Origin of the sequence: Flintibacter porci (assembly GCF_041925195.1) — a bacterium.
GTDB lineage: Bacteria > Bacillota > Clostridia > Oscillospirales > Oscillospiraceae > Lawsonibacter > Lawsonibacter porci.
Window position 1 is genome coordinate 56456 of the sequence record NZ_JBHEVB010000007.1, and the last position, 106593, is coordinate 163048.

The 106593-nt window shown below is 59.3% G+C and carries 129 protein-coding genes and 1 tRNA gene (2 of these 130 only partly in view); 109 read left to right on the top strand and 21 right to left on the bottom strand.

The features are described from left to right. The 6 genes from ACEVJL_RS09100 to ACEVJL_RS09125 form a co-directional block, all read left to right on the top strand. On the top strand, positions 1 to 1046 hold the 3' portion of the coding sequence (locus ACEVJL_RS09100) for a bifunctional 4-hydroxy-3-methylbut-2-enyl diphosphate reductase/30S ribosomal protein S1 (protein WP_374737556.1). The gene continues 901 nt to the left of window position 1, outside the view; the window shows 1046 of its 1947 coding nt (coding positions 902-1947); its start codon lies off the left edge, out of view; the stop codon is at positions 1044 to 1046. A gap of 329 nt (positions 1047 to 1375) precedes the next feature. Continuing rightward, on the top strand, positions 1376 to 1852 hold the full coding sequence (locus ACEVJL_RS09105) for a CarD family transcriptional regulator (RefSeq protein ID WP_008980593.1): 477 nt from the start codon (positions 1376 to 1378) through the stop codon (positions 1850 to 1852). Between the two features lie 75 nt (positions 1853 to 1927). Continuing rightward, positions 1928 to 2662: a 2-C-methyl-D-erythritol 4-phosphate cytidylyltransferase gene (gene ispD / locus ACEVJL_RS09110; protein WP_235398562.1), complete on the top strand. Its 735-nt coding sequence runs from the start codon at positions 1928 to 1930 to the stop codon at positions 2660 to 2662. After that, a complete protein-coding gene (gene ispF, locus ACEVJL_RS09115) occupies positions 2662 to 3135 on the top strand; it encodes a 2-C-methyl-D-erythritol 2,4-cyclodiphosphate synthase (protein WP_302668157.1) in 474 nt (157 codons plus the stop codon). The genes ispD and ispF overlap by 1 nt, the downstream gene beginning before the upstream one ends. Before the next feature lie 98 nt (positions 3136 to 3233). Further along, on the top strand, positions 3234 to 3488 hold the full coding sequence (locus ACEVJL_RS09120; RefSeq protein ID WP_008980594.1) for a putative Se/S carrier protein: 255 nt from the start codon (positions 3234 to 3236) through the stop codon (positions 3486 to 3488). Then, a complete protein-coding gene (locus tag ACEVJL_RS09125) occupies positions 3485 to 4621 on the top strand; it encodes an aminotransferase class V-fold PLP-dependent enzyme (RefSeq protein WP_374737558.1) in 1137 nt (378 codons plus the stop codon). Before ACEVJL_RS09120 ends, ACEVJL_RS09125 begins: the two co-directional genes overlap by 4 nt. A 216-nt stretch (positions 4622 to 4837) precedes the next feature. Here ACEVJL_RS09125 and ACEVJL_RS09130 read toward each other — a convergent pair. After that, positions 4838 to 4911, bottom strand: a tRNA-Gly gene (locus tag ACEVJL_RS09130). A 194-nt stretch (positions 4912 to 5105) separates the two neighbouring features. Here ACEVJL_RS09130 and ACEVJL_RS09135 point away from each other — a divergent pair. Beyond that, a complete protein-coding gene (locus tag ACEVJL_RS09135; RefSeq protein WP_374737560.1) occupies positions 5106 to 5825 on the top strand; it encodes a Bax inhibitor-1/YccA family protein in 720 nt (239 codons plus the stop codon). A gap of 112 nt (positions 5826 to 5937) precedes the next feature. Further along, on the top strand, positions 5938 to 7566 hold the full coding sequence (locus ACEVJL_RS09140) for a SulP family inorganic anion transporter (protein ID WP_374737562.1): 1629 nt from the start codon (positions 5938 to 5940) through the stop codon (positions 7564 to 7566). A 33-nt stretch (positions 7567 to 7599) separates the two neighbouring features. Here the strand turns inward: ACEVJL_RS09140 and ACEVJL_RS09145 are convergent, their stop codons facing one another. Both ACEVJL_RS09145 and ACEVJL_RS09150 read right to left on the bottom strand, forming a co-directional pair. Next, on the bottom strand, positions 7600 to 8142 hold the full coding sequence (locus tag ACEVJL_RS09145) for a nitroreductase family protein (RefSeq protein ID WP_325208286.1): 543 nt from the start codon (positions 8140 to 8142) through the stop codon (positions 7600 to 7602). A gap of 97 nt (positions 8143 to 8239) precedes the next feature. After that, positions 8240 to 8743, bottom strand: a complete 504-nt coding sequence (locus ACEVJL_RS09150) for an immunoglobulin-like domain-containing protein (RefSeq protein WP_110440655.1) — start codon at positions 8741 to 8743, stop codon at positions 8240 to 8242. Between the two features lie 140 nt (positions 8744 to 8883). On the opposite strand from ACEVJL_RS09150, the gene ruvC reads away from it, so the two are divergent. The 31 genes from ruvC (at position 8884) to ACEVJL_RS09305 (ending at position 35423) form a co-directional block, all read left to right on the top strand. Continuing rightward, complete coding sequence (gene ruvC, locus ACEVJL_RS09155) at positions 8884 to 9405, top strand: crossover junction endodeoxyribonuclease RuvC (RefSeq protein WP_235396524.1); 522 nt, start codon at positions 8884 to 8886, stop codon at positions 9403 to 9405. Between the two features lie 5 nt (positions 9406 to 9410). Next, positions 9411 to 9842, top strand: a complete 432-nt coding sequence (locus ACEVJL_RS09160) for a hypothetical protein (RefSeq protein ID WP_374737564.1) — start codon at positions 9411 to 9413, stop codon at positions 9840 to 9842. Between the two features lie 33 nt (positions 9843 to 9875). Further along, complete coding sequence (ruvA, locus tag ACEVJL_RS09165) at positions 9876 to 10484, top strand: Holliday junction branch migration protein RuvA (protein WP_374737566.1); 609 nt, start codon at positions 9876 to 9878, stop codon at positions 10482 to 10484. 5 nt (positions 10485 to 10489) lie between these two features. Beyond that, positions 10490 to 10810, top strand: coding sequence for a DUF3784 domain-containing protein (locus tag ACEVJL_RS09170; RefSeq protein WP_302668025.1), 321 nt, complete (start codon positions 10490 to 10492; stop codon positions 10808 to 10810). 21 nt (positions 10811 to 10831) lie between these two features. Continuing rightward, positions 10832 to 10996 carry a hypothetical protein gene (locus tag ACEVJL_RS09175; protein WP_374737747.1) on the top strand — a complete coding sequence of 55 codons (165 nt, stop codon included), beginning with the start codon at positions 10832 to 10834 and terminating at the stop codon, positions 10994 to 10996. Positions 10997 to 11032: 36 nt separating this feature from the next. Continuing rightward, on the top strand, positions 11033 to 12100 hold the full coding sequence (ruvB, locus tag ACEVJL_RS09180) for a Holliday junction branch migration DNA helicase RuvB (RefSeq protein WP_008980605.1): 1068 nt from the start codon (positions 11033 to 11035) through the stop codon (positions 12098 to 12100). Between the two features lie 18 nt (positions 12101 to 12118). After that, positions 12119 to 12532, top strand: coding sequence for a YrvL family regulatory protein (locus tag ACEVJL_RS09185; protein ID WP_374737568.1), 414 nt, complete (start codon positions 12119 to 12121; stop codon positions 12530 to 12532). Positions 12533 to 12550: 18 nt separating this feature from the next. Next, positions 12551 to 12931, top strand: coding sequence for an SdpI family protein (locus ACEVJL_RS09190; RefSeq protein WP_374737569.1), 381 nt, complete (start codon positions 12551 to 12553; stop codon positions 12929 to 12931). Between the two features lie 231 nt (positions 12932 to 13162). Then, positions 13163 to 13777 (top strand): sigma-70 family RNA polymerase sigma factor, encoded by a 615-nt coding sequence (locus tag ACEVJL_RS09195; RefSeq protein WP_040648912.1) that lies wholly within the window; start codon positions 13163 to 13165, stop codon positions 13775 to 13777. A 69-nt stretch (positions 13778 to 13846) separates the two neighbouring features. Further along, positions 13847 to 14128, top strand: a complete 282-nt coding sequence (locus tag ACEVJL_RS09200) for a zinc-ribbon domain containing protein (RefSeq protein WP_008980609.1) — start codon at positions 13847 to 13849, stop codon at positions 14126 to 14128. A gap of 169 nt (positions 14129 to 14297) precedes the next feature. Further along, positions 14298 to 15158 carry a helix-turn-helix domain-containing protein gene (locus tag ACEVJL_RS09205; protein WP_374737571.1) on the top strand — a complete coding sequence of 287 codons (861 nt, stop codon included), beginning with the start codon at positions 14298 to 14300 and terminating at the stop codon, positions 15156 to 15158. Positions 15159 to 15202: 44 nt separating this feature from the next. Next, positions 15203 to 15406 (top strand): DUF1858 domain-containing protein, encoded by a 204-nt coding sequence (locus ACEVJL_RS09210; protein ID WP_008980611.1) that lies wholly within the window; start codon positions 15203 to 15205, stop codon positions 15404 to 15406. A 63-nt stretch (positions 15407 to 15469) separates the two neighbouring features. Then, positions 15470 to 16063 (top strand): flavodoxin family protein, encoded by a 594-nt coding sequence (locus tag ACEVJL_RS09215; RefSeq protein WP_374737573.1) that lies wholly within the window; start codon positions 15470 to 15472, stop codon positions 16061 to 16063. Then, complete coding sequence (locus tag ACEVJL_RS09220) at positions 16060 to 16767, top strand: tRNA (adenine(22)-N(1))-methyltransferase (protein WP_235396542.1); 708 nt, start codon at positions 16060 to 16062, stop codon at positions 16765 to 16767. Before ACEVJL_RS09215 ends, ACEVJL_RS09220 begins: the two co-directional genes overlap by 4 nt. Beyond that, positions 16755 to 17552 carry a Nif3-like dinuclear metal center hexameric protein gene (locus tag ACEVJL_RS09225; RefSeq protein WP_235396544.1) on the top strand — a complete coding sequence of 266 codons (798 nt, stop codon included), beginning with the start codon at positions 16755 to 16757 and terminating at the stop codon, positions 17550 to 17552. Before ACEVJL_RS09220 ends, ACEVJL_RS09225 begins: the two co-directional genes overlap by 13 nt. A gap of 129 nt (positions 17553 to 17681) precedes the next feature. Further along, positions 17682 to 18731: a D-alanine--D-alanine ligase family protein gene (locus ACEVJL_RS09230; RefSeq protein ID WP_235396546.1), complete on the top strand. Its 1050-nt coding sequence runs from the start codon at positions 17682 to 17684 to the stop codon at positions 18729 to 18731. Between the two features lie 4 nt (positions 18732 to 18735). After that, on the top strand, positions 18736 to 20121 hold the full coding sequence (locus tag ACEVJL_RS09235) for a UDP-N-acetylmuramoyl-tripeptide--D-alanyl-D-alanine ligase (protein WP_374737576.1): 1386 nt from the start codon (positions 18736 to 18738) through the stop codon (positions 20119 to 20121). Between the two features lie 29 nt (positions 20122 to 20150). Further along, the gene (locus ACEVJL_RS09240) at positions 20151 to 22073 is read left to right on the top strand and encodes an ABC-F family ATP-binding cassette domain-containing protein (protein ID WP_374737578.1); all 1923 of its coding nucleotides are present in this window, start codon (positions 20151 to 20153) and stop codon (positions 22071 to 22073) included. A 19-nt stretch (positions 22074 to 22092) separates the two neighbouring features. Then, complete coding sequence (locus ACEVJL_RS09245; protein WP_235396551.1) at positions 22093 to 22710, top strand: YdcF family protein; 618 nt, start codon at positions 22093 to 22095, stop codon at positions 22708 to 22710. Between the two features lie 26 nt (positions 22711 to 22736). Continuing rightward, positions 22737 to 23801 (top strand): peptide chain release factor 1, encoded by a 1065-nt coding sequence (prfA, locus tag ACEVJL_RS09250; RefSeq protein ID WP_374737580.1) that lies wholly within the window; start codon positions 22737 to 22739, stop codon positions 23799 to 23801. Positions 23802 to 23822: 21 nt separating this feature from the next. Continuing rightward, entirely contained in the window at positions 23823 to 24080 is a 258-nt protein-coding gene (locus ACEVJL_RS09255) for a hypothetical protein (RefSeq protein WP_008980620.1), read from the top strand. Between the two features lie 12 nt (positions 24081 to 24092). Then, positions 24093 to 24743 (top strand): HAD family hydrolase, encoded by a 651-nt coding sequence (locus tag ACEVJL_RS09260; protein WP_374737583.1) that lies wholly within the window; start codon positions 24093 to 24095, stop codon positions 24741 to 24743. A gap of 25 nt (positions 24744 to 24768) precedes the next feature. Continuing rightward, the gene (locus ACEVJL_RS09265) at positions 24769 to 25794 is read left to right on the top strand and encodes an L-threonylcarbamoyladenylate synthase (RefSeq protein WP_374737585.1); all 1026 of its coding nucleotides are present in this window, start codon (positions 24769 to 24771) and stop codon (positions 25792 to 25794) included. Positions 25795 to 25886: 92 nt separating this feature from the next. Beyond that, positions 25887 to 26462, top strand: a complete 576-nt coding sequence (locus ACEVJL_RS09270) for a helix-turn-helix domain-containing protein (protein WP_235396559.1) — start codon at positions 25887 to 25889, stop codon at positions 26460 to 26462. Between the two features lie 12 nt (positions 26463 to 26474). Continuing rightward, positions 26475 to 27080, top strand: coding sequence for a dephospho-CoA kinase (coaE, locus tag ACEVJL_RS09275; protein WP_374737587.1), 606 nt, complete (start codon positions 26475 to 26477; stop codon positions 27078 to 27080). 22 nt (positions 27081 to 27102) lie between these two features. After that, positions 27103 to 28512 (top strand): aminopeptidase, encoded by a 1410-nt coding sequence (locus ACEVJL_RS09280; protein WP_374737590.1) that lies wholly within the window; start codon positions 27103 to 27105, stop codon positions 28510 to 28512. A gap of 385 nt (positions 28513 to 28897) precedes the next feature. Next, entirely contained in the window at positions 28898 to 30178 is a 1281-nt protein-coding gene (locus ACEVJL_RS09285) for a hypothetical protein (RefSeq protein ID WP_374737591.1), read from the top strand. Positions 30179 to 30220: 42 nt separating this feature from the next. Further along, positions 30221 to 31681 (top strand): hypothetical protein, encoded by a 1461-nt coding sequence (locus ACEVJL_RS09290; RefSeq protein WP_374737592.1) that lies wholly within the window; start codon positions 30221 to 30223, stop codon positions 31679 to 31681. A 97-nt stretch (positions 31682 to 31778) separates the two neighbouring features. After that, positions 31779 to 32489 (top strand): ClpP family protease, encoded by a 711-nt coding sequence (locus ACEVJL_RS09295; protein ID WP_008980625.1) that lies wholly within the window; start codon positions 31779 to 31781, stop codon positions 32487 to 32489. Between the two features lie 197 nt (positions 32490 to 32686). After that, entirely contained in the window at positions 32687 to 34123 is a 1437-nt protein-coding gene (gene purB / locus ACEVJL_RS09300) for an adenylosuccinate lyase (protein WP_008980627.1), read from the top strand. A 19-nt stretch (positions 34124 to 34142) separates the two neighbouring features. After that, entirely contained in the window at positions 34143 to 35423 is a 1281-nt protein-coding gene (locus ACEVJL_RS09305; protein ID WP_008980628.1) for an AI-2E family transporter, read from the top strand. Positions 35424 to 35533: 110 nt separating this feature from the next. Here ACEVJL_RS09305 and ACEVJL_RS09310 read toward each other — a convergent pair whose 3' ends face one another. Then, positions 35534 to 36775, bottom strand: coding sequence for a 6-phosphofructokinase (locus tag ACEVJL_RS09310; RefSeq protein WP_235396566.1), 1242 nt, complete (start codon positions 36773 to 36775; stop codon positions 35534 to 35536). A gap of 144 nt (positions 36776 to 36919) precedes the next feature. Between ACEVJL_RS09310 and fba the strand changes: the two genes are divergently transcribed. The 12 genes from fba to ACEVJL_RS09370 all read left to right on the top strand — a co-directional run bounded on the left by fba (position 36920) and on the right by ACEVJL_RS09370 (position 50521). Next, positions 36920 to 37888 (top strand): class II fructose-1,6-bisphosphate aldolase, encoded by a 969-nt coding sequence (gene fba, locus ACEVJL_RS09315; protein WP_020989607.1) that lies wholly within the window; start codon positions 36920 to 36922, stop codon positions 37886 to 37888. Between the two features lie 217 nt (positions 37889 to 38105). Continuing rightward, positions 38106 to 40913 carry an FtsK/SpoIIIE family DNA translocase gene (locus ACEVJL_RS09320; RefSeq protein ID WP_374737595.1) on the top strand — a complete coding sequence of 936 codons (2808 nt, stop codon included), beginning with the start codon at positions 38106 to 38108 and terminating at the stop codon, positions 40911 to 40913. A gap of 12 nt (positions 40914 to 40925) precedes the next feature. Next, positions 40926 to 42290, top strand: a complete 1365-nt coding sequence (locus ACEVJL_RS09325) for a cobyrinic acid a,c-diamide synthase CobB (protein ID WP_374737597.1) — start codon at positions 40926 to 40928, stop codon at positions 42288 to 42290. Positions 42291 to 42292: 2 nt separating this feature from the next. Then, positions 42293 to 43390: a nicotinate-nucleotide--dimethylbenzimidazole phosphoribosyltransferase gene (gene cobT, locus ACEVJL_RS09330; RefSeq protein WP_374737599.1), complete on the top strand. Its 1098-nt coding sequence runs from the start codon at positions 42293 to 42295 to the stop codon at positions 43388 to 43390. A gap of 11 nt (positions 43391 to 43401) precedes the next feature. Further along, positions 43402 to 43911, top strand: a complete 510-nt coding sequence (locus ACEVJL_RS09335) for a bifunctional adenosylcobinamide kinase/adenosylcobinamide-phosphate guanylyltransferase (RefSeq protein ID WP_268830492.1) — start codon at positions 43402 to 43404, stop codon at positions 43909 to 43911. Then, entirely contained in the window at positions 43908 to 44672 is a 765-nt protein-coding gene (locus ACEVJL_RS09340) for an adenosylcobinamide-GDP ribazoletransferase (protein ID WP_374737601.1), read from the top strand. Before ACEVJL_RS09335 ends, ACEVJL_RS09340 begins: the two co-directional genes overlap by 4 nt. Further along, entirely contained in the window at positions 44669 to 44962 is a 294-nt protein-coding gene (locus tag ACEVJL_RS09345) for a bifunctional adenosylcobinamide kinase/adenosylcobinamide-phosphate guanylyltransferase (protein ID WP_235396576.1), read from the top strand. Before ACEVJL_RS09340 ends, ACEVJL_RS09345 begins: the two co-directional genes overlap by 4 nt. A 21-nt stretch (positions 44963 to 44983) precedes the next feature. After that, positions 44984 to 45562: a histidine phosphatase family protein gene (locus ACEVJL_RS09350; RefSeq protein WP_374737602.1), complete on the top strand. Its 579-nt coding sequence runs from the start codon at positions 44984 to 44986 to the stop codon at positions 45560 to 45562. Between the two features lie 3 nt (positions 45563 to 45565). Then, complete coding sequence (gene cbiB, locus ACEVJL_RS09355; protein WP_374737603.1) at positions 45566 to 46528, top strand: adenosylcobinamide-phosphate synthase CbiB; 963 nt, start codon at positions 45566 to 45568, stop codon at positions 46526 to 46528. Positions 46529 to 46541: 13 nt separating this feature from the next. Further along, positions 46542 to 47585, top strand: coding sequence for a pyridoxal phosphate-dependent aminotransferase (locus ACEVJL_RS09360; RefSeq protein WP_374737605.1), 1044 nt, complete (start codon positions 46542 to 46544; stop codon positions 47583 to 47585). A 1-nt stretch (position 47586) separates the two neighbouring features. Continuing rightward, positions 47587 to 49041, top strand: coding sequence for a cobyric acid synthase (locus ACEVJL_RS09365; protein WP_302667699.1), 1455 nt, complete (start codon positions 47587 to 47589; stop codon positions 49039 to 49041). Next, the gene (locus ACEVJL_RS09370; RefSeq protein WP_374737607.1) at positions 49016 to 50521 is read left to right on the top strand and encodes a tetratricopeptide repeat protein; all 1506 of its coding nucleotides are present in this window, start codon (positions 49016 to 49018) and stop codon (positions 50519 to 50521) included. Before ACEVJL_RS09365 ends, ACEVJL_RS09370 begins: the two co-directional genes overlap by 26 nt. 35 nt (positions 50522 to 50556) lie before the next feature. On the opposite strand, the gene ACEVJL_RS09375 is transcribed toward ACEVJL_RS09370, so the two are convergent. From ACEVJL_RS09375 to ACEVJL_RS09415, 9 genes are all read right to left on the bottom strand, one after another. Beyond that, positions 50557 to 51036 carry a YbaK/EbsC family protein gene (locus ACEVJL_RS09375; RefSeq protein WP_110440620.1) on the bottom strand — a complete coding sequence of 160 codons (480 nt, stop codon included), beginning with the start codon at positions 51034 to 51036 and terminating at the stop codon, positions 50557 to 50559. Positions 51037 to 51039: 3 nt separating this feature from the next. Next, on the bottom strand, positions 51040 to 51432 hold the full coding sequence (locus tag ACEVJL_RS09380; RefSeq protein WP_008980641.1) for a thioesterase family protein: 393 nt from the start codon (positions 51430 to 51432) through the stop codon (positions 51040 to 51042). A gap of 72 nt (positions 51433 to 51504) precedes the next feature. Continuing rightward, positions 51505 to 51996: a glycosyl hydrolase family 18 protein gene (locus tag ACEVJL_RS09385; RefSeq protein WP_374737608.1), complete on the bottom strand. Its 492-nt coding sequence runs from the start codon at positions 51994 to 51996 to the stop codon at positions 51505 to 51507. A gap of 6 nt (positions 51997 to 52002) precedes the next feature. Further along, the gene (locus ACEVJL_RS09390) at positions 52003 to 53595 is read right to left on the bottom strand and encodes a recombinase family protein (RefSeq protein ID WP_374737610.1); all 1593 of its coding nucleotides are present in this window, start codon (positions 53593 to 53595) and stop codon (positions 52003 to 52005) included. Positions 53596 to 53697: 102 nt separating this feature from the next. Next, positions 53698 to 54072: a PH domain-containing protein gene (locus ACEVJL_RS09395; RefSeq protein WP_374737612.1), complete on the bottom strand. Its 375-nt coding sequence runs from the start codon at positions 54070 to 54072 to the stop codon at positions 53698 to 53700. A 26-nt stretch (positions 54073 to 54098) separates the two neighbouring features. Further along, positions 54099 to 54821 carry a hypothetical protein gene (locus ACEVJL_RS09400; RefSeq protein WP_374737613.1) on the bottom strand — a complete coding sequence of 241 codons (723 nt, stop codon included), beginning with the start codon at positions 54819 to 54821 and terminating at the stop codon, positions 54099 to 54101. 29 nt (positions 54822 to 54850) lie between these two features. After that, complete coding sequence (locus ACEVJL_RS09405; protein ID WP_374737614.1) at positions 54851 to 55687, bottom strand: MORN repeat-containing protein; 837 nt, start codon at positions 55685 to 55687, stop codon at positions 54851 to 54853. Between the two features lie 173 nt (positions 55688 to 55860). Beyond that, positions 55861 to 56217 carry a helix-turn-helix domain-containing protein gene (locus ACEVJL_RS09410; protein WP_235398468.1) on the bottom strand — a complete coding sequence of 119 codons (357 nt, stop codon included), beginning with the start codon at positions 56215 to 56217 and terminating at the stop codon, positions 55861 to 55863. 122 nt (positions 56218 to 56339) lie between these two features. Next, complete coding sequence (locus ACEVJL_RS09415; protein WP_374737616.1) at positions 56340 to 56810, bottom strand: hypothetical protein; 471 nt, start codon at positions 56808 to 56810, stop codon at positions 56340 to 56342. A gap of 57 nt (positions 56811 to 56867) precedes the next feature. On the opposite strand from ACEVJL_RS09415, the gene ACEVJL_RS09420 reads away from it, so the two are divergent. Next, a complete protein-coding gene (locus ACEVJL_RS09420) occupies positions 56868 to 57044 on the top strand; it encodes a hypothetical protein (protein ID WP_374737617.1) in 177 nt (58 codons plus the stop codon). Positions 57045 to 57197: 153 nt separating this feature from the next. Here the strand turns inward: ACEVJL_RS09420 and ACEVJL_RS09425 are convergent, their stop codons facing one another. Further along, positions 57198 to 57563, bottom strand: a complete 366-nt coding sequence (locus ACEVJL_RS09425; protein WP_374737619.1) for a hypothetical protein — start codon at positions 57561 to 57563, stop codon at positions 57198 to 57200. Between the two features lie 89 nt (positions 57564 to 57652). On the opposite strand from ACEVJL_RS09425, the gene ACEVJL_RS09430 reads away from it, so the two are divergent. From ACEVJL_RS09430 to ACEVJL_RS09450, 5 genes are all read left to right on the top strand, one after another. Continuing rightward, complete coding sequence (locus ACEVJL_RS09430) at positions 57653 to 57871, top strand: helix-turn-helix domain-containing protein (protein WP_374737621.1); 219 nt, start codon at positions 57653 to 57655, stop codon at positions 57869 to 57871. 30 nt (positions 57872 to 57901) lie between these two features. Further along, complete coding sequence (locus ACEVJL_RS09435) at positions 57902 to 58351, top strand: helix-turn-helix domain-containing protein (RefSeq protein WP_374737623.1); 450 nt, start codon at positions 57902 to 57904, stop codon at positions 58349 to 58351. A gap of 20 nt (positions 58352 to 58371) precedes the next feature. Continuing rightward, entirely contained in the window at positions 58372 to 58503 is a 132-nt protein-coding gene (locus tag ACEVJL_RS09440; RefSeq protein ID WP_325207271.1) for a hypothetical protein, read from the top strand. Between the two features lie 43 nt (positions 58504 to 58546). Continuing rightward, positions 58547 to 58750 carry a hypothetical protein gene (locus ACEVJL_RS09445; protein ID WP_325207272.1) on the top strand — a complete coding sequence of 68 codons (204 nt, stop codon included), beginning with the start codon at positions 58547 to 58549 and terminating at the stop codon, positions 58748 to 58750. A gap of 70 nt (positions 58751 to 58820) precedes the next feature. Next, the gene (locus tag ACEVJL_RS09450) at positions 58821 to 59075 is read left to right on the top strand and encodes an AbrB/MazE/SpoVT family DNA-binding domain-containing protein (RefSeq protein WP_325207273.1); all 255 of its coding nucleotides are present in this window, start codon (positions 58821 to 58823) and stop codon (positions 59073 to 59075) included. A 143-nt stretch (positions 59076 to 59218) separates the two neighbouring features. On the opposite strand, the gene ACEVJL_RS09455 is transcribed toward ACEVJL_RS09450, so the two are convergent. Next, positions 59219 to 59443, bottom strand: a complete 225-nt coding sequence (locus ACEVJL_RS09455; protein ID WP_325207274.1) for a hypothetical protein — start codon at positions 59441 to 59443, stop codon at positions 59219 to 59221. A gap of 110 nt (positions 59444 to 59553) precedes the next feature. Between ACEVJL_RS09455 and ACEVJL_RS09460 the strand changes: the two genes are divergently transcribed. From ACEVJL_RS09460 to ACEVJL_RS09660, 41 genes are all read left to right on the top strand, one after another. Further along, positions 59554 to 59679 (top strand): hypothetical protein, encoded by a 126-nt coding sequence (locus ACEVJL_RS09460; RefSeq protein WP_325207275.1) that lies wholly within the window; start codon positions 59554 to 59556, stop codon positions 59677 to 59679. Positions 59680 to 59785: 106 nt separating this feature from the next. Beyond that, positions 59786 to 60577, top strand: coding sequence for a helix-turn-helix domain-containing protein (locus ACEVJL_RS09465; RefSeq protein ID WP_374737624.1), 792 nt, complete (start codon positions 59786 to 59788; stop codon positions 60575 to 60577). Further along, the gene (locus ACEVJL_RS09470) at positions 60574 to 61890 is read left to right on the top strand and encodes a replicative DNA helicase (protein WP_374737626.1); all 1317 of its coding nucleotides are present in this window, start codon (positions 60574 to 60576) and stop codon (positions 61888 to 61890) included. Before ACEVJL_RS09465 ends, ACEVJL_RS09470 begins: the two co-directional genes overlap by 4 nt. Next, entirely contained in the window at positions 61887 to 62084 is a 198-nt protein-coding gene (locus tag ACEVJL_RS09475; protein WP_374737628.1) for a hypothetical protein, read from the top strand. The genes ACEVJL_RS09470 and ACEVJL_RS09475 overlap by 4 nt, the downstream gene beginning before the upstream one ends. 14 nt (positions 62085 to 62098) lie before the next feature. Then, on the top strand, positions 62099 to 62878 hold the full coding sequence (locus tag ACEVJL_RS09480; protein ID WP_374737629.1) for a ParA family protein: 780 nt from the start codon (positions 62099 to 62101) through the stop codon (positions 62876 to 62878). Continuing rightward, positions 62871 to 63845 carry a DUF3102 domain-containing protein gene (locus ACEVJL_RS09485; protein ID WP_374737630.1) on the top strand — a complete coding sequence of 325 codons (975 nt, stop codon included), beginning with the start codon at positions 62871 to 62873 and terminating at the stop codon, positions 63843 to 63845. Before ACEVJL_RS09480 ends, ACEVJL_RS09485 begins: the two co-directional genes overlap by 8 nt. Then, on the top strand, positions 63842 to 64195 hold the full coding sequence (locus ACEVJL_RS09490) for a hypothetical protein (protein ID WP_374737631.1): 354 nt from the start codon (positions 63842 to 63844) through the stop codon (positions 64193 to 64195). The genes ACEVJL_RS09485 and ACEVJL_RS09490 overlap by 4 nt, the downstream gene beginning before the upstream one ends. Positions 64196 to 64208: 13 nt before the next feature. Further along, positions 64209 to 65924 (top strand): PcfJ domain-containing protein, encoded by a 1716-nt coding sequence (locus ACEVJL_RS09495; protein WP_374737633.1) that lies wholly within the window; start codon positions 64209 to 64211, stop codon positions 65922 to 65924. Positions 65925 to 66404: 480 nt separating this feature from the next. After that, complete coding sequence (locus ACEVJL_RS09500; RefSeq protein WP_374737635.1) at positions 66405 to 66827, top strand: single-stranded DNA-binding protein; 423 nt, start codon at positions 66405 to 66407, stop codon at positions 66825 to 66827. Between the two features lie 18 nt (positions 66828 to 66845). Next, positions 66846 to 67052 carry a hypothetical protein gene (locus tag ACEVJL_RS09505; RefSeq protein WP_374737637.1) on the top strand — a complete coding sequence of 69 codons (207 nt, stop codon included), beginning with the start codon at positions 66846 to 66848 and terminating at the stop codon, positions 67050 to 67052. A 2-nt stretch (positions 67053 to 67054) separates the two neighbouring features. Beyond that, positions 67055 to 67582, top strand: a complete 528-nt coding sequence (locus ACEVJL_RS09510; protein WP_374737639.1) for a hypothetical protein — start codon at positions 67055 to 67057, stop codon at positions 67580 to 67582. Further along, on the top strand, positions 67575 to 68342 hold the full coding sequence (locus ACEVJL_RS09515) for a rolling circle replication-associated protein (RefSeq protein ID WP_374737641.1): 768 nt from the start codon (positions 67575 to 67577) through the stop codon (positions 68340 to 68342). The genes ACEVJL_RS09510 and ACEVJL_RS09515 overlap by 8 nt, the downstream gene beginning before the upstream one ends. 57 nt (positions 68343 to 68399) lie before the next feature. Continuing rightward, positions 68400 to 68615 carry a cysteine-rich KTR domain-containing protein gene (locus ACEVJL_RS09520; RefSeq protein ID WP_374737642.1) on the top strand — a complete coding sequence of 72 codons (216 nt, stop codon included), beginning with the start codon at positions 68400 to 68402 and terminating at the stop codon, positions 68613 to 68615. A 63-nt stretch (positions 68616 to 68678) separates the two neighbouring features. Beyond that, positions 68679 to 69044 carry an HNH endonuclease gene (locus ACEVJL_RS09525; protein ID WP_374737740.1) on the top strand — a complete coding sequence of 122 codons (366 nt, stop codon included), beginning with the start codon at positions 68679 to 68681 and terminating at the stop codon, positions 69042 to 69044. 195 nt (positions 69045 to 69239) lie between these two features. Continuing rightward, positions 69240 to 69722, top strand: coding sequence for a phage terminase small subunit P27 family (locus tag ACEVJL_RS09530; RefSeq protein WP_374737644.1), 483 nt, complete (start codon positions 69240 to 69242; stop codon positions 69720 to 69722). 1 nt (position 69723) lies between these two features. Further along, the gene (locus tag ACEVJL_RS09535) at positions 69724 to 71478 is read left to right on the top strand and encodes a terminase large subunit (protein ID WP_374737742.1); all 1755 of its coding nucleotides are present in this window, start codon (positions 69724 to 69726) and stop codon (positions 71476 to 71478) included. Positions 71479 to 71511: 33 nt separating this feature from the next. Continuing rightward, positions 71512 to 71691, top strand: a complete 180-nt coding sequence (locus ACEVJL_RS09540) for a hypothetical protein (RefSeq protein WP_374737646.1) — start codon at positions 71512 to 71514, stop codon at positions 71689 to 71691. After that, complete coding sequence (locus ACEVJL_RS09545; protein WP_374737647.1) at positions 71688 to 72959, top strand: phage portal protein; 1272 nt, start codon at positions 71688 to 71690, stop codon at positions 72957 to 72959. Before ACEVJL_RS09540 ends, ACEVJL_RS09545 begins: the two co-directional genes overlap by 4 nt. After that, complete coding sequence (locus ACEVJL_RS09550; protein WP_374737649.1) at positions 72956 to 73669, top strand: head maturation protease, ClpP-related; 714 nt, start codon at positions 72956 to 72958, stop codon at positions 73667 to 73669. The genes ACEVJL_RS09545 and ACEVJL_RS09550 overlap by 4 nt, the downstream gene beginning before the upstream one ends. A gap of 17 nt (positions 73670 to 73686) precedes the next feature. Next, entirely contained in the window at positions 73687 to 74880 is a 1194-nt protein-coding gene (locus ACEVJL_RS09555) for a phage major capsid protein (protein ID WP_374737650.1), read from the top strand. 2 nt (positions 74881 to 74882) lie between these two features. Then, positions 74883 to 75212, top strand: coding sequence for a head-tail connector protein (locus ACEVJL_RS09560; protein ID WP_235398491.1), 330 nt, complete (start codon positions 74883 to 74885; stop codon positions 75210 to 75212). Between the two features lie 3 nt (positions 75213 to 75215). Then, complete coding sequence (locus ACEVJL_RS09565; protein ID WP_374737652.1) at positions 75216 to 75779, top strand: head-tail adaptor protein; 564 nt, start codon at positions 75216 to 75218, stop codon at positions 75777 to 75779. After that, on the top strand, positions 75779 to 76261 hold the full coding sequence (locus tag ACEVJL_RS09570) for a hypothetical protein (protein WP_374737654.1): 483 nt from the start codon (positions 75779 to 75781) through the stop codon (positions 76259 to 76261). Before ACEVJL_RS09565 ends, ACEVJL_RS09570 begins: the two co-directional genes overlap by 1 nt. A 9-nt stretch (positions 76262 to 76270) precedes the next feature. Next, a complete protein-coding gene (locus ACEVJL_RS09575) occupies positions 76271 to 76735 on the top strand; it encodes a phage tail terminator family protein (RefSeq protein WP_374737656.1) in 465 nt (154 codons plus the stop codon). 2 nt (positions 76736 to 76737) lie between these two features. Further along, positions 76738 to 77820, top strand: a complete 1083-nt coding sequence (locus ACEVJL_RS09580; protein ID WP_374737658.1) for a phage tail sheath C-terminal domain-containing protein — start codon at positions 76738 to 76740, stop codon at positions 77818 to 77820. Further along, on the top strand, positions 77817 to 78251 hold the full coding sequence (locus ACEVJL_RS09585; RefSeq protein ID WP_235398496.1) for a phage tail tube protein: 435 nt from the start codon (positions 77817 to 77819) through the stop codon (positions 78249 to 78251). The genes ACEVJL_RS09580 and ACEVJL_RS09585 overlap by 4 nt, the downstream gene beginning before the upstream one ends. Before the next feature lie 12 nt (positions 78252 to 78263). Continuing rightward, the gene (locus tag ACEVJL_RS09590; protein WP_151076016.1) at positions 78264 to 78683 is read left to right on the top strand and encodes a phage tail assembly chaperone; all 420 of its coding nucleotides are present in this window, start codon (positions 78264 to 78266) and stop codon (positions 78681 to 78683) included. Positions 78684 to 78875: 192 nt separating this feature from the next. Beyond that, positions 78876 to 80906 (top strand): tape measure protein, encoded by a 2031-nt coding sequence (locus ACEVJL_RS09595; protein ID WP_374737660.1) that lies wholly within the window; start codon positions 78876 to 78878, stop codon positions 80904 to 80906. Beyond that, a complete protein-coding gene (locus ACEVJL_RS09600; RefSeq protein ID WP_235398498.1) occupies positions 80903 to 81559 on the top strand; it encodes a LysM peptidoglycan-binding domain-containing protein in 657 nt (218 codons plus the stop codon). Before ACEVJL_RS09595 ends, ACEVJL_RS09600 begins: the two co-directional genes overlap by 4 nt. Next, positions 81556 to 82542 (top strand): XkdQ/YqbQ family protein, encoded by a 987-nt coding sequence (locus ACEVJL_RS09605; protein ID WP_374737661.1) that lies wholly within the window; start codon positions 81556 to 81558, stop codon positions 82540 to 82542. The genes ACEVJL_RS09600 and ACEVJL_RS09605 overlap by 4 nt, the downstream gene beginning before the upstream one ends. After that, entirely contained in the window at positions 82539 to 82985 is a 447-nt protein-coding gene (locus tag ACEVJL_RS09610; protein ID WP_374737663.1) for a DUF2577 family protein, read from the top strand. The genes ACEVJL_RS09605 and ACEVJL_RS09610 overlap by 4 nt, the downstream gene beginning before the upstream one ends. Then, complete coding sequence (locus ACEVJL_RS09615; protein ID WP_374737664.1) at positions 82982 to 83413, top strand: DUF2634 domain-containing protein; 432 nt, start codon at positions 82982 to 82984, stop codon at positions 83411 to 83413. The genes ACEVJL_RS09610 and ACEVJL_RS09615 overlap by 4 nt, the downstream gene beginning before the upstream one ends. Then, positions 83397 to 84482, top strand: coding sequence for a baseplate J/gp47 family protein (locus ACEVJL_RS09620; protein WP_374737666.1), 1086 nt, complete (start codon positions 83397 to 83399; stop codon positions 84480 to 84482). The genes ACEVJL_RS09615 and ACEVJL_RS09620 overlap by 17 nt, the downstream gene beginning before the upstream one ends. 13 nt (positions 84483 to 84495) lie before the next feature. Next, positions 84496 to 85062: a putative phage tail protein gene (locus ACEVJL_RS09625; protein ID WP_374737668.1), complete on the top strand. Its 567-nt coding sequence runs from the start codon at positions 84496 to 84498 to the stop codon at positions 85060 to 85062. A 9-nt stretch (positions 85063 to 85071) separates the two neighbouring features. Continuing rightward, entirely contained in the window at positions 85072 to 86190 is a 1119-nt protein-coding gene (locus ACEVJL_RS09630; protein ID WP_374737669.1) for a sigma factor-like helix-turn-helix DNA-binding protein, read from the top strand. Then, positions 86177 to 86608 (top strand): hypothetical protein, encoded by a 432-nt coding sequence (locus tag ACEVJL_RS09635; RefSeq protein WP_374737671.1) that lies wholly within the window; start codon positions 86177 to 86179, stop codon positions 86606 to 86608. The genes ACEVJL_RS09630 and ACEVJL_RS09635 overlap by 14 nt, the downstream gene beginning before the upstream one ends. Further along, positions 86605 to 87090: a hypothetical protein gene (locus tag ACEVJL_RS09640; RefSeq protein ID WP_374737672.1), complete on the top strand. Its 486-nt coding sequence runs from the start codon at positions 86605 to 86607 to the stop codon at positions 87088 to 87090. The genes ACEVJL_RS09635 and ACEVJL_RS09640 overlap by 4 nt, the downstream gene beginning before the upstream one ends. Further along, positions 87083 to 87565 carry a hypothetical protein gene (locus ACEVJL_RS09645; RefSeq protein WP_325208065.1) on the top strand — a complete coding sequence of 161 codons (483 nt, stop codon included), beginning with the start codon at positions 87083 to 87085 and terminating at the stop codon, positions 87563 to 87565. The genes ACEVJL_RS09640 and ACEVJL_RS09645 overlap by 8 nt, the downstream gene beginning before the upstream one ends. Next, positions 87565 to 87789 (top strand): hypothetical protein, encoded by a 225-nt coding sequence (locus ACEVJL_RS09650; protein ID WP_374736771.1) that lies wholly within the window; start codon positions 87565 to 87567, stop codon positions 87787 to 87789. The genes ACEVJL_RS09645 and ACEVJL_RS09650 overlap by 1 nt, the downstream gene beginning before the upstream one ends. An 81-nt stretch (positions 87790 to 87870) precedes the next feature. Next, positions 87871 to 88200, top strand: coding sequence for a hypothetical protein (locus tag ACEVJL_RS09655; protein ID WP_374737674.1), 330 nt, complete (start codon positions 87871 to 87873; stop codon positions 88198 to 88200). Further along, entirely contained in the window at positions 88197 to 88970 is a 774-nt protein-coding gene (locus tag ACEVJL_RS09660; protein WP_374737676.1) for a peptidoglycan recognition protein family protein, read from the top strand. Before ACEVJL_RS09655 ends, ACEVJL_RS09660 begins: the two co-directional genes overlap by 4 nt. Positions 88971 to 89026: 56 nt before the next feature. Here the strand turns inward: ACEVJL_RS09660 and ACEVJL_RS09665 are convergent, their stop codons facing one another. Next, positions 89027 to 89884 (bottom strand): LysM peptidoglycan-binding domain-containing protein, encoded by an 858-nt coding sequence (locus tag ACEVJL_RS09665; protein ID WP_374737677.1) that lies wholly within the window; start codon positions 89882 to 89884, stop codon positions 89027 to 89029. Between the two features lie 12 nt (positions 89885 to 89896). Beyond that, a complete protein-coding gene (locus ACEVJL_RS09670) occupies positions 89897 to 90637 on the bottom strand; it encodes an N-acetylmuramoyl-L-alanine amidase (protein WP_235396590.1) in 741 nt (246 codons plus the stop codon). Positions 90638 to 90781: 144 nt separating this feature from the next. On the opposite strand from ACEVJL_RS09670, the gene ACEVJL_RS09675 reads away from it, so the two are divergent. The 11 genes from ACEVJL_RS09675 to ACEVJL_RS09725 all read left to right on the top strand — a co-directional run bounded on the left by ACEVJL_RS09675 (position 90782) and on the right by ACEVJL_RS09725 (position 102537). Beyond that, positions 90782 to 91732, top strand: a complete 951-nt coding sequence (locus ACEVJL_RS09675) for a DUF4349 domain-containing protein (protein ID WP_374737678.1) — start codon at positions 90782 to 90784, stop codon at positions 91730 to 91732. Positions 91733 to 91875: 143 nt separating this feature from the next. Continuing rightward, positions 91876 to 92259 carry a BlaI/MecI/CopY family transcriptional regulator gene (locus ACEVJL_RS09680; protein WP_374737679.1) on the top strand — a complete coding sequence of 128 codons (384 nt, stop codon included), beginning with the start codon at positions 91876 to 91878 and terminating at the stop codon, positions 92257 to 92259. Further along, positions 92252 to 93661 carry a M56 family metallopeptidase gene (locus ACEVJL_RS09685; RefSeq protein WP_374737680.1) on the top strand — a complete coding sequence of 470 codons (1410 nt, stop codon included), beginning with the start codon at positions 92252 to 92254 and terminating at the stop codon, positions 93659 to 93661. The genes ACEVJL_RS09680 and ACEVJL_RS09685 overlap by 8 nt, the downstream gene beginning before the upstream one ends. A gap of 135 nt (positions 93662 to 93796) precedes the next feature. Then, on the top strand, positions 93797 to 94858 hold the full coding sequence (locus ACEVJL_RS09690) for an ABC transporter substrate-binding protein (RefSeq protein WP_374737681.1): 1062 nt from the start codon (positions 93797 to 93799) through the stop codon (positions 94856 to 94858). A gap of 133 nt (positions 94859 to 94991) precedes the next feature. Continuing rightward, positions 94992 to 96005 (top strand): FecCD family ABC transporter permease, encoded by a 1014-nt coding sequence (locus tag ACEVJL_RS09695; protein ID WP_374737682.1) that lies wholly within the window; start codon positions 94992 to 94994, stop codon positions 96003 to 96005. Continuing rightward, positions 95989 to 96795, top strand: coding sequence for an ABC transporter ATP-binding protein (locus ACEVJL_RS09700; RefSeq protein ID WP_374737683.1), 807 nt, complete (start codon positions 95989 to 95991; stop codon positions 96793 to 96795). Before ACEVJL_RS09695 ends, ACEVJL_RS09700 begins: the two co-directional genes overlap by 17 nt. A gap of 72 nt (positions 96796 to 96867) precedes the next feature. Continuing rightward, the gene (locus ACEVJL_RS09705) at positions 96868 to 98265 is read left to right on the top strand and encodes a uracil-xanthine permease family protein (protein WP_302667690.1); all 1398 of its coding nucleotides are present in this window, start codon (positions 96868 to 96870) and stop codon (positions 98263 to 98265) included. 149 nt (positions 98266 to 98414) lie between these two features. Beyond that, positions 98415 to 99209 (top strand): FAD binding domain-containing protein, encoded by a 795-nt coding sequence (locus ACEVJL_RS09710; protein ID WP_325207762.1) that lies wholly within the window; start codon positions 98415 to 98417, stop codon positions 99207 to 99209. Position 99210: 1 nt separating this feature from the next. Next, positions 99211 to 99672: a (2Fe-2S)-binding protein gene (locus ACEVJL_RS09715; protein WP_235396608.1), complete on the top strand. Its 462-nt coding sequence runs from the start codon at positions 99211 to 99213 to the stop codon at positions 99670 to 99672. 1 nt (position 99673) lies between these two features. Then, positions 99674 to 101965, top strand: a complete 2292-nt coding sequence (locus ACEVJL_RS09720; RefSeq protein ID WP_374737684.1) for a xanthine dehydrogenase family protein molybdopterin-binding subunit — start codon at positions 99674 to 99676, stop codon at positions 101963 to 101965. Further along, positions 101962 to 102537, top strand: a complete 576-nt coding sequence (locus ACEVJL_RS09725) for a nucleotidyltransferase family protein (RefSeq protein ID WP_374737685.1) — start codon at positions 101962 to 101964, stop codon at positions 102535 to 102537. The genes ACEVJL_RS09720 and ACEVJL_RS09725 overlap by 4 nt, the downstream gene beginning before the upstream one ends. Before the next feature lie 42 nt (positions 102538 to 102579). Here ACEVJL_RS09725 and ACEVJL_RS09730 read toward each other — a convergent pair whose 3' ends face one another. The 4 genes in view from ACEVJL_RS09730 to ACEVJL_RS09745 are tightly spaced (at most 17 nt apart) and all read right to left on the bottom strand, a layout consistent with a single transcriptional unit that may run on beyond the window. Next, positions 102580 to 104085 (bottom strand): AMP-binding protein, encoded by a 1506-nt coding sequence (locus tag ACEVJL_RS09730; RefSeq protein WP_374737686.1) that lies wholly within the window; start codon positions 104083 to 104085, stop codon positions 102580 to 102582. Positions 104086 to 104102: 17 nt separating this feature from the next. Further along, positions 104103 to 104330: an acyl carrier protein gene (locus tag ACEVJL_RS09735; protein WP_374737687.1), complete on the bottom strand. Its 228-nt coding sequence runs from the start codon at positions 104328 to 104330 to the stop codon at positions 104103 to 104105. Positions 104331 to 104345: 15 nt separating this feature from the next. Continuing rightward, positions 104346 to 105752, bottom strand: coding sequence for a condensation domain-containing protein (locus ACEVJL_RS09740; protein ID WP_374737688.1), 1407 nt, complete (start codon positions 105750 to 105752; stop codon positions 104346 to 104348). Further along, positions 105749 to 106593 carry the 3' portion of an alpha/beta hydrolase gene (locus tag ACEVJL_RS09745; RefSeq protein ID WP_374737689.1) on the bottom strand. 94 nt of this gene lie beyond the right edge of the window, so 845 of the gene's 939 nt are visible here — the last part of the coding sequence; the start codon falls outside the window, past its right edge — the gene reads right to left on this strand; the stop codon is at positions 105749 to 105751. Before ACEVJL_RS09745 ends, ACEVJL_RS09740 begins: the two co-directional genes overlap by 4 nt.

Sequence of the window (106593 nt, forward strand, 5' to 3'; positions counted from 1 at the left end):
TGAATACGGGGGATAAGGTAACTGGTACTGTGGTTGCGATCACACCCACTGAGATCCAGGTTGATCTGGGCACCAAGCACGCCGGTTATATTCCCGTATCCGAGCTGACTGATGATCCCACTGCCAAGGTGGAGGATCTGGTCAAGGTCGGCGACGAGATCGAGACCTTTGTGGTCCGCGTCAACGACCAGGAGGGTGTTGTCACCCTGTCCAAGAAGCGCCTGGACGTTGTCAAGGGCTGGGAGGAGATCGAGACCGCCCGTGAGAACGAGACCGTGCTGGAGGGCGTGGTCACTGAGGACAACAAGGGCGGCGTGGTCGTGTCCGTGAAGGGCATCCGCGTGTTCGTTCCCGCTTCTCAGACTGGTCTGCCCCGCGAGACTCCCATGAGCACCCTGCTCAAGCAGAAGGTGCGCCTGGTGATCACCGAGGTCAACCGTGCCCGCCGCCGCGTGGTGGGTTCCATCAGCCGCGTGCTGCGCGCTGAGCGTGCTGCCGCCGCCGAGAAGGTCTGGGCCGAGATCGAGGACGGCAAGCGTTATACCGGCACCGTGAAGTCCCTGACTTCTTACGGCGCTTTCGTGGACATCGGCGGCGTGGACGGCATGGTTCACATCTCCGAGCTGTCCTGGTCCCGTATCAAGCACCCCTCTGAGGTGGTGAAGGTGGGCGACACCGTGGACGTGTACGTCATCTCCGCTGACCCCGAGAAGAAGAAGATCTCTCTGGGCATGAAGGATCACAGCCAGGATCCCTGGACTGTGTTCACCAGCACCTATCAGGTGGGCGACGTGGCCAACGTTCGCATCGTGAAGCTGATGACCTTCGGCGCCTTCGCCGAGATCGTTCCCGGCGTGGACGGCCTGATCCACATCTCCCAGATCGCCGATCACCGCATCGAGAAGCCCGGCGACGTGCTGGCTGAGGGCGATAAGGTGGACGTGAAGATCACCGACGTGGATATGGAGAACAAGAAGGTCTCCCTGTCCATCCGCGCTCTGCTGGAGGCTGCTCCCGCTGAGGAGGAGCCCGAGGTGGAGGAGTAATCCTCATACGCTCAAGCGCTGCATCCGAACCATCGGATGCAGCGCTTTTTTATGCTTCAATGAGCTCTACACCAGGGAAATAGAGGTAAAATATTTGTGAAACCTGGGGCAGAACTTGTCAAACGGGGAAAAAGTGGTTATAATAAAAAAGAATAAAGCCCTGCGGATACATATTTGCTCCCCTGTGACCCCAGGAGACGAATGACGAGAGCGCAGCCAACAAAGTGAGGGAATTGACGAAAGAGCCCCGGAGAGAACTGAATCTACCCAAAGAACAAGCGTGCACAAGCAGGTTCAGGCTTTTCCGGACTGAAGTGGAGGTGTAGGCGTTGTTTCAGATCGGAGATAAGGTGGTCCACCCCATGCACGGGGCGGGTATCGTAGACAGCATCGTACAAAAGAAGGTCAATGGGGTCATGCGGGAATACTATGTGTTGAAGCTGCCGGTGCGTGCCATGGTGGTCATGGTGCCCACAGAGAACTGTGAGGAGATCGGCGTGCGTCCCATTGTGGACCGGGAGCAGGCAGACCGGGTATTGGCAGCCATTCCGGACATCCAGGTGGAGATGACGCAGAACTGGAACCGCCGCTACCGGGAAAATATGGAGCGGATCAAAAGCGGTGACCTGTTCGAGGTGGCCCGGGTGGTAAAGGGACTGATGCTTCGGGATGTGCAGAAGGGCCTGTCCACCGGGGAGCGGAAGATGCTCCACTCCGCCAAGCAGATCCTCATCTCTGAGATCGTCATGTGCCAGAGCAGCAGCTATGAGGACGTGGAGGCGTGCATCGACCACGCCTTGGCTTGACATATCTGCCGGGGCAGAACAATAGGATGAGAAAGAGGGGCCGGAAGGGCTCCTCTTTTGCAAGGAGTGAGACATATGGCAGGATTGCTGTCCCGGCTGGGGCGGAAGCAGAAAAAAACGGTGCGTGCGGCGGTGGTAGTAGCTGCTGGCTCTGCCACCCGGATGGAGGGGATTGACAAGGTACTTACCCCTCTGGCTGACGTGCCGGTGCTGGTGCGTACCCTGCGGGTGTTCCAGAACTGTGACGACATCGACGAGATCGTGGTGGTCACCCGGGAGGACCTGCTGGTGGAGGTGAGCCAGCTGTGCAAGGCCTTTGCCCTGGATAAGGTGAGCAAGGTCGTGGTGGGCGGTAAGGAGCGGATCCACTCGGTGCTGTGCGGCCTGCGGGAAGTACGGCAGGACGCGGAGCTTATCGCCATCCAGGACGGCGCGCGGCCTTTCCTGACCCAGGAGGTCTTAGGGGAGGTGCTGGAAAAGGCGGAAGCCACCGGAGCCGCCGCTCCCGCCATCCCGGTGACCGACACCATCAAGCGGGTGGAGAACGGACTGGCGGTGGAGACCCCGGACCGCTCGTCTCTCTTTGCGGTACAGACGCCCCAAGTGTTTGAGGCGGGGCTCATCCGGGCAGCGGTAGAAAAGGCGGTGGAGGAGGGCGTAGCCCTCACCGATGACTGCGCCGCCGTGGAGCGGCTGGGGATGAAGGTATCCCTCACCCAGGGAAGCCGGGAGAATATCAAGATCACCACGCCATTGGACCTGTTCCTAGGCGAGGCGATTCTGGACGCCAGAGATGGGAGGGTACTGTGATGCGCATTGGACATGGATACGACGTACACCGCCTGGTGGAGGGGCGCAAGCTCATTCTGGGCGGGGTAGAGGTACCTCACACTTTGGGGCTACTGGGCCACTCGGACGCCGATGTGCTCACCCACGCAGTGATGGACGCCCTGCTGGGGGCGGCAGCTCTGGGCGATATCGGCCGCCATTTCCCGGATACCGATCCGGCCTATAAAGGGGCGGACAGTCTGGTTTTGTTGGACCATGTGATGGCTCTGCTGGACCAGGCGGGCTGGAAGGTAGGTAATGTAGATGCCACCATTCTGGCTCAGAAGCCCAAGCTGGCCCCCCATATCCCTCAGATGCGGGACAATCTGGCCCGACACATGGGAGTGGAGCCGGAACAGGTGAATGTGAAAGCCACCACCGAGGAGAAGCTGGGCTTTACCGGTGCGGAGCAGGGCATTGCCGCCCACGCGGTGTGCCTGCTGGAACGAAAATAAAATAAGCCCCCGCAGGGGCAAAGAGAAAAATAGAGCATAGACTGGTCCAGGGGAGAAGGACTCGGCATGGTCCCGGCCCCCGAGAAAGGAGCCATGTCATGCTCTATTATCTTATCATCTGCCGGTCCCTCACCTACGCCCAGCGCACCGCCGCCGCTCTGGGGCGGGCGGGGATCACGGCTCATATTTTCCGGACTCCCCGGCAGATTGCCGGAGAGGGCTGCAGCCACTGCGTCAAGATCCGCCAACATGATCTGGAGGACGCCCTGGCGGTGCTGCACCAGGTAGGACTTCCGCCCAAGCGGGTCTTTCTGGCGGATAACGGTGGCGGATATGAGGAGGTGCGCCTGTGATCTATTTGGACAGTGCCGCCACCACCCTGCAAAAGCCGCCTCAGGTAGCCCGGGCCTCGGCCTGGGCCATGGGGCATCTGGCCAGTCCCGGCCGGGGAGGGCACTCCGCCGCCATGGCGGCGGCGGATACCGCCTTTGCCTGCCGCCAGGAGGCCGCCCGCCTGTTCCACCTCTCCGACCCGGAGCGGGTGGTTTTTACCTTTAACGCCACCCACGGCCTGAACATTGCCATCAAATCTCTGGTGCGGCCGGGGAGCACTGTGGTTATCTCAGGCTATGAGCACAACGCCGTCACCCGGCCCCTTCATGCCATCCCTAACGTTACGGTGCGGGTGGCAGAGAGCCCTCTTTTTGACCGGAGGGGAGCGGTGGAGGCCTTCCGGAACGCCATCACGCCGGAGGTATCTGCCGTGGTGTGCTGCCACGTCTCCAATGTGTTCGGGTTTATCCTGCCTGTGGAGGAGATTGCCGGGCTGTGCCGGGAGCGGAACGTCCCTCTCATCGTGGACGCATCCCAGTCGGCAGGGTGCGTTCCTCTGGATATGGAGGCGCTTGGCGCGGCCTATATGGCCATGCCAGGGCACAAGGGACTCTATGGCCCCCAGGGTACCGGCCTGCTCCTGTGCGGCGACACGGCGCCACAGCCTCTGCTGGAGGGGGGGACGGGGTCGGCCTCCCTGGTGCAGACCATGCCCGACTTTCTGCCCGACCGCCTGGAGGCAGGGACCCACAATGTGGCGGGCATTGCCGGGCTGCTGGAGGGGCTGCGCTTTGTACGGCGAACCGGAGAGGAGAACATCGGCCGCCGGGAGAGCGCACTGATCCGCCGCCTGTCCGCCAATTTGGAGCAAATCCCAGGGATCACCCTGTTCCGCGCCCGGGACCCCAGAGCTCAGGCAGGGGTGCTGTCCCTCCAGGTGGAGGGAATGGACAGCGAGGAGCTGGGAGAGCGGCTGGGACGGCGGGGAGTGGCCGTGCGGGCAGGCCTGCACTGCGCCCCTCTGGCCCACAAGACGGCGGGCACGCTGGAGGAGGGGACCGTGCGCCTGAGTGTGTCCGCCTTCAACCAGCCCTGGGAGATGGACACCGCGGCTCGGCAGCTGAGGCAGGTCTGTTCCAGAGCCGGAGTATAAAACGAAAAGACACAAAATAAAAAGGACATCCAGAAGGATGTCCTTTTTGTTTTGGAGCAGCGAAACAGTGTAGATGGAGCAGCTGCTAGGTTTGCACCCAAAACCAAATTACAACCCAGCGTAAGCGGTTGTGATTTGGAAAGGAGGAGCAGCAAAATGAGCGCGCTCTGACTTATAAAATAAGTCGGAGCAAGCGATATAACGCTTGCTCCGACGTGGAGCAGGTGAGGGGAATCGAACCCCCGTGTTCAGCTTGGGAAGCTGACATTCTGCCATTGAACTACACCTGCAAGTTGATTGCCTGAATAATATAACATAAATTATTTCGGAAAGCAAGAAAAACTTACCTGTCGTTTCCGACTCGTTTCCCGGGGATGCCATGGAACGGAAAGAATTGATTTTTCCCCGGAAAGCAGATATAATAAGGCCAACCTCAGAAAGAGGTCTGAGGGGTAGGTTTTCCCTTTTGAAAGGAGCTGTTTTTATGGCTTTTGATCCTTATGACCTGGACCGGGACTACGGCGCGCCCAGCGGCGTAATTACCGAGGCACAATATACCACCCGCACCTTTCTGTGGATGATGCTGGGGCTGATGGTCACCTTCGGCGTGGCCCTGGTAGGCTGGATGACCAACGCGACACTGTATCTGTTTTCTGCGTTTCCTGCCATCCATCTGGTGATTTTGGTGGTGACGCTGATCTTATCGTTCAGCCTGACGGCCCGGATTGAGAAAATGTCGGTAGCCTCAGCACAGATGATGTTTCTTGTATTTTCTGCTCTGATGGGCGTTACCGCTTCTACCTGGCTGTACCTGTATCAACTGACCAGCATTGTGTTTATTTTCCTGGCCACCGCTCTTTACTTTGGCGCTCTGGCCGCCTATGGCCACTTTACCAACCGCAGTCTGGCCGGATACAAGTCGATCCTGCTCAGCGGACTTATTTTCCTTATCCTGTTTGGGGTGTTGTCTCTGTTTATTCCCGGTATGACCGCCTTTGACAGCATGATTTCTCTGTTTGGCATTGCCATCTTCCTGGGCTATACCGCCTATGACACCCAGCGCATCCGGGAGTTTTACTATTACTATTCCGGCTATCCCGATATGATGGAGAAGGCCTCCATTTTCTCTGCACTGCAGCTGTATATGGACTTCATCAACCTCTTTTTGTACCTGCTGCGCTTTTTGGGAAAGCAGAGAAACTGAGAAGCGGCTCAGCGTCGGACAAAATTTTACAAAATTACCTTTTTCCCTTGCGTAAAGATGCTCCCTCCGATAGAATAGCCCTGTGTGCTATTTTTTAGGAGGGAGTTTTTTTATGTACTTATTCAGGCCCCAGCTTCTGGAGTCGTTGGCGGACTATTCCAGAGCAAAGTTTATGAAGGACCTGGTGGCAGGCGTCATTGTGGCCATCATTGCCCTGCCTTTGTCCATCGCCCTGGCCCTGGCGTCCGGTGTTTCACCGGAGCAGGGCTTGTATACGGCCATTGTAGCGGGATTTCTGATCTCGGCCCTGGGAGGAAGTAAGGTCCAGATCGCCGGTCCCACAGCGGCCTTTGCCTCCATTGTGGCGGGGATCGTGGCCCGTAACGGGATGGATGGCCTGGCTGTGGCCACAGTGCTGGCCGGTATCCTGCTGATCCTGATGGGTGTGCTGCGTATGGGCAGCATGATCAAGTTTATTCCCTACACCATCACCACCGGATTTACCGCAGGTATCGCGGTGACCATTGTGGTGGGGCAGCTGAAGGATTTCTTTGGCGTCACCTTCCAGAACTCTCCCGTTGAGACGGTAGAGAAGCTGGAGGAGTTTTTTGCGTGCTTTTCTACCTGGAGCGTAAGCGCTGTGGCGGTGGGATGTGTGGCGCTGGTCATTCAGATCATCTGGCCTAGATTTTTTGCCAAAATCCCTGCCTCGCTGGTGGCAGTGATCGTCACGGCGGCCATGGTCAAGCTGCTGCACCTGCCGGTGAACACCATCGGGGATCTATATACCATTTCCACCGATCTGCCCCAATTTACTCTGCCCACGGTCAATTATGACATCGTGGCGGCGGTTCTGCCCGACGCCTTCACCATCGCCATTCTGGCGGCCATCGAGTCTATGCTGTCCTGCGTGGTGGCCGATGAGATGACGGGCTCCCATCATAACTCCAACATGGAGCTGGTAGCCCAGGGCGTGGGCAATACGGCATCTGCGCTGTTTGGCGGCATCCCGGCTACGGGAGCCATTGCCCGTACCGCCGCCAACATTAAAAACGGCGGTGTGTCCCCGGTGGCTGGCATGGTCCATGCGGGAGTGCTGGTGTTGGTGCTGGTGCTGCTGATGCCCTATGCGGCGCTGATCCCCATGCCCTGCATTGCAGCCATCTTGTTTGTGGTGGCCTACAATATGAGCGGCTGGCGCACCTTTGTACGGGTGGTCCGCCAGTCTCCCAAGAGTGATACAGCGGTGCTGCTGCTTACTTTTTTTCTGACGGTGGCCTTTGATCTGGTGGTAGCCATCGGTGTGGGCCTGACTCTGGCCTGCCTGCTGTTTATGAAGCGGATGGCCGATGTGGCTGTGGTGGAAGAGTGGGAATATGTGGAGGACACCCAGGCCGGAAAGGGACGGTTCAAGCACGTGCCTGTCCATGTGATGGTCTATGAGATCAACGGTCCCATGTTCTTCGGCGCGGCGGATAAGATCCCCCATATCGACGAGGGGGGAGAAAAACGGGTGCTGATTTTGCGCATGCGCAGCGTGCCCGCTCTGGATATCACCGCCCTGAAGGGGCTTCGGCGGCTGTGGGAGGAGTGCGGCCGTGCCGGAGTGCAGCTGGTCTTTTCCCATGTGAACGAGCAGCCCATGTCGGTGCTGAAAAAATCCGGGCTTTACCAGCAGGTGGGAAAGGAGAATTTCTGTCCCAACATTGACGCAGCGTTGAAGCGGGCTATGGAGCTATAAAGGAACAGCGACGGCATTGCCGTCGCTGTTCCTTTATTTCCAGGACAGAAGTACGTCTACACCCTTGCGCTTGGGAGCCCCGCCAACCTGGGCGGGATAACCCACGGCGATGAGCGCCATGAGCTCCTGATCCTCGGGGACCTGGAGATATTCCTGCAGCCGCTTGCGGTCAAACACGCCCATAATCACGGTAGCCAAACCCAAATCATGGGCGGCCAGACAGAAGGTCTGAGCGGCGATGCCGCAGTCGTAATACTGCCAGCCATCCTCCCGGTCGGTGGTGAAGGAGCCGTCCCGCTCGTAGCCGCAGCGGTTCTTTACGAAGGTCTGGGCCACCAGCAGGGGAGCGCTGCGGATGATGGCGGGGTTGTTGGCCCCGGCCAGGCAGTACTCTGCGGCGATAGTCTCCCGCACAGCGGGGTCTTCAATGGCCAGATAACGGCTGATCTGGGTGTTTTTCCAACTGGGAGCGTAGGCAGCCAGGGCTACCACATCCTCCAGCAGCTCGTGGGGCACGGGCTGGTCGGTAAACTGGCGCACACTGCGCCGGGTGAGAATACAGGTCTGAGCGTCCATATGGGTTCCTCCTGACTTGGGATTGAGAATAAAAGTATGGTAGCCCTCAGAGAGAGAAATGTCAAGGGCAGACCATGCTTGGCCTGCCCTTGATTCCTTATGGGATATCAAATTCTACCTCATAGAGCTGGGTATCATAGTCTCCTGTGTCCCGAAAATCCATAAACTCTTTGCTTAAGCGGTAGTGGCCGGGGGAGAGGGGACCGAAGAGCCAATCCCAGTCCACGGCCTGTTCCGTTTCTCCGTCCATGGTGACCAGATAGGCCATACCATCCCAGGCAAAGTTTCCATCCACGATGTCGGGGACGTTCTGCCATGTGCCGTCCTGCTCCACCTCCAGGGTGTAGTCGCTGCCGTACTGCAGGGTGCCGGTGGGGCTGCCGCCTTCCTGGGTGATAACCAAAGTCAGGCCGGTGGGGGTCACGTCTTTTACCGACAGGGTAAGACCCCAGGGATCCTCTGCGGTCTGGACAGAGGATGATTCAGAGGAGCTGGAGTTGATTTTCTGAGGTGCAGAGGAGCCTGCGCCGTCCGAACTGCCGCAGCCAGCCAGGGACAGGGCCAGCAGACCGGCCAGGGTAAGGGTAAGCCATCGTTTCATGTGAGATACCTCCCGGTGATAGACTTCTGTATTCCTTTAGACGGAAAAACCCGGCCGGAGTTCCCCAAAATTTGTTCTCCTTTTCATTTTGGGCAAACCGTGGTACAATGTCAACGTATCTTTTCCATGGGGAGGCATCCATGATCATCTTAGGCATCGACCCCGGAGTGGCCACGATCGGCTTTGGGGTCATCAAGGCCCAGCGAGGAAAAAACACCCTCATTCAGTACGGGGTCATCACCACGCCGCCGGGCATCCCTCTGTCCAGCCGACTGCTGCAAATTTCCAACGACATGGAGGAGCTGATCCGCACCTTCCATCCCGACGAGATGGCGGTGGAGGAGCTCTTCTTCAGTAAAAATATTACTACCGGCATCGCCGTGGCCCATGGCCGGGGAGTGATTCTCCTGGCGGCGGAAAAGCTGGGGGTGCCGGTGTTTGAGTATACCCCCATGCAGGTCAAGCAGGCAGTGGCGGGCTATGGAGGCGCGGACAAACGCCAGGTGATGCTGATGACCCAGCGGCTGCTAAACATGAAGCAAATTCCCCGGCCTGACGACGCCGCTGACGCCCTGGCACTGGCTATCTGCCATGGCCGCGCGGCCACGTCCCTTTTGAATACGGAGCGGGGCTTTGACCCCAAGAAATACGACACGAGGTAAGTGCCATGAAAACGATGGTCAAACAACCCAACCCCAACCCGCCTTACAGCCTCCACGACGCCTATATTTCGCAGCTGCAGGCGGAGGGGGATATTTTGCGCCTTATCACCCAGTGCGGCTATGTGTGCACCACACCGCCCTGTAATCAGGTGGAGGGAGACGTGGAGATCACCGGCATCGACTGGGACTTCTCCTGCGTCTATGTGATGGAGTACCAAGGCGTCCTGTGCGGCAACTACGGCTCTTTCACCGGACGGAAAATGACGGTGACGGACTTTTTGCGGGAGTACTCAGAAGCGATGCTGGATATCATGGACGAGACCTACGGATATCACCAGGTGAAGCTGGACGGTTTCCTCAACGTGGGGGAACGCTGCCTGGAGTTTCAGCTGGACATCTGCTACGCCGGAGAGTTCCGGTATTTGCTCAAAGAATAAATGCCGTCCATTGGACGGTTTATGGAGGAACTTATGTTTTACTATCTCAACGGCACCGTGGCCCACATCGAGCCTTACATGGTGGTCATCGACTGCGGTGGGGTGGGTTATGCCTGCCGCACTACCAGCTATACCCTGTCTGCACTGAAAAAGGGTGAAAAGGGAAAAGTCTTTACACACTTGAATGTCCGGGAGGACGCCATGGAGCTCTATGGCTTTGCCACCCAGGAAGAGCTGAATCTGTTTCAGCAGCTTATTTCTGTTTCTGGTGTTGGTCCCAAGGCGGCTTTGTCCATCCTGTCCTCCAACACCCCGGCCAATCTGGCCCTCAGCATCATCACCGGGGATGAGAAGGCACTCACCTGCGCTCAGGGTATCGGCAAGAAGATCGCCCAGCGGGTGATTCTGGAGCTGAAGGACAAGCTGGCCAAGGGCCAGGCGGTGAACGGGGCAGGGGAGACCTACGGCGGCACCGGAGTGACCGTCATTCCCGAAAACAAACTCTCCGAGGCCAGCGCCGCCCTGGCGGTGCTGGGCTACACCCAGGGAGAGATCAATGTGGCCCTCAAGGGCATCGACCTGGACAGTCTGACCCTGGAGCAGATCATCAAGCAGGCCCTGAAAAAGATGATGAAGGGGTGAGCCCCATGCTGATTGTCTTTCTGGGCATGATCGCCCTGTTTCTTGTGCTGGGGCTGATCTTCTCCCGGGGAAAGGGAGCTTTCCTCATTGCCGGGTACAACACCGCATCCAAGGCAGAGAAGGCCAGGTATGACGAGAAAGCCCTGTGCCGCTTCATGGGCAAAATCATGTTCGCCCTGGCCGGATGCCAGGGAATTATGGCACTGGGGATACTTGTGGTCGGCATGTGGCTGTTTTGGGTGGGAATCGCCGCCTTCCTGGCGGTGGCATTCGGGACCGTGATCTATGCCAACACCAGAAACCGCTTCCAAAAGAAATCCAAGTGAGATGATGAAAGGATGAGCACCTTGGAGACAAAGAAAACCACCAAGACCGTGGTGAAAAGCGGCATTACCTTCGGCACCTGCCTGGCCATGGTCATTTCCTATACCACCTGGCACTCGGTGGGATGGGCCATTTTCCATGGTCTGCTCAGCTGGGTGTATGTCATCTATTTTATCCTGCGATACTGATTTGGACAGATATATTTCGAGAGGAACCAAACGATTATGGCCATTGATTTTTCCAATCCAGAATTTGACCCGGAGGAGCTCAGCGAGCCTCTGGTGACCACCTCCCTCACCCGGGAGGACGAGGGGGAGTACTCCCTGCGGCCCAAAACTCTTCGGGAGTACATCGGCCAGGAGAAGGCCAAAGGCAACCTGGAGGTCTTTATCCAGGCGGCTAAAATGAGAAATGAGCCTCTGGATCATGTGCTGCTCCACGGCCCGCCCGGCTTGGGCAAGACCACCCTCAGCGGCATTATTGCAAATGAGATGGGGGTAAATGTGCGCATCACCTCCGGTCCTGCCATTGAGAAGGCAGGGGACCTGGCGGCGCTGCTCACCAATTTAAATGAAAATGACATCCTCTTTGTGGACGAGATCCACCGCCTCAACCGCTCGGTGGAGGAGGTGCTTTACCCAGCTATGGAGGATTTCGCCATCGACATCATCATCGGCAAGGGTCCGTCGGCCAACTCCATCCGTCTGGACCTGCCCAAATTTACCCTCATTGGAGCCACCACCCGGGCAGGGCAGCTGTCCGCGCCCCTGCGTGACCGCTTTGGCGTGACGTTAAGGCTGGAGCTTTACACCCCCGAGGAGCTGGCGCTGATCGTCAAGCGCTCTGCGGGTATTTTGGGCGTACCCATCGAGGACGATGGAGCCATGGAGATCGCCCGCCGCAGCCGCGGTACCCCCCGTATTGCTAACCGCATGCTGCGCCGGGTGCGGGACTTTGCCCAGGTACGGGCGGGAGGCGTCATCACCAAAAAGGTGGCTGATGAGGCCCTTACCGCCCTGGAGATCGACCACTTGGGACTGGACTCCATTGACCACCGGATGCTGCGCTCCATCATTGAGAACTACCGGGGCGGCCCGGTGGGTCTGGAGACCTTGGCAGCCACCATCAACGAGGAGGCAGTGACCCTGGAGGACGTGTACGAGCCCTATCTGATGCAGCTGGGCTTCCTTACCCGCACCCCCCGTGGCCGCTGTGTCACCCCCAAGGCCTATCAGCATCTGGGCCTCAGCGTTCCCGGAGAGTCCGGAGGGCTGGACCAGCTGAGTTTCTGACCCCGGAGGCGCTCTTTTGTGAAAGAAAAACTGAAAAAATTGCTGGCGGGCCTGTTGGGCAGCGGCATCATGATTTTGCTCTTGCTCGGGACGTTTGCAGTGGTTGCTCTGGTCGGCGGCAATGTGATGAGGCTGTTCGGGTTTCGCTATGACAGCGTGGGACAGCTGCTGCTCTACTTCCTGTTAGGGGAACTGATTGGCCTGCCTCTGGATCTGATCAGTACGGCTCTGCCTAAGGTGCTGTATCGCATGGGAAAGGTGGACCGTCGGCAGGGGAATTTGCTTTACATCCCAATGGACACCTTGTTTACCATCGCCGCGTTTTGGGTTGCGGACGGGTTGATGGCCAGTGTGTCCACCACCGGACTCTCTTTGTGCATTCTGGGCTTTGGAACGGCACTGATCACCCAGCCCATAAAGAAGGATGACTGACCGAAAGGGGAGAGGACGATGGGCTTTTGGCTGTACTGTACTGCCATGTGCCTGCTGGTGCCCGCTGTGATGCTGTACTTTGGATGGCGTTTTTTGAACAGACCGCCCAAAAAGATCAATGCCCTCTATGGTTACCGCACCAGCCGTTCTATGAAAAACCAACAGACCTGGGATTATGCCCACCAGGTATGCGGAAAGCTGTGGTTTCGGGCGGGGATAGTGATGCTGCCCCTGAGCCTTTTGGCCATGCTGCCCGGACTGGGCAAAGATACGCAAGTGCTGGGAATATGGCTTATGGGCGTGGTTTTGGTCCAGGTTGTGGTGATGATCGCCACCATTTTCCCAGTAGAAAAGGCATTAAAACGAAAATTTGACAAATTTGGCAGGAGAATTGGCTGAATAAGTGATAGACGGTAGGGAAATTTTATGCTATGCTTATTTTGTGGAAAAGCGGCATAAGATCCGGTCCTGAGGGAAAACAATTTCCAGATCAAGGCCGGAAAACGATGTCATATTCTGGAAATAATAGAACAAACCGGAATGAATATGGGAAAAACGCCAAATAATTTCCGATACCCCTTGACAAAACCAGTCAATTTGATTATTATGAGTTTTAACCGGAACAAAAAATTGGAAACGCCCCAGCCTCCGCCTCCCACAGACGAGGCGCTGTGTCTCCAGGCGGCAGCAGGAAGCGCCGCTGCGGAGGAAGAACTGGTCCGCCGCTACGGCCGCTTGGTGCGTGCCTGCGCCCGCCCCCTGTTTTTGGCAGGAGGGGACAGCGAGGACCTGTTTCAGGAGGGTATGCTGGGCTTGCTGTCCGCCATCCGCGGCTTTGATGCCCGGCGGGACGCATCTTTCCGGACCTATGCGGAGGTTTGTGTCCGCAACCGCCTGTACAGCGCGGTCCGCGCTGCTCAGGGGGATAAGCATCTTCCACTTAATCACAGTGTCTCTTTCGAACCCCCTCTTTTTGACGGCCCGAACGCGTATCTGTTTTCCAGCGAAGAGAGCCCAGAAGACGTCATCATCGGCAGGGAGGAACTGAGAGAGCGCCTTGACGCTCTGAAGGGCCAGTTATCTGAGCTCGAAGGGAAAATCCTGCCGCCCTACTTAAGCGGTCTCACTTGTGCAGAGATTGCAAAACGGGTCGGTCGGTCTCCAAAGTCCGTGGACAACGCCGTGCAGCGCATCCGCCGCAAGGTGGCCCGGCAAACTTCTTCCGGCGCATCCAGCGAGAGCTGATCGCAAATACAACCGTCCAATCCTTGAAATCTGGGTAATTGGGCAACGAGTCAAAGAGAGGGAAATCCAATGTACGAAGACAAGATCCTGGTATGCAAAGAGTGCGGCAACGAGTTCACCTTTACCGCTGGTGAGCAGGAGTTTTACGCTGAGCGCGGCTTCCAGAACGAGCCCCAGCGCTGCAAAGCTTGCCGTGACGCCCGCAAGAACGCTGCCCGCGGCCCCCGTGAGTACTTCACTGCCACCTGCGCTGCCTGCGGCGGCGAGGCTCGCGTTCCTTTCGAGCCCAAGTCTGACCGTCCTGTCTACTGCAGCGAGTGCTTCGCCAAGATGCGCGAGCAGCAGGGCTAATTTTTAGAACCAGGATAAAAGGGCGCCCAGCCGGGCGTCCTTTTTCTGTATTCAGGGAGAAAAATCGGGCTGTTTTTCGGCCGCAACTCCGGGTTGCGGAAGTTCCAGCCCAAGCTGGTAGTAATAGCAAAGCTGGTTTGCTAGGATAGGGCCGAAAGGAGGCGTGGGTATGACGACCGGAGAAATCATCCAAAGAGAGCGTACCCGCCTGGGCCTGTCCCAGGAAAAACTGGCCGAGCAGGTGGGGGTGTCCCGCCAGGCGGTGAGCAAGTGGGAGCTAGGGGACGCAGTACCCGACACGGACAAGCTGGTCCCTTTGGCACGGACGTTGGGCATTTCGGTGGACGCTCTGTTAGACCACCACCCTCAGAAGACAGAGGAGACACCAAAAGAGATAGAGGAGAAGAAGCCCGGGTGGCTGGCCCTCCACTGGTACTGGATCGGGGTGCCCCTGAGCTTGTGGGGTGCGGCCCGACTGATCCCAATGTCGTTTGCCGTCTGGTTCCTGCTGACGATGTCCCAGGCGTCCTCTGGTATCCTGTTATATCTGCCATACCTTATCCTGTTCCTAACAGCGCTGGCGGGAGGTGTGCTGATGGTGATTCTGGGCCGGCGTTCTGTCCGGCAAAGATACGGCCTGAAACCCTTGATACCGCCCCCCTGGAAGGGAGTACGGGAGCTGATCGCCCGGCGGTGGTACTGGTTGGGAGCCTTTCTGGCCGGAGGCGGTGTGCTGGGGGGCGTACTGCAGATGTCCGCTTCTCAAGCCCTCTATGACCAGATAGAAACTGATCGGCAAAACCTGAATATGTATCAGGGAGACGCGTTGTGGGAGCATCTCGACCAAATCCCGGAAGGGTATCTCAATGGGGATGGCTACTTACAGACAGTCGCCCTGCGCAATCAGGGTCTCTTGATCTTGGTGTTGGGTGTGGTTTTGGGCGCTGTGCTCTTTTTCTGGGGCGCCGGATCGTTTGCCGCCGCTGGAAAGAAAACGAGGAAAAATCCATTGCAAAATAGCGCGAGTTAGGATATACTATCATCATCCTAATGACTAACTGGAGGAATCCTGCTATGACCATTACTAAAGACACCATCATTGGTGATATTCTGAACATCGCCCCTCAGACTGCGCCCCTGTTCATGAACATCGGCATGCACTGCCTGGGCTGCCCCGCTTCCCGGGGTGAGACCGTGGAGCAGGCCTGCATGGTTCACGGGGTGGATCCCGACGAGCTGCTGGCCGCGGTCAACAAGATGATCGCCGAGGGCGAATAAAACCAAGGAATGAAAGATGGGGGCGGAGGGGTTCCGCCCCCATTTTTTGCGGAGGTGCCCGGTATGAAATTGGTGCTGTTCATGGGAAGCCCCAGAAAAAACGGCAATACTGCCGCCCTGGCGGCACCCTTCCTGGAGGAGTGCGGACAGTTGGGGATCGAGACAGAGACCGTTTGGCTCTATGACAAGACCATCCTGCCCTGTCTGGGCTGCAAGACCTGCCAGGACCGGATGGACGGCCTGGGCTGCGTGCAGAAAGACGATGTGGCCGACCTGTTCGGAACTATGGAGCGCAGCGATATCATCGTTCTGGCCACCCCCATTTACGGCTGGTTCTGTACCGCACCCATGAAGGCGCTGATGGACCGGGCCGTGTACGCCGGTACCAAAAATTACGGCCGGGTAAAGGGACCGTCCCTGCTCCGGGGTAAGAACCTTGCCACCATCGTTACCTGCGGGTATCCTCCGGAGAAGGGAGCTGACCTGTGGGAGGCTGGGCTGCGCCGGTGGTGCCGCCACAGCGGATTACATTGGCAGGGGATGCTCTGTGGCCGGGATATGGGCCCCGGCGTCCGATTTTTAACACAAGACAAGCTGGCCGCCGCCCGGGATTTTGCCCGGTCGCTCATTCAAAAGGCCGGCGGGGAGGACTTATGAAACAACATATCGAACTCTCGCCCCGGCTGCGGTTGGCGGCTGATCTGGTGCCCCAGGGGGCGCGACTGGCCGATGTGGGCACCGACCACGCCTATCTGCCCGCCTGCCTGCTGCTGGAGGGCAAGATCCCCTGGGCTATCGCCTCCGACCTGCGGAAGGGTCCGCTGGACCGTGCCCGTGAGACGGCCCGGCAGTATGGCTGCGGGGATAAGATGGCGTTCCGGCTGTGCAACGGCCTGGCGGGTATCCGTCCCGGTGAGGTAGACGTCATCGTCATCGCCGGGATGGGGGGCGAGACTATTGCCCAGATTCTGGAGGCTGCCCCTTGGGTTTTGGAGGAGAAGATTCCCTTGATTCTCCAGCCCATGAGCTCCCTGCCTGAACTGCGGGAGTGGCTGGGCCAACATGGCTACGCCATTGCCAAAGAACAGCTTGCCCGGGAAGGAGAGACCCTGTATGTGGTGATGCGGGTGACGGCGGGAGAGATGGGGACACAGACGCCCGGTCAGCTCTGGGCCGGTCGGCAGAGCCGGGACCCCCTGCGGGGAGAGTATCTGGACCATCTGACCCGGAAACTGCGCCGTGCTCTGGACGGCATGTCCAAGGGCAAAGGGGAACAGATCCAGGCGCGCCGCCAGGCGCTGGAATGCGTATATGAGGAAATGCTAGCAATGAAAGAGGAGTGGCAGCAATGGCAACTGTAAAGGATATTTACTGTGCAATGGATGAGTGGGCCCCCTTTGAGACCCAGATGGATTTTGACAATGCCGGTTTTCTGGTGGGCCGGGGAGAAGCTAAGGCAGACAAGATTCTGGTGGCGCTGGATATCACCCAGGAGGTGGTGGAGGAGGCGGCCAAGCTGGGCTGTCAGCTCATTGTGTCCCACCACCCGGTGATCTTCCACCCGGTCAAGGCGCTCACCGATGAGAGCGTCACCGGGCGCACCCTGTTGGCTCTGACGGAGGCGAAAATCGCCGCCATCTGCTGCCACACCAATCTGGACGCTGCCCAGGACGGGGTGAACGACTGTTTGGCCCAGGCGCTGGGTCTTCAGGAGGTCACCCAGCTCCACCCCGATGGAGTGGACCGGGCGGGCCGCACCTACGGCATCGGCCGGGTGGGGATGTGCCACCAGCCCGGCATGAGCGCGGCGGACTACGCCGGCCGGGTCAAGCTGCTGCTGGGCGCAGCGGGAGTGCGGTACACCGACGGAGGCCGCCCGGTGCGCCGGGTGGCGGTGGGCGGCGGCGCCTGCGGCTCCATGCTGGCCGATGCGGTGGCCATGGGCTGTGACACCTTTGTCACTGCCGATGTGAAGTATGACCAGTTCCTGGAGGCCCGGGCACTGGGTGTCAACCTGCTGGACGCCGGCCACTACGCCACCGAGAACGTGATCTGCGACCGGGTAGCTCAGTACCTGTCCCAGCGCTTCCCTGAGGTGAGCGTGCTGGTCTCCCACCGGCACAAGGAAGCCTGCGCCTGCGTGTAAGGAGGAAAAAACAGGGGAAAATTGTACCCTTGCCTTGTGCATTGGTGCTGCCTGTGCTAAAATAAAACACTAGCGTGTAGAATATACCAACACGGATCTTTGATCGCTGATATAGAGGTGTCGTTAAGGATGAAAATAGTGGTATTGGCTGGCGGCCTGAGCCCCGAGCGCAACGTATCCCTGTCCTCCGGAGCCATGGTGTGCGAGGCCCTGCGCTCCAAGGGACACAAGGTGGCCCTGATGGACCTGTTCTTTGGCGTGGAGGGGACCGACCGCACGGTGGACCCCTTTGAGGCCCCCATTCCCCAGGCCTTTAAAAAGGTCAGCCCCGAGGCTCCCGACCTGGCTCAGGTGCGGGCGAGCCGGAAGGATACCAGCCCCTCCGCCATTGGACAGGGCGTGCTGGAGCTGTGTGCCCAGGCTGACGTAGTCTATCTGGCCCTCCACGGGGCATGCGGAGAGGACGGCCGTATCCAGGCCACCCTGGATCTGCTGGGCGTTCCCTATACCGGTTCGGGCTGCCTGGGCTCGGCCATCGCTATGGATAAGGATATGACCAAGCGTCTGGTAGCCCACAAGGTACGCACCCCCAGCTGGTGCACCGTCACCGTGACGGAGGAGAACCTGGAGCAGCTCATGGAAGAGACCAAGCTGCCTGTGGTGGTCAAACCCATCGCCAGCGGCTCCTCCATCGGCGTGACCATCGCCCATACCAAGGACGACCTGCGCCGTGGTCTGGAGGAGAGCATCCGCCTAGGCGGCCGCACTGTACTGGAGCAGTACGTAAAGGGCCGTGAGATCCAGGTGGCGGTGCTCAACGGAAAGGCTCTGCCCTCCATTGAGATCATTCCCCAGGCCGATTTCTACGACTACGCCAACAAGTACCAGCCCGGCGCCGCCCGGGAGGTATGCCCCGCTGAAATTTCCCCGGAGTGGGAGAAGAAGGTAGGGAACGCGGCGGTGGCCGTGTTTGAGGAGTTGGGTCTGGCCGTATACTCCCGTGCCGACTTCATCGTCACCGAGGACGGAGAGGTCTACTTCCTGGAGATCAACACCCTGCCCGGCATGACCCCCACCAGCCTGGTGCCGCAGGAGGCGGCAGCGGTGGGCATGGACTATGCCACCCTGTGTGAGACCATTGTGGCCTCCTCCCTGAAGGCCCGCAAGGAAGGAGCATAACCGTATGGAGACCATCACTGTTAGCCAACTGCTGGAGGCGGTACACGGCACTCTGCTGGGCGGCTCCCAGGACATGGAATTGACCGTGAGCGGGGTGGATACCGACAGCCGGGACATCCATCCCGGCTCCCTGTTCATCCCCCTGGTGGGGGAGCGGTTTGACGGCCACGCCTATATCACCTCTGCCCTGGAGGCTGGAGCTGCGGGCTGTCTCACCGCCCGTGTGCGTACCGACTACCGGGAGGACAAGTTCTACATCCAGGTGGGCAACACCGAACGGGCCCTGCGGGACCTGGCCGCCTGGTATAAAGACCGCTTTCAGATCCCCTTTGTGGGCATCACCGGCAGCGTGGGCAAGACCACAGCCAAGGATATGATCGCGGCGGTGCTTTCCGTCAAGTACAAGGTACTGAAAACGGAGGGCAATTTTAATAACAACATCGGCCTGCCCCTGACTTTGCTGCGTCTGGACCACACCCACCAGGTGGGCGTGCTGGAGATGGGCATGGATAAACCGGGGGAGATCGACTACCTCAGCGATATCGTGCGACCCGAGGTGGGAGTCATCACCAACATCGGTGACGCCCACATCGAAAAGCTGGGCAGCCGGGAGAACATCTTCAAGGCCAAGTGCGAGCTGCTGCCCAACATCCGCAAGAAGAACGGCCTGGTGGTGCTCAACGCTGACGATCCCATGCTTACCACCCTGCGGGGCAACACTCCGGTGCAGGCGGTGTTCTGCGGCAAGGCGGAAGATGCCGACTACCGGGCTCAGGTTACCGGCGGCGACGGAGTCAGCCACATCCACTGCCACATTACCACTCCTAAAATGGAGCGGGATGTCAAGATCCCTGCTCTGGGAGAGCACATGATTTACCCCACCCTCATCGCTGCGGCGGTGGGTGAGCACTTTGGTCTCACCCCCGACGAGATCGAGGACGGCATTGCCCGTTTTGTCCCCACCCGCATGCGGATGAACGTGATCCAGCGGGAGGGGGAGATCACCATTTTGGATGACTCCTACAACGCCAATCCCCAGTCCATGCGGGCGGCCATCAGCGTGCTGGCCGACACCCACAGCAGCTGGAAGGTGGCGATTCTGGGCGATATGTTTGAGCTTGGACCCTATGCGCCCGCGCTCCACGCCGGAGTGGGAGACTACCTGGGCAAGCGGGGCATTGACTGCCTGGTAGCGGTAGGCAAGCTGTCTGAGCATATGGCTCAGGGGGCACGGGAGGCAGGGGTGCCCATGGTCTACTCCTGCGCAGACAAGGAGGCAGCCAAGGTGGTACTGCCTCAGGTTGTGCGCCCGGACAGCACCATTCTGGTGAAGGCCTCCCGGGGCATGGCTCTGGAGGAGCTCACCGCTCAGCTGCTTACCCTTTGCTGAAGAGAGAATAAACCACGTAAGAGGACGTTATGATCGATATTTCCGTATCCAATCTGGTCAAAGAATTTGAGGTTGGAAATAAAATATTGAATGGCCTGACCTTCCAGGTGGACACGGGGGAGCGGGTTGGTCTGCTGGGGCCCAACGGCTGCGGCAAGACCACCCTGCTCCGCATTCTCACCGGGGTCATGGACTACGACGAGGGAGATGTGGTGCTGGCCCCTGGAAAGCGGCTGGGCCTCATCTCCCAGATCCCTGTTTACCCTGCGGGCTACACCGTGGAGGACGTACTGGCTACCGCCTTCGAGCCTCTGCACCGCATGGAGGGGGAGATGACCCAGCTGGCCACAGAGATGGCCCAGGGAAACACCGACCCGGCGGTGATGAGCCGGTATGATAAGCTTACCGCCGCCTTTGAGGCCGCCGGAGGCTACGACACCCAGACCAAGACCAACAAAGTCTGCAACGGCCTGTCCATTCCCCAGGCCATGCGGGAGCAGCTCTTTGACAAGCTCTCCGGCGGGGAAAAGACCCGGGTGAACCTGGCCCGCCTCATTCTGGAGGACACCGACATCCTCCTGCTGGACGAGCCCACCAACCACCTGGACCTGCGGGCCACCGAGTGGCTGGAGGAGTATCTGGAGAAATTCAAAGGCACCGTGCTCACCGTCTCCCATGACCGCTACTTTTTGGACAAGGTGGTAGACCGGATCATTGAGATCCAGGAGGGCAAGGCGGAATTTTACTCCGGCAACTACAGCTTCTACGCCGTGGAGAAGGAGCGGCGTTACGAGGAAAAGCTCAAGCAGTATGAGAAGGAGCAGGCCAAGATCCAGCAGCTGGAGAAGGCTGCCGAGCAGCTGCGTACCTGGGCCTACTCGGGCATGGACAAGACCTTTAAGCGGGCCCAGTCCATGGAGAAGCGCATTGAGCGTATGCGGGTCACCGACCGTCCCAAGAAGGAGCGGAAGATGGAGGTGCGCTTTGGCGAGCGGGAGTTCCGGGGGGATGAGGTTCTTACCATCAAGAACCTGAAGAAATCTTTTGGAGACCGCACCCTGTTTTCCGATGTGAACCTGGAAGTGGCAGGGGGCGAGCGCATCGCCCTGCTGGGAGACAACGGTACCGGTAAGTCCACCCTCATCAAAATTTTGATGGGGGAGGAGGAGCCCGACAGCGGAAAGCTCCGCATGGGCCCCACCGTAAAGATCGGTTATCTGCCTCAGATCATCCACTTCAGCCATCCGGAGCGCAGCCTGGTGGACACCATGCTCTACGACCTGGACTGTACCGCTCAGACTGCCCGAAACCGGTTGGCCGCCTTTAAATTCCGGGGAGAGGACGTGTTCAAGCCTGTCTCCGCCCTGTCCGGCGGCGAGCAGAGCCGCCTGCGGCTGTGTATGCTCATGGACGCGAAGATCAATCTGCTCATCCTGGACGAGCCCACCAACCATCTGGATATTCAGAGCCGAGAGTGGATCGAGGAAGCGGTGGAGGAGTACGAGGGCAACCTGCTCTTTGTCTCCCACGACCGCTATTTTATCGAACGCTTTGCCAGCCGCATCTGGCTGCTGGAGGACGGACACATCACCGACTTCAAGGGTACCTATGAGGAGTTCCAGGCCGCACGGGCCAAGGGGCTGTTCAGTAAAACGGCTCCTGCCGCACCGGTGCAGGCTGCAAAGGCTCCGGCAGAAAAGAAGGAGAAGCCCAAGCGCCCCGGCGGCACCAAAATGCTGGAAAAAGAGGTGGCCGCCGCCGAACGGGCGGTTGGCAAGGCTGAGGAGCAGATGTACGACCTCACCCAGCAGATGGAGGAGGCCGCTGCCGACTATTTGAAGCTCCAGGAGCTCTATGAGCAAAAAGAGGCCCTGGAGGAGGAAATTTTAAAGCTCTACGGCCGCTGGGAGGAACTGTCCGCCCAATTGGAAGAGGCCCGGGGCGAAGGATAACCAGAGGGGAGGCCCACCTATGGCAGGATATCGCGGAAAACAGCCACGCCGTTGGCTCAGTGTCTTGCTAACCTTGGTGCTGATAGGGGCCTTTTTCTTTGCCATCATGTTTGGACTGGTGATGGTGGGGGCCCACGATGTGATCCGGGGAGATCCCCAGGTGATGATCATTCTGGGCTGCCGGGTGATGCCCGGGGGCGAGCCTTCTATTCTGCTCCAGGATAGGCTGGACACCGCCCTGGACTATCTGGACGACCACCCGGATATGACGGTGGTGGTGTCCGGAGGCCAGGGGAGCAACGAGCCCACCTCCGAGGCCGCCTGCATGGCGGACTATCTGGAGGAACACGGGGTAGACTCCGACCAGATTCTGCTGGAGGACCAATCCAGCAATACCAAGGAAAACCTGATCTATTCCAGGGAACTGCTGGAAGAGCATGGGATTGTCGTGCTGAGAGATGAGGTGCTGGTAGTGTCCAACGGCTTCCACCTCACCCGGGCGCAGATGCTGGCGGAGCGGTATGGATACAAGTCTGTGTCCGCCCTGGCCGCCCCCACCAGCCACATCCCCTCCCGCATCCAGATGTACATTCGGGAGCCTTTGGCTCTGGTGAAGTCTTTCTTCCTGGACAAGTAGGAGCTAGAAGTTAGGAGATCGAAGCTATGCAGGACAAACTGGCCGCCATTGAGGCCAAATACAGCCAGATCGAGGCCCGCCTGAGCGCCTCCGAGACCTACGAGGACCCGGCTCTGGTGGCCAAACTGAATAAGGAGCAGACCGAGCTCCAGCCTCTGGTGGAGACCTACCGCACCTACCTCCGTACCCAGCAGAGCCACTGGGAAGCTGAGAGCCTGCTGGGCGACCCCGAGATGAAAGAGCTGGCCCAGGAGGAGTGGCGGCAGTCCAAAGAGGATCTGGAGCGGCTGGAGCATCAGCTGAAGATCCTGCTGCTGCCCAAGGACCCCAACGACGACAAAAACGTTATTGTGGAGATCCGGGCGGGGGTCGGCGGCGAGGAGGCTGCCCTGTTTGCCCACTCCCTGTACCGCATGTACTCCATGTTTGCCGAGGCCAACCACTGGAAGACCGAGGTGGACAGCATCAGCGAAACGGAGCTTGGCGGGGTGAAGGAAATTTCCTTTACCATTGAAGGAGACGGAGCCTACTCCCGCTTAAAATTTGAAAGCGGAGTCCATCGGGTGCAGCGGGTGCCGGAGACCGAATCCGGTGGCCGGTTGCACACCTCCACCGTGACGGTGGCAGTGCTCCCCGAGATGGAGACCGCTGACGTGCAGATTAACCCCGCTGATATTGAGATGCAGGTGTTCCGTTCCTCCGGCGCGGGCGGCCAGCACGTCAATAAGACTTCCTCCGCTGTGCGCCTCATCCATAAGCCTACGGGCACCGTGGTGGAGTGCCAGCAGGAGCGCAGCCAGTTCCAGAACCGGGACAAGGCCATGCGTATTCTGGCCTCCCGGCTCTATGAGGCGGAACAGGAGAAGATCTCCAGCGAGTATACCGCCCAGCGGCGAAGCCAGGTGGGCAGCGGCATGCGCAACGAGCGCATCCGTACCTATAACTTCCCTCAGGGACGGGTTACCGACCATCGGATTGGCCTGACCCTCTACAAGATCGACAACATCATGAACGGTGACCTCAACGAAGTCATCGACGCTCTGGCTGCCGCTGATCAGGCGGAACGTCTTCAGTCAAGCGATACCAATTAACAATAGATAGGAGTTTATCACATGGAACTGTATATCCACTATAAAGAACTGCCCGAAGGACTGACTCTGGCGGACTTCGTGGGCGAGCTTAATGAGGTTCTGGACGACACCGGCGTGGTGTGCGGCGGCGAGGACAACCGCCTGGATCTGGACCTGGAGGACGAGAAGGTCAACCCCAAGCACGCCCAGATGGCGGTGAAGGCCTATCTGCAGCGGGCTGGCTTTTCCAAGGAGACCGCCGTGGAGATCGGCGGTATGGAAATCGGCATTTACGAGTGAGGTCCTTTTCCCATGTACAAGCATGTAATCTTTGACCTGGACGGCACCCTGCTTAACACCATCGACGATCTGGCGGACACCGGAAACCATGTGTGTACCCTCCACGGCTGGCCCACCCACACGGTGGATGCCTTTAAGCTGATGGTGGGCAACGGCATCCCCAAGCTGGTGGAGCGCTTCGCTCCCCAGGGGACTAGCCAGGAAGTGCTGGATCAGGCTTTCCAGGAGTTTATGGACTGGTACGGCGTCCACAAGGAGGATAAGACAGCCCCCTACGCCGGTATGCCCGAGGTAGCCAAGGCTCTGCGGGAGGCTGGGGTGTCCATCGCGGTACTGTCCAACAAGGCGGACGTGATGGCCGGCCCGGTGGTGGAGCACTATTACCCGGGAATTTTCCCTGTGGTTCAGGGGGCGCTGCCCGGCCTGCCCACTAAGCCCGACCCCACGCTCCTTCATAAGCTGATGGACCGCTTGGGGGCCACCCAGGAGGACACCCTCTTTGTGGGAGACAGCAACGTGGATATCTGCACGGCGAAAAACGGCGGCCTCACCGGCTGCGGCGTGCTGTGGGGCTTCCGGAGCCGGGAGGAGCTGGAGGCGGCGGGAGCTGACGTGATCGTCTCCACGCCCCAAGAGCTGCTGGACTTTATTTTAAAGGCCTGAGCGTAATAAGTAAGGAGTCTTTTCGTTGAATACAAAGCGACTGACACAACATGATATCGAGGAGGCGGCCGCCATCCTGCGGGACGGTGGACTGCTGGGTATCCCCACCGAGACGGTGTACGGTCTGGGGGCCAACGGCCTTAACGAGGAGGCTGTGGCTCATATTTTTGAGGCCAAGGGCCGTCCCCAGGATAACCCCCTCATTTTACATATCCCCGATGCCTCTTGGCTGGAGCGGTACTGCAAGGAGATTCCCTTGACAGCTTATCAGCTGGCGAAGGCCTACTGGCCCGGTCCCATGACCATGATCTTGAAGCGGAAGGACATCGTCCCCAATGCGGTGACGGCCGGACTGGACACAGTAGGTATGCGTTGTCCCGCCCACCCTCTGTGTAGAGAGATCATTGCGGCCTCCGGAGTGCCGGTGGCTGCCCCTTCGGGAAATACCTCCGGTCGTCCCAGCCCCACCACAGCCCAGCATATGCTGGAGGACATGGATGGGAAGATCAACGCTATCGTAGACGGCGGTCCCTGCTCCGTGGGAGTGGAGTCCACCATTATCGATCTCACCGAAACTCCCGCCCGACTGCTGCGGCCCGGCGGCATCACCCTGGAGCAGCTGGAGGCAGTGCTGGGGGAGGTGGCCGTGGACCCTGCAGTTACCCGTCTCATGGGAGCGGGGGAGCAGCCCAAGGCGCCCGGCATGAAGTACCGCCACTACGCTCCCAAGGCTCCGGTTACCGTGGTCACCGGTGACCCGAAAAAGAGTGCGGAGTATATCGCCTCCCACGCCGGTGCGGAGGACGGGATCATCTGTTTTGAAGAGTTTTTGCCTCTGTTCACGAGACGGTCTGAGACGAGGCCCGTCATGGACCTGGGTCCGGCAGGGGACAAGGAGGAGCAGGCCCGGCACATCTTTGACGCCCTGCGCTCCTTTGACCACACCAGCGTGCCTGCCATCTGGGCCCAGTGCCCCGACACCACCGGCATTGGCCTGGCCATTGCCAACCGACTGAACAAGGCGGCGGGATTTCATATTATCCAGGTTTAAAACCCTTGAGCCCCAAGGGCTGCAACCTTAGGTTGCATGAAAATTGCTTGACGGTTTCACGCCCTTCCGGTACGCTGAAGCCGAGGATCGATATGACGCTGGGCGAAAACCTGCAAAGACTGCGAAAAGAGAAGGAACTGTCCCAGGAGGATGTGGCCCGGGCGCTGTTCGTGTCCCGTCAGACCATCTCAAAATGGGAGACAGACAAGGCAGAGCCGGGAGTGGATAACCTAAAGGCCCTGGCTGATCTCTATGAGGTTACTTTGGACCAGCTGACCGGCCGAGCTCAGATGGAGACGTATTCCAAAGGGTCGCATGAGCAAACGCCTTCCGACCAATACCGGACCATGGCTCTCATTCGCCTGGCAGTTTGGCTGGCGGTGGCAGCAGCAGGTCAACTGCATGGGGGCGAGCCTTTCCAGGTCCTAGCCTTTGCGGGGACGCTGGGCTCTGCGGCAGTTTTTCTGAGCCTTTGGTTCCGCAGCATCTATGTGTGGGGCGGCATCCTGTGCGGGGAAGGGCTTAGTATCCTTGTGTCCGCCATCTGCACCATCTGTGCAAAGCAGCTGGCCTCAGGAATTATCAGTGTGGGTTTGGCGGCTATGCTGGGTATCTGGGTAAAATATCTGTCCTCTGAATCGGTGCGGCAGCTGTTTTATGAAAAATGAGGAGATGTTCTCATGACCATTATTGGCATCACCGGCCCTACCGGGGCAGGGAAGACCACCGCGCTGCGGGAGATCGAAAAACTGGGAGGCGCAGTCATTGACTGCGATGCCGTGTACCACGACCTTCTGGAACGTGATATTACCTTGCAGGGAATGCTGGAGAGCGCCTTTGGCCCTCTGCGGGACGAGAGCGGAGCCATCGACCGAAAGAAGCTGGGCACCATCGTCTTCGGAGATCCGGAGAAGCTGGCAAGGCTCAATGCCATCGCCCAGACCGCCACAGTGCGGCGTACCCAGGAATTGCTGGAGGAGTACCGCGCCAAGGGAAGAAAACTGGTGGCCATTGATGCCATTGCCCTGCTGGAGAGTTCGCTGTCCAAGCTCTGTGACGCCACCATTGCGGTGATCGCGCCTCCGGAGGTTCGGGTGCAGCGTATTATGGCCCGGGAGGGCATTTCGGAGGAGTACGCCTGGTCCCGGGTCAAGGCCCAAAAGAGCGATGACTACTTTACCGAAGGCTGCGACCATACCTTATATAATGACTGTGCCCAGGCGGAAGAATTTGCGCTTCGAGCCAAGACGTTGGTAGAATCGATTTTACAGGAACACATACAATAAAGGCACAAAGGAGGTTTTTCCAATGGATGAGAAAAAAGAACTGACCCGGGGCGAGGAGCTGCGCCGTGCCCTGTGCTACAATAAGAAGAACGGCTATGACCGCATGAATCCCCAGGAGATGGAGCCCTTGGAGGCCTACTGCACCGGTTACAAGCAGTTTTTGGACGCTGGTAAGACGGAGCGGGAGTGCGTGGAGTGGGCAGTGGCCCTGGCGAAGGACGCCGGCTTTCGGCCCTATGAGCGGGGCATGGAGCTCAAGCCCGGAGACAAGATCTACCGGGTGAACCGCGGGAAAGCCGTGATGCTGGCGGTCATGGGTCAGGAGAATCTGGATAAGGGCGCCAACATCGGCGCGGCCCACATCGATTCTCCCCGTCTGGATCTGAAGCAGAACCCCCTCTATGAGGCTGACGAGCTCTCGTTCCTTAAGACCCACTACTACGGCGGCCTGCGCAAGTACCAGTGGGTGACCATCCCTCTGGAGCTCCACGGCGTGGTGGCTCTGAAAAACGGGGATGTGATCCGCGTCTCCGTGGGCAATGGGGAAGGAGACCCCAAGTTCACCATTGACGACCTGCTGCCCCACCTGGGCGTGGAGCAGTCCAAGAAGGCCCTGAGCGAGGCCATCCCCGCGGAGAGCCTGAACATTCTGGTGGGCAGCCGTCCTCTGGCTGACGACGAGGGCAGCGACCGGGTGAAAATCGCAATTCTGGAGCTATTGAATCGTAAGTACGGCATCGTGGAGGAGGACTTCATCTCCGCCGAGCTGTCCGCAGTTCCCGCCTTCAACGCCTGCGACATCGGTTTTGACCGCTCTCTCATCGGAGCCTACGGCCACGATGACCGGGTGTGCGGCTACGCCTGCCTGGCCGCTCTGCTCCAGCTGGATACGCCCCGCCGTACCGCTGTGTGCATGCTGGCCGACAAGGAGGAGATTGGCTCCGAGGGTGTCACCGGCATGAAGTCCGCCGCCTTTGATGCTTTTATGGCTGACCTGTGTGCGGGTCAGGGTGTGCCTCTGCGTGTCTGCTATGAGGCCTCCTTCTGCCTGTCCGCCGACGTGACTGCCGCTTACGATCCCAATTTTGCCGACGTGTACGAAAAGCGCAACAGCGCTCTGGTGAACTACGGCGTGGGCCTGTGCAAGTACACCGGTTCCCGGGGTAAGTCTGGAGCTTCCGATGCCTCTGCCGAGCTGGTGGCCTATGTGCGCAAGGTGCTGGACGAGGCCGACGTGGTGTGGCAGATGGCTGAGCTGGGCAAGGTGGACGCCGGAGGCGGCGGCACCGTGGCCATGTTCATGGCCGAGCGCAACATCGATACCCTGGATGCGGGCGTGCCGGTGCTCAGCATGCACGCCCCCTTCGAGACGGTGAGCAAGCTGGACTGCTATATGACTTTCAAGGGTATGAAGGCCATCTACGAGGCTTAAGCTAACAGGAAAAATGCGGGATTGCAGAGGAACCTTTCAAATCCTGCAAATATAGAGTAATTATGCAAATAGCGTGGATTGAATATTCAATCCACGCTATTTGATTTTTATGTGATGTCGGGCGTAAAACATCGGCCTCCCGGGGCTATTTTCCTAAAAGTGAAAATCGTATGGGATATTAGGGTAAAATGCAAAAAAATTTCTTCAATAGTGAACGAATTTCTTTGTCTGAGAATGAAAGTAAAAACTGGATAATTTTCTCAAAAGATTCTTGAAAATGGATAAATGATGATTTAAAATGTATATTGTCTCTTGGTTTTTATATGGCTATAAGCCGCTTATGAAAATTGGGAGAGGGAGAATAAGAAGAAGGAGACGAATTGTTATGCGAAGCACAAAAGCAACGCGCTGGCTGTCCGGCACGCTGGCTGCACTGCTGCTGGCCCAGGGCATGTGCCTGCCTGCGGGCGCATGGAGCTGGGGCGGCTGGGGTAACTGGGGCAGTTCCAGCCAGACCAGCCAAGTGGAGACCCTGGGCGAGACTCAGACTGTCCAGTTGCAAAACGGTACCGCCATTATTCCTGCGGATGCGGATGAGGCTGCTGTGAAGCAGGCTCTGTACGATGCACTGGTGGTGGACAAGGAAGGCCTGAACGCCGGTGGCATGAGTTGGGAGTTCTACGGGACCTCCGAGTCTGATCCTTGGGGAGGCGGTAATGAATCGCGCTGGGTCAGTGTCCTTAATGGCGGCAGTTGGGAAAGCAGAAAAGGAATTTTTAACTATAAATATAGCTATGAAGTTAAACCGCTTGCGCAGTTAGGCGACGGCGACTACCAGGTCCGGCTGGCCGGTACCACCGCTGAGGTCACCCTGACCAAGGCCGCCAAGCTGTCTTCCAGCATTACTCTGAACGAGGGTGTCTCGGTTGCCCTGCCTTACGACGAGAACGCCCAGGTGGACTATGATGCCCTGCGGGCCGCTATCTTTGAGAATGTGGTGGCCTCCAAAACGCCGGAAGACCTGAGCGTGGACGATGTGACCATTGAGTATTACGCTGAGAACGTAGTTGCCGGACGGCCCGCTGGCACTCACGAGTGGGTTCGTTTTGAAGGTGATACGATTAAGAATGCCATCGGCATTCCTTTGGACTACCCCGCCATCTCTGCCGGCGAACAGAAGATCCGTGTCTCTTATGTCGGTACCGACACTATTTACGGGACTTCCGCACAGACCACCGTTACCATCGTTGAGCGTCCTGAGGCTCCCTATACACTAAAGGAAACCCCTGACGCTGTAACTTTAGCTGTTGGTTCCGATATGAAAGTAGATTATAATCTGCTGGAAACCGCTATCTTCAATGCTGTGGTGGCTTCCTCTGATGTCATCAAGGCCGATAATGTGACTGTCGAGTACTATTATGAGGGCCTCACCAGTGTCGATTCGAAGTGGCTGCCTCTGGAAGGCAAGCCTGTGGTAGGTGAGGCCGGTTGGCCCGCTATCTCTGCTGGTAACAAGCAGATCCGCATCTACTGGCCTGGCAACCAGCAGTACGCCCCTACCACCATCGAGGCTACCGTTCAGGTCAATGACCGTGAGCAGGTCCAGTTTACTCTGAATGGAGACGGCGAAAACTACGAGGTAGGCATGGTCTTCAACGCTGAATAGGGCTATGACTACGCTGCTACCGCTAAGGCCATCTACAATGCCGTGGTGGCGTCCACCGTCAACCCTGAGGGTCTTACCGCCGCCGATGTGACTGTGGAGTACAACGTAGACAAAACCGGAATTACCGATTCCTTTAAGCCTCTGAATGAAACCGATGCTACCGGTTTCGTGAAGTTCGGAACCGGTACCTGGGAGATCCGCATTTCCTGGGCTGGTAACCAGACCTACCGCGGCAACCATGTGGACGTAAACGTCACCACCACCGACAACCGCCTCGCCAGCGCCGTTGCCCTCAAGTCCGGTGCGTCCTTCACCTACAACATGGATGCCAACGCCATGAAGCAGGCCATCTTTGACAACGTCATTGACTGGACCAACTCCACCCTGCCTGCCAAGGAGACCCTGAGCCTGGACGACTTCGTCATCGAATACAAGGCCAAGCTCACTGACGCCGAGAGCGGTGTGGATCTGGGTCTGGAGGATCTGGAAGACCTGTTTGGAAAGATCCCCGGTATGGATGACTTCCTTAACAATGATATTCTGACTCAGTGGGTGCCCCTCGAGGGCAAGGTGTACTCCATCGGCGACACCGTTCTGGGTAAGTTCCCCCAGATCGGTGCCGGTGAGAACCAGTCCATCCGCATCAGCTACAAGGGCAACGCCGACTACCGGCCCAGCGAGACTACTGAGGGCACTGTCACCGTCAACAAGGCCAAGGTGTCCGTGAAGGTCAACTCCACCAACATCTACGCCGACGAGCAGCTGCCCGCCAACTTTATCACCACCGATCCCGCCGATGAGTTCGACATCTACACCATCTACGCCGGCGTTACCAGCAGCGTCTCCACCGGCGTCTATCTGGATCTGCCCGACCGCTATACCAACAGCGCAGTTTTGAAGCTCCTGGATCCAATCGTAGAGAAACTGTATGGCAAGTCCTTTACCCAGATGATGAACGACGGTGTCACCGTGGGCGAGCTGCGTGAGCTCTTCAGCACCCAGGAGCTGCTGGACCTGCTGGACAAGCTGAACATCGACACCGGTACCTTCGGCCAGATCCTCAATGTGATCAACAAGCTGCCCGGTGTCATGGATTCCGTGCGCATCGGCTTCGGTACTCCCAACCGGGCCGGCCTGTACACTGTAACTGCCGTCACTGACAGCAAGAACTATGAGACCGGCGTGGGCTTTGGCTTCCTGCTGACCAAGATGCGCTTCTCCGGTCCCAAGCTGACCTGGAATCAGGAGATCAACGGCGGCAAGCTGACCGCTGCGGAGGCTCAGAACTTCGATTTTGACGCTACTCTTTATTATGATGGTCTGCCTGTGAAGGACCAGAGCAGTGTCCACTACCTGTACTCCGGTTTTACCAGCAGCTGGCGCGTCTACTCCAGCACTACCACAGCTCCCACTGAGCCCGGCCGCTATGTGGTGACCGTGTGCATCCTGGGCGGCAACTACATGGCCGCGCCTATCACCCGTTCCTTCCAGATCACAAAGTGATTTGATTCTTGAAAAACAGCACCGGATATTCCGGTGCTGTTTTTTTGACTATTCCGCTGAAATCCGGCCATCCTAACCCTGGGAAAGGAGCGGACCTATGGACGAAAACAAAGAGTTACAGGAGACTACCCAGGAAACGATCAAAGAGGAAAATCCCATTTTGGAGTACGGTTCTTCCATCATTCAAACCAGTAAGGGCACAGTCCACGTGCTGACCATTGTGGGCCAGGTGGAGGGCCACCAGGTTCTGCCGCCAAGCAGTAAGAGCACGAAATATGAGCATGTCATGCCGCTGCTGGCAATGGTGGAGGAGAGCGAGGCCATCGATGGGCTACTGGTGCTGCTGAACACGGTAGGAGGCGATGTGGAGGCCGGCTTAGGCATTGCCGAGCTCATTGCCGGTATGTCCAAGCCCACGGTCTCCCTGGTGCTGGGAGGTGGGCACTCCATCGGAGTGCCTTTGGCGGTATCGGCCAAGCGGTCTTTTATTGCCCCCTCGGCGGCTATGACTATCCACCCGGTGCGGCTCAATGGGTTAGTCATTGGAGTGCCCCAGACCTTCTACTACTTCGAGCGGGTCCAGGAGCGTATCACCCAATTTGTTACTGCCAACAGCAAAATCAAGCGGGAGACCTTTACCGAGCTCATGCTGAAGACCGGAGAGCTGGCTGCCGACGTGGGCAGCGTGATCTACGGCCAGGAGGCGGTGGAGCTGGGGCTGATCGACGAGATCGGCGGCTTGTCTTCCGCTTTAGATTGTCTCCACGGGATGATCCGGGAGCGGCGGGCCGCGGAACAGCAGCAATAGAGAAGAACTTCGGCGCTTTGGCGGCAGCAGGCCGCCGGAGCGCCGAAGCTTTTTGCGGTTTATTAAAATTTTGCGAAAGTTTCCGGAAACGGTGGCAAAGGCGGTGGAGATAGGATATAATCAAACAGAAAGAAGCCGAGTCCGGCAGGGGAGAGGGACCCCTCTCTCCGGAATAAATAGAAAAGGACGATGAACCGATGCCTACCAATACCTATGAGAGCCCCCTTTCTTCCCGTTATGCCAGCGATGAGATGCTCTATCTCTTCTCCGCGGATAAGAAATTCACCACCTGGCGGCGGCTGTGGGTCGCCCTGGCCCGGGCTGAGATGGAGCTGGGCCTGCCTGTCACCCAGGAGCAGGTGGATGAGCTGGAGGCCCACATCAACGATATTGACTACGAGAAGGCCGCTCAGTGGGAGAAGAAGCTGCGTCACGACGTGATGGCCCACGTCCACACCTACGGCGAGCTGTGCCCCAAGGCCATGCCCATCATCCACCTGGGCGCCACCAGCTGCTACGTGGGCGATAACACCGACGTGATCCTCATGCGGGAGGGCCTGGAGCTGGTGCGCCGCAAGCTGGTGCGGGTCATTGCCAAGCTGGCCAAGTTTGCCGACGAAAACAAGGCTCTGCCCACCCTGGGCTTCACCCACTTCCAGGCCGCCCAGCTGGTCACCGTAGGCAAGCGTGCTACCCTGTGGATGAACGAGCTGCTTATGGACCTGGAGGAAGTGGAGTACCGCATCTCCACCCTGAAGCTGCTGGGTTCCAAGGGCACCACCGGCACCCAGGCCTCCTTCCTGGAGCTCTTTGAGGGCGACCATGAGAAGGTGAAGGAGCTGGAGGCCAAGATCGCCAAGGAGATGGGCTTTGACGCGGTGGTTCCTGTCAGCGGCCAGACCTACTCCCGGAAGATGGATTACAATGTGGTGTCCACTCTGGCGGGCATCGCCCAGAGCGCCAGTAAGTTTGCCACCGATATGCGTCTGCTGTGCCACCTCAAGGAGGTAGAGGAGCCCTTTGAGAAGAATCAGATCGGTTCTTCCGCTATGCCCTACAAGCGCAACCCCATGCGCTGCGAGCGCATCTGCTCTCTGGCCCGGTATGTCATCGTGGACGTGGGCAACCCCGCCGTCACCACTGCCACTCAGTGGTTTGAGCGTACTCTGGACGACTCCGCCAACAAGCGTCTCAGCGTGCCCGAGGCCTTCCTGGCTGTGGACGCCATCCTGAACATCATGGAGAATGTGGCCTCCGGTCTCATCGTGCATCCCAAGGTCATTGAGAAGCACGTACTGGAGGAGCTGCCCTTCATGGCCAGCGAGAACATCATGATGGACGCGGTGAAGCGCGGGGGAGACCGTCAGGAGCTCCACGAGCGCATCCGTGTACTGTCTCAGGAGGCGGGCCGGAATGTCAAGGATCTGGGCCTGTCCAACAACCTCATCGACCTCATTGCTGCCGATCCTGCCTTCGGCATGACAAAGGAAGAGCTGTCCGCCCACATGGAGCCCAGCGCCTACATCGGCCGCTGCCCCCAGCAGGTGGAGGAGTTCCTGAAGGAGTGCGTAGCCCCGGTGCTGGAGCGCTATCAGGACGCTCTGACCGACAAGGAGACCGAGCTGAAGGTGTAAGAAAGTCGGTGCCGCAAATATGAAACAACGGAAATTCGGGCCGTACATCGCCGCGGGGGTAACCGCCTTCGCGGTGATTGCGGCGGCCATCCTGATGTTTTTCCTGATCTACCACATTTCCGCCGTAAAAGCACTGCTGGACACCCTGGCCTATATCCTGCGGCCCATTTTCTACGGGCTGGTACTGGCCTTCCTGCTTCTGCCCATCCAGCGGGGCATTTATGAGTTTTTGCTGGAGTGGTTGAAAGGGGTTTGGGTCAACTGGCCCCGGAAAAACGGGATGCTCCGCTTCGTGTCTATCCTTCTCAGTCTTGCCTTTGCCGTGCTGGTGGTGTACATCCTGCTGGCCATGGTGCTGCCCCAGCTGTACTCCAGCATTGTAGGTCTGGTCAACGCCTTCCCGGGTTATATTGACAGTGTGCAGCAGTGGCTCACGGACTTCTTCCAGGATAATCCCGACCTGCAGGAGGCGGTGCTGCCCTATTATAACAGTGCTTCCGAGTCGCTGGAGAAGTGGTTCACCGAAAATGGACTGCTCAGCAACTTCCAGTCCGCCGATGCCACCATGGAATGGCTTCAAACCGAGCTGTTTCCCCGCTTGACCGGGGTATTTACCAGCGTATATGCCGGACTGTGGGCTCTTGTGATGCTGCTTAAGGATCTGCTCATCGCTGTGATCGTCTCGGTGTACGTGCTGGTGCGCAAGGACAAATTTGCCGCCCAGACCAAGAAAATCACCTACAGCATCTTTTCTACCCGGATCGCTGACTTTCTGGTGGAGGAGACCCGCAGTGCTTACCGCATTTTGAGCGGCTTTATCAACGGCAAGCTGCTGGACTCCCTGATCATCGGCATCATTGCCTTGGTGTGCTGCAACCTGCTGAAATTCCCCTATCCCATGCTGCTGGCAGTGATCATCGGCGTGACCAACGTGATCCCTTTCTTTGGACCGTTCATTGGAGCCATCCCCTGTGCGCTGCTGATCTTGCTGGTGAGCCCGCTGCAGTGCGTATACTTCTGCATTTTCGTGCTGATTCTGCAGCAGTTTGATGGCAACATCCTGGGCCCCAAGATTCTGGGCGATTCCACCGGCCTGGACTCCTTCTGGGTGCTGTTTTCCATCCTGCTCTTCGGGGGCCTGTTCGGCTTTGCCGGAATGGTTCTGGGCGTGCCGGTGTTTGCTATGTTTTACAGCGTCATCAGCCGCCTGGTACGCTTCGGCCTGCGGAAAAAATCCCTGCCGGAGGATACCGCGGTTTATCTGGGAAAAACCGGACCGATGGCAAAGGAAAAGGAATAATAATGATGGGCGCCCGAAAACCGGACGCCCATTTTCCTTTGTCTGCCCCGGCAGGGGAGACCTTATAAAAAATACGGGCGTCTGGTTTTTGGCCAGACGCCCGATTGTTATTACATGGAAGTGGTCAGAACCTTCTTCAGGTGAGCGAAGCGGGGCAGGGAGTTCTCCTTGGGAGTGTTGGCCTCGCCCTGGATGAGGGGGAGGACATAGTCGATGAACTCCTGCTTGACGCCGTTGCCGGCCTCGTTGATCCACTCGCGGGGAACCTTCTTCTCGAAGTTGGCCACGATGTCCAGGGGCTGCAGCACGGTCTCGCACTTGTAGCCGCCCTCGCGGGTGCACTGGAAGGCAACCATCTTGTCGGTGGTGCCGGCCACAGCGGCCTCAACCGCGGCAGCGCCGGCCTGCCAGGCCTCGGTGACGTCGGTGCGGGAGGCAACGTGAGAGCCGCAGCGCTGCAGCAGGCTCAGCTCGATGCCGCGGACCTTGGCGCCGGTGGCGTTCTTCACGGTCTCAGCCAGCAGAGCAGCCAGGCCGCCCAGCTGAGCGTGACCGAAGCCGTCGGTGGCAGAGGTCTTGGCCTCGGAGACGAAGGTGCCATCGGCGTAGTGGATACCCTCGGAGACAGCCACCATGCACTTGCCGGTCTTCTCGTAGATCGCCTTCACGTCGGCCAGGAACTTGTCCATGTCGAAGTCGGTCTCAGGCAGGTACACCAGGTCAGGGCCGCAGCCGGTGAGGGAAGCCAGGGCAGCGGAGCCGGCCAGCCAGCCAGCGTGACGGCCCATGATCTCCACCACGGTGATCATGCCGGTGTCGTACACGTGAGCATCCTGCCACACCTCAGCGCAGGAGGTGGCAATATACTTGGCGGCAGAAGCGAAGCCGGGGCAGTGGTCGGTGCCGTTCAGATCGTTGTCGATGGTCTTGGGCACGCCCATGATGCGGCACTCATAGCCCACCTTCTGCATATACTTGGAGATCTTGTTGCAGGTGTCCATGGAGTCGTTGCCGCCATTATAGAAGAAGTAGCGCACGTTGTACTTCTGGAAGATTTCCAGGATGCGCTTATAATCGGTGTCATCCACATCGGGATCAGCCAGCTTGTAGCGGCAGGAACCCAGAGCAGAAGAGGGGGTGTACTGCAGCAGGTCCAGCTCGGCGGGATCCTCCTGAGCCATGTCGTACAGCTTGTCGTCCAGCACGCCCTTGATGCCGTGGGCGGCGCCCAGCACGCGGGTGATGCAGTCCGCCTTCAAAGCGGTCTGGATAACACCCTGAGCGCTGGCGTTAATGACGGCAGTGGGGCCGCCAGACTGGCCAATGATGCAAGCACCGGTGAGTTGATTCATGTTTGCTTCCTCCTAAACAACTTTAATAGAGTTCAAAAGAGTTTTAGCGGAAAATTCTCTACTAAATAATAACACGCACCCTTGTATTTTGCAATCGTTAATGGTACAATAAGGGCCGTAAAAAATATTAAGGAGATGGTCAATATGCCATTGGTCACCACTACCGAGATGTTTAAGAAGGCCTACGACGGCGGCTACGCTATCGGCGCTTTCAACGTTAACAACATGGAGATCGTCCAGGGTATCACTGAGGCTGCCCGCGAGGTCAACGCTCCCCTGATCCTCCAGGTCTCCAAGGGCGCCCGCGCCTATGCCAACCACACCTACCTGGTGAAGCTGGTTGAGGCTGCTGTCATCGAGTGCCCCAACATTCCCATCGCTCTGCACCTGGACCACGGCCCCGACTTCGAGACTTGTAAGAGCTGTATCGACGGCGGCTTTACCTCCGTTATGATCGACGCCTCCTCCAAGCCTTTCGAGGAGAACATCGAGATCACCAAGAAGGTTGTTGAGTACGCTCACGACCACGGCGTGGTGGTTGAGGCTGAGCTGGGTACTCTGGCCGGCATCGAGGATGATGTTAAAGTTGCCGCTCACGCCGCTTCCTATACCCGTCCTGAGGAGGTCGAGGAGTTCGTTGCCAAGACCGGCTGTGACTCCCTGGCCATCGCCATCGGCACCAGCCACGGTGCTTACAAGTTCACCGCTGACCAGTGCACCCGCAATGAGAAGGGCATCCTGGTTCCCCCGCCCCTGCGCTTCGATGTGCTGGAGGAGGTCTCCAAGCGTCTGCCCGGCTTCCCCATCGTTCTCCACGGCTCCTCTTCCGTGCCCCAGAACTACGTGAAGATGATCAACGAGAACGGCGGCAAGATGCCCGACGCCGTGGGTATCCCCGAGGAGCAGCTGCGTAAGGCCGCTTCCATGTCCGTGTGTAAGATCAACATCGACTCCGATCTGCGCCTGGCCATGACCGGTACCATCCGTCAGTTCTTCAACGAGCATCCCGACAAGTTCGATCCTCGTGAGTATCTGAAGCCCGCCCGCGCCAACATCAAGGAGCTGGTCAAGCACAAGATCATCGACGTGCTGGGCTGCGACAACAAGGCCTAATTCGTTTTCTGTACCCCATCTGCGGGGAACGGCAGTATTGCCGTTCCCCGCGTTTTTTGTTTCAGTGAGCGAAAGGGGCTGGCATCGTAACCTGGGATATGGTATGATAAATATGTATGCCCAATCAGGGCGGTGCCCGCCGACTAAGGAGGATGCACCACAGGTTTCGGCGCATGACCGCGCCTTTTGATATTATTATCCGAAAGGACCGAATACTATGGCGACCCAAAAGAAGTCCAGCACCAGCCGGAAGACTTCCTCCGCTGGGAAACGAAAAACTACATCGTCCAGCTCATCCCGGAGCAAAAAGCCCGCATCTGGGAAGGGGAGAAGCAGTTCCTCTGCCAATAAACCTTTCCGCCGGGAAGCAGGAGCGGTGATCTGCCTGCTGCTGGCCATCTTCTCCGCCTTTGGCTATTTCCATATGAAGGCGCTGTTCATTGACTTTTTCTGCGGACTGGTCAAGGGACTGTTTGGCTACGGCTTTTGGCTGGTGCCGCCCGCTTTGCTGCTGGGCAGCTATATCCTGGCCTTCCACCGGGGACGCCCGGTGGCTCTGCGCCTGACATGCGCCTTGTCTCTGCCGGGAGTATTTTCCTGTACCGTTCATGGCCTTTTGAATCCAGTGCTGCCCTGGGATGCCACTCTGCTTAAGACCTTGTGGGCCGGAGGCGAGGCCATGAGAAGCGGCGGCGCCCTGTCGGGTACCGTGGCCCAGGCCTTTGTCCAAGTGTTCAGCAGCATCGGCGCCACCGTGGTCTTTGTGCTGGCCTTCCTGCTTCTGGCTCTTGGGACCTTTAACCGCACCATTGTGGATGTGGCCGACTGGATCTTCAACCGCCCGGAGTACGAGCCCCAGGAGATCCCGGAGCGTCCCCGCCGTCAGGCTCCCGCACCGGCGGCCAGAGTGGAGACCAAGACTGCCCGGGGCCGCTCCGCCGACATCGATATCCCGGTAGAGGATGGACCTCTGGTGGGCAAGGAGCCCCAGCCCACTCCGGCACCGGAGAAGCGCAAGGGCAGCTTCTTTAACCGGATATCCCGGGTGCCTGCTCCCGATCAGCTGCTGAGAGGTACTGCCGAGGCCAGCCCGGCACAGCCCGAGGAAACTGTTACGCCGGAACCGGAGCCGGTCAAGACAAAGCCGGAACCTGCGGCCGATCCCATCTTTACCACTCCGCCTCCGCCCGTTCAGCCCGACCCCATCTTTGCCCCGGAGGCTGAGATTTCAGAGCCTGTAAAGGAAACTTCCTTCGCACCAGAACCTGTCCACGTTGTGCCTCCTGCTCCGGCTCCCATGGCTATGCCTGAGATCGTCCGGGAGCCCGCTGTGCCCAAGATGACCCAGCAGGAGAGCCAGCAGGCTGCTCAGGAGGTCTCCGCCCATATCCAGCAGGGGCTCTCTCAGCAGACGCCTCCTTACCAATATCCACCCCTGGAGCTGCTCCAAGAGGGGAAGGGAGAGCTGGGGGGAGAGGCACTGGGCGAGCTCAGTGCCAACCGTCAGCGGCTCAGCGATACCATCCACTCCTTCGGCATCGACGCCAACATTGTCAACGTGGTGCGCGGCCCCTCGGTTACCCGGTATGAGCTGGAGCTGGACCAGGGCGTGCGTCTCAACAAGCTGACCAATCTGGCCGACGATATCGCCCTGGCTTTGGGTGCTACCGGTGTGCGCATCGCCCCCATCCCCGACAAGATCTCGGTGGTGGGTATCGAAGTGCCCAACAAGGTGGTTTCTCCCGTGTCCATTCACTCGGTCATCGCCTCCCAGGCCTTCACTGGCAGCAAATCTAAGGTATCCTTTGCCGTAGGTAAGGACATCAGCGGACAAGCCATCGTAGGGGACATTGGAAAGCTTCCTCACTTGCTTATCGCTGGTACCACTGGCTCCGGTAAGTCGGTGTGTACCAACTCTCTGATTATTTCCCTCCTTTATAAAGCCAGCCCCGAAGAGGTCCGTCTCATCATGGTGGACCCAAAAATGGTGGAGCTAGGCATTTACAACGGCATTCCCCATCTGCTGATTCCAGTGGTCACCGACCCCAAAAAGGCGGCCGGAGCCCTGCAGTGGGCAGTCACTGAGATGATGAAGCGCTACCGCACCTTCTCTGAGGTGGGCGTGCGCAAGCTGGAGGAGTACAACGCCCTGGCCGCCAAGACCGAGGGCATGGAAAAAATGCCCTCCATCGTAGTAGTCATCGATGAGTTGGCCGATCTGATGCTGGTGGCGGCCAAAGAGGTGGAAGAATCCATCTGCCGCGTGGCCCAGATGGGCCGTGCCGCCGGGATGCACCTGGTCATCGCCACCCAGCGTCCCTCTGCCGACGTGATTACCGGCCTCATGAAGGCCAACATTCCCAGCCGCATTGCCTTTGCCGTGGCCTCCGCCATGGAGTCCCGCATCATCCTGGATACCCAGGGCGCAGAAAAACTGGTGGGCCGGGGCGATATGCTCTTTGCTCCGCTGGGCAGCGGCAAGCCCACCCGAGTGCAGGGCTGCTTTATCTCCGACGGTGAGGTAGCCTCAGTGGTAGACTTTGTCAAGAAGAACAGCGGTGCGGCCCAGTATGACGATCAGGTCATGCAGGAGATCGAGCATCACGCCGCTGAGAAGGACAAGGGCGCCAAGGGCGTGGGCGGCTCCAATCCCATGGAAAACGGGGATGAGGAGTACGACGAGCTCATCAATGCCGCCGCCGAGGTGGTGGTGGAGACAGGGCAGGCCTCGGTGTCCATGCTCCAGCGGCGGCTCAAGCTGGGCTATGCCCGTGCTGCCCGACTGGTGGACCAGTTGGAGGAGAAGGGCATCGTGGGTCCCTTCGAGGGCTCCAAGGCCCGGCAGCTGCTCATTACCAAGGAGCAGTGGCAGGAGATGAAGTACCGCCAGGGCATTGTTTCCAACGCCCCGGGCGGTGCGCCGGAACCGCCGACTCCTGCGCCTGCTGCACCCACACCCGACCAGGATGCTCCGCCCTTTGACCTTGACGATGGGGTGGACCGGGCTCAGGAGGATACCTTTTAAAAGGAGCACATTATGACCTGTCACGTTCCCCGTCTGCTGCTGGCCGCTCCGGCCAGCGGCAGCGGTAAAACCACCCTCACCTGCGCCCTGCTGCGGGTGCTGGAGCGCCGTGGGCTTTCTCCCTGCGCTTTCAAGTGCGGGCCGGACTACATCGACCCTATGTTTCATCGCAGCGTGTTGGGGCTGCCCAGCCGAAATCTGGACCTGTTTTTTTCCTCTCCCGATGAAGTGCGGCGCAATCTGGCTCTGGGAGCTCAGGGCCGGGGCGCGGCGGTCATCGAGGGTGTTATGGGCTATTATGATGGGGTAGGAGGGGGCGAGCGGGCCAGCAGCTGGCACGTGGCCGAAGTCACCCAGACCCCGACCATTTTGGTGGCGGAGCCGAAAGGCTCCGCCCTTACCCTGGCGGCGGTCTTGCAGGGACTTGCCCAGTTCCGTCAGCCCAGCCAGGTGGCGGGGGTGCTCCTCAATGGGACCACTCCTGCCATGGCTGCCCGGCTCAGCCAGGACATCCAGCGGGAAACCGGGCTGCCCGTGTTAGGCTGTCTGCCCCGGCTGCCTGAGTGCTCTATCCCCAGCCGCCACCTGGGACTCTATACCCCGGGGGAGATCCAGGACCTGGGAGAGCGGGTGGAGAAGCTGGCGGATGCTTTAGAACAATACGCCGATGTAGACCGATTGCTGGAGCTTGCACAGTCCGCGCCACCTTTGGAGATTCCGGAAGAGCAGGAGAGACCAGAGGCGCCTGCCGGAGTACTGGCAGTAGCCTGGGATGAGGCATTCTGTTTCTACTATCATGAAAACCTGGAACTCTTAAAGCGCTGCGGTCTAGCTATCGTAAAGTTTAGTCCCTTGTCAGATAAACAGCTTCCGGAGGGTACCTGCGGGGTCTATCTGGGGGGCGGCTATCCAGAGTTGTATGCCCAAATGCTCAGCGAAAATGTCTCTATGAGGAAGGCTCTGCGTGAAGTTGCCGAGGCGGACATGCCCATTTTAGCCGAGTGCGGAGGATTCCTCTACTTGCAGCAGACCCTGGAGGATTCCCAAGGCAAGGCCTGGCCCATGACTGGAATTTTGGAGGGAGCCGGATACCGAACCGGGCGGCTGCAGCGCTTTGGATATGTGACGCTGCACTCCTTGGAGGACAGTGCCTATCTGCGCTCCGGGGAGACCGTGGCCGCCCACGAGTTTCACCGCTGGGACTGCACTCAGAACGGACAAGCCTGTCTGGCTCAAAAGCCGGAGAGTGAGAAGCACTGGAATTGCATGGTTTGTAAGGGAAATCTACTTGCCGGATTTCCTCACTTATATCTGCCGTCCTGCCCCCAAGTGGCCCGGCGGTTTTCCGACGCCTGCCGCCGGTGGAAGGAGAGATGATTATGGAACTGGAAGAACTGCTGGCTGCCATTACCCCGGCGGATCAAAGCGCCATGGAGGGCTGCCGGAAAAACTGGGATGCCATTGCCAAGCCGCTCAACGGCCTGGGCCATCTGGAGGAGATGCTGGTGCGGGTGGCAGGAGCCACCGGAAAAACGGATCTGTCCCTAGGTGCTAAAGCAGTGGCCGTATTCTGTGCCGACAATGGGGTTGTAGCCCAGGGAGTGACCCAGACCGGGCAGGAGGTCACCTTAGCGGTGGCCAAAGCTTTAGGCGAGGGGTGTTCCTCGGTGTGCCACATGGCCCGGGTAGCGGGAGCAAAGGTAGTCCCGGTGGATGTGGGTATACTGGCCCATGCCCCTGTGCCCGGAGTGCGGGATTTATCTGTCCGCCCAGGTACTGCTGATATGACAAAAGGTCCTGCCATGAGCCGAGAAGAGGCCCAGACTGCCCTGATGGCCGGGGCACAGATCGCTATGGAGCTGGACGATCAGGATATCGCCCTGTTGGCAGCGGGGGAGATGGGCATTGGCAACACCACCACCACCGCTGCGGTGACTAGCGTGCTGCTGGATCTGCCCCCCTCGGTGACCGCTGGGCGCGGGGCGGGTCTGTCTGACGCCGGCCTGGTGCACAAGGTGACGGTCATCCAGCGGGCCTTGGTACAGAACCAACCAAACCGAAAAGATCCTCTGGATGTTTTAAGTAAAGTGGGCGGACTTGACATCGCTGCTATGACAGGGTTCTACCTGGGAGCAGCGGCTCGGAACCGTCCGGTGCTGCTGGACGGAGCCATCTCCTGTGCGGCGGCTCTGTTGGCGGTGCGCCTGTGCCCCAACGCCCGAAAGGCCATGCTGGCCAGCCATCGTCCTGCGGAGCCCTGCGGGAAGCTTCTGCTCCAGGAATTGGGGCTGGAGCCGGTTCTGGATGCGGGACTCCACCTGGGAGAAGGCACCGGCGCAGTGGCGGCCATGCCGCTGCTGGACATGGCTCTGTCTGTGTATCAAAATATGTCTACCTTCGACCATATGGGGATCGAAGCCTATCAGCCTGACGGCCGGGCGGTGTCCGGCCCTGCCCGAGCGGGGGTAACCCCCTGAGGGCCCTGGTTCTGGGGGGCTCTGCCTGCGGGAAGAGCGGCTGGGCGGAAGATCTGGCCTGCCGCCTGGGCGGTCCCCTGATCTATTTGGCCACCATGGAACCCTGGGGCCAGGAGGGAGCGGAGCGTATTGCCCGCCACCGCCAGGCCCGTGCAGGCAAAGGGTTTACGACCTTGGAACAGCCCCGGAATTTGGAGACCTGTTCTATTCCGTCTCACGCCACTGTTTTGCTAGAGGACCTGGGCAATCTGGTGGCCAATGAGGTGTTTTCCGGCAAAGCCGTGGACAAAGACGCTGCTTTGGCAGCGTTAGAACGGGGTCTGACTGCGTTGGAGCACAAAGCGGAGCACCTGGTGGTGGTGGGCAACGATCTCTTCCGGGACGGGGAGGACTACCCACCGGAGACCATGGCCTATCTGGATGTGCTCTCTCAGGTTCAGACCAATTTATCAAAACGTTATGACCTGGTGGCCGAGCTGGTGTGCGGTATCCCGGTTATTTGGAAGGGGGAGAGGGTATGAAGTGGCTGCGGGCTGTGGGCATGTCTTTTGCCCTCTACTCCCGGGTGCCCATGCCGCCCCTGGATTGGGAGAGTGAGAGCCGCCGTCTCACACTGTACGTCTTTCCCCTGGTAGGTCTGGCGGTGAGCGCAGCCTGGGGCGTCTGGCTGGCCCTGTGTTGGGCGCTAGAGCTGGGTACCGTCCTGCGGGCGGTGGGGATGACTCTGCTGCCTATTTTGGTCACCGGCGGCATCCACATGGACGGCTTCTGTGACGTATGTGATGCCCTGGCCTCCCACCAGAGCCGGGAACGGAAGCTGGAGATTTTGAAGGACTCCCGGGTGGGCGCTTTTGCCGTTTTGGGCTGTGTGTGCTATCTGTTGGCCTTGTTTGGTCTATGGTGTGAAGTGGAAATGCTTGACGGCAATACGCTGTTGGCGGTTCTGCTGCTGCCTCTCTACAGCCGGTGTCTGTCGGGCTACGGAGCCCTGCGTCTGCCAAATGCCCGGGGGGAGGGGATGCTGTCGGCGGTAACCGGGACGGGCTTCCCTTGGAGCCTGGTGTTGGGCGGGGTACTGTGTGTCCTAGCCTTGGGGGCGTTGAACCCCTGGTATCTGCTGTCGGCGGCAGTGGGACTGGCCGTCTACTTCTACTACAAACATACTGCCCGTAAGGAGTTCGGCGGAGTGACCGGCGATCTGGCGGGGTGGTTTTTGCAGCTGTGTGAACTGGGGTGTCTGGCGGGCCTGGTATTGGCGCAGCGTCTGGAGGCGGTGTTATGATTTTGATTATCGGCGGCCGGGGTGCAGGCAAGCGGGAGTTTGCCAAGACCTTGGGCTGTGATCCGGGAAAAACCCTGTCCGCCCTCCATGAGATGGAGCCGCTGCCCTATCTGAAAGAGCTGCTGAACTATGAGGCGGTGATCTGCGACGAGGTGGGCTGCGGAGTGGTACCGATGGAGCGCCATGACCGGGAGCGCCGGGAGGCCATCGGACGGCTGTGCTGTCAGCTGGCCCAAGAGGCCCAGGCGGTATACCGTCTCCAGTGCGGTCTGGCCATGCGTCTGAAATAAAGAAAGGAAAAGGAGCCAACCATGGAATTCGTTCTCATCCGGCACAGTCTGACGCCGGGTAATTTGGAAAAACAATATGTGGGGTCCACGGACCAACCCTTAGCCCCAGAGGGGGAGGCGTTAGCCCGGGAGCGCCGGGAGCGCATGCCGGAGGTGGACGGCCTTTGGGTGTCTCCTTTGAAGCGCTGCCGCCAGACAGCGGAGCTTCTGTTTCCCGGTATGGAGCAGCGCATCGTTCCGGATCTTCAGGAGTGTGACTTTGGGGACTATGAGTGCAAGACCTGGGAAGAGCTGAAGGACGAGGAAATCTACCGCGCCTGGATCAGCGGGGACATGACCGTCACTTTCCCCCATGGGGAGTCCATGGAGCACTTCATTGCCCGCTGCCGCCGTGGCATCCAGACCGTGGCCCAGCAGGCCAAGGCTATGGGATTGGAGCGTCCAGCCATCGTGGCCCACGGTGGGACCTGGCTGGTGGTAATGGGGACCTTCGGCCGTCCGGAGCGCAAGCTCTATGACTGGCAGGTAAAGAACTGCGGAGGTTTCCGAGTATCTGTGCAGGAAAATCCCTTTACTCTCAAATTATTAGAGGAGCTTTAAACCATGGCACATTTCTTCTGGACGGTCCTGCTGCCTGCTGTGGCTCTGGACTTGCTGCTGGGGGACCCCCACTGGATGCCCCACCCGGTGCGGTGGATGGGACGGACTATCTCTGTGCTGGAGCGAGTGCTCCGGCGCCTCTTTCCTAAGACCCCAGCAGGGGAACGCGGGGCCGGAATCGTTCTGGCTCTGGCTCTGCCCATCCTGTTTGGCGGCGGCAGCGCCCTGATCTTATGGGGACTGGGTCAAGTATCGCCGTGGCTTAGCTGGGTGGTGCAGCTGTGGTTTACCTACCAGCTGTTGGCCGCCCGGTCTCTGCAAAAGGAGAGCATGGCGGTCTATTATCCCTTAAAAAAGCATGATCTGGAGGGGGCACGACAGGCGGTGTCTCGCATTGTAGGTCGGGATACCCAGGCCCTGGATGAGACCGGGGTGGCCAAGGCGGCGGTGGAGACGGTAGCGGAGAACACCTGTGACGGAGTGACCGCCCCGTTGATCTTTCTCTTTCTGGGGGGACTGCCTGCTGGAATGGCCTACAAGGCAGTGAGTACCCTGGACTCCATGGTAGGCTACAAAAATGAGAAGTACCGCTGGTTTGGCTGGGCCTCCGCCCGGCTGGACGATGTGTTGAACTTCATTCCTGCCCGGCTGTCCGGGCTTTTGATGTGTCTCGGGGCAGTTTTACTGCCCGGCTGCTCTGGCCTACGGGCCTGGAGCATCTTCTGGCGGGACCGGCGGAGGCACGCATCTCCCAACTCTGCCCACACAGAGGCCGCCTGTGCCGGAGCCTTGGGGGTACGTCTGGCGGGGGACGCCAGCTATTTTGGCAAGATAGTCCACAAGCCAACCCTGGGCGATCCGATCCGCCCGGTGGAGCCGGAGGATATTCCGCGCGCTTGTGGGTTGATGTACGCTACGGCGGCGCTGTTTTTGCTGCTTTTTGCCGGGCTTTCTATATGGTTGTAAGGGGTGAGAAGTGATGGAACGGATCGTTCACGGGGGAGATGTATACGGCGGCAATGCTGGACTGCTGGACTTCTCTGTCTGTCTCAATCCCGTCGGAGCGCCCCAACCCGTTCTGCGCGTCGCGCAAGAGGGAGTCCTGCGCCAGGGCTATCCCGATCCCCAGTGCCGGGGGCTGGTCCGTGCCGCCGCCCAGCGGGATGGGGTGGAGGAAGACATGGTGCTGTGGGGTAACGGCTGCGCCGACCTCATTGACCGCTTTTCCCTGAGCCTGAGGCCTAAGAAAGCAATTCTCCTTGCCCCTACCTTTGGAGAATACCGCCGTGCTTTGGAAGGGGTGGGCTGCCAGATAGAGGAGGTGCACCTCTCCTGGGAGAATGGATTTGTTCCCGATGGAGCTCTGCTGGAGGCTATCGTCCCCGGGGTAGAGTTGGTGTTCCTCTGCGATCCCAACAATCCCACCGGGCGGCTGATGGAGAAAGAACTTTTATATCAGATCTTGGCCCGCTGCCGTCAGGTGGGAGCCATGCTGGCGGTGGACCAGTGCTTTCTGGAGCTCACCGCCGCCCGGCCTGACCGCTTGACTGACCAGTTGGCGGGGGGAAACCTGATTTTGTTCCGGGCACTCACAAAAAGTTATGCTCTGGCCGGGCTGCGCCTGGGCTATTGCCTGTGTGGGGACCGGGCGCTGCTGGAGCAGATGGCCCACATTCTGCAGCCCTGGCCGGTATCGATCCCGGCACAGGCCGCAGGGGAGTGCGCTTTACAGTCCTTTCCCCGCTGGCCTTTTACATGTTTTCCCCAGATTGAGGGAGAACGGAACAAACTGCAAGCTGCTCTGGAGGAACTGGGACTTTGGGTGTGCCCGTCGGAGAGCTGCTTTCTGCTCTTTCGCGGCCCGGAGGACCTGGGGAGGCGCTTGCGAGAGAATGGTATTCTGGTGAGGGACTGCGCCAATTACGCCGGTCTGGGGCCGGGGTGGTACCGGGTGGGTCTTCGTACCCCGGAGGAAAACGGGCAGCTGATCGCCGCATTGAGCACGCTGCTGAGAGGAGAATAACATGTCGGCAAAATCCATTATGATCCAGGGTACCATGTCCAACGCGGGCAAAAGCGTGTTGGCGGCAGGACTGTGCCGCATCTTCCGCCAGGACGGCTACAAGGTGGCCCCCTTTAAAAGCCAGAATATGGCCCTCAACAGCTTCATTACCGCCCAGGGGCTGGAGATGGGCCGGGCTCAGGTCATGCAGGCGGAGGCGGCGGGGGTGGAGCCCTCTGTGGAGATGAATCCCATCCTCTTAAAACCCACCAGCGACGTGGGCAGCCAGGTCATTGTGAACGGCCGGGCGGTGGGCAACCTCACCGCCTCGGAGTACTTTCGGCAAAAAAGCCGGCTCATTCCCCAGGTGATGGAGGCCTACCACACGCTGGAAGAGCAGTACGACATCATCGTGCTGGAGGGGGCAGGAAGCCCGGCGGAGATCAATTTGAAGTTCCAGGACATCGTCAACATGGGACTAGCTCGGATGGTGGGCGCTCCCGTGTTGCTGGCGGGGGATATCGACCGGGGCGGGGTGTTTGCCGCTCTGTACGGCACCATGGCCCTGCTGGAGGCGGAGGAGCGTCCCTATGTGAAGGGGACCATCATCAATAAGTTCCGGGGGGATGTGGAGCTGCTCCGTCCCGGCCTGACCCAGCTGGAGGAGCTTTGCAAAGTCCCCGTCGTGGGCGTGGTGCCTTGGATGAATCTGGACCTGGACGAGGAGGACAGCCTGTCCTCCCGGTTGGGCGCCCAGGGCGGTAAGGCACCTCTGGATGTGGCAGTCATCCGCCTGCCCCGCATTTCTAACTTTACCGACTTTGATCCTCTCCAGCGCCACCCGGCGGTGGGCCTGCGGTACGTGGACCGGGCAGAGGAGCTGGGACGGCCCGACCTGGTAATCCTGCCGGGCACTAAAAGCACCCTAGCCGATCTCCGCTGGCTGCGCCAGTGTGGTCTGGAGGCGGCCATTTTAAAGCTGGCCAGCCGTGGAACCCCGGTGATGGGCATCTGCGGAGGCTATCAGATGCTGGGCCGGAAGCTCTCCGACCCCTTAGGCGTAGAGGGTGGCGGTTCCATGGATGGTATGGGCCTGCTGGATACCACCACGGTCTTTTCCTCTGAAAAGACCACCACCCGTACGGTCTGTCCCTTCCCGGAGTGCCGTGGGCTGTTCGCCTCACTCTCCGGCTGTCCTTTGGAGGGGTACGAGATCCACATGGGACAAAGCGGGGCGCTCTTTACGGTGTCCGGTTCGGTGCTGGGTACTTACCTCCACGGTCTGCTGGATTCGCCCCAGCTGGTGGAGCGGCTTGTCTGCCTGCTGATGGAGGAGAAGGGGCTCCACTGGGACGGGGAGGCCCCCAAGGAAACCCTTTGGAGCTATAAGCAGCGCCAATATGACAAACTGGCCCAGACCCTGCGTGAGAGCCTGGACCTGAAGAAAATCTATGAAATCGTGGAGCGAGGGGTGTGAGCGCATGATTTACAGCTGTACCAATGAGGAGTGCCTCTGGTTCGGGGAGGGCGACACCCTGCCCGATGCCTGCCCCCGCTGCGGCCAGGCCCTGAAGGAACGCCGGGAGGAGGAACTGACCGGAGACGAGTGGTGCCGCCTGGGGCTCTATTGGACGGAGGAGGAGCCCGCTGACGATGAGAAAGCGTTGGCCTGCTTCCGCCGCTCTGCCAGTTTGGGCAGCGGCTGGGGCACCTGTAACCTGGGACTTTGCATGGAGCAGGGCATCGGAATCCAGCCTGATCTTCGACAGGCGGTTTGGCTTTACAAGCAGGCGGTGGAAATGGGCAGCGTGGCCGCCCTGTGCAATCTGGGTGTCTGTCTGGAGCAGGGTATCGGTACACCCCAGGACCCGGCGGGCGCTGCTTCCTTGTATCTGGCGGCGGCGGAGCACGGCTCCGCCCGGGGCCAACGGATGCTGGCCCACTGTCTGGAGGACGGGATCGGTGTTGACCAGGACCACGCCAAAGCGGTGGAGTGGCTGCGCACAGCCGCCCTTCAGGGGGAGGCTCCCGCTCAGACGGCCCTGGCCAAGCACTATGAGTTCGGCGTAGGCACCGAGCAGGACAAAGAACTGACGGTGCGCTGGTATGAGAAAGCCGTCCAGGGAGGCGACCCGGAGGGCATGTGCTGCCTTGGGTGGCTCAAGCAGACCGGAAAATGGGTGGACTCCGACCCGGCAGGTGCGGTGGAGCTCTACCGTAAGGCGGCCCAGATGGGCTCCACCCGGGGCATGGTGCAGCTGGGTGACTGTCTGATGGACGGGATCGGCGTGGCCACCGCTCCGGATCTGGCCGTGGAGTGGTATAAAAAGGCGGCCAAGGAGGGGGACCGGGAGGCCATGTTCTCCTTGGGACTGAGCTATGAACTGGGCCAGGGCGTGGAGCAGGATTACACCAATGCCGCGCTCTGGTATGAGCGGTCCGCCCAGCTGGGCAGCAGCGCGGGGATGAACAACTTTGCCGAGCTGCTGGCCAAGGGCCGCGGCGTGCCCAAAGATCTGGGCAAGGCCATGGAATGGTACCGCAAGGCCGCGGAGCTTGGAAATGTATACGCTGTCTACAACATGGGCTGGTACTTGGAGAAGGCCGGAAATCTGGACAAAGCCCGGACCTGCTATGAGCAGGCCAAAGAGCAGAACATGGACAGCGCCTACTGGTCTCTGGGCCGAATGTATGAGGAAGGGCTGGGGGTAGAGCAGGACCTGAAGCAGGCCTACACCCTCTATCGGCAGGGTGCCAAACAGGGCAATGTGAACTGCATCTGCCGCCTGGTGCGGTGTCTGGCCCAGGGGGTAGGGACCCGCCAGGACCTGTCCCGGGCTCAGAAGCTGGGCTCGGAGCTACTGGCGGAAGAGCTGTCTCCCCAGGTGCTGGACAACTACGGCTGCCGGGATGAGCTGGTCATGCTGCTGGATATCATGAATGAGATCAAAGAGTAAAAAATTCCGTGAGTGACACCACTCACGGAATTTTTTTAGCCATTTTCCTGCCAGGCTTTGCATACATCGATCCAGCCCCGGCTGTGGGAGTACTCCTCCAGCTCTTTGCAGGTGAGCTCGATGGCGGAGTTGGAGCTGCCTGCGGCGGGGAATACCGTGTCAAACCGCTGGAGAGACACGTCCAGGTAGGTCTCTACGCCTTCCGGGTTGGCGAAGGGACACACGCCGCCCACGGCGTGGCCGGTCATCTCCACGGCCTGCTCCGGGGTCAGCATCTTGGCCTTGGTGTGGAACAGGCCCTTGTACTTGCTGTTGTCCACCTTGGCGTCTCCCGCGGCCACGATGAGTACGCACTTGCCGTCCACCAGGAAGGAGAGGGTCTTGGCGATCCGGGCGGGGATCACTCCCACCGCCTGGGCGGCCAGTTCCACCGTGGCGCTGGAGACGGGAAATTCCAGAATATCGCCCTCTCGGCCCAACTCCTTAAAGTAGGCCCGCACCCGCTCGATGGACATTGCTTAGCCCTCCAGCTTCTTGGCGGTCTTGGCCAGGAAGCGCTCGTCGGTGACGATGAAGCGCTGGTGGGTACCGTGGCCAATCATGCCCTTTTCGTCATAGGCGGCGACCTTCAGCTCAATGCGCTTGCCGTCCACCTCGGTGACCTCGCTCTCAGCCCACACCTTGATGCCGATGGGGGAGGCGGAGTCGTGGCTCACGTCCAGCTTGGTGCCCACGGTGCTCTCGCCGGGGGCCAGGTAAGGGGCGATGGAGGTCCAGGCGGCCTTCTCCATCAGGGCGGTCATAAAGGGGGTGCCGAATACAGGCAGAGCGCCGGAACAGGCGGCCTGGGCGGTGTTCTTCTCGCTGACCACGTCTTCGGCGCGGCCCTTGATTCCAACTTCCACGGACATAATTCTCAGTTCTCCTTTGTGGGGAAATTTTTACTCCGTCATTTTACTCCATGTTCCGGGAAAAATCCAGCCCTAGTCTTCGATTTCGTAGAGAGTGGTGAGCAGGACCCAGTTTTGGGGGAAGGGACGCATCAGGTTCCAGTAGCTCACCCCGTAGAGCCCCCGGCTGTGGGCCAGTTCCAGCTTGGCGCGTACGCTCCGGGCATCTTCGAACCAAACCTCGTGCTCCTGGCCGTCTCCGTCCACATACCGGAACCAGGGGGACTGGGCGGCGGCGTCAAAGCGGATGGCAGCGTAGTGTTTCTGGGCCAGAGCGATGGCCTGCTGGTTGGAGATAGACCGGGCCATAGTGTCCTTTTGATAGGGCACCTTCCAGTCATAGCCGTAATTGGGCATGCCCATCCAGATTTTTTCCTTTGGGATTTCGCTCAAAGCGTAGTCTACTACCCGTGTGACCTGATTGAGGGGGGCCACCGCCATGGGAGGTCCATAGGTATAACCCCACCTAAGATAAAAGCCGCCCAGGTAGGGCGGCTTTTTCTTTATTTTACAACAATGCTCCATCAAAAATCAAGGATGAGAGGAGACGGGGATGATTTTGGGGTAGAGTTTCAGCGCCATATCGCTCTGGGTATAACGGCCACCTATCGTTTTCCGGTACTCGACTCGTTCCAGACAGGTCTTGAGCATCTCATTTTTCTCCTGCGGGGTCTCCAACTGCTGGTATACATCCAGCAGGCGCTCCACTCTTGGGATGATGCTCAGGCGCAGCTCATCCAGCTGGCGTTCCGCGTCCAGCTGCTGCTTGGCCTCCTGGATGGCCTGTTCAGCAGCAGATATCCGGGTGGCCAACTCGAACTGGCGCTGGGTAAACACGTCGATGGTATAGACCCCCTGCTCCAGAAGGTCGTAGAGCCGCCCCTTCTGGCCCGCCAGGGTGTCCCGTTCCCGGCGGGCGGCATCCAGGGTGCGCTCCAAGTGGGAGGTGTTAGAGCGCTTCCTAGGGCCCTTTACGGGCTTTACCTTGAGCCGATAAGCCTGGAGCCAGCGCTCCAGGCTGTGGATCAGCACCCCCTCCACCTCGTCCAGGGTGCTGCCCTTGCAGGTACAGTCCTTATTTGGACACATGAGCATGTCTTTGGCGTTCCCACGGCGTCCCTTTGTGCGCACCAGGCTGCGGCCGCATTGTTCGCAGTAGACCAGACCAGCCAGTGGATTGACCATGGTGCGGTTGCCCGGCATGGGCAGATAGGCCCTGGAGGCCATGATATCCTGGGCCCGCTGCCACTGATCCCGGGGGATGATGGCAGGGTGGAGCCCGTCTGTGAGGGCCATGGCCTTGTTCACTGGCCTGGTCTCTACCAGCACGCCGTCCACCACCTTGCGCACGGTGGGTCGCCAGGACCAGCGGATAAACCCGGCGTAAGTTGGATTGCTTAAAATATCCCGCACCGTATAGGGAGCCCACCGGCCGCCGGAAGGGGAGGGGATGCCCTCCCGATCCAGCTGCTTGGCAATGACGCTGCTGCCGATATGGCGCAGGCTGCCATCCGGCTGGAGCAGGCCGTTGATATACATGTCATAGATATGCCGCACGACTTGGGCCCGGTCCTCCACGATAGCGAGGGTGTAGCCCTTGGCCCCTTTGATCTTTACCCGTTCATAGCCGTAGGGAGCGGCGGCGGCAATGTATTTCCCCTCCTGGAGAGAGGCCATGCGCCCCCGCTGGAGCCGGCGGTTGATGGTTTTATACTCCCGGCGGGACATGAACAGGCCAAACTCAAAATACTCCTGGTCTGACTCGTCGGCGGGATCGTAAGTCTTAAGGGGGGTGATGATCTTTGTCCCGGAATACTGGAAGGTCTCTGCTACGATGCCCTGGTCCCGGGTGTTGCCGCGGGCCAGACGCTCCACCTCCATGACCAGCACGCCGGCGATGGAGCCGCCCTCCACCTCGGCCAGGAGCTTCTGCATCTCTGGGCGGTTGGCGATGCTCTCTCCGGAGACCACCTCCTCGAAGATGTGGAAGATGGTCAGATCCATCCGCCGGGCCAGCTCCAGCAGGGCCGTGCGGTGGCGCAGCAGGGTGTCCCCGCCGCCGTTGGCCTCCGCGTCCCGGTCGGCCCGGGATTTTCTCAGATAGATGTCATAGAGTTCGGGCATGGCGGGCCTCCTGTCATAACAAAACGAATGTTCGAATGGTGGGGGTTTGAGAAGCCGCCCGAGAGGGCGGCTTCTTTGCTGACTTGATGTAGGGCACAGAGATCAGAGAACTTTTTCGCTGATCATGCGGCAGATACCGGAGACATCTGCATTGGAGACAAATTCAAATTTGGCCAGGCCCATGCCGGAGAACCAGAGTTCCAGCTCGCTGTCCAGATCAATCACGCCGGCAGTTTCAACGGAGAACGCCTGGATCTTGCTATACGGAAGGCTGGTAAAGTCCTTTTTCTTACCAGTGATGCCTTGGACATTGATTGCAAAAATGCGCTTATTGGTAAAGACTACGCCGTCGCGGATGCCACGGAAAGACTGGATAATCTCTTCTCCAGGAACAAACATTGGCTGAATCATGCCGGAAAAATCGCTGTTGGGGACGGGTTTGAGTTTTAAATAAGAAGCGTTTTTAAAGTCAATCATGGTACAGTCTCCTTCTAAATATTTTACTAGCCTCCCGCGCACTTCTTGCAGGGAGTCAGACCTTTGGCCTGAGCCTCTGCCAGCGTGGATGGGATATAGGTGCCGTCGTTACAATGGTTGTCATAGTGATACCGTTTGCCGGTGGGGGTGATATAGACGGTGCGGCCATTGGACTGAGACTGCTGGTTCTGCTGCTTTTGCTGCTGGGCGGCCTGCTGAGCAGCAGCCTCTTCTGCCGCTTTCTGAGCTGCTGCCTCCTCGGCGGCCTTGCGAGCTGCTTCTTCTTCCGCGGCTTTCTTGGCAGCCTCCTCGGCGGCGATACGCTCCGAGTCGATGACAGTGATGGTGACAATCTGGCTCTTGACGCCGCCGGCAGAGACGGAGATCTCTGTGGTACCCTCAGCCTTGGGAGTTGCTACGCCCACCAGAGTGCCGTTGTCGTCCTGCGGGGTGAAGGTAAGGACGTCGGGGGCAGAGCTGGTGAACTCCACATCCGTGGCATCAGCACCTTCCTCCAGAACCAGAACGGGAATGGACTTGGTGTCCTTCACATCCAGCTCAATGGACTGGTCGCAGTCCAGGGAGAGGGAGGTGATGGCGGGGACTTCCGGTTCAGAGGTGGAGACGGAGGAGAGAGAGGCGGATGCATCGCTGTTGGATTCAGCGGCAGAGTGGTCTGTATCGCCGGAGCAAGCGACTAGAGAGACGGCAAGAGACAAGGAGATCCAGAACGCAAAAAGCTTTTTCATGGTTATTGTCCTTCCATTCTTAAGTTACTTTAGCCAAGAACATTAACGGATGATCCGATCATTACGATTGTATTAGTCGTTCCACCACTTACATTGTTATAGCCTGAGACAGAGACCGGTAACGCAGTGAAACAAATCATGGTCTCATCTAAGATATCCGGAAGGGTACCGTCGTATAAAATCACATAGCAATTAGAATCTTCATCGTAGGCAAATATAGAAGTTACGGTGTGCCCGTACATTGAATTTTGAAATACTTGAGTAGCTAATGCACGATTACACTGATATAGGCGCCCCTCTAATCCGTCCAGTGTTTTGGTCATCATAGGATATGTAAGGTCATCCTGGACAAAAGCGGAGGCTTTGTTTTGGGAATCTTCCGTGGTTGCTGGAAAAATATCAGCGTTCTCTTCCATGAAAGCCTGATTTTCTTCTGAAATTGAATAAGGAGCACCAAACGTGGGAGCAACAGAAACAAATAGTTCGCATGTGGTCGGAGTAAATAATCCATCTACATAGGTACCAGTTTCCAGTTCGTTACTTCCATCCCAAGTTGTTTTTCCCTGGCCGTGGAATTTTCCATCTTTAAAGCCACCAGTGTAGATCCATGTGACGCCATTATCATTCATAGAAGAAAACGTGCCTTGTCCGTTAGGAATGCCATCAATCATCTCACCTGTATAGGTGCCCTCACGAGTAATTGTGGATATCTCTTTTCCTGCGCTATCCCAGCTATCCCACGTAATTGAGATGGTTTTGTTTTCCACATTTTCAATCTTTGGCTCAGATGAAGCACTCTGAGTGCCACAGGAGGAGACAAAAAGTAAAGCAGAGATGAGGAAAGCTGAGAATATGTATTTTTTCATTTCAATCATCCTCTTACAAAGTGTCCAACTTGAACACAATTTTTTTCTGCTCTATTGAAATAATAGAACAGATGTACTATAATTGTCAAACAGAATAGTGGTAGAGAGGAGCGATAGAATGGACGATGATCCTGCACGCCGCATCCAAGAATTTCGGGCGCTGGAGCGCCTGCTCACTCCTCAACAGGTTTCTTTGGCTCTTGCTGCTGTGCAGCGGTCTGAGCCAAATAGCGCATGTAGCGCAGCGCCTCCTCCTGAAGCTCTGGAGGAAGTGATCTGAAAATCAATTCATTCTCTGACGGGGGTCCGGCATCACTGCCGGGCTCTATTTTTTCGCCCAGCAGCTCGCTGGTGGTTACACCCAAGTAGTCTGCTAGCATCTGTACCTTGGCCACGGAGGGGGTTCGTCCACGCTCAATATCGTTTATGAAACTACTCCCAACGCCGCTTTCTTTGCAGGCATTAGTCGGCTTAATGCCTTTCTTTGTACAAAGGCGTTTGATATTTTGCACAAAAACGTTGGCATCCAAGAGGCACCACTCCTATTATAAAAAGAATTTGGAAATTGCGCATAAATTGGAAAACGCGCAAATTATTTATTGACAATCCGCAATTGCGGATTTATGATTTACTCACAGCAAGTGATTTAGAGTCAAACGAGAGGGGGATCTGTCATGAAGAAGTTTTGGAAAGAGTATGGCTCAACCATTCTATTATCTGCGGCAGCTTCGGCAGCATGTAATTTGTTAATAAAGTGGTTACAAATGCAACAATAATCGGAATCCAGGCGTTTTTCAGCCAGAGTTCCCGCCGGTGCTTTTTTTTCTGAATATTCATGATCCTGCAAGACTTTCTTTCCTAGATCCGTCAGACGGTAAGCGTCCAAGTATTCCTCTTTTAGGACAGTACCGTCCCGGAAGGTTCGAGTGTCCTGCGTGATGAACCAGTCGTTCCGATCCCTAGTACCAGGGGTATGATAACGGCCGCTGGAACACATTTGCTTCACACGAAAGCTAACTGCCGAAATATTGGGGAGCCCACTTATGATGGAGTCGAGACTTGTAGGCTCATGAGCCCTTATAAAACGTAAGATTTCTGCGTCAATGTCGTTGATTTCTGGCATGGCACACACCTTTTGCTGTTAATGTGATTTAAAGTCAAACGAGAGGGGGGAGAAAGGGTGGACCAGATGGAAGCAATCTTAAAAGAGCTATCAGCTATCCGAGCATTGCTTCAACAGCTTCCAGAGCTGCAAGGTGCGGTATTACTGCAAATGATCGAAGAGTACCGCGCCGCACAACTGGAGGGGAAGAAGGTATCCGACCTGTGGGTCATTGCTCCGCCCAGTTCGCGGTAAAGAAGATCGGAGGTGATACAGGTGCTGATTTTTACGTATGCTTCCGCCGATCTTTCGGAGCAGCAGCTTGTGCTTATACGGAAGAAGCTGGAGAAGGAGACGGGGCAGAGCTGCCTTGTGGTCCAAGGCTGCACCGGTGTTTATGAAGTCGCGTCAGAAAAAGAACGACTTGATGAAGGCGGCAAGTGAAATGACAAGCGTTGCAATGTCACAGACGATCTGCCATTTCCAATGTGACGAATTCGATTGCGAGCGGCGTAATGCAACCCGCCCTTTATCGGTAATCCGGATCGCGTTGAGCGGGATTGTAATTACACCGGGCCCGGGATGTTCATACGGATATTTTTCGGAGTAGCATCGCTCGATCAGATTGGTGCGGTGCAGATAGGGATATGGGTCCATTTCATCTGTAAGCGGTTCGTCAGGCATCACACCACTATTTAGAAGGGTCCTTAATATCTTTTTTTCTGTTCCTGATAGCTCGATGGCACTTGTATCTATTTCCTGTGCTCTTTGCATGGGATCACCCCAATGAGATATAAATATTTATTTTATTCTATCACGCTTGCCAGTGGCAAGCAACACCAAAAAGAAAGGAGGAGTGCGCGATGGTGTACGAGAATCGGCTCCGGGAGCTCCGGGAAGCCAAGGGGTTCTCCCAGGTAGAGCTGGCAAGGCGAATCAACGTCACGCCGGGATCGGTGGCCCACTGGGAGCTGGGAATGAAGAATATCTCCATGGGCAACATTATCGCCTTGTGTGATCTGCTTGGCTGCACAGCCGATCAGCTGCTGGGCCGGGAGCCCCCTGGCCGCACCTCTGCTTAATAATTCTACCTCAAAAAGGAGGGAGTTCCCATGCCGGAGGAATACCGGAATATCTATAAAATAGCTCGACGGAATGCCGGTATCACCCAGGAAGCGGCCGCAGAGCAGCTGGGTATCAGCGTGGAGAGTGTACGTGCCTATGAAACCGGCCAGCGCATCCCACCCAATCATGTAGTCTCACGGATGGTGATCTGCTACAACGCCCAGCGTCTGGCTGTGCAGCACGTCAACCTGTATGACGAGCTGGCGTCCAGCATCATCCCCGTGATCCAACCCCGTACCTTGATGGAGTCTGTGGTGCGGCTGTTCAACCGGCTTACCCGGTTTGCCAAGAACCACTCGGTGGAACGTCTGATGCAGATCGCCGAGGATAACCGGGTCGATGAGGAGGAGCGAGCGGAGTATGACGCCATCGTAGAAGACCTGAAGGAGCTGATCCAGTGCGGCATGGAGCTGCGGTTCTGTGAGCACGGGGACTGACATATCGGAGGGAGGCTAACATGACCAAGAGAGAGTATGAGTCCATGACTCGGCAGCAGCGGCGTCGCTGGTACATGGAGAATGCAAAGGCGGCAGTGATTATGAGCTTGGTGGTCCTTTTGGCGGTAACCCTTCCAAGTTTTGTGGGATAGGACAGACTGTCAAGGGAATAGACTTTCGTGAGGAGGCGATATTATGCCGGCAAATCCTGACGATCTCGTCATGTCGTTCGATACGCCCAATGGAGCCCATGTGGAGATCTACGACACCTACTGTAAAAACTTCACCCAGGAGGACAAGGACCGGGCAGACGCCAAATTCAACGAGATCCTCTATCGCGCGGAGATGCGCAAGATGATGGCCGCCCGGGGCCTGGGCTCAAGCCAAGGCCATGGGTGAGACGCCCAAGAAGCATTACATAAGAAACGCCCCACCGATGGCCGGTGGGGCGGAGAATGGGAGGATTTTTATGACTGCGATCATTCGCAGAATGGACCCGCTGGGGCGGGTGGTGATCCCTAAGAGCATCCGGGAGCAGCTGGGCTGGCAGGAGGGCACGCCCATTGAGGTTATCGGGAGCGACGACGGCATCTACCTGCGGGAGCAGCAGACGCTCACGCTGTCTGAGCGGGTGCGCCGTCTGCAGCGTGAGGCAATTCAGGAAGGGGCACCTGTCGGGGCGATCTATCACCTGAGTAAGCTCCTGAACGTCCTAGAGGGCTGATGGATGTGGGAGAGGAGGGGGAAAATGGAAGTTATAATTGAGCTGCAGAGTATGGAGTGCTTAGAGGCCGTATTAAGCAAGGCTTCTGACCTGCAAAAAAAATACCCTGACGCTATGATAAGCATCAGGGTGAAAGGATGACGTTACGCTTCGTAAACGTCAATAGCTCGGATACCCGAGCCGGAAACACTTCCGGTACCATTTGAGGAATGTACCCAAAGTGTTCTTCCGATGGGGAAATGATGATTCAAGAGCTCTTCTCCTTCGACAGTCATTTCAGTTCCAATCACATCGGTATAGACGATTTTGGTGACATCGTCGCAGGTATAGCAGTCTCCCTTTTCATACGACACGGAAATTCGGATCATAAATCTCACCTCCTTTCTACCGTCCTAATTTTACCACGGGCGGGGAGGTGGGGCAACAGAAGACAATCCCTGGCTAGATTGGGACATGAATACAAAGAGAGGTGTAGATAATGTGGGAGCGACTGCGAAAAAACCACCCCGGCCTGTACGAGGCACTGGAGTGGTTCGGGTTGGGGCTGTCCCTAGTGGCAGCCGTGCTGGCTGGTTTGACCTACTGGGCGGCCGTCATGGCATAAAAAATGCCCGAGGGCTTTGCCGACCCCCGGGCCGATGGGCGGAGCCCACCGTGAGAACACTTGTATGATAGCACACCACCGTGAGAAACGCAAGAGGTGATTTGAGATGGGGGAGATATACCGGAGTTTATACTCCGTGATCCCGGCCCGGGTGCGGGATGACCACACCCTGAGGCCCAATGCCAAGCTACTATATGGAGAACTGTCCGCTTTGGCCCAGGCTGAGGGCTACTGCTGGGCCTGGAACGCTCGGTTGGCCGAGACACTGGGCATTTCCAAGCGGACCGTGGAGGGGCTGCTCAAGCAGCTCAGAGATCGGGGCCACATCCATATGGAGGTGGAGCGGGATCCAGAGAACCAGGAGGTCTTATGCCGGAAGATCTGGATCTGCGGGCCACCTGGCTCCACTGTACCCCCTCCCCTTAAAAATGCGGGGAGGGTCCCCGCAAAATTAGGGGGACCTCCCCGTAAAAATGGCGGAGAGAATAATACAAGTAATAGTACAGTAGAATATCCCCCCTATAATCCCCCCAAGGGGGAAACGCCAGCGAAAAAGCGCGGCAAGCGGTCCAATGCCCCGAAAGAGGCTCCGGACTGGAAGCCGGAGCGGTTTGCGGACTTCTGGGCTGCGTATCCATGCGGCCGGTCCAAACAGGCGGCCATCAAAGCCTGGGACAAGCTGAAGCCGGACGACGCGCTGCTGGTGGTAATGGCCCGTGCCCTCAAGCGTCAGATGGCAAGCGAGGAGTGGCAGCGTGGCATTGGGATTCCGTATGCGTCCACCTGGCTCAATAACCGCCGCTGGGAGGATGAGGACAAGCCTCGGCCCACCCGCACTCAAACTGCCCAGGGTGAGTCGGCTCGGGTGTTGGAGGAGGAGGGGACCTACCTGCTATGAGTCAATACTATGACGCGCAGCGCTCGGTGATCGGCTCCATGTTGCTGGACGGTGACAAAGTAGCCGGTACCGTCCTTCACCGGACCAGGGAGGAGGACTACACCGGAGAGTACCGGACTTTGTTCAAGGCCTGCCGGGATCTTTTTCAGGCCGGAAAGCCTATCGACCCGGTAACGGTTAAGGATCGGGTCGGCCCCCAGTATGTGACTATGCTGGTGGAACTGATGGACGAGACGCCAACTGCCGCCAATGTGGAGGTCTACCTGGATATCCTGGTGGAGCAATCCAAGCTCCTGCGGCTCAAGAGCCTGGCATCCAGCATGGTGAGCTGCGTATCTCTGGAGGATGCCCAGGTTATTGCTCAGCAGCAGCAGAGGCTCCTGGGTGAACGGCCCGGGGTGAAGATCGTGAGCATGGAGCAGGGCCTTCTAAACTTCTACGAGCGCCAGCGCCAACCCGCCAACTTGATTCCCTGGGGGATGGAGAAGGTGGATGGCACCTTCCGGTGCGAGTACGGCGACTTTGTGGTGCTGGGCGGCTATCCCAGCGCGGGCAAGACAGCGCTGTCTCTCCAGCTGGCCTGGACCCAGGCCAAGGACAAGCGGGTTGGGTACTTCTCCCTGGAGACCCACCCGGACAAGATCATGGACCGTACCGTCACCGCCGTGTGCGGGGTAGACTTCGGCCGGATCAAAGGGCATACCCTCCAGGACGCGGACTGGAGGGAAATCGAGTACCGAAGCAGTGCCATGGTAGGCCGGAAGCTGGAAATTATCCAGGCGGGCGGCCTCTCCGTGGTGGATATTCAGGCCCTGGCCCTGGCGAGACGGTACGATATCATCTACATCGACTATTTGCAGCTCATTGCCCCAGATGACCGGCGGCGCAGCGACGTGGAACAGGTGACCCAGATCTCCAAGGACCTGCATGTGATGGCCCAGACTACAGGCATCACCGTGTGCGCGCTGTCCCAGCTCTCCAGACCCCAGAAGGGCGGAGAGAACGAGAAGGCCCCGGGGCTACATTCCCTGCGCCAGTCCGGCCAGATCGAGCAGGATGCCGACGGAGTTCTGCTGCTGTACAAGGAAGAGCCCAACAACCCCCGCAGCCGCCGCTGCCTCAAAATCGCCAAAAACAAGGACGGCGAGGCGGGCGGCATCGTCTACCTGGTCTTTGACGGCGCGCACCAGCGCTTCAAGCCCAGCGTGGTGGACAAGCCGGTGCGCCGGGAGCCGGAATACAAGCAGATGACCTTTACTACCCTGGCGGACGATGGACCGCTGCCCTTTGACGAGGGAGGTGACGCGTCGTGAAGGTGGGAGATCCCATTCCATTCCTCCCGGACTGCTGGGTCCACGGCCAGGGATCGGAGAGTGTACAGGCACGCACCGGGGCGGTGCGGGGCAAGGTGGTCTGCATCCATCCCAAGGGCCGTTACTACGTAGCCGAGGGCCAGGTGGGAGGCCGCACCATCCGGGAGGCATTTCAGATTATCCCAAAAAATTGAGAGGAGTTATCACTGTGAGAACTTTTGCCATTGTTAACCGCAAGGGCGGGGTAGGCAAGACCACCACCGCCGTGAATCTGGCCTATGTGTTGGCCACCAGTTGCCGCATGCGGGTGCTGCTCATCGATGCCGACGGGCAGGCCAACGCCACCGGCATCCTCCTGCCCAAGGGAGAATATGCGGGCCTGGGGGCGCTGCTCCGGGGCTATGCTATCTGTTACGACGAACTGACCGTACATACCGACGTAGAGGGCCTGGACGTGCTGCCCGCCTCGGAAGACCTGTGGGCCCTGGATCTGGAGGCGGTGACCTCCGACCCCGGCCGTTCCTTCCGTGCTCTGCGGGATTTGCGAGAGGCCGTGGAGGAGGACGAGAGCTACGACGTGATCGTCATCGACTGCCCGCCCAACCTGTCCACCGCCTGTGTCTCCGCCATCTTGGCCAGCGATGCCATCATCATCCCCGTGCTGTCCGACGTGTGCTCCACCGTGGGAGTGTCCGGTCTGGTGGAGCAGATCGATGACCTGCGCTCTATCCAGCCCACTCTGCGGGTGGCGGGGGTGCTCTTTAACCAGTGGCACCGGGCCCCGGTGGTAGACGACTCCATGACTACTCTGCGGGAGGAGTGCCCGGTCCCCATCTTTGACACCGTGATCCGCCGCACCGACAAGGTACCTGAGTCCAGCTGGGCAGGCCGGGCCGTCCAGGCCTGGAGTCCCTGGTGCTCCGCCGCTCGGGATTACCGGGCGTGGGTGGCTGAACTGCTAAAGAAGGAGGGCATGGTCCATGAGTAAGCCGGATTTAGGGCGAATCATCGCCCAGACTATGGCAAGACCCGCTGAAGGGCGCACTATTGAAGCCATCACCGGGGAGATCCTGGATGCCAAACGCAAGGGCGGGGAGGCCATCCTTACCATTGGCCGGTGCCTCATCGAGGCAAAGGACATGTTGCCCCATGGGGAGTGGCTTCCGTGGCTCAATGAGCGGGTAGAACTGTCGGAGAGGACAGCTCAGAAGTTTATGCGTTTGGCCCGGGAGTGGTCAAATCCGTCCGCGCTGGCGGATTTGGGGGCAACGAAGGCGCTCATGCTTCTGGCTCTTCCCAAGGAAGAACGGAACGATTTTGTTGAGGATAACAATATCGTTGACATGACCACCCGCCAGCTGGAGCAGGCTATCCGGGAACGGGACGAAGCTCGCAAGGCCGCCGAGGCGGCCAAGGCGGAGGCCAGCACAGCCGAGCAGGATCGGGCTAAGATGGCCGATGATATGGCCATGACGAAGGCTTCTCTCCGGGCCGTTCTGGAAGAGAAGCAGCGGACTGTTCAGGATGTTGACCGACTCCAGCAGGAGCTGGCCGAGCTGAAAAAACGACCAGTTGAGGTAGCCGTGGAGACTGTGGCAGATCCGGAAGCTCTGGAGAAAGCTCGGGCAGAAGCTGTAGCCGAGATGCAGGCCAAGCTGGACCGCGCCAAGGAACGACAGAAAAAAGCCGAGGCGCAGGCCAAGGAGGCCCAGGCCGCTCTGGAACGGACCCAGGCCCAGCTTCAGGACTCGGAGCGGGCCCGAAAAAACGCGGTGCTAGCCTCCGACGAGGACATGGCCACCTTCCAGGTGTTATTCCAGCAAGCCCAGGACCAGGCCAACAAAATGCGGGGGATCCTCCTCAAGCTGCGGGGGCGGGCCGATCAAACCGCCGCCCAGGGGGTGGAGAAGGCCATGCGGGCCTTGTCCGAGGCCATTGGGAGGTGCGCAGAATGAGCGTATGGTACGACCAGGCCAAAGTGCGGTTGGAATCGGAGTGTAAGACGATCAAAGGACAGAAGGAGCGGGCCATGGGCTCCGCTGTCCGGGATGCCCTGCTGGAGTTCTGCCGACAGAACGAGGAGTTTGCCCAGGCCGTAGTCCAGGGCGGAACCTTTCAGGACTGCATGGCCGCTGTGGCTAAGGGGGTAGGCGGCTCTATCTCTGATCTGGAGGCCTACCGCCGGGCGGTCTCCTTCTACTTCGATGGGGCCAAAGTCAAGTTTCAGATGGTCATTGAGCTGGAGCCGGCGCAGACAGAGCCGGATCGGGGCGGGCTGCTGCTGAACCTGTCCGACTTCTTCTAAGGGGGCGGACGGGATGAGTTACACCGAACAAGAGCGTGAGATCCTCAACGGCTGGCCCACTGTGACCGAGGAGGATCTGGTGCGGATGAACGACCTGTTCCCGCACTACCTGTTTTTCCGCCGGATGAACACCCTGGGGCTGGTGACCCTTGACCTGCGGGCCTCCTGCTGCGGGCACCGGGAGACCAGGCCCGTCCTGCCCCGCACCGAGACCCCGGAGCACTGGGACCTGCTGGACCACCTCAAGCACAAGGAGTCCTGGACCTGCCCCTGGTGCGGCCGCAGCGTGACGGCCATTAACCTCAGCAAGGCGGGCAAACGAAAAAAACTGGCGCAGAGCAAGAATACCTTGCTCCTCCATGCCCGAGGAAATGAACTGTATGCCGACGCCCTGGTTCTCCGGAAGGACTACGAAGATGACGCCGCCCTCACCGCCCGGCCCACCGCCTGGTGCTCCAGCGGTTACCGGTTTGTCAAAGGAGAGGTGATGCAGGCGGATCACCAAGTATTCGATGAAAAACCCGTTATTACCTACGAGCGGGACAAGCTGGGCCGACGGAAGTGGGTCCAAGAGCCCTTTAAGTTGGGGAGCATTTCCTTTTACCAGCATGAGTCCTACTCCATTCTGAACCGGGAGGTTCTGGAGAGCCACCCCTTCTTCCAGTACTGCGGATACTTCCACCATTGGCAGTACCGGCCGGGCGGAGCCCGGGGGTATGCGGTCAAGTTCTCTGATTTTATCTCCTACCTGACCGCCTACGCCATCTACCCCAGGCAGGTGGAGATGCTGGTCAAGAGCGGACTGTATCGGCCCATAGCCGACCTGATCTTTGAGCGAAAGAAAAACGCAGCGGCTATGTGCTGGGAAGAGTCCGACCCGAAAAAGAGTTTCGGTCTCAACAAGCGGGAGCTGTCCTGGTTCCTGGGTGTCCAGCCGCCCATGGAGGTGCTGGCGGTGCGAAACTATGTACGCCGACACTGGGGGAAGTGCTGGGACCTCGCATTCTGCTATGACTTTTTTAACCTATGGGGTGTGCATCAGGCACCCATGGAGGTGCTCCGGTTCCTCAAAAAATACAACCTGGACCCGAACCGCTTCTTGCGGTATCTGGACGGGGTGTTTGCCCAGAATGAGGAGTATTATGCCACCCTGTTTGAGGTGTACCGGGACTATCTGGAGGCAGCCTACCAGCTTGGATACTGCATGGAGCACAGCAAGGTGCTGTGGCCGGAGCAGCTCTACACCGCCCACGACACCCTCACCGCAGAACTGGAAAAGCGGTACACGGAGCCAAAAGGCAAGAGGATGGCCGTAGATGGAAAGTCCCGGAAGGAAAAGTATGAGTTCGAACTGGACGGCCTGCGGATCATCTTCCCGCTGACGGCCCAGGCCATCAAGCGGGAGGGAAAGGATCTGGACCACTGCGTGGGCGGCCATGCTGAGCGGCATATCAGAGGGGTGCTCACCATCCTGTTCCTGCGGAAGTCCGACCAGCCTGGGGTACCCTACGTTACCATTGAGATGAGAGGGAACCAGATCCAGCAGATCCACGGGTACCACAACGAGGTGGGCACCGGAGCCCAGAATCCCAGGGTGGTTCACAAGGCATTTCTGGACACTTGGCTGCGATGGCTGCGGGCGGGGAGCAAGCGCAACGAGGACGGAACGCCCAAGCTGCCGAAGGTCAGGAAAAAGGTAAGCCATGAACCGGCCACCCGTACAGCTTGAACCATGCACGGCAAGGTGCCGGGGCCAGTCCTGCTGCAACTGCTGCGGGGAAGCCCCGGCCATGCACCGGACAGACGGCGGACGGTGGTTTGACCGGTGGGATCCACCGTGTTGCCATCAGACCCGTCTGGACAAGCCAGACCTATGTATGCACCTCCAGGGAAAGACCCGGGAGGAATGGATGAAGGAGAATTTTACATGATCATATACAAGTGTGGATTCCCCATGGATGGGCCAGAGTCACGTCCATGTGAAGAAGTGGATGAAGACGGACCTTTGAGTTGCGATTCGTGCCCCTTTGGTTATGCAGAAGAGGAGGACTTTTGACCATGCTGAAATGCGGTGATCCATGTCCCTTCTGTGGGCAACCGATCAAAACGAATGACCCGGCTATTCTGGAACTTCTGACTTTGGTTGCGCAGAGAAGATATTTCCCTACATTCGATGAGATCAGGGCTATAAACGATAAGGAGGCCGCGGATGCTGAATAAAATTATCCTCATGGGCCGCCTGGGGCGAGACCCGGAGGTGCGGTACACTCAGAGCGGTACGCCGGTGGCCTCTTTCTCTCTGGCGGTGGACCGGGACTTTGTGGATCAGGCCACAGGCCGACGGCCCACCGACTGGATCGAGGTGGCAGCCTGGAACGCCAAGGCTAAGTTTGTCCAGCAATATTTTCGCAAGGGCCAGCTGGCTGTGGTGGAGGGTCGGCTCCAGATCCGGGACTGGACGGATAAAGAGGGTGCCAAACGCCGCACTGCTGAGGTAGTGGCCGATCAGATCTACTTTGCCGGAGCCAAGACAGCACCTCCCAGCGAGGGCAACGCCGATGAGCGCAGCCTTCCTGCACCGCCTGCCCAGGAATTTATGGAGCAGGATGATGAGGGCGAACTGCCCTTTTGATTAGAAAGGAGAAGCAATATGAGCAGAAAATCACATCTCCGCCGCCTGTCTGTGCTGGTGACCGCCCAGACTCTCTATAATCTGGAGCGTCTGAGGCAGATGGGGGAATTGCAGGACATGGGCCGGGTGGTGGATAAGCTGACCCGGGAGAAGATGATTGCCCTGCATGGGGATCATCTTCGTGACACCAGGAAAATGATTGGACCAAATAAGAAGGGAGCGTAGAAATGGATCATGAAACGGTTTTGCGAACAGAGATAGAGAAGATGGGCCGCCCGGTGTTGGTAGTGCGGGTGCCGGCAAAGGAGTCGGTAGATCTGCGAGCGGTGCGGAGCTTTGTCATGGACAGCCTGGCCCTGGGAGTGTTGGTGGTAGGGCAGGGGGTAGGTTTGTCCTTGGAATACCTACCCAAACTGGGCGGTGTGGCATGCACCTGGAGCGATCCTTGGGTGGACGATGGGCAGGATGGGAGTGGCGAGGACCCGGATGATGAGATTGCGCCGGATGACCCGCCTTTCCCTCGTTATGTCGGGTATGGAGCCAAGGAAAAGAACCAGATCCTGGCCCGGCTTACCGCCTACCGGAAGGCCAACGGACTGGGATGCTTGGCAAAGGTGGCTGGGCTGGCTGGGAAGCCGGTTACCGATGAACTGATCCGGGAGCTCATCACGGAGGGAAAGAAAATTCCAATGGAGGTCTGGAGACAGATCGGGGCCGCCCTGGACGCACTGGAACAGGAGGATGGCCATGAGTAAGATCCTCCGGAAGATCCGGGCGGGCCGGGTAGTTTTTGCGGTGGTGTACACGCCTTGTACGGCAGGGGACAGCCCCAAGGCCCGGGCCCAGAAGCGGACGGCCAGCACTGCCGCCCGGGAGAAGCTCAACGCCAGGACTTCCTTTCAGAAGTTGGAGCAAACCCTTGCGGCCGCGTTTGACGATGGCGACCTGTTTGTGACCCTCACCTACGATGACAAGCACCTTCCGGACAGCCGGGACAAGGCAGTACGCAAGATTCGCTCGTTTCTTTCCAAACTACGTAAAGCCCGAGCTGAACGGGGAGAGGATCTCCATTATATCTACGTCACCGAAGGGGCCTGTCCCGGAGGGCGGCTGCACCACCACCTGGTGCTCAACTCCACCGGGACCGATCTGGAGGAAATCCGGCGGCTGTGGATCTATGGAGACAACGTGGAGTTGCGCCGGCTGTCCTTCCATAAGGACTACACCTATGAAGATCTAGCCAGCTACCTGACCAAGGAGCCACGGGAGTGGGGCCACCCGCAGGTGGGTGAGCGAACCTGGACGCCATCTCTGGGACTCAGACGGCCGGAGGCTGAGACGGAGACGGTGCCAGACTGCGTGACCCTGGCAGCACCGCCCGAGGCGGAGACCTTGGCCCGGGAGGGACCGGTGGTCAATGGGTACGGGGAATTTGCCTGGATCAAGTATATGTTGCCAAAAACTGACAGGAAGAAGCGGAACAGAAGCCGCAGGAGGAGACGGAAGAAAGAATAGCTTTTCTATTCTTTTCGGTCTCGGGGTTAAGTATATTTTCTTACATATCACACAGAAATGGGGCGAAAAGGTTTGCAAACAGATGTGCGATGTGGTAAACTTGTTGTGAGGAAAGGACGGTATGTCTGCCCTTTCTGCAACACGACGATGCACCAAAAGGCCAGCGAAGACACCCAGGCTAAGAACCTAGTCCTCTGGTGCCATAAGTGCAAGTCAGAAATCAAAGTCAATATCCAAGATGGCCAGTGCTCGATGATAGCCAGTGCCCGATAACCTGATGAGAGTCAGGGTCGGGCGCTGGCTTTTTGTTTTGCCCGGAGGTGATAGCCCGTGGCCATGAAGCCGCTCCGTCCCTGCCGACATCCAGGATGCCGGGAACTGACCAGGGATGGGTACTGCCCAAGACACAAGCCGAAAAAAGCGCCCAGGCGTACATCGGCGGAGTACCACAGCTGGTACAGCCTGACCCTCTGGACGGACGACCTCCGTCCCGCGCAGCTCTTGCGGGAGCCGTTCTGCCGCGAGTGCGCCCGGCGGGGCGTCCGTACCTGGGCTACCGTGGTGGACCACGTGGAGCCTCACCGTGGAGACTGGCAGTTGTTCATAGATCCGGCTAACCACCAGAGCCTGTGCGAGCGCTGCCACAACCGGAAAACAGCCAGGGAAATGGCTGAAGAACGCAAGAAAAATCGAAGCAGATAACCGCGAGACGGCAGAACGCTTGGGCGCCCGGGCGCGGATGCGCTGCGCCTATGCGCACCCGGGGAAAGCCTGCGGCTTTCTGAACCATCCTCCCAGGCCAAAATTGTTTTGGCTTTGGGGGCGTAAGACCGCAGGCACCCCTCCGTATGAGATTTTTTCCCCACGGGGGCGAAAGACGGGAAAGGAGCTGAGAACATGCCAGGGCCCAGACAAAAATTGAGCGTGCTGGAGGCCAACGGCCGAAAGCATTTGAGCAAGGCCGAAAAGGCTCAGAGGGCGGCCGGAGAAGTGGAGCTTCCAAAGCCCGCCAAGATGCGGGTGCCCAAGTGGCTGCCGGAGTATTTGAAGTCCGATTTTCGGGCCTTAGCCAAGGAACTCCTGGCCGCTGACATGGGAGCGGCCCAGCTGGACAGGGACACGGTTGGGCGCTACATCGTGGCGCAGCACCAATTCACGGCGGCCTGCCGCCTGGTTCAGGACGCCCTGGATCAGCAGGACCCGGACCTGGTGAACAAGTGGACCAAGGCCCAGAAGTCCTACTTTGAGCAGGCCAGGGCCTGCGCCAATGACATGGGCATGACCGTCACCAGTCGGTGCCGACTGGTTCTCCCCAAGCAGCCGGACAAGGGAGAGGATAACCCCTTCCTGAAACTGATGGAGGCCAGACGCCGTGCCTGAAATGTTACAGCTTGGGGGCGGGGTGGCCGTAGTGAAGCCGGACGACGGCACTGTGCTGCGGTACAGTCCGAACGAGGTGGACATGGTCCGTGCCTTCTTCTCCATGCTGGTATTCGGGCAGAACGAGTGGGCGGGCAAGCCCTTTGAGTTGTCCGGCTGGGAAGAGGAGGCTATCCGCCAGTTCTACGGTGTCCAGGCCCAGGATGAGGACGGGAGCTGGAGCCGGTACCGGCGCTTCCTCTATGAGGAGATCCCAAAGAAGAATGGCAAGAGCGAGTTTGCAGCCGGCCTGGGCCTCTACCACCTGATCGCGGACGGGGAGCCCAGGCCCCAGGTGGGGATCTTTGCCGCCGACAAGACCAACGCGGATATTATCTATCAGTGTGCCAAGTTCATGGTGGAGAATACCGCTCTCTCTCAGCCTGAGCACGACCCCCTGGTCTGGTGCCGGGACAGTGTGCGGGAGATCCGTACGAGAGGCGGCGGTCTGATGAAGGTCTATTCATCCGAGGCCGCCTCCAAGCACGGTTTTTCCTTCTCCGCCATCATCATCGACGAGCTCCACGCCCAGCCCAACCGGCGACTGTGGGACGTGCTCACCGCCGGCTCCGACGCCGCCCGGCGGCAGCAGGCGGTGATTGTGCTGACCACGGCAGGGGATGACCCCGACCGGAAGAGCATTGGCTGGGAGATCCATGAGAAGTGCCGGAGAATCCTGGCCTGGCGGAGGGGGGAGCCGGAGCGGGAGATGGACGCCGATCTGCCCGAGTGGTGCCCTATCATGTTCGGCATCGGCGTGCTCACCGGGGACGACCCGGACAAGATCGACGCCCTGGACATCTACGACGAGAAATTGTGGTACGCCTGCAATCCCGGCCTTGGCCACAACCTGAAGATCAAGGACTTCCGGAAGGAGGCCCGGGCGGCCCGGCAGAGCGAGGCGGCAGAGCGGCTGTTCCGCTGGCTGCGCCTCAACCAGTGGATCGCCGTCAAGTCGGTGGGCTGGGTGCCTCTCACCATCTACGACAAAACCCAGTTTAACCGCCCCGAATGGGAGGGGCTGAACGTGATCTCCCGCCGGCAGGCTGTGCGTGCGTATTTGCGAGGAAAGCGGTGCTATGGTGGGCTGGATCTATCCAAGAGCACCGACCTAACCGCCTTTGTGCTGCTGTTCCCGCCCCAGGAGGGCCTGGAGACCTGGGTAGTGCTGTTCTGGGCCTGGGTGCCTCTGGAGGATCTTCAGACCCGGGAGACCCGGGACGGGGTGCCCTACGGAGACTGGATCCGGGCGGAGTTTCTCCAGGGCTGTCCAGGCGACATCATCGACTATGACGCCGTGGAGCAGACCATCTGGGAGGCAGCCCGGGACTTTGACATGGTGACCCTGGGGCTGGACCCCGCCCTGTCCTGGACACTGTCCCAGCGGCTGATGCAGGGGACAGAGGAGCAGGAGGGGCTGGAGGTTATTGAGATCTCTCAGGCTATGATGGGCATGAGCCCGGCCACCAAGCAGGTGGAACTGCTTCTGCGCAAGCACGAGATGCTCCACGAGCACAATACCGCCGCCCGGTGGTGCTTTGGCAATGTGCGCTGCGCCACCGATGGAAACGAGAACCTCAAGCCCATGAAAAACCGCAGTGTAGGCCGTATCGACATCACCGTGGCCTGGATCATTGCCATGGCCACGGCTATGGCCAAGCAGGCCCAGAAGCCCGATTTGGCGGCGGCCCTGGCTCAGCCGGACTTTAGTTTGTAGCGGTGTCCAAGTTGGACACAGGAAGGAGCGTAGATGAAGGAGCTGAAAAAAGCGGTGGCGGAGTATGCCACAGAGTTGGTGATGGCTGCTGGCGCAGCACTGGTGAGCCTGGGGACCGGGATGTACTCCATGCCCGCCGGAGTAATCGCCGCGGGTGTGTTCCTGCTGGCGGGCGCGGTACTCAGTTCCCTGGGGGGAGGCGGTGAGCAGTGAGTGTGGCAAAAGGCCTCCGGGCGGTGGCCCGCTCTCCCTCTGTTAAGAACGCCGTAACGGTAGACACCCTCACAGCGGTGGGCTATTCGCCCACCACGCTGGACACCAGCGAGACCGCGGCTCGAAAGCTCAGCGCGGTGGATCGGTGCATTGAGATCCTCAGCGACTCCATGGCCAAGCTGCCCACCTACTGCGTGGATCGGGTGACCCGGGAGCGGGTGGAGCTGCCCCTGCTTCGGCTGCTGAACATCCGTCCCAATGAGGCCATGGCGCCGTCGGTGCGGAAAAAGCTGCTGGAGGCCAGCCGCCTGACCCGGGGGAACAGTTATGACTGGATCCGGCGCAACCCCTATACGGCAGAGATCATGGAGCTGATCCCCCTGCCCGGAGAGCTGGTCTATACCTGGCGGGACACCGCCGGACGGGTATGGCACAATGTCCGGGACCCGGCGTCTGGAAGCGTGTTTACTCTATCCCATGCCGATGTGAACCACTACAAGGGGGCGTCCCGGGATGGGATCACCGGGATCTCGGTGCTGCAGCGGGCGGCGGAGGTGATCACCGCAGCCAGAGCCCGGCAGCAGCACGACCTGAGCTACTACGAAAACGGTGGGCAGCCCGGCGGAGTACTCCAGACGGATACTGACCTGTCCGGCAGCGTGAATGACCCGGAAATCCCAGAGCGGAAGATCCGCAGAAAAGACCTTCTGCGCCGGGATTGGGAGCGGGTTCACTCTGGCCCAACCAACGCCAACCGAATCGCTATTCTGGACTATGGCCTGAAATATCAGTCGGTCAGCCTGAGCAACAAGGACGCCCAATTTATCGAAAGCCAGGAGGTGGCTATCCGGGACATTGCCCGGTATTTTGGAATCCCACTCTATAAGCTCCAGGAGGGAAAACAGGCGTACAGCTCCAACGAGCAGAACGCCATTGAGTATGTGGTATCGACCCTGCACCCCATCGTCACCCAGTACGAGGAGGAGCAGACCTACAAGATGCTCTTTGCCGACCAGATCGCCGCCGGGCTGGAGCTGCGCATCAATATGATGGCCGAGCTTCGGGGCGACAACTCCGCCCGGAGTGCCTGGTATAAGAACATGCGGGAGATCGGCGTGTTCTCGGTCAATGACATCAACCGGCTGGAAGATATGCCCGATGTGGAGGGCGGCGACGAGCGCCTGGCCTCCCTGAACTATGTGCCACTTTCCTTGTGGAGAGAACTGTCGGTCAATCGAAATACAGAAAGCGGAGGTGAAAACACATGAGAGTGACCCTAAACGGCATTGTATCTGCCGACGACGACAAGTGGATCTATGAGTGGTTTGGCTATTCGGCCTTTTCGCCCCAGCAGGTGCGGGACGCCATTGCCGCCAATCCGGAAGGGGAGGAGCTGGTACTGGAGATCAACAGCCCCGGCGGCTCGGTCTTTGCCGGCAGCGAGATGTACTCGGTGCTGAAGGCCAGCGGCCTGCACACCCGAGCGGAGATTCAGAGCCTGGCGGCCAGCGCGGCAAGTTATCTTTGCCTGGGCTGCGATACGGTGGCCATCTCCCCGGTGGCCCAGATGATGATTCACCTGCCCAGCACCAGTACTGACGGGGATCGGACGGCCCACCAGCGCTCCATCGGCATGTTGGACAGCACCCGGGAAGCCATCCTCAACGCCTACGAGCTGAAGGCCCGGGGCAAGAGCGACCGGGCCAGTCTGCGGCGGATGATGAGCTCTGAAACCTGGCTTACCGCCCAGGCCGCCCTGGATTACGGCCTTGTGGACGAGATCTTGGGGCAGGAGAGCCAGGGGATGAGTCCAGGCAGTCTGGTCAATGCCTTTGGTCTGCCTGATCTGGACGCCCTTCGGGCGGCCTACCTCAAGGCCAACCCCAACCCTCGGCAGGGGATGGAACCTGCCCCCAAAGATGCTGGTACCGACTGGCGGGTTTCCGCCCGTCTGGAACTGGAACGAAATCGATTTTGATTGGAGGAACGAAAATCATGAAGCAGAAGCTTTACGCCCTCATCAACCAGCGCGCCGGCCTGCTCCAGAAGGCCGGGGAGGCCCTGACGGCCAACAACCAGGCGGACTACCAGAGCCTGATGGAGCAAATTACCAACCTGAATGCCGAGATCCAGCAGGTACAGAACCTGGTGGCCGAGCAGGAGCGGCAGATGCTTTCCACCCCCGAGCCCACCGGTTCGGAGCTGGAGGACCTGGCCGCCGAGCGGGTTACCGCCCTGCAGCGGGGTGACAGCGTCACCTTCACCGCCAATGAGGTACGCCGCGCCCTGAATAATCAGACCACCCTGGCTACCGGTACCATCGTGCAGCCCACCGGTGCCGGAGCCGAGATCCGTGACCCTCTGGGAAATGTGGTGCCTTCCATTGTGGATCGTGTCCGGGTGATGGACATGACCGGCATGGGCGCCTTCCAGGAGCCTTATGTGATTACTGAGCTTGATGCCAAGGGCGGCAAGGTAGAGGAGACTGCCGGCACGGCCCGCACGGCTTCCACCGACCCCACCTTCGGCGTGGCGGAGATCAAGCCCTACGAGCTGAGTGTGACCAGCTATGTGGACCGCAATATCGCCCGGCTGTCCCCCGCCAGCTACTACGACAAGATCTACGGCATGGCTATGCGGGCACTGCGCCGAAAGCTGGCTGATCTGATCGTCAACGGCGACGACCCATCTACCCCCACTTTCTTCGGCATCACCAATGCCAAGAATAAGGCAGCCACCAATATTTTTGCCGAGGCCGCCTTGGGCTCGGCCATCGATGTGAACACCCTGGATACCCTGTACTTTGCCTACGGCTCCGACGAGGCCATGGGTGCCTCCGCCCGGCTGCTGCTCACCAAGACCAACCTGAAGGCCCTGGGCCAGCTGCGGGGCACCAATGAGAAGCGCCGTCTGTTGGAGATCACCCCCGATCCCACCAACCCCAACAGCGGCACCATCCGGGACGGCGGCGTGGTGCTGCCCTACGATCTGGTAAAGGCGGTGGGGGACGGCAAGATCCTCTACGGCGACCCCATGAATTTTGAGGTGGGCCTGTTCGGCGATTACTCCATCCGCATTGACGAGTCGGTCAAGGCAGTGGAGCGGATGTACGCCATCCTGGGCGACGCCTTTGTGGGCGGCAACCTGATCGTGGACAAGGGCTTTGTGGTCGGCACCATCGGAGGCTGACCATGGCCCTGACAGAGGAGCGTAAGGCCAGCCTTCTGGCCTATTGCCGCATCGAGGAGCCCACGGATGAGGAGCTGCTCACCCTGGAAACCCTGTACCATGCGGCGGTGGGCTACCTGGAACATGCCGGGGTTTTGGAGCCCCCTGACGGTACCACCCGGCGGGCCCAGTATGATCTGTGTGTCAACTTCATGGTGCTGCGGGACTTTGACCTGCGGGACGCCACGATCACGGGCACTATTGTGGCGGACAACCCGGCCTTCCGGCGGCTCCTCACCCAGCTGAAGCTGACCGAGCCGGTGTCCAACTTGGACACGAGCGGGGAGGGGTGACCTATGGCCTACATTGGAGCGGGAAGGCTGGACCAGCCCCTGGAGGTGCTGGAGCTGCGGCAGACGTCAGAGGGGACCTGGAAGTGGGTCCCCATCCGCCGGGCCTGGGCCCAGGTGGAACAGACCAGCAAGACAAACCTGTTTTCCAAGGTGGGGGTGGGGGCCAGGGACGCGGCCATAGTGCTGCGCACCCAGCCCCTCACCCTTCACCAGGCCCTGCGCTGGAAGGGCCAGCACCTGTTTTTGACCTCCATCACCAACAGAGACCGGATGTACCTGGATGTGCAGGCGGCTCTGGTGGATCCGGTCTTGTGCCGAGCAAATACCGATGAGGAGGAACCGGGCGCAGCCTTCCCTGGAATTTTGACCGAGAAGTATGCCAAATGGGAGCAGCCGGAGCCCTACTCCATCAACCGTCTTATCTATGTGCTGGTGGCCCCCAAGGTCATCCAGCTGCAGCGAGGCGGTCTTGTGGCGGTGGACGGCGTAAACTATGATGTCCAGCTGGCCCACACCCTGGATCCATACAAAAATGAGTATGAAATTGTACGCACGGAGGATCTGTAATGAGTCGCATTCAGATTAGCACTACGGACTGGGACTATTTTTGGAATCATGTCTGGGCTCATGTAGCCGAGAATGTTCCAGATGCGAAGCGGCTGGCAATGCGAAACGCTGCGCTGGAAATGTCCAAGGTTTTATATGGGCAAATACGGCAGAGGGTGAATGATAGTCATGGACATGTCATGAGATGGCAAAATCCAAGAGTGGGATCTGGCGGTGGCTATGCAGCTGTATCACCAATAAGCGAGCCGGTACAAGGAAGCACTCTGGACAGTTGGGGGATAACCAATGCGTTGGAGTTTGGTCATGGTGTTCGATGGCCAAGCGGCAAAGCAAAAAGATATGTCTATCGTGGAAGTGGTAAAAATTATGTTCCTGGACGACAATTCTACAGCTTTGCAAAGTCCCAAATTGCTTCGAGTAATCTCATTGAGCGTGCGGCTGAAGTTGTACTTGTTGAATTAGAGAATGCATTTGATCTATAGGTGATGTGAATGTTGCGTGTAAACGATATTTTGCTGGCCGTGGAGGCGCTCACCCAGGAACGCTTTTCGGACTTGAAAGCATACCGGAATGTGGTGCGCAAGGGATTTAAACGGCCCTCTTTCCTCACGGAGGTGGGGAAGCAAACCATGGAGGACTTCACTCATTTTACGGTAGACCGCACTGCCCAGGTAAAGATCACCTTTTTCGAGACGGTGGATGACTACCACGATAGCCAGATCGAAACCATGTCTGATCGGCTAACCGTGGCTCTGGAGCTGTTCAGCTGCGCGGCCATCCAGGTGGAGGATCGGTATCTGGATATCAGCGGAACCGCCGGTGAGGTTTTTAACGACTACGCCGAACTCACCTTTACCCTGTCCTGGCAGGATGACCGGGACATCACTCCTGTGGCGGCGGCGCCGCTGGAGGATTACGACATTTCCGTCACACCAGACGGAAGAGAGGAGGAGTAACTATGGCAGATTTGGGTGTACCTACCCTGACGATTACCATTAAAAAGGCCGCAGAGACCGTGGCCACCCGCATGAAAAACGGGGTGGTAGCGGTGATCGTTCGGGACACCGGGGCCCAGGCTGGGCTGTATGTGCTGGGATCGGAGGAGGATATCCCTACCGGTCTGGGCACTACAGTGGAGGCCAATATCAAACGAGCCTTTGTGGGCGGCGACCGGCGGCCCCAGAAGGTGCTGCTGGTGGTCATTGGAGCGGAGGATGACCTGGTGACCAAGGGCTGTGCTCCGCTGGAGGTCACAGACTTTGACTATCTGTCTGCCCCTGCCGACGTGGATGAGGAGGAGATGACCGCCCTGGTTACCTGGCTGGACAAGGCACGGGAAAAGTACTGTATCGGCAAAGCGGTGCTTCCTGACCACGAGGCGGACAATATGGCGGTGATCAACTTCTCTGCCTCCGGTATTGTGGCCGGTGGGGAGACCTTCACCGGGGCGGACTACTGCAGCCGGATTGCCGGCCTGCTGGCCGGTACCGAGATCAGTAACTCGGCCACCTCTGCCCCTCTGGAGGAGGTCACGGCGGTGGATGAGATCGCTGACCCCAATGCAGCCGTGGCCGCCGGCAAGTTGATTCTGCTCCATGACGGCCGCAAGGTGCGGCTGAGCCGAGCGGTCAACAGCCTGGTGACCGTGGGCAAAGACCAGAGCGAGTCCCTGAAGAAGATCAAGATCGTGGAAGCAGTGGATCTGATCCGTCAGCAGTCCAAACTGATCATTGACGACCAGTTCCGAGGTAAGGGCAACAGCTACGATACCAAAATGCTCATTGTCACAGCCCTGCATGAGTTCCTGACCCAGTTGGAGAACGAGGGCGTTATTGAGACAGGTACCAGCTATGTGGAACTCAATCTGACCAAGCAGCGGGCCTGGCTGAAGGAAAATGGTGTCGACGTGGCCAACATGACCGACGATGAGATCCTAAAAGCAGATACCGGCAGCCACCTGTTTGTAAGAATGGGAGGCACGATCCTGGATGCCATGGAGGACTTTGATCTGGAGTTTTATATGGGAGGTAATGCCGCATGAGTACCATTGACAGCGCCAAGCGGGTGATGTCGGGCACCTTTGGGGAGTTTTGGTGGGATGGGGAACTGATTGCCGAGTGCTATAAGTTTTCCGCCAAGTACACCAACACCAAGGAGGCCGTCAACCTGGCCCGCCAGATGATGGAGGACAGCAAGGTGATGGGCTCCAAGGGTACCGGCTCGGTGGGCTTTTACAAGGTATACAGCCGCTTTAAGGACTATGCCGACGCGGTGCGGGACGGCAAGGACGTCCGGGGAACCTTTGTCAGCAAACTGGATGATCCCGATGCCTACGGCTCCGAGCGGGTGGCTCTCTACAACGTGTCGTTGGATGAGGTACCCCTGGTCAACTGGGAGCGCAAGACCATCCAGAAGGATGAGGTGCCCTTCACCTTCACCTCCCATAAGTTCCTGGAATCCACAGTGGCGTAAGGAGGCAATACAATGAGTAAGATTTTGGACCTGCTGCTCCGGCCGGATACGCCGGACGTGCAGAAACAGCTGGCCCGGGCTCGCTTTGAGCTGCCCCGGCTGAGTGAGGTATACGGGGAGCCCTTTGTCCTTCAGCTGAAGGGAATGCCCTACGGAAGGGCCCTGGAGATTAAGGACATGGCCAACAGCGAACTGCAGACCGTATTGGCGGGGGATGACAGCGGGATCTGGAAGTCGGACAAGCTCCAGCGGAAATTTGGAGTGACCACCCCCGCGGAATTGGTGACCCATCTGCTGCAGCCTGGCGAAATCCGAGCAGTATCGGTGGCGGTGGAGCAGCTGTCCGGTTTCCGAAAACCGGTGCTGCGGCCCATGGATGAGCCGCAGCCCTCCATCGAAGAGATGGTGTCTGAGGACATTGAAAAAAACTGACCGAGGGCGGGGATGGCGAGCTGACACTCATGTATCTTCTGTTTCGGGATAAGGGGTGGGCCCCGGGCCAGTACTGGGGCCTGCCCGCCGGAGAAAAGGCCCTGATACGGGGCTTCCTGATCCGGGAGCTGAGACAGAGAGCGGAGGCACGGCGGCGCTGACCTGCCCATGCCCACCCAGGAGGTGAACGACATGCCGGAGGCCAGTATCCTGGTTACTCTGCGAGACCAATATAGCCCCGGCGTCCAGGCCATGCGCAGCGCCAACTCCAGCTTTGGAAAAAGTCTGGAGGAGACCCAGCAGAAAGCGCAGGCCTACCAGACCCGGCTGTCCGGGCTGGTGAAACAGCAGGGCGAGCTGCAGGTGCAGCTGGTGGACGCAAAAAAGGCTCTGAAAGAGGCGGAGTCGGCCTATAAGGCTACCGGAGAGGCCGCCGACGCAGATGCCCTGGCCAGTGCAAAAGAGAAGTATGAGGCTCTGAATGCGGTGATGAAAGAGACCGTTCAGGCCTCCAAAGACACACAAAATGCGCTGCGGAACCTGGAGAGTCAAAGCAGCAGCCTCTCCCGTCAGAGCGGAAGCGAAAGCGGACTTTTGTCCGCCCTGAGTCAAGCCGGGCTGCTCAAAATGGCTGGGGATGCAACAGGAGAGTGGGCTAACACATTGGTGGGATCCGCCTTCGGCAGCGATGCCGGCAGCCTGTTTTCCGGTGCTCTGACCGGGGCAGCCAGCGGGGCTGCTCTGGGCTCCTTTTTGCCCGGTATTGGCACCGCTGTGGGCGCGGCCATCGGCGGGGCGATTGGTCTGGCGACCGGGGGAAGTCAAATTTTCCAGCAGCAGGATGAGGCGTTTAAAAGCTATGTCCAGGAAGCTACCCAGAATCAGATGGAGGAGTTGACCTCTTCCATTTCTTCCGGCAGTGACACGGCGGCCCAGCGGGAGCTGGACGCCATTGCGTTCAATAAGCTGTTGGGGAATGGGAACGGGGATGACTTTCTGGCCCGTCTGCGCACCTTGGCGGCGGATACCCCTATGGAGTACAGTGATCTGACAGCAATGTCCCGGGCCCTGGCACCGGGATTTAGAGGCGACCCATCTAGAATGTTAGCCCTTATGACTGGGATTGGCGATGCGGGCAGTGCTGTGGGTGTAGATGCAAGTGGCATGTACGAAATGGCGAGGGCCTTAAGCAAGATGCAGTCCAGCGGCAAGGCAGATCTGGAATCTCTCAACAAATTTGAGGATCGGGGTATTAGCGTAACACAGATGATGGCACAAAACATGGGGGTAAGTCAGGGAGATATATACAGTATGATTTCGGAGGGTGATATCTCAGGCCCCCAGGCAGTCGACATTATCCAGCAAGGGCTGGAACAGTACGCAGGGGCTATGGATGAAATGGCCAAGACCTTCAGCGGCCTGGAATCTACTCTGTCCGATGCCCGGACGGAGTTAAATAACGCCTATGGCGAAGGCTACAACGAGACCCGGAAACAGGGGTATCAGGAGGAAATTGATTGGCTGTCCGGCGAGAGCGGCGCCATGATCCAGGAAGCCAACCGGGCCATGGGCGCCTGGCAAGCAGAACTGGAAAACAGCAAAGAGCAGTACGTCCGGGATGCCATGGAGGCGGTGATTAACTCGGACGATTATAAAAACGCGATGTCGGAAGGAAGCGACGAGGGCTATGCCGAGGCGGGCCGAATGCTGATGGAGGCCAAGGTCCGGGGCATGAACGAGTATAACGCCAGCGAAGGCGCCCAGCTGATGGTGGAGTATGAGATGGCGCTTGCGGAGACGATCCGGGAGGATGCCTCCACTAACAGTGCATACTGGGATGCCGGATATCGCAAGGGGCAGGAGTACAGCAAGGGATTGGTGGCTGGCCAGGCAACCTCTACCGGTTTCAACCTGTTCAACCAAAGTGACGCTGAGAGGTTCAATGAGGAGGCTTTTGCCACCCAGGATGCCATCTGGTCTAAACTCAACGGTTATGCCACCGGTCTGGGCCGCGTCCCCTATGACAACTACCCCGCACTCCTTCACGAAGGAGAGCGGGTGCTCACCGCGGCCGAGGCCCGCAGCTACAACCAAGGCGGCGCCGGCAGTGTACAGATCGTCATGAACGGTACAGTGATCCGGGAAGACGCTGATATTGACCGGGTGGCCCAGGCCCTGCTGGAGAAGCTTCGGCAGGCCAAGACAGCGGGGGTGTACCGATGAGCCTGGTATTTTCTTTTCTTGCAGATGGCGAGGAGCTGCAGCTCCCCGTTTCGCCTGTTCCTTTTGGCTGGGGTGCCGGCCAGACAGCCCGGGAGATTACCGTCAATGGCACCGGCCTGGTTTATCTGCCCGGCGACCCGGCGGCCCACTCCGGACAGCTGGAGTTTTTGCTCCCCGCCCGGGAGTACCCGTTTCTGGCCGCCGGTGCGGTGCGGGACCCTTACTACTACATCAACAAGCTGCAGGCCTGGGCCACAGGGCGCAAGATCGTGCGCTATGTGGTGCCAGGCGTGGTCAATGAGCGGGTCATCATCGAAGAGGTGACCTTTGAGGAGCGGGACGGTACCGGCGATGTCTACGCTAAGGTATATCTGAAGGCCTCCCCGGAGCTGAAAGCAGTGACCACCGAGGCCGGCGCGGGAGCCGGAACAAACAGCGGCCGGGGTGAGCCGGAGGAAGTGCCGGCCGCTCAGACCTACACCGTGGTCACCGGGGACTGCCTGTCTGTCATCTGCCGCCGGTTTTATGGGAACGGTACCGCCAAGTACTACAACGCCCTGGCAGCCTACAACGGCATTCAAAACCCGCACCTCATCTTCCCAGGGCAAGTGCTGACCATTCCGTCCAAGGCCCAACTGGGGGTGAGCGGATGATCATGACCATTACCAGCGGTTCCACCACAGTGGAGAACGCCTGGGGCCTGGTGGGTAATGTGGTCTGGAGCGGAGACAAGCAGCGGGCCGCCCGTACCCTGAACTTTGGCCTGGCCACCAGTCAGGCAGACCCAAACCTGCCGGCAGTAGAGTGCCCGGTAGGGGCCACCGTAAGCTTCTGGGATGACAATAAGACCCCGGTCTTTCAGGGTCAGGTAGTGACCCGCCAATTGGAGGACACCCAGGCCATGGTACCCATCGTGGCCCACGACCGAGGGAGATTTCTGGCAGGCAACGACGGTACCGAAAAGATCCGGGATGAGACCCCGGAGTCGGCGGTGGCTCGGATTTGTTCAAAGTATGGGATCCCTGTGGGGAAGCTGGCCACCACCGGGGTGTCGGTGCGGCGCAAGTTTGTCCGAACATCCCTGTGGAACATTGTCACCAGCCTGTATACCCTGGCATCCAGACAGACCGGGCAGCAGTACATGGCTCGCTTTGAGTGGGACAAGCTGGTGGTGTCGGTGCGCAGCGAGTCGGCAGAGAACCTGGTGATCCAGCCCCAGTCCAACCTGCTGTCCTCCCGCACGGTGGAGTCCATTGAGGACATGCGCAACAGTGTGGGAATCTACGACAAGGACGGCAACCGACTGTCCACAGTTCAAGATGAAGACGCGGTAGCCCTGTATGGCCTGCTGGAAAAGCACATCACCCAGCAGGATGGTCAGGATGCCCAGCAGGAGGCAAAGCAGATCCTGCGGGACCAGGGGCTGAGCCAGACCATCTCAGTGAGCTGTATGGGAGACCTGCGGCTCACCACCGGCAAGACCGTGGTGGTGCGCCAGCCGGTGACCGGCCTGTCCGGGGTGCTGTGGATCGAGAGCGACCAGCATGTATGGAATGGCGGCAACTACACCACAAACCTGACCTTGAACCTGAGAAACCTGATGTATGAAAGCGAGACAGGGAGTGAGCTGAAATGAGTCAACAGGATCCCTATGCCGGGATGTTGCTGGAAATGCAGGATCAGGCTGTGAACGTACAGCCTCCCGGATGGTGTCTGGGCCGGGTCAAGGCCATTGGGCCAGAGCGGCTACTCATTCAGGCCAACGGCATGACGCTGGACGAGGAGGATCTAAGGGTAAATCCAAAGCTGTTATACGATGCGCAGGAGCATGTGAGGATCACCTTTACCGAAGACGGGGGTGAGGTCACGCTGGGAGTGTATGCAACGGTGGAGTCGGAGACAATCTGCAACCCGGGTCAGCGTACGCCGTTGGGCTTGTATGGGCTTCCAGGGTATCTGTCTGGTACTGTGAAAGCCACCATTACCACCCAGCACCTGCAGGTGGGAGATCAGGTAGTGCTGCTGCCCGACCAGGAGGGGCAAATTTATTATGTACTTTGTAAGGTGGTGGGGTTATGAGCCTATTTCCTTTGATCCAGGCTCCCAGTGAGGGGAGCCAGACCAGCGCTGCCCTGCCCCTGTATCGGGAGGTGGCCTGGGACTTTGAAGCCGACCGACCCAAGTGGCGCAACGGCAGCCCCGTGTGGGTCACCGGCGCCCAGGCGGTGGCCACCTGGGTTTGGAATACCCTGCACTATGTGCGCACCTCTCTGGATCTCTTCTCCTGGGATTGGGGAAACGAGCTGCAGCTGCTCACCGGCCGGCCGTTCTCCCAAGCGGTGAAAGAGTCGGAGGCGGTGCGCTATGTGCGGGACTGCCTGACCGTCAATCCATACATTACCGACGTGCGGCAGATCTCGGTGGACTTTTCCGGGTCCACCATCGCCATTTGCTGCGCGGTAGATACCATTTACGGGGAGGTGGAAGTCAATGCCACTGGACTTTGACGCGCTGATCCAGGACGTGAGTCCGGAGAGTTTGAAAGCGGCCATGAAGCAGGGCCTGGCAGAGTCTGGGGTGTCCGTGGACACCCGGGAGGGATCCTATACGGACCTGCTCTATTCCCAGGCGTCCTATCAGATCTATCGGGGGCTGGCCTACCACCCCACGTTGCTGGCGGCCGCTGTTCCCAGTGCGGAGTCCGGGCCCTATCTGGACCGCTTTGGGGATATGTACGGTCTCCACCGCACCCCGTCGGCTACGGCCTATGTGGTGCTGACCTTCACCGGGGATGAGGGCTCTGTGATCCCCAAGGGCACGGTGGCTGTCTCCACCAGCGGCTTACGCTTCACTACCGATCTGGCGGCCGCCATCACCGACGGGACGGCACAGGTGCCGGCCACGGCGGAACAGCCGGGAGAGATCTACAACGTGGAAGTGGGTACCGTCACCCGGCTGGCGGTGAGCCTGGCCGGGATCGACCAGGTGACCAACGAAACGCCGGGGGAGGGGGGAGCCGACGAGGAAAGCGACGCTTCTTTCTACGACCGGATCCACACCTTTCTGTCCGAGCCGGTGGCGTCGGGCAATATCAACCACTATAAGCAGTGGGCCAGGTCAGTGTCCGGCGTGGGCAACGCGGCGGTGATCCCGCTGTGGAATGGAAATGGGACGGTGAAGGTTGTGGTAGCCAGCGAGGATAAGGAGCCACTGGATGAGCTGATCGTCACCCAGGTGGCCCAGTACATCGAATCGGTGCGGCCCATTGGGGCCCAGGTTACCGTGGTATCTGCCCAGGCCCTCTCCATCGATGTGGAGGCCACCTGTACCCTGGAGGGCGGTGTGCTTCCTGGGACAGTGCAGGCGGAGCTGGAGGAGAAGCTGCGGACAATGCTGCTGGAGATGGAGATGGGAGCCCAGGAGCCGGTGCGGTATGTGCGGATCATGGCCATGCTCCTGTTCTGCCGGGGGGTGGTGGACTGCTCTTCCCTCACGGTAAACGGTGGAACGGAGAATATCCCGGTCACCATGGAACAGGTGCCCGTGTTGGGAACAGTCTCCATCCGTGCCGGCTGAGAGGGGGGAGAGCATGACAGAGCTGGGTAAGCTGGAGCGGCTGCCCCAGAGACTGCGGGACAGTCCCGAGACCGCGGCAGTGGCTGACTCCATGACCGTGATTGCCCAGTGGTACTGGGAGACCACCCGGGACCTGCCGGACCAGTTTTTTGTATCCACGGCCACTTGGGGGCTGGACGAGTGGGAGCGGCTGGTGGGGATTTCCCCCAGCGATGGCCAGACGTTGGAGGCCCGGCGGGCGGCTGTGGTTGCCAAGCTGTGCTCCACCGGCACCACCAATGCGGAGATGATCCGTGCTTTGGCCGAGGCCCTCACCGGATATGGAGCTACGGTGACCGAGAATTTCTCAGATTACTCCTTCTCCCTGCGCTTCTATGGGGAGGAGGCCACCTTTATCAACATCGACACTCCGCTTCTGCTGAGCACCGTGGAAGAGATCAAACCCGCTCACCTGCGGTTTATCATCGAGAAAATCCGGTGGGAGGACCTGGAGGCGGTGGGTATGACCTGGGAGCAGCTGGAGGCCCGTTTCAAGAGCTGGGAGGAGCTGGAGAACTCCTTCTTCTGCCACAAGAAATGAGGGATGGATATGACTCCCTTAGAGGAAAACCGCGCTCAGATGGGGAAGCTGAAAGACCGCCTTCACTTGTATCAGGAACAGCTTAAGCAGGCCCAGCGCTCGGAGGAGCGGGAGGGGCTGCGGGCCAAGATCCGTACCTACCGGGCCGCTATCCGAGACGTGCAGGTACAGATCGACCACCTAGATCCACCGGCACAGCGGAAAGTGCGGAAGGCCCAGCGCAAGCGGCTGGACGTGGGTGCCATGACCTTTGATTTCTTTGAGTACACCAATGCCTGCTGGAGTGACCTGGAGGGCCACAGTTGGCAGCAGGTGGAGGCTGGGGACTTTGTGAACCTGGGTACCTCCATGGAGCAGCTGCAGGAGTGGATGGCGGAGGGAGCTCAGCGACTGAGCGACCGCCAGCGGCAGTATCTGGACGCTTACTACAATGAGGGTCTGTCTCAGCTGGCCATTGCCCAGCGCTATGGCGTAGATAAAAGCTCGGTAAGCCGGGTGATCCGAAACGGACTCAATCGGATGCAGGTCTGGGTGGACAGTAAAAAGCTCATTGCCTCCTGTGCCGACGGAAAGGGCGGATTTGATTGGGTGCGGTACCTGTCTCAGGTACCGGTACTCACAGATCGGCAGCGGCAGCTCATGCTGCTGGTGCTGTCCAAGCTGCCCAAAACCCAGGAGGAGTTGGCTGAAAAGCTGGAGCTGGAATCCAGCACGGTATCACGCACCCTATCCAAGGCCGGGAACACCATTCATCAGCTGCAGGTTTCTGGAAAACCAACCGGCCGGCCGGAAATTCGATGGGACAAAGCGGACAAGTTCTCCCTGGCTCTGGATACCGGTATGCCGCTGTACTTTTACTACATGTACTGCTTCCGGGGGCAGCGAGTGGGCGGCATGAGCCGATACCGATATGAAATGGAGCGCCGACGAGAAGCGGGGGAGAGCCCAGAGAAAGTGGCTCAGGAGATGGGGCTGCGACCCAGGACCGTGCGCTCTGCCTTTTCCAGTTTGCGGCGCTCCGGTGTTCAAGTTGGACACTTGCCGCCTCCGGATAACCTGGGTGCTCAGCTGGATCCGGAAACCTATGTCAAGCTGCAAAGGATGGTGACCGGCCATGCTGGTACATAAGGCATCCATGGGGGTGCTGGAATATATCTGGACAGGGCAGTACCGCCGGGACGGAACCGGGGCCAAGGTGCCGGTGGAGAGACTGGCCAAACTGGCCGATCTGCCTCAGCTGGATCCGGCCGACTGGTGGGAGATCCCTGGAGATACCCCACTGGCTAAGCGGTTACGAATCTATTACCCCGATGTGGAGGCAATTGTGTCACCCTCTGGGGAGCTGGTAGATGTGAAGCCATTGCAGACGGCCAAAGTCCCTGAGGATCCTGTAGAGCAGCAGGAGCGCCGAGAGGAGGCCCGCCGCAGAGGGTACCGAGCCCCGGGACGGGTGCGCCCCAAGGGCCTGATGCCATTCTTAATGGGACAAAACCATACACCAAACGGGGTGTCCCCACCCCATGTGGAGAGGAGAGAAAAACCATGAGTCTTTATGGTAATAACATTCAGATCAGCGGCGTGACCTGCGGCATGGTCATGCGGGGCATCAGCAACGGGAAATACCTGGCGGTATTTGAGCGGGAATTTGCCTCTCTGGAGGACATTGAGGCCATCCCTTGGGATAAACCAGACATTCAGGGGGCGTGTATTCTGCCTGCCGGCTATGGATTCACCGTGGCCGATATTCGGTACAGTGCCGCCACTCGCAGCTACACTGTGGAGCTCCAGGTGGCCCAGCAGTACCTGGGAGACGTGGCAGGCTATGAGGCCCAGGTGAGCGAGCTGGAGAGCGCTGTGGCTGAGAAGGAGGCCACCATTTCCCAGCAGGCCCAGGAGTTGGAGAGCAAAGAGGCCACCATCCAGAGCCAGCAGGAGACCATCCAGGCGCTGGAGGCGGCAGGTACTGCCAAGCAGGTGGAGGAGAAGCTGGAGGCAGCGTATGAGGAAGGAGTGGAAAGCAATGGCTGATATCGTGACCATGGTCCAGGAGGAACTGAAAGCGAGGGGCGCGGCTGAGGCGGCCGCCCTGGCGGCCAAGGCTGTGGAGGGGAGCGCCGACGGCACGGAGCTGATCGACCATGAGGAAATGGTCCCCACCTGGCGGCAGCGGGACTATTCTTCCGTCTCTGTGGGGACTCCCTACAAGTGGCAGGGACAGGTGTACAAACTGTGGCAGCAGCACGACGCCACAGAGCAGCCGGACTGGTCTCCTGACCAGGCGGTGAGCCTGTGGGATGTGTGCCACACCACCGATCCCGCCAAGGCCAAACCTTACACCGCACCTCAGGGGTCCCGGGGGATGTGGCAGGAGGGGGAGTGCTGTGTGGAGCAGGACCATGTATGGCGCTGCAAAAAGGACAGCACCGTCTATCCTCCCTCTCAGCTGCCTGACTCCTGGGAGGATCTGGGGAGCACGGAGGACGTGCAGGAGGTGGCCCTCTAATGGACCTGACCAGCCTTGCGGTAGCGGGTATGTCTCTGGTGGGCACATTGGCAGGCACTTTTGGGGGGATCCTGGTGTCCAACCGGCTGACCAACTACCGCATTGAGCAGCTGGAGAAGAAAGTGGCCGCCCACAACAGTGTGGTGGAGCGCACCTACAAGCTGGAGGGTCAGATGACCGAGGTGCAGCACGACATCCGGGACCTCAAGGGAGTGAAAGGGTGAGGAATGTGCTGAGAGATCGGTTCAAACCGTGGCATAAATACAAAAAGCGGCCTGACAGGCCGGTGGGAGAGGAGGAGCGAAATGTCTGAACTGATGGATTATCTGCCCGTACTGCTCACGGCGGTACTGGGTTTGACTTTGATGACCAATGTCATTGTGCAGGTGCTCAAAGGCCTGCTGTATGATCGTATCCCCACAAATTTGCTGGCGTTTCTCACCGCGGCAGTGGTTACGGCGGGCACCGGCTTTGCCCTGTGGTCCTACTATGGGTTTTCCATTACGGGGTGGATGATCGCCGGTTTGATTGGCCTGTGCTTCCTGGTGGCCTTTGCGGCCATGTACGGCTATGACAAGCTGGTGCAGCTGGTGGAGCAGGCCGGGTGGATTAAAAGCGAGGAGAAAAAAGAATGAAATTTTTCACGCAGATCCTGAAGAACAACGACTGCTACAAGGCCGGAAAGACCTTCATCCCTCGTGGGGTGATGATTCACTCCACCGGGGCCAATAACCCCCATCTGAGCCGGTATGTGCCTGGAAATGATGAGATTGGCCGGAACACTGGCGGCAATCACTGGGATATGTCTGGCACCACAGCCTGCGTTCACGCCTTTGTGGGCAAGCTGGCCGACGGTAGCGTGGGAGTGGTACAGACCCTGCCCTGGAACCGCCGGGGGTGGCACGCCGGGAAGGGAAGCTGTGGTAGCGCCAATGACACCCACATCTCCTTTGAGATCTGCGAGGACGGCCTGCAGGACGCCGGTTATTTTTCAGCGGTGTACCAGGCGGCTGTGGAGCTGACCGCCGACCTGTGCAAACAGTACGGCCTGGACCCGGAGGTGGACGGTGTAGTAATCTGCCACAGTGAGGGCCATGCCAGGGAAATTGCCAGCAACCACGCCGATGTGATGCACTGGTTTCCCATTCATGGAAAGAGTATGGATACGTTCCGGGCCGATGTGACCCGGGTGATGGAAGGAGAGGAAGAGATGACGCAGGAACAGTTTGACAAGTTCATGGACAACTACCTGGCCCGGAAAGCCAAGGAGGAGGCCAGCCAGCCATGGGAGCAGGACGTGATCCGCCGGGCCAAGGAGGCCGGGATCTCCGATGGGGGCCGCCCCAGATCGCCCGGAACCCGGGTGGAGAACATGGCCATGGTGCTCGCAGCAGTGGGGAAGTGAGGATAAGGCCGGAGCGCTAGGCGCTCCGGCCTTTATTACTATTATCTTAGATGATGTTATGTATAACCCCACTCGTAGGTCATAAGGAACACATAGTCTGCCGCCGCACCCAGCAGGCGGTAGTTGTGGCCCTGATAGAAGTCGCCCTTCTGGTCTGCGCTGGTCTTGGGCACCAGGGCTACCATGACCGGGATGCCCAGGGGAGCGAAACTCTCCCGCAGATTGGCGATAAACTCCGGGTAGCGGTTGGCGTCCTCAGGGAGGATAAACTCAAAGTCTACATCCACCCCTTGGTAGCCTTTGCGCCGCACCGTCTCCACCAGAGCCGCGATCAGCCGGTTCTGGGCTTGGGGATCGGTAAAGACCGCGTGGGAGAGCTGGTTTGAGAAGGTACCGGCGGCGGTGAGGGTAGACAGGTGGAGCCAGGGACGTACCCCAATGGACTTAGCAGCGGAGAGCAGAGCGGTATCATCTAATGCGATCAGCTCGCCCTGGGGGGTAAAGCCATAGGTAAAGGGAGCCAGGTCGGAGATGCAGGGCAGGGTGGAGCGGAGTAACCCCGGGTCGATGTCAGGCTGGGCGTAACCACCGGCCGCCAGCTTACCCAGGGGAGTCTGACGGTAGGAGAGGACCAGTTCCTGGCCGGGGTAGATGGTGCTGCCGCCGCCCAGGCCGGGGTTTCGCTGCCACAGCTGACGGACAGTCAGGCCATGGGCGCGGGCAATGGAGGACAGGGTATCTCCGGCACGGACCCGGTACATCTGCTTGGGATAGCGTACCACCAGGGTCTGACCCACGGATAACCGTGCCGGGTCGGGTGGATCGTTGTCCTCCAGCAGCCGGGCCATGGAAACACCATACTGCTGCGCAATGGAGTAGAGGGTATCCCCAGGACGGACCACATGGATATCCATCGGCGCGCCTCCTTAATTCAGGGTGACAAAGTCGTCTTTGGCGTAGCCGATGGTCCCCGCATAGTTTACCAGATACCAGCCTCCGGACTGGTTGAGGATGGTAAGGGGAGAGCCATCGGGAGCCTGGGCCAGGATGGGAGCCTCCAGGTCAGGGCGGGCGCGGATGTTCAGCACCCCCCAGTCCACATCCACCCGGCCCGAGCGGCTGGTGGAGGGGTCCAGGAAGGGGATGTCGAAATAGTCGCACAGGGACATGACCAGATTCTTGGCCACCGCGTCCAGATTCTGCTTGATCCAGGCCGCATCCTCTTGGTTATCGTGGTAGCCCAGCTCCAGAAAGACTGCCGGAGCCCGCACCCGGCGCACCTCGCCGATGGAGGTGGTGGCCTCGGCACGGACCAGGTTGGGCAGGGGGTAGATGCTCTTTAAGTTGTTGGCAATGATGGTGGCCGCCCGCTGCCCCTCCTGGCTGCCGGGGTAGTAGAAAACAATGATGCCACGGGCGCTGCCGTACTTTCCCTCGGGGGCAGCGTTGGAGTGGAGGGCCAGGTGCAGGTCGTAGTTGCCCGCGTTGGAGGCGGCGATGGAGGACACCGCGGTCATCTCCGGGGTATTGCGGGAGTAGCGGATACCGGAAGCGTTGAGATAGGGCACCATTTTGTCGGCCAGCAGATTCATGTACTGTTCTTCGGTGCCGCCGTTGACATAGTAGTTTTTCTCCTGGGTGGAGGGAGAGAGATAGATAATAGGCATAAGGGATTACCTCCTGTTTTTCTCATGCTATGTGAGCAAAAGGGGAGAGGTTCCCTGAAAATTTTTCTTCCAGATCCCGAACCTCCCGCCGGAAAATCCGTCTAGAAGGGTAGAGAGACCCAACAAGTATGGGAGGGATTTTACATGAAACGAATGCTTGCTTTGCTTATGACCCTGATGCTCCTTACCGGATTGTGTGCCTGCGGAGCCGGAAGCAGCGGAGCCAGCGGAGACACTGCCGCCTCGTCCAGCGGCGGGGCCACCAATGAGATGACCGGGACAGACTCCGGTTGGAGCAACGGGAGTACCCAGGACGCACCGCAGGAGTCGGAGGGCCAGAGCAGCGCCTCAGTCTACCAGGACGCCAAGCTCATCCGCCGGGCCTATCTTCAGGTCCAGACCGAGACCTTTGATCAGGCAGTCCAGGCGCTGGAGAAGATGGTGGCCGAGTGCGGCGGCTACTTCCAGAGTGCCAGTGTGGAGGGCGGAAGTCTGCGCAACCAGAACGCCACACGGTGGGGCAACTACACCATCCGTCTGCCCCAGGAGCAGTTTGATACCTTCCTGGGCCGCACCGGGGAGCTGGGCTACGTGACCAGCCAGAGCGAGAACAGCGAAAACGTAAGCCAGCAGTACTACGACACGGAGGCTCGCCTGAAGGCCCAGCGCACCAAGCAGGAGCGGCTGCTCTCCCTGCTGGAGAAGGCGGACAGTATGGAGACCATCGTGGCCCTGGAGGATGCCCTGAGCGAGGTAGAGTACGAGATTGAGAGCCTCACCACCTCTCTCAATGAATACGACAGTCTCATTAGCTACTCCACCATTGAGCTCACTCTGGATGAGGTCAAGACCATCACCACCACCCCCGGGGAGCGGGACAGTCTGGGCGCGCGTATGGCGGCCGGTGTTCAGTCCAGCTTCCGGGGCCTCATCAATGGCAGCAAGGAGCTGCTGGTGATGCTGTCCTACAACCTGGTGCTGGTCCTGGTGCTCGTGGTGATCGCCGTGGCCGTCGTGGTGATTCTCCGGAAAAAGGGGTTGATCTCCTGGAAACGAAAGGGACCGGGCGACGGTCCTGGAACTCCAACGGTATAAACCACGTTATTTTGGCCCGCCGGAACCATCCGGCGGGCCATTTTCTCTCCCAAAAAGGAAAATAGGGGTTGACAAAGCGAGGGTACAGTTGTAACCTGTAAATAGGTTACAGCTGTACCCTGTTTGTTAGGAGGTCATATTGGATGAAAGAATTGGCGGCAAAGATCTCGTCTTCCGAGCTGGAGGTGCTGGAGGTATTGTGGCGCTCGGAGGAACCCATGCCCATCGCGGCCATCCGCGCCGCTCTGGATGAGACCCACAGCTGGGACGCCTCCACAGTAAAGACGTTGCTGCGCCGGCTGCGGGAGAAGGGGGCGGTGGACTGCGAAAAGCGGGACGTGTTCTACTATTGGCCGCTGCTGTGCCGTAAGGATTACCAGCGCTGGTCCACCCAGTCCTTTTTGCAGCGGGTCTATCAGGGCAGCGCCCGGGACCTGGTGGCGGGACTGGTGGAGTGCTGTCCCCTCAGTTCCGAGGATCTGAGCGAGCTGCGGGGCATTTTGTACCCCGACGAAGGCCATGGATAAGCTGTTGGTGCTGGGCAGCGTGTCCCTGTCCGGGACGCTGCTGGCGGGCGTGACCGCCCTCATCTGCCGGGGATTAAAAGGAAAGATCTCTGCCCGGGCGGTCTATGTCCTGTGGATCTTGGTGCTGCTGCGCTTTTTGTGTCCCTGGACCACCTCCCACAGCCTGCTCAGCCAGGCGGTGGAGGCACCTCAGGAGTCGTGGACCCTGGCCGTCCCAGAGCAAACGGGAAGCCCCGCGGCGGAGCCTGTATCGCCCCGCACATCTCCTGTGACCACAGAAGCCCTTTTGTGGGCGGTGTGGCTGACTGGAGCCGGAGTGATACTGGCGGTGCGGGGAGTAAGCTATGCCCGGTTTTCCCGGAGCATCCTGCGCCGTGCCCGTCCCGCCCCAAAGGAGACCCAGGCAGCTTACGCCGCCCTTATCGGCCCATACCGACGCCCGCCCAAGCTGGTTTGCAGCCCGGTGGCGGCCACCCCCATGCTGATGGGTCTGGTGCGGCCCGTTGTGGTGCTGCCCTGCCTGTCCTTGGAGGGTGAGGCCCTGGAGGCCCTGCTCTCCCACGAGCTGACTCACTGGAGGCGGCATGACCTTTGGGTCAAGCGGATGGCTGTGGCGGTCTCGGTGCTCCACTGGTTCAACCCGGCGGCCTGGTGGCTGCTGGAGCGGCTGGACCGGTCCTGTGAGCTCGCCTGCGACGAGACCGTGTGCCGGGGCTGGGATCAGGCGCGGCGTGCCCGATACGGCCAGCTGCTGCTGGAGCTGTGCGCCGTTCCCGCACCCCACTTTGCCGCCTGCCTTTCGAAGAAGCAGTGTTTGAAAGAAAGGTTGATACACATTATGGATCACAAGCGCAAACCCTTTGCCGGGGTGCTGGCAGCTGGGGCCTGTGTGGCTGTGCTGTTCACCTCGGTGGCCCTGGGAGCCTATGCCGCACCCACGGAGGAGAAATCGGCGGGCAGCTCCGTTCAGCTGGAGCAGCAGGAGGTCACTCTCCAGTGGCCCATGGAAACTCAGGGCAGCGTCACCCTGTCCGTGCCCTTCGGCAGCCGGGTCCATCCTATCACCGGGCAGACCACAAGCCACAACGGAATTGACATCGTGCTGGACGCAGGCACGCCGGTACTGGCATCGGCGGCCGGAACCGTGGCCGAGACCGATTATAACGCCGACGACGGCCGGTACATTGTACTGGACCACGGCGGACTGACCACCAAGTACTGCCACCTGTCCGAAATCCAGGTGACGGCAGGGGAGACCGTGAACGCCGGTGAGGCGATCGGCGCAGTGGGCAAGACAGGAAAGAGCACTGGGCCTCACCTCCATTTTGAGGTGGCTCAGAACGACAGCCTGGTGGACCCCCTGTCCCTGCTGCCCCAGACCACCATGGAGTCCCAGCGATAAGTGATATCAGGACCCGGAGAACCCCTTGGTTCTCCGGGTTTTTGTGTCTGTCCGTGGGAAATTCTTTGACAAGGAGAGCCCGGCAGGGTACAATATGCCAGGATAACCCAGAGTTTGTATAAGGAGGAGACAAACTTGAAACGATCTTTTGCCAAGCGTTTGACCGCCCTGGCTCTGGCCGCCCTGCTGGCGGTGTCGGCCACCGGATGCAGCGGCGGAAACGGAGCCGATTCCGGCACCGGAAGTCAGAACAGCTCCCAGAGCCAGCAGAGCTCGGCCATCGTGCTTACCGACCAGGCCGGACGGGAAGTTACCCTGGAGGGTCCCGCTCAGACCCTGGTAAGCTGCTACTATATCACATCCTACGCCACCATCGCCCTGGGAGTGGATGACCGGGTGGTGGGCCTGGAGAACAAGCCGGAGAGCCGTCCCATCTACCAGATGGCCGCGCCCGAGCTGCTGGAGCAGGCCTCGGTGGGCAGCCTGAAGGAGTTCAACGTGGAGGCCTGTGCCGCCCTGGATCCCGACCTGGTCATCATGCCCTTGAAGCTCCAGGACTACGTGAGCGCGTTGGAGGAGCTGGGCATCCCTGTGCTGGTGGTGAACCCGGAGAGCCACGACCTGCTGGTGGAGATGCTCACCCTGATTGGCCAGGCCTGCGGCGTAGAGGACCGGGCCAAGGAGCTTACCGACTACTATGAGGAGCAGATCACCCGCATGGAGGAGCTGACCGAGAGCTGTGAGGAGCCGGTGGTCTACATGGGCGCCAACTCCACCTACCTGAACACCGCACCCAAGGACATGTACCAGAGCACCCTCATCGACATCGCCGGAGGCGTGAACGCCGCCGGGGAGATGGAGGGGGACTACTGGACCCAGGTCTCCTATGAGACCCTGCTGGCCATGGCTCCCGACGTGTTCATCATCCCCACCGCAGCCGAGTACACCGTGGAGGATGTAATGAACGATCCCCAGCTGTCTCAGCTGCCCGCTGTGGTGAATGGCGCGGTGTATGCCATGCCCAAGGGCATTGAGGAGTGGGATTCTCCCATTCCCTCCGGAATCCTGGGCACCATGTGGCTGACCAGCGTACTTCACCCTGACGTCTATTCTTTTGAGACCTTTGTCTCCGACGCCCAGAACTTTTATAAAACCTTCTACGGCTTCGACATCGACGCCAGCCTCATCACCAAGTAAGAATCCAAGCAGGGGGGAGGAAAACTCCTCCCCCCACTTTTTTCTGTCCCTTTGGTATGCCCATCTTTCAGGAGGCGGGCGTACCAAAGAAACAGAATTTCTTTGAATCTGATTGAAAAGGAGGAACACCGCCATGAAACCACATACCCGGGAATTTACCGCCATACTGGCCGCGGCTCTTGTGCTGGCCGCCCTGGCGGTGGTCTCCCTCTTTATAGGCAGCTATCCCCTTTCGGTGGGAGAGATTTTTGATATTCTGACCGGAAAACTGGGGGACACCATGCCCGTTCGGGTATTCTGGCAGCTGCGCCTGCCCCGGATGTGCATGGGGCTTATCTCCGGCCTGTCTCTTGGTGTGGCTGGCGGTGTGTACCAGATCATCTTTCACAATCCGTTGGCTTCCCCCGACCTCACGGGTGTAGCGTCTGGGTCCTCGCTGGGAGCCGCCTGTGTCATCGTGATGGGGGCAGGGGGCAGCGGCGAGATCATGGCCGGAGCCTTCACTATGGGCCTGCTTGCCCTGGGGCTGGTACTGTTTCTGGTGCGGGCCGCCCGGCTGGAGCGCACCGGCAGCTACATTCTGGCCGGTGTGGTGGTCTCCGCCCTGGCAGAGGCGGGGCTGATGGCGCTGAAGATTATGGCCGACCCAGAGCGGGAACTGGCCGCCCTGGAGGTATGGACCATGGGAAGTCTGGCCTCTATCACGGCGGGTAAAGTAGTTTTGCCTGCCATTACAGTGCTGGTCTGTCTGGGCCTTCTGCTTCTCTTCCGCCGGGAAGTACTGATGCTGTCCCTGGGGGAGGAGAGCGCCCGGAGCATGGGCCTGGATCCCACTTTATGGCGTGCCCTGCTGCTGGGGATCACCACCCTGATGGTGGCGGCGGTGGTGTCGGTGACGGGAGTCATTTCCTTTGTGGGCCTCATTGCCCCCCACATCGCCTTTTTGCTCCTGGGCCGCCGTGGCGGACCCTACCTGCCCCTGTGTGGGCTGGTCGGAGGGGTGGTTTTGCTGTGCGCTGACCTGTTGGCCCGGTCTCTGTCGTTGGGAGCGGAGCTGCCGCTGAGTATTTTTACGGTGCTGTTTGCCGCCCCGGTTCTGGTGGCGCTGCTGTGCCGGAGGGGGGATGGATATGGCGGCGATGCTTGAGGTACAAAATTTGTGTGCCGGTTACAGCTCACCGGTTGTCAAGGATATTTCCTTTTCAGTCCAAGAAGGGGAATTGGTGGGCCTGCTGGGCCGTAACGGCAGCGGGAAAACCACGCTTCTGCGCGCTCTGACCGGCTCGGCCAAGGTAACGGGAGGGCGGGTCCTGCTGGATGGGGAGGACTGGGAACAGCTCAGTCACCGTCAACGGGCCTGCCGTATGGCTTTGATGCCCCAGCGCCCGCAGCTGCTGCCCGGCCTGCGGGCGCGGGAGGTGCTGGAGATGGGCCGCTATCCCTGGACAGGGCCTCTGCGCCCGGCAGGGGAGGACGGACGGCGGCGGGTGGCTCAGGCCGCCCGGCAGTTTGGCCTGGAGGAGCTGTTGGATACCGACTGCGCCGCCCTCAGCGAGGGCCAGCGGCAGATGGTCCATCTGGGCCGTGCGGTGGTACAGGACGCCCCCGTTCTCCTGCTGGACGAGCCCAACAGTGCCCTGGACTTTTATAACACCCAGCTCCTGTTCCAAACGGTGGGGGAGCTCATCCGCACCCAGCACAAGGCGGGGCTTGTGGTGCTCCATGACCCGGCTCTGGCCCTTACCTGGTGCCGCCGCCTGTTGCTGCTGAGCCGGGGAGAGTTGGTTGGGGAGATCTGCCCCAGAGAGGCCGCGGAAGGGGAGATCCAGGCCATTTTACGCCGTATCTACCCGGATATTTGCGTCAAACGGGACAAAGACAGCGGCGCTTATTGGTGCGGTCTTGCGGAAAATGGAGAAAAACAGGAAAATTTATGAATACACTGTGAACGTCCGAGAAATCTGATATAATATAGGTCTCACACTAGAAAAATATCAGGGAGGAAGATCATGGAGCGTTCCGGACAATTTGTGACGCCCTTCGATTTTGTTGGGCGTCTTCCCCTGCGTCAGGCCATTCCCCTGGGGCTTCAGCATGTGCTGGCCATGTTTGTGGGTAACCTGACCCCCATCCTTATCATCACCAATCTGTGCGCCGCCACCAGCGGGGCAGAGGACTTTGCCGCCATTCAGGTGGTGCTGCTGCAAAATGCCATGCTGGTGGCCGGTCTGGTCACCCTGGTGCAGCTGTTTGCCATCGGCCCGGTAGGCGGCAAGGTACCCATCATCATGGGCACCAGCTCCGGCTTTATCGGCGTGTTCCAGAGCGTGGTCAACGTGATGGGCGGCGGCATCGTGGCCTATGGGACCATTATGGGCGCTTCCATTTTAGGCGGCCTGTTTGAGACGGTGCTGGGCGCGTTCTTAAAGCCTCTGCGCCGCTTTTTCCCCGCCGTGGTCACCGGTACCGTAGTGCTGTCCATCGGCCTTTCCCTCATCAGCGTGGGCGTGGGCTCTTTCGGCGGCGGCACCAGCGCCAAGGACTACGGCTCTGTGGAGAACTTGCTCATCGCTCTGGCGGTGATGATCATCGTCCTGGCTCTCAAGCACGGGGCCAAGGGGCTGGCCAGCTCCTCCTGTATTCTCATCGGCATCGTCTGCGGCTACATCATCTGTGCCATTCTGCCCCTGTTCCTGTCCACCACCGGCGTCACCGCCGACGGGGTGGAGTACACCAAGGCGTGGGTTCTCAACTGGGACAAGGTAGCTCAGGCCAGCTGGGTTTCCATTCCTGCTCTGATGCCTGTCAAGCCGGTATTTGATCTGCGGGCCATTCTGCCTGTGATGATCATGTTCATCGTCACCGCCGTGGAGACGGTGGGCGACATCTCCGGTGTGATGGAGGGCGGCATGGGTCGGGAGGCCACCGATCAGGAGTTGGCTGGCGGCGTCATGTGCGACGGCCTGGGTTCCTCCTTCGCCGCCCTGTTTGGTGTGCTGCCTAACACCTCCTTTAGCCAGAACGTGGGTCTGGTGACCATGACCAAGATCGTCAACCGTACCGCTCTGGCCTGCGGCGCCGTGTTCCTGGTGCTGTGCGGCCTGCTGCCCAAGCTGGCGGCCATCGTGTCCATCATGCCTCAGAGCGTGCTGGGCGGCGCGGCGGTCATCATGTTCTCCTCCATCGTGATGAGCGGTATCCAGCTCATTACCAAGGAGCCCCTCACCGCCCGGAACATGTCCATCGTCTCGGTGGCTCTGGGTCTGGGCTACGGCCTGGGCGCCAACAGCGCGGTACTCTCCGGCCTGCCCCAGTGGATCCAGCTGGTCTTTGGCGGCTCTGGCATCGTGCCCGCCGCTTTCGTGGCCATCATCATGAACATCCTGCTGCCCAAGGAAAAGGCGTAAATTTCAACTTGATACGGTCAATTTTTCCGGGCGGATCCGATTTTTGTCGGGTCCGCCCGGATTTTGGTTTGTCAGAGGGGAAATAATATGGTATAATAATATGCTTTATAAAACGAATACACAGCATGCCGCAACGGGGAGGAAATACTGTGCTGAAAATCAAAAATTATGTACGGGTCCAGAGCCTGGAAGAGGCCTACGACCTGTGCCAAAAGAAAAACAACGTGGTGCTGGGCGGAATGCTTTGGCTGAAGATGCAGCGGCGTTCCATCGGCACCGCCATCGACCTGGGCGATTTGGGTCTGGACCAGATCGAGGAGGACGGAGACTTTTACCGTCTGGGGGCCATGGTGTCTCTGCGCACGATGGAGCGCCACCACGGTCTCAATGAGCTGACCCAGGGAGCCATGGAGGAGAGCCTGCGCCACATTGTGGGCGTGCAGTTCCGCAATCTGGCTACCGTGGGCGGAAGCCTGTGGGGCCGCTTCGGCTTCTCTGACGTGCTCACCCTGCTGCTGGCTCTGGATGCCCAGGTGGAGCTGCACCACGCCGGACGGATGTCTCTGGAGGAGTTCACCCAGCTGCCCCGGCAGCAGCATGACATTCTGACCCACGTGCTCATCCCCAAGGGGGCGCGTCAGGTGGTCTACCAGTCCCAGCGGAACATCTCCACTGATTTCCCGACCCTCACTTGTGCCCTGTCCAAGAAGGACGGGGAATATACCTGCGTCGTTGGTGCCCGGCCTCAGATGGCCCAGGTGTACCGGGACGAGAAGGGCCTGCTCTCCGGCGGCGTGACCGAGGAGACCGCCCGGGCCTTTGGCGAGGACGTGGCCCAGCGGGCCAAGTTTGGCAGCAGCCTGCGGGCGGGGGAGGACTACCGCCGGGAGATTTGCGCCGTGCTGGTGCGCCGTGGCCTGCTGGCCATGGAGAAGGAGGGCTAACATGGAACTGAAACTGACCTTGAACGGCCGGGCCGTGGCCGCGTCCGTGGAAGCGGACACCCTGCTCATCGATTTTCTCCGCGCCCAGGGCTGCCTGAGCGTGAAGCGGGGATGCGAGACCGCCAACTGCGGTCTTTGTACCGTTTTGATGGACGGCACTCCCGTGCTGTCCTGCTCTGTGCTGGCTCTGCGGGCGGCGGGCCATCACGTCCAGACTCTGGAGGGCCTTCAGGAGGAGGCCGCCGACTTTACCGCCTTTATCGCCGACCAGGGTGCGGAGCAGTGCGGCTTCTGTAACCCCGGCTTTGTGATGAACACCGTGGCCCTGCTGCGGGAGAACCCCGACCCCACTGATGACGAGATCCGCGCCTATCTGGCGGGCAATCTGTGCCGCTGCTCGGGGTACGAGGGACAGCTGCGGGGCATTCGTGCCTATCTGGACCATAAGAAGGGGAGGGGCTGAGATGGAAAACTTAAAGACCGTAGGCCAGCCGGTACGGAAAAAGGACGCCATGTCCCTGCTGCTGGGTAAGCCCGCCTATGTGGACGATGTGACCCCTCAGAACTGCCTGGTGGTGAAGGTGCTGCGCAGCCCCCACGCCCACGCCCTCATTGAGGAGATCAACACCGACGTGGCCCAGAAGGTGCCCGGCGTGGTTGCCGTATATACCTACAAGGATGTGCCCCAGAAGCGCTTTACCATGGCGGGTCAGACCTACCCCGAGCCCTCTCCCTATGACCGTCTGATTCTGGATCAGCGCGTCCGCTTTGTGGGCGATGCTGTGGCCATCGTGGCCGCCGAGGATGAGGCGGCCGCAGACAAGGCGCTGAAGCTCATCAAGGTGAAGTACCAGGTGCTAGAGGCGGTACTGGACCCCCACGAGGCCCTGGACGGCCCTGTTCTGGTGCACCCCGAGGAAAACTGGCGCTCTCTGTGCCCGGTTGGCGCGGACAACAAGCGCAACCTGTGCGCCAGCGAGGTGTGCTCGGACGGAGACGTGGATGACGTTCTGTCCCAGTGTGACTATGTCATTGACCATGTCTACCACACCCCCGCCTGCAACCAGGCTATGATGGAGACCTTCCGCACCTATACCGAGATGGACACCTATGGGCGGCTCCATGTTATTTCCTCCACCCAGATCGTCTTCCACGTCCGGCGCATTCTGGCCAACGCCCTGGACATTCCCAAGTCCAAGATCCACGTGGAGAAGCCCCGCATCGGCGGCGGTTTCGGCGCCAAGCAGACGGTGGTAGCGGAAATTTACCCCGCCTTTGTCACCTGGAAGACCGGCCGGGCGGCCAAGATGATCTACACCCGGGAGGAGAGCCTTATCGCCAGCTCCCCCCGCCACGATATGGAGGTCCACGTCCGCCTGGGCGCGGGCAAGGACGGCACCATCCGTGCCATCGATGTGTACACCCTGTCCAACACGGGAGCCTACGGCGAGCACGGCCCCACCACTGTGGGCCTGTCTGGCCACAAGTCCATCCCCCTGTACACCAACAACCTGGAGGCCTTCCGCTTTGCCTACGACGTGGTGTACACCAACCGTCAGTCCGCCGGAGCCTACCGCGGCTACGGTGCAACCCAGGGCATCTTCGCCGTGGAGTCGGCGGTAAATGAGCTGGCCGACATTCTTGGCATGGACCCGGTGGCCATCCGGGAGAAGAACATGGTCCGGGAGGGCCAGGTCATGCCCGCCTACTACAACGAAAAGACCAACGCCTGCGCCCTGGACCGGTGCATGAGCCGGTGCGCCCAGCTCTTTGGCTGGGAGGAGAAGTTCCCTGTGCGGGATATGGGCAATGGCAAGGTGCGCGCCGCCGGTGTGGCCATGGCCATGCAGGGCTCCGGTATCTCCGGGGTGGACGTGGGTTCGGCCACCATCAAGCTCAGCGACGAGGGATTCTATAACCTGTCCATCGGCGCGGCGGACATGGGCACCGGGTGTGACACCATCCTGGCCCAGATGGCCGCCGAGTGCCTGGACTGCCCCGTGGACAACATCGCGGTCTTCGGCGCTGACTCTGACGCCTCCCCCTACGACTCGGGCTCCTACGCCTCCTCCACCACCTACGTCACCGGCAAAGCGGTAGAGCGGGCCTGCGAGCAGCTGAAAGAAAATCTCTGCGCCATTGCCGCCCAGATGATGGACTGCAAACCAGAGGACGTGGAGTTTACCGGCAAGGGCGTGCGCCGTCTGGACGGCAAGGGAGAGGTTTCCCTCATGGACATTGCCACCAAGTCCATGTGCGGCAACGCCATTCCTGTCCAGGTGACCTACACCCACACCTCTCCTGTCTCGCCGCCTCCCTTCATGGTAGGCATGGCCGAGATCGAAGTGGACAAGGAGACCGGCGGGGTAGAGGTTCTTGACTACGTGGCCGTGGTGGACTGCGGTACCCCCATCAACCCCAACCTTGCCCGGGTACAGACCGAGGGCGGCATCGTCCAGGGCATCGGTATGGCTCTCTTTGAGGGCATCACCTACGACGAGAAGGGCAACTTGCTGGAGAACTCCTTTATGCAGTACAAGATCCCCACCCGGCTGGACATGGGCCACCTGCGGGTGGAGTTTGAGTCCAGCTACGAGCCCACCGGTCCCTTCGGCGCCAAGTCCATCGGCGAGATCGTCATCAACACCCCGTCTCCCGCCATCGCCCACGCCATCTACCGGGCCACCGGCGTATGGCACCGGGAGCTGCCCATCACCCCGGAGAAGGTGCTCATGGCCATGAAGGCCAAGGGATGAACCACCTCATTCTGCTGGCGGCGGGCTCTTCCCGCCGCTTCGGGGGCAACAAGCTGCTGGCTCCCTTGAACGGAAAGCCCCTGTTTGCCTGGGGATTGGCCGCTTTGAATGAAGTGTGCCGGACGCGGGAGGACTGCACCCTCACCGTGGTCTCCCGCTACCCGGAAATTCGGGAGGCTGCACAGGCTGTCGGCGCTCAGGCGGTGGACAGTCCGGACAGCGAACAGGGCCAGGCCTACTCCATCCGCTCGGGCCTCCAGGCCCTGGGCAGGGTAGAGGAGAGGGACTTCATTCTCTTTCTCCCCGCCGACCAGCCCTGGATCACATCCCAAACCATTTCCCGCCTGCTGGATGCGGCGGGTCCGGATACCTGGACCGCCACCGCCGCCTTTGGGGAGCGTGTGGGCACGCCCACCCTATTTTCCGCCCGGCTGCTCCCGGACCTGATGGCGCTGGAGGGAGACCGGGGCGGGCGAAAGCTGATGAACCGCCCGGGCCAGCCCTGCCTGGTTATCCAGGCTGGGTCAGAACGGGAGCTGGACGATGTCGACTACCCGGAACAGTTAAAATAAGCAGAAAAAATCTCCGGTTCGTTGGAACCGGAGATTTTTTTCTTAAAAGCGCTTGATCTTCTTGGAGGGAGTTTTCTCGAACTCGGTCTCCCGGACGATCAGGCTGTAAATCTTCTTGTGGGGAGGCGCCTGGAGATTGTACTGGTCGATGATCTCTTGGAGGGCGGCGCGTACGTCCTTGATGTGCTTCTTCTTGGCGTACTCGTAGTCAGGGAAGATCTCGGCCTCGATGACGCTCTTGTTCTCCCGCACCAGCACCTCCTGGATGAGACGCTCCACGCCCAGCTTGTTTTCCAGTTCCTCGGGGGAGACGTTCTCGCCGTTTTTGGTGATGATGAGATTCTTCTTGCGGCCGGTGAGGTAGACAAAGCCCTCCTCGTCCACGTAGCCCAGGTCGCCGGTCTTCAGCCAGCCGTCCTCCAGGGTGGCGGCGGTCTCCTCGGGCATCTTGTAGTAGCCCTGCATCACGCTGCTGCCCCGGACCCACAGCTCGCCGTCTACCGTCTTGGCCTCGCAGTTATCGATGAGCTGACCCACGGCGTTCTTGTTGATGTTCCAGGGCCGGGTAGTGCTGATGACGGGGGAGCACTCGGTCATGCCGTAGCCCTGGAGGATGGTGATGCCGTACTTCTCAAACAGGTCGATGTAGGAGGGGTCCAGGTAAGCGCCGCCGCTGGAGATCTTGGTCAGCTGCTTGCCGAACACCGCGTTCTTCACCAGCTTGGGGGGCAACAGGGTGTTGTCCTCCAGCTTCTTGGCGATGGTCTCGATCATCAGGGGGACCATCAGGATCATCTCAGGCTTGAAGAACTGGATGTTCTTCATCACCCGCAGCAGGGAGTCATTGATGCAGATAATGGAGCCCAGAGAGATGGCCTTGAGCACGTCCAGGCACAGACAGTAGGCGTGGTGGATGGGCAGCACGGAGAGCAGCACCATCCGCTCAGGCAGGTCCATGTTGATGCTGCCGGCATTCTCGGCCAGGTTGCGGTGGGTGAGCATGACGCCCTTGCTCTTGCCGGTGGTGCCGGAGGTGAACATGATGGTACACAGCTGGTCAGGCTGGGGCTCAAAGTCAAAGGCAACCTGGTGCTCCGTCAGCAGCTGGGGGAGAGAGAGGGCGGCGTCGCTGTGCTCTTCCTGCTGCATGAGCACCACGTGCTTCAACTTGGGGCAGTGCTCCTTGGCTCCCTCGGCCACATCCTTGCGGGCGGCGTCAGCCACCAGGGTGGTCACATCGGCCCGGTCCAGCAGCTCCCACACGTCGGCAGCGGGGAGGGAGGCGTCCAGGGGGACGGCCACGCTGCCGCTGTTGACGATGCCCAGATAGGTCACCATCCAGCGGTAGGAGGTGGGGCCGATGACGGCGATGTGGCTGCCCTGCTCGCCCAGAGCGGCCAGGGCGCTGGAAAAGCTCTCGCTGTCCTGGCGGAGCTGGTTGTAGGTCTTGTCCTCAATCTGGTTCTTGCCCACCTTATAGCGCACGGCCACCTCGGGGCCAAAGCGCTGCTGGGCCTCCACCAGGATCTCGCGGATGGTACTGGTCATAGTTCTTACTCCTGTTCTCAGTCAGCCAGGCTCTGGATGTAGTCCACGGCCTCGCCCACGGTGCGGATCTTGACCACTTCGGTCTCGTCCACCTCGATGTCGAAGGTGTCCTCGATCTCGCCCAGCATACTCATAAAGTCAAAGGAGGTAAAGCCAAGGTCCTCCATAAAGCGGGAGTCGGAGGTGATCTTCTTGGGCTCCACTTCCACGTAGTTGCAGATGATCTCAACCAATTTCTCAAACATAATCCGATTCCTCTTTTACACTAATTTGATGATCTCACCGATGGTGAGGTCGGGATTCTCAACGCCCTTGAACATGATCTTGCACAGGTAGTAGTAGAAGTACTCCAGCTCCTCCCGGGAGAAGGCCTTCACCTGGTGCTCAAAGTTGAAGTCCAGGCCGTTGTCCTCGGGGCGGTGCATGACGGTCAGGTACACAGCCTGGGGGGTCATGCCGTTGGGGTACCACTTGGTGGTGTAGCGGATGTCGCCCAACTGATCCAGGCCCTTCTCCTTCAGGGTGAGGGGCTGGTAGGTCAGGGAGATGGGCTCATAGGTCAAACCGGCGTGGGGCTGGGGATAGGTCTTGGCACGGTAGGCAAAGTAGGCGGTGGGATCGTAGTTGGCGTGGCGGAAATACTCGTTCTGCTTGTCCCGGATGGCGTAGATGGCATCAATGAACTTCATGTCCTGGCTAAAGCAGGTGCGGAAGGGGAAGGAGTGGATGCGGGTGCCGCCCGACTTCTTCTCCTTCAGGGTGGCGCGGCGGGCAATGGCGTTGTTGATGGACACATCGTCGTGGCCATTCACCTTCTGGAAGTAAGTGCGCATGCCCATGAGCAGCAGGCACACCAGGGAGACATGGTACTCCTCGCAGAAGTTCATCAGCCGCTGGGTGGGCTCGCCCTCCAGGTGGAAGATATCCAGAGCGGAGGTGGTGTCGCCGGAGGCGTTGAAGGCGGTGCGAAGGTTGGGGTTCTGGAACATCTGACGGGCGGCCTCCAGCTTGTCGGTGTCCTTCATGCCGTTGTAGATGGGCTCGGAGGACTCGATCTCCTTCTGGAAGAACTCCATGTCCCGCAGCTGGGCCTTGCTGCCCGCCTCGTAAGCCAGATCCTTCTGGATCTGCTCAATGTAGGAGGCCATCTCCTTGGGAGCGGGAACGCCCTCATACTTCTGGCTGCAGTAGAGCTCGATGATGTCCTTCAGGAAGCCGATGAGGGACTGGGCGTCCACGATCATGTGGTGTCCCAGGAAGTACACGCCGTTAAAGCCGTCAGGCAGGCTGATCATCACCACCCGGGTGAGGGGGGCATCCTCCATGGGGAAGGGGACGGTGGTCCACTGCTGCATCACCTTGTCGGCCTCTTCCAGGGTGCCCTGGGAGAAGTCCACAAACTCGATGTCCCGCTCTTCCTTGTCCACCACGTACTGGTAGTAGGTGCCGTCCTTGTCCTTGGCAAAGCGGACCCGCATGCCCTCGCAGCGGTCATAGGCCTGGTAGATGGACTGCTTGAGCAGGTCCCAGTCGATCTCGGACTGGATGGTCAGACGGATGCCGATGTTCATGACCGCCGCGCTGGGGCAGTAGGGGAGATAGAACAGGTGAAATTTCTGCGCTACGGTCAGGGGATAAACCGGATAACCTTTATGTTTGCGCATCATTTGATAATTCCTCCAATAAATTTGTCCAGGGCCTCTTCGTACTCCTGGGTATTCTTATAGTAGCTCTCCACATGGCCTGCGCCCTCCACAATAAGCTTGGTCTTGGGCGCGGCGCAGTTTTCATACAGCTCGTCGCACATATAGGGGGGGACAAAGGTGTCCTTGCTGCCGTGGATGAACAGCATGGGGACCTTGGCCTTTCGTACCTCCCGGGCGGCGTTGCAGTCGTCCAGGCCGTAGCCTGCCAAGCGCTTGTTGACCTTATCGGCCAGGGGGATCATGGGGGTAGCAGGCAGGTGGTACATGCTGTGCAGCACGTGGGTGAACACGTACTTGGGGGAGGTGAAGGCGGAGTCGGAGATAATGCCCTTCACCTGGGGAGGCAGGTCCAGGCCGCTGACCATGCACACAGTGGCGCCGCCCATGGAGCCGCCGTGAAGGATGATCTGGGCATCCTGCCCAACCTTGTCGACGGTCCAGCGGATCCACTCCAGAGCGTCCAGCCGGTCCATGCAGCCAAAACCGATGTACTTGCCCTCGCTCTCTCCGTGGGAGCGCTGGTCGATGATCAAAGCGCCAAAGCCCCGGCTCATAAAGCACCGGGCCAGGCTGGGGTACTCGCCCATACCATAGCTGGTGTAGCCGTGGAAGCAGATGACCACTTTGTTGCCCGGACCGGGAAAGTAGGTGCCGTGGAGCTTCAGACCGTCATGGGAGAGGATACCAACCTCCTCATGGGGCTGCTGGAGCAGCCAGTCCCGGTTCTCGTGCATCCGGGGGTAGTACTGGCTCCAGTCGATGCCGGACATCTTGGCGCTGCGCTCCGGCTTGGCGTTGGTGC

What these genes read in the sequence shown, in the direction of transcription:
- ACEVJL_RS09585 (WP_235398496.1), top strand. Translation starts at nt 77,817, where the DNA reads ATGAGTACCATTGACAGCGCCAAGCGGGTGATGTCGGGCACCTTTGGG.
- ACEVJL_RS09305 (WP_008980628.1), top strand. Translation starts at nt 34,143, where the DNA reads ATGAAACAACGGAAATTCGGGCCGTACATCGCCGCGGGGGTAACCGCC.
- ACEVJL_RS09140 (WP_374737562.1), top strand. Translation starts at nt 5,938, where the DNA reads ATGTACTTATTCAGGCCCCAGCTTCTGGAGTCGTTGGCGGACTATTCC.
- ACEVJL_RS09605 (WP_374737661.1), top strand. Translation starts at nt 81,556, where the DNA reads ATGATCATGACCATTACCAGCGGTTCCACCACAGTGGAGAACGCCTGG.
- ACEVJL_RS09650 (WP_374736771.1), top strand. Translation starts at nt 87,565, where the DNA reads ATGGACCTGACCAGCCTTGCGGTAGCGGGTATGTCTCTGGTGGGCACA.
- ACEVJL_RS09340 (WP_374737601.1), top strand. Translation starts at nt 43,908, where the DNA reads ATGAAGTGGCTGCGGGCTGTGGGCATGTCTTTTGCCCTCTACTCCCGG.
- ACEVJL_RS09220 (WP_235396542.1), top strand. Translation starts at nt 16,060, where the DNA reads ATGAAACAACATATCGAACTCTCGCCCCGGCTGCGGTTGGCGGCTGAT.
- purB (WP_008980627.1), top strand. Translation starts at nt 32,687, where the DNA reads ATGCCTACCAATACCTATGAGAGCCCCCTTTCTTCCCGTTATGCCAGC.
- ACEVJL_RS09735 (WP_374737687.1), bottom strand. Translation starts at nt 104,330, where the DNA reads ATGTTTGAGAAATTGGTTGAGATCATCTGCAACTACGTGGAAGTGGAG.
- ACEVJL_RS09560 (WP_235398491.1), top strand. Translation starts at nt 74,883, where the DNA reads ATGGCCCTGACAGAGGAGCGTAAGGCCAGCCTTCTGGCCTATTGCCGC.
- ACEVJL_RS09490 (WP_374737631.1), top strand. Translation starts at nt 63,842, where the DNA reads ATGAGCGTATGGTACGACCAGGCCAAAGTGCGGTTGGAATCGGAGTGT.
- ruvC (WP_235396524.1), top strand. Translation starts at nt 8,884, where the DNA reads ATGATCATCTTAGGCATCGACCCCGGAGTGGCCACGATCGGCTTTGGG.
- ACEVJL_RS09385 (WP_374737608.1), bottom strand. Translation starts at nt 51,996, where the DNA reads ATGGAGCATTGTTGTAAAATAAAGAAAAAGCCGCCCTACCTGGGCGGC.
- ACEVJL_RS09370 (WP_374737607.1), top strand. Translation starts at nt 49,016, where the DNA reads ATGAAATCGTGGAGCGAGGGGTGTGAGCGCATGATTTACAGCTGTACC.
- ACEVJL_RS09150 (WP_110440655.1), bottom strand. Translation starts at nt 8,743, where the DNA reads ATGAAACGATGGCTTACCCTTACCCTGGCCGGTCTGCTGGCCCTGTCC.
- ACEVJL_RS09160 (WP_374737564.1), top strand. Translation starts at nt 9,411, where the DNA reads ATGAAAACGATGGTCAAACAACCCAACCCCAACCCGCCTTACAGCCTC.
- ACEVJL_RS09255 (WP_008980620.1), top strand. Translation starts at nt 23,823, where the DNA reads ATGGAACTGTATATCCACTATAAAGAACTGCCCGAAGGACTGACTCTG.
- ACEVJL_RS09610 (WP_374737663.1), top strand. Translation starts at nt 82,539, where the DNA reads ATGAGTCAACAGGATCCCTATGCCGGGATGTTGCTGGAAATGCAGGAT.
- ACEVJL_RS09205 (WP_374737571.1), top strand. Translation starts at nt 14,298, where the DNA reads ATGACGACCGGAGAAATCATCCAAAGAGAGCGTACCCGCCTGGGCCTG.
- ACEVJL_RS09360 (WP_374737605.1), top strand. Translation starts at nt 46,542, where the DNA reads ATGGAACGGATCGTTCACGGGGGAGATGTATACGGCGGCAATGCTGGA.
- ACEVJL_RS09415 (WP_374737616.1), bottom strand. Translation starts at nt 56,810, where the DNA reads ATGCCAGAAATCAACGACATTGACGCAGAAATCTTACGTTTTATAAGG.
- ACEVJL_RS09445 (WP_325207272.1), top strand. Translation starts at nt 58,547, where the DNA reads ATGCCGGCAAATCCTGACGATCTCGTCATGTCGTTCGATACGCCCAAT.
- ACEVJL_RS09695 (WP_374737682.1), top strand. Translation starts at nt 94,992, where the DNA reads ATGAAACCACATACCCGGGAATTTACCGCCATACTGGCCGCGGCTCTT.
- ACEVJL_RS09555 (WP_374737650.1), top strand. Translation starts at nt 73,687, where the DNA reads ATGAAGCAGAAGCTTTACGCCCTCATCAACCAGCGCGCCGGCCTGCTC.
- ACEVJL_RS09440 (WP_325207271.1), top strand. Translation starts at nt 58,372, where the DNA reads ATGACCAAGAGAGAGTATGAGTCCATGACTCGGCAGCAGCGGCGTCGC.
- ACEVJL_RS09400 (WP_374737613.1), bottom strand. Translation starts at nt 54,821, where the DNA reads ATGAAAAAGCTTTTTGCGTTCTGGATCTCCTTGTCTCTTGCCGTCTCT.
- ACEVJL_RS09270 (WP_235396559.1), top strand. Translation starts at nt 25,887, where the DNA reads ATGACGCTGGGCGAAAACCTGCAAAGACTGCGAAAAGAGAAGGAACTG.
- ACEVJL_RS09170 (WP_302668025.1), top strand. Translation starts at nt 10,490, where the DNA reads ATGCTGATTGTCTTTCTGGGCATGATCGCCCTGTTTCTTGTGCTGGGG.
- ACEVJL_RS09680 (WP_374737679.1), top strand. Translation starts at nt 91,876, where the DNA reads ATGAAAGAATTGGCGGCAAAGATCTCGTCTTCCGAGCTGGAGGTGCTG.
- prfA (WP_374737580.1), top strand. Translation starts at nt 22,737, where the DNA reads ATGCAGGACAAACTGGCCGCCATTGAGGCCAAATACAGCCAGATCGAG.
- ACEVJL_RS09465 (WP_374737624.1), top strand. Translation starts at nt 59,786, where the DNA reads ATGGGGGAGATATACCGGAGTTTATACTCCGTGATCCCGGCCCGGGTG.
- ACEVJL_RS09705 (WP_302667690.1), top strand. Translation starts at nt 96,868, where the DNA reads ATGGAGCGTTCCGGACAATTTGTGACGCCCTTCGATTTTGTTGGGCGT.
- ACEVJL_RS09700 (WP_374737683.1), top strand. Translation starts at nt 95,989, where the DNA reads ATGGCGGCGATGCTTGAGGTACAAAATTTGTGTGCCGGTTACAGCTCA.
- ACEVJL_RS09365 (WP_302667699.1), top strand. Translation starts at nt 47,587, where the DNA reads ATGTCGGCAAAATCCATTATGATCCAGGGTACCATGTCCAACGCGGGC.
- cobT (WP_374737599.1), top strand. Translation starts at nt 42,293, where the DNA reads ATGGAACTGGAAGAACTGCTGGCTGCCATTACCCCGGCGGATCAAAGC.
- ACEVJL_RS09120 (WP_008980594.1), top strand. Translation starts at nt 3,234, where the DNA reads ATGCTCTATTATCTTATCATCTGCCGGTCCCTCACCTACGCCCAGCGC.
- ACEVJL_RS09685 (WP_374737680.1), top strand. Translation starts at nt 92,252, where the DNA reads ATGGATAAGCTGTTGGTGCTGGGCAGCGTGTCCCTGTCCGGGACGCTG.
- ACEVJL_RS09540 (WP_374737646.1), top strand. Translation starts at nt 71,512, where the DNA reads ATGAAGGAGCTGAAAAAAGCGGTGGCGGAGTATGCCACAGAGTTGGTG.
- ACEVJL_RS09670 (WP_235396590.1), bottom strand. Translation starts at nt 90,637, where the DNA reads ATGCCTATTATCTATCTCTCTCCCTCCACCCAGGAGAAAAACTACTAT.
- ACEVJL_RS09135 (WP_374737560.1), top strand. Translation starts at nt 5,106, where the DNA reads ATGGCTTTTGATCCTTATGACCTGGACCGGGACTACGGCGCGCCCAGC.
- ACEVJL_RS09470 (WP_374737626.1), top strand. Translation starts at nt 60,574, where the DNA reads ATGAGTCAATACTATGACGCGCAGCGCTCGGTGATCGGCTCCATGTTG.
- ACEVJL_RS09145 (WP_325208286.1), bottom strand. Translation starts at nt 8,142, where the DNA reads ATGGACGCTCAGACCTGTATTCTCACCCGGCGCAGTGTGCGCCAGTTT.
- ACEVJL_RS09235 (WP_374737576.1), top strand. Translation starts at nt 18,736, where the DNA reads ATGGAGACCATCACTGTTAGCCAACTGCTGGAGGCGGTACACGGCACT.
- ACEVJL_RS09325 (WP_374737597.1), top strand. Translation starts at nt 40,926, where the DNA reads ATGACCTGTCACGTTCCCCGTCTGCTGCTGGCCGCTCCGGCCAGCGGC.
- ACEVJL_RS09225 (WP_235396544.1), top strand. Translation starts at nt 16,755, where the DNA reads ATGGCAACTGTAAAGGATATTTACTGTGCAATGGATGAGTGGGCCCCC.
- ACEVJL_RS09200 (WP_008980609.1), top strand. Translation starts at nt 13,847, where the DNA reads ATGTACGAAGACAAGATCCTGGTATGCAAAGAGTGCGGCAACGAGTTC.
- ACEVJL_RS09655 (WP_374737674.1), top strand. Translation starts at nt 87,871, where the DNA reads ATGTCTGAACTGATGGATTATCTGCCCGTACTGCTCACGGCGGTACTG.
- ACEVJL_RS09660 (WP_374737676.1), top strand. Translation starts at nt 88,197, where the DNA reads ATGAAATTTTTCACGCAGATCCTGAAGAACAACGACTGCTACAAGGCC.
- ACEVJL_RS09615 (WP_374737664.1), top strand. Translation starts at nt 82,982, where the DNA reads ATGAGCCTATTTCCTTTGATCCAGGCTCCCAGTGAGGGGAGCCAGACC.
- ACEVJL_RS09260 (WP_374737583.1), top strand. Translation starts at nt 24,093, where the DNA reads ATGTACAAGCATGTAATCTTTGACCTGGACGGCACCCTGCTTAACACC.
- ACEVJL_RS09310 (WP_235396566.1), bottom strand. Translation starts at nt 36,775, where the DNA reads ATGAATCAACTCACCGGTGCTTGCATCATTGGCCAGTCTGGCGGCCCC.
- ispD (WP_235398562.1), top strand. Translation starts at nt 1,928, where the DNA reads ATGGCAGGATTGCTGTCCCGGCTGGGGCGGAAGCAGAAAAAAACGGTG.
- ispF (WP_302668157.1), top strand. Translation starts at nt 2,662, where the DNA reads ATGCGCATTGGACATGGATACGACGTACACCGCCTGGTGGAGGGGCGC.
- ACEVJL_RS09535 (WP_374737742.1), top strand. Translation starts at nt 69,724, where the DNA reads ATGTTACAGCTTGGGGGCGGGGTGGCCGTAGTGAAGCCGGACGACGGC.
- ACEVJL_RS09425 (WP_374737619.1), bottom strand. Translation starts at nt 57,563, where the DNA reads ATGCAAAGAGCACAGGAAATAGATACAAGTGCCATCGAGCTATCAGGA.
- ACEVJL_RS09565 (WP_374737652.1), top strand. Translation starts at nt 75,216, where the DNA reads ATGGCCTACATTGGAGCGGGAAGGCTGGACCAGCCCCTGGAGGTGCTG.
- ACEVJL_RS09405 (WP_374737614.1), bottom strand. Translation starts at nt 55,687, where the DNA reads ATGAAAAAATACATATTCTCAGCTTTCCTCATCTCTGCTTTACTTTTT.
- ACEVJL_RS09215 (WP_374737573.1), top strand. Translation starts at nt 15,470, where the DNA reads ATGAAATTGGTGCTGTTCATGGGAAGCCCCAGAAAAAACGGCAATACT.
- ruvB (WP_008980605.1), top strand. Translation starts at nt 11,033, where the DNA reads ATGGCCATTGATTTTTCCAATCCAGAATTTGACCCGGAGGAGCTCAGC.
- ACEVJL_RS09245 (WP_235396551.1), top strand. Translation starts at nt 22,093, where the DNA reads ATGGCAGGATATCGCGGAAAACAGCCACGCCGTTGGCTCAGTGTCTTG.
- ACEVJL_RS09740 (WP_374737688.1), bottom strand. Translation starts at nt 105,752, where the DNA reads ATGATGCGCAAACATAAAGGTTATCCGGTTTATCCCCTGACCGTAGCG.
- ACEVJL_RS09590 (WP_151076016.1), top strand. Translation starts at nt 78,264, where the DNA reads ATGAGTAAGATTTTGGACCTGCTGCTCCGGCCGGATACGCCGGACGTG.
- ACEVJL_RS09635 (WP_374737671.1), top strand. Translation starts at nt 86,177, where the DNA reads ATGCTGGTACATAAGGCATCCATGGGGGTGCTGGAATATATCTGGACA.
- ACEVJL_RS09550 (WP_374737649.1), top strand. Translation starts at nt 72,956, where the DNA reads ATGAGAGTGACCCTAAACGGCATTGTATCTGCCGACGACGACAAGTGG.
- ACEVJL_RS09570 (WP_374737654.1), top strand. Translation starts at nt 75,779, where the DNA reads ATGAGTCGCATTCAGATTAGCACTACGGACTGGGACTATTTTTGGAAT.
- ACEVJL_RS09285 (WP_374737591.1), top strand. Translation starts at nt 28,898, where the DNA reads ATGCGAAGCACAAAAGCAACGCGCTGGCTGTCCGGCACGCTGGCTGCA.
- ACEVJL_RS09280 (WP_374737590.1), top strand. Translation starts at nt 27,103, where the DNA reads ATGGATGAGAAAAAAGAACTGACCCGGGGCGAGGAGCTGCGCCGTGCC.
- ACEVJL_RS09595 (WP_374737660.1), top strand. Translation starts at nt 78,876, where the DNA reads ATGCCGGAGGCCAGTATCCTGGTTACTCTGCGAGACCAATATAGCCCC.
- ACEVJL_RS09515 (WP_374737641.1), top strand. Translation starts at nt 67,575, where the DNA reads ATGAGTAAGATCCTCCGGAAGATCCGGGCGGGCCGGGTAGTTTTTGCG.
- ACEVJL_RS09645 (WP_325208065.1), top strand. Translation starts at nt 87,083, where the DNA reads ATGGCTGATATCGTGACCATGGTCCAGGAGGAACTGAAAGCGAGGGGC.
- ACEVJL_RS09450 (WP_325207273.1), top strand. Translation starts at nt 58,821, where the DNA reads ATGACTGCGATCATTCGCAGAATGGACCCGCTGGGGCGGGTGGTGATC.
- ACEVJL_RS09395 (WP_374737612.1), bottom strand. Translation starts at nt 54,072, where the DNA reads ATGATTGACTTTAAAAACGCTTCTTATTTAAAACTCAAACCCGTCCCC.
- ACEVJL_RS09380 (WP_008980641.1), bottom strand. Translation starts at nt 51,432, where the DNA reads ATGTCCGTGGAAGTTGGAATCAAGGGCCGCGCCGAAGACGTGGTCAGC.
- ACEVJL_RS09240 (WP_374737578.1), top strand. Translation starts at nt 20,151, where the DNA reads ATGATCGATATTTCCGTATCCAATCTGGTCAAAGAATTTGAGGTTGGA.
- ACEVJL_RS09500 (WP_374737635.1), top strand. Translation starts at nt 66,405, where the DNA reads ATGCTGAATAAAATTATCCTCATGGGCCGCCTGGGGCGAGACCCGGAG.
- cbiB (WP_374737603.1), top strand. Translation starts at nt 45,566, where the DNA reads ATGGCACATTTCTTCTGGACGGTCCTGCTGCCTGCTGTGGCTCTGGAC.
- ACEVJL_RS09495 (WP_374737633.1), top strand. Translation starts at nt 64,209, where the DNA reads ATGAGTTACACCGAACAAGAGCGTGAGATCCTCAACGGCTGGCCCACT.
- ACEVJL_RS09640 (WP_374737672.1), top strand. Translation starts at nt 86,605, where the DNA reads ATGAGTCTTTATGGTAATAACATTCAGATCAGCGGCGTGACCTGCGGC.
- ACEVJL_RS09525 (WP_374737740.1), top strand. Translation starts at nt 68,679, where the DNA reads ATGAAGCCGCTCCGTCCCTGCCGACATCCAGGATGCCGGGAACTGACC.
- ACEVJL_RS09190 (WP_374737569.1), top strand. Translation starts at nt 12,551, where the DNA reads ATGGGCTTTTGGCTGTACTGTACTGCCATGTGCCTGCTGGTGCCCGCT.
- ACEVJL_RS09350 (WP_374737602.1), top strand. Translation starts at nt 44,984, where the DNA reads ATGGAATTCGTTCTCATCCGGCACAGTCTGACGCCGGGTAATTTGGAA.
- ACEVJL_RS09665 (WP_374737677.1), bottom strand. Translation starts at nt 89,884, where the DNA reads ATGGATATCCATGTGGTCCGTCCTGGGGATACCCTCTACTCCATTGCG.
- ACEVJL_RS09510 (WP_374737639.1), top strand. Translation starts at nt 67,055, where the DNA reads ATGGATCATGAAACGGTTTTGCGAACAGAGATAGAGAAGATGGGCCGC.
- ACEVJL_RS09630 (WP_374737669.1), top strand. Translation starts at nt 85,072, where the DNA reads ATGACTCCCTTAGAGGAAAACCGCGCTCAGATGGGGAAGCTGAAAGAC.
- ACEVJL_RS09530 (WP_374737644.1), top strand. Translation starts at nt 69,240, where the DNA reads ATGCCAGGGCCCAGACAAAAATTGAGCGTGCTGGAGGCCAACGGCCGA.
- ACEVJL_RS09485 (WP_374737630.1), top strand. Translation starts at nt 62,871, where the DNA reads ATGAGTAAGCCGGATTTAGGGCGAATCATCGCCCAGACTATGGCAAGA.
- ACEVJL_RS09430 (WP_374737621.1), top strand. Translation starts at nt 57,653, where the DNA reads ATGGTGTACGAGAATCGGCTCCGGGAGCTCCGGGAAGCCAAGGGGTTC.
- ACEVJL_RS09230 (WP_235396546.1), top strand. Translation starts at nt 17,682, where the DNA reads ATGAAAATAGTGGTATTGGCTGGCGGCCTGAGCCCCGAGCGCAACGTA.
- ACEVJL_RS09345 (WP_235396576.1), top strand. Translation starts at nt 44,669, where the DNA reads ATGATTTTGATTATCGGCGGCCGGGGTGCAGGCAAGCGGGAGTTTGCC.
- ACEVJL_RS09720 (WP_374737684.1), top strand. Translation starts at nt 99,674, where the DNA reads ATGGAAAACTTAAAGACCGTAGGCCAGCCGGTACGGAAAAAGGACGCC.
- ACEVJL_RS09675 (WP_374737678.1), top strand. Translation starts at nt 90,782, where the DNA reads ATGAAACGAATGCTTGCTTTGCTTATGACCCTGATGCTCCTTACCGGA.
- ACEVJL_RS09505 (WP_374737637.1), top strand. Translation starts at nt 66,846, where the DNA reads ATGAGCAGAAAATCACATCTCCGCCGCCTGTCTGTGCTGGTGACCGCC.
- ruvA (WP_374737566.1), top strand. Translation starts at nt 9,876, where the DNA reads ATGTTTTACTATCTCAACGGCACCGTGGCCCACATCGAGCCTTACATG.
- ACEVJL_RS09435 (WP_374737623.1), top strand. Translation starts at nt 57,902, where the DNA reads ATGCCGGAGGAATACCGGAATATCTATAAAATAGCTCGACGGAATGCC.
- ACEVJL_RS09620 (WP_374737666.1), top strand. Translation starts at nt 83,397, where the DNA reads ATGCCACTGGACTTTGACGCGCTGATCCAGGACGTGAGTCCGGAGAGT.
- ACEVJL_RS09320 (WP_374737595.1), top strand. Translation starts at nt 38,106, where the DNA reads ATGGCGACCCAAAAGAAGTCCAGCACCAGCCGGAAGACTTCCTCCGCT.
- ACEVJL_RS09295 (WP_008980625.1), top strand. Translation starts at nt 31,779, where the DNA reads ATGGACGAAAACAAAGAGTTACAGGAGACTACCCAGGAAACGATCAAA.
- ACEVJL_RS09455 (WP_325207274.1), bottom strand. Translation starts at nt 59,443, where the DNA reads ATGATCCGAATTTCCGTGTCGTATGAAAAGGGAGACTGCTATACCTGC.
- ACEVJL_RS09725 (WP_374737685.1), top strand. Translation starts at nt 101,962, where the DNA reads ATGAACCACCTCATTCTGCTGGCGGCGGGCTCTTCCCGCCGCTTCGGG.
- ACEVJL_RS09715 (WP_235396608.1), top strand. Translation starts at nt 99,211, where the DNA reads ATGGAACTGAAACTGACCTTGAACGGCCGGGCCGTGGCCGCGTCCGTG.
- ACEVJL_RS09625 (WP_374737668.1), top strand. Translation starts at nt 84,496, where the DNA reads ATGACAGAGCTGGGTAAGCTGGAGCGGCTGCCCCAGAGACTGCGGGAC.
- coaE (WP_374737587.1), top strand. Translation starts at nt 26,475, where the DNA reads ATGACCATTATTGGCATCACCGGCCCTACCGGGGCAGGGAAGACCACC.
- fba (WP_020989607.1), top strand. Translation starts at nt 36,920, where the DNA reads ATGCCATTGGTCACCACTACCGAGATGTTTAAGAAGGCCTACGACGGC.
- ACEVJL_RS09575 (WP_374737656.1), top strand. Translation starts at nt 76,271, where the DNA reads ATGTTGCGTGTAAACGATATTTTGCTGGCCGTGGAGGCGCTCACCCAG.
- ACEVJL_RS09520 (WP_374737642.1), top strand. Translation starts at nt 68,400, where the DNA reads ATGGGGCGAAAAGGTTTGCAAACAGATGTGCGATGTGGTAAACTTGTT.
- ACEVJL_RS09210 (WP_008980611.1), top strand. Translation starts at nt 15,203, where the DNA reads ATGACCATTACTAAAGACACCATCATTGGTGATATTCTGAACATCGCC.
- ACEVJL_RS09600 (WP_235398498.1), top strand. Translation starts at nt 80,903, where the DNA reads ATGAGCCTGGTATTTTCTTTTCTTGCAGATGGCGAGGAGCTGCAGCTC.
- ACEVJL_RS09580 (WP_374737658.1), top strand. Translation starts at nt 76,738, where the DNA reads ATGGCAGATTTGGGTGTACCTACCCTGACGATTACCATTAAAAAGGCC.
- ACEVJL_RS09375 (WP_110440620.1), bottom strand. Translation starts at nt 51,036, where the DNA reads ATGTCCATCGAGCGGGTGCGGGCCTACTTTAAGGAGTTGGGCCGAGAG.
- ACEVJL_RS09390 (WP_374737610.1), bottom strand. Translation starts at nt 53,595, where the DNA reads ATGCCCGAACTCTATGACATCTATCTGAGAAAATCCCGGGCCGACCGG.
- ACEVJL_RS09730 (WP_374737686.1), bottom strand. Translation starts at nt 104,085, where the DNA reads ATGACCAGTACCATCCGCGAGATCCTGGTGGAGGCCCAGCAGCGCTTT.
- ACEVJL_RS09460 (WP_325207275.1), top strand. Translation starts at nt 59,554, where the DNA reads ATGTGGGAGCGACTGCGAAAAAACCACCCCGGCCTGTACGAGGCACTG.